Source organism: Lentzea xinjiangensis, assembly GCF_900110955.1.
Lineage (GTDB): Bacteria > Actinomycetota > Actinomycetes > Mycobacteriales > Pseudonocardiaceae > Lentzea > Lentzea xinjiangensis.
Map to the genome: position 1 here is coordinate 529,816 of NZ_FOFR01000001.1, position 110,742 is coordinate 640,557.

Annotated in this window: 118 protein-coding genes and 3 tRNA genes (1 of these 121 only partly in view); 83 read left to right on the plus strand and 38 right to left on the minus strand. The window is 71.0% G+C overall.

Features of this window, described 5'->3' with window-relative positions; genetic code table 11:
* Positions 1–866: 866 nt before the first annotated feature.
* Positions 867–1,247: a site-specific integrase gene (locus BMW88_RS02660; RefSeq protein WP_177220912.1), complete on the minus strand. Its 381-nt coding sequence runs from the start codon at positions 1,245–1,247 to the stop codon at positions 867–869.
* Positions 1,248–1,886: 639 nt separating this feature from the next.
* Positions 1,887–2,729, minus strand: a complete 843-nt coding sequence (locus BMW88_RS02665) for an aminoglycoside phosphotransferase family protein (protein WP_089948759.1) — start codon at positions 2,727–2,729, stop codon at positions 1,887–1,889.
* Between BMW88_RS02665 and BMW88_RS41610 the strand changes: the two genes are divergently transcribed.
* From BMW88_RS41610 to BMW88_RS02685, 5 genes are all read left to right on the plus strand, one after another.
* Complete coding sequence (locus tag BMW88_RS41610; protein ID WP_177220914.1) at positions 2,728–2,931, plus strand: hypothetical protein; 204 nt, start codon at positions 2,728–2,730, stop codon at positions 2,929–2,931. The genes BMW88_RS02665 and BMW88_RS41610 overlap by 2 nt on opposite strands.
* Before the next feature lie 76 nt (positions 2,932–3,007).
* Positions 3,008–3,892, plus strand: a complete 885-nt coding sequence (locus BMW88_RS02670; RefSeq protein ID WP_177220916.1) for a methyltransferase domain-containing protein — start codon at positions 3,008–3,010, stop codon at positions 3,890–3,892.
* Positions 3,893–3,997: 105 nt separating this feature from the next.
* On the plus strand, positions 3,998–5,071 hold the full coding sequence (locus tag BMW88_RS02675; protein WP_089948762.1) for an aldo/keto reductase: 1,074 nt from the start codon (positions 3,998–4,000) through the stop codon (positions 5,069–5,071).
* Positions 5,072–5,170: 99 nt separating this feature from the next.
* Positions 5,171–6,289: a serine hydrolase domain-containing protein gene (locus BMW88_RS02680; protein WP_089948764.1), complete on the plus strand. Its 1,119-nt coding sequence runs from the start codon at positions 5,171–5,173 to the stop codon at positions 6,287–6,289.
* A complete protein-coding gene (locus tag BMW88_RS02685) occupies positions 6,286–7,308 on the plus strand; it encodes a serine hydrolase domain-containing protein (RefSeq protein WP_089948765.1) in 1,023 nt (340 codons plus the stop codon). Before BMW88_RS02680 ends, BMW88_RS02685 begins: the two co-directional genes overlap by 4 nt.
* On the opposite strand, the gene BMW88_RS02690 is transcribed toward BMW88_RS02685, so the two are convergent.
* Together BMW88_RS02690 and BMW88_RS02695 are read right to left on the minus strand one after the other, a co-directional pair.
* Positions 7,309–8,220 carry a CobW family GTP-binding protein gene (locus tag BMW88_RS02690; RefSeq protein WP_089948767.1) on the minus strand — a complete coding sequence of 304 codons (912 nt, stop codon included), beginning with the start codon at positions 8,218–8,220 and terminating at the stop codon, positions 7,309–7,311.
* 11 nt (positions 8,221–8,231) lie between these two features.
* Positions 8,232–8,930 carry a TIGR03619 family F420-dependent LLM class oxidoreductase gene (locus tag BMW88_RS02695; protein WP_218147978.1) on the minus strand — a complete coding sequence of 233 codons (699 nt, stop codon included), beginning with the start codon at positions 8,928–8,930 and terminating at the stop codon, positions 8,232–8,234.
* 189 nt (positions 8,931–9,119) lie between these two features.
* On the opposite strand from BMW88_RS02695, the gene BMW88_RS02700 reads away from it, so the two are divergent.
* Genes BMW88_RS02700 through BMW88_RS02710 form a run of 3 tightly spaced genes read left to right on the plus strand, consistent with a single transcriptional unit; the run spans position 9,120 to position 16,013 of the window.
* Entirely contained in the window at positions 9,120–9,650 is a 531-nt protein-coding gene (locus BMW88_RS02700; RefSeq protein WP_089949438.1) for a hypothetical protein, read from the plus strand.
* A 1-nt stretch (position 9,651) separates the two neighbouring features.
* Positions 9,652–11,577, plus strand: a complete 1,926-nt coding sequence (locus BMW88_RS02705; protein WP_089948768.1) for a flotillin family protein — start codon at positions 9,652–9,654, stop codon at positions 11,575–11,577.
* Positions 11,574–16,013: a DNA repair ATPase gene (locus BMW88_RS02710; protein ID WP_177220918.1), complete on the plus strand. Its 4,440-nt coding sequence runs from the start codon at positions 11,574–11,576 to the stop codon at positions 16,011–16,013. The genes BMW88_RS02705 and BMW88_RS02710 overlap by 4 nt, the downstream gene beginning before the upstream one ends.
* A 4-nt stretch (positions 16,014–16,017) precedes the next feature.
* On the opposite strand, the gene BMW88_RS41615 is transcribed toward BMW88_RS02710, so the two are convergent.
* On the minus strand, positions 16,018–16,530 hold the full coding sequence (locus tag BMW88_RS41615) for a hypothetical protein (RefSeq protein WP_177220919.1): 513 nt from the start codon (positions 16,528–16,530) through the stop codon (positions 16,018–16,020).
* Positions 16,531–16,614: 84 nt separating this feature from the next.
* On the minus strand, positions 16,615–17,061 hold the full coding sequence (locus BMW88_RS02715; protein WP_245777523.1) for a PPOX class F420-dependent oxidoreductase: 447 nt from the start codon (positions 17,059–17,061) through the stop codon (positions 16,615–16,617).
* On the opposite strand from BMW88_RS02715, the gene BMW88_RS02720 reads away from it, so the two are divergent.
* Positions 17,060–17,872, plus strand: a complete 813-nt coding sequence (locus tag BMW88_RS02720) for an oxygenase MpaB family protein (protein WP_089949439.1) — start codon at positions 17,060–17,062, stop codon at positions 17,870–17,872. The genes BMW88_RS02715 and BMW88_RS02720 overlap by 2 nt on opposite strands.
* 82 nt (positions 17,873–17,954) lie before the next feature.
* Positions 17,955–18,770: a glutamate ABC transporter substrate-binding protein gene (locus tag BMW88_RS02725; protein ID WP_089949440.1), complete on the plus strand. Its 816-nt coding sequence runs from the start codon at positions 17,955–17,957 to the stop codon at positions 18,768–18,770.
* Here the strand turns inward: BMW88_RS02725 and BMW88_RS02730 are convergent.
* Entirely contained in the window at positions 18,767–19,912 is a 1,146-nt protein-coding gene (locus tag BMW88_RS02730; RefSeq protein WP_177220920.1) for a L,D-transpeptidase, read from the minus strand. The genes BMW88_RS02725 and BMW88_RS02730 overlap by 4 nt on opposite strands.
* Positions 19,913–20,236: 324 nt before the next feature.
* Here BMW88_RS02730 and BMW88_RS02735 point away from each other — a divergent pair, with 324 nt between their 5' ends.
* Positions 20,237–20,440, plus strand: a complete 204-nt coding sequence (locus BMW88_RS02735; protein ID WP_030473173.1) for a cold-shock protein — start codon at positions 20,237–20,239, stop codon at positions 20,438–20,440.
* A gap of 83 nt (positions 20,441–20,523) precedes the next feature.
* On the opposite strand, the gene BMW88_RS02740 is transcribed toward BMW88_RS02735, so the two are convergent.
* The 4 genes from BMW88_RS02740 to BMW88_RS02755 all read right to left on the minus strand — a co-directional run bounded on the left by BMW88_RS02740 (position 20,524) and on the right by BMW88_RS02755 (position 24,147).
* On the minus strand, positions 20,524–20,823 hold the full coding sequence (locus BMW88_RS02740; RefSeq protein ID WP_089949442.1) for a hypothetical protein: 300 nt from the start codon (positions 20,821–20,823) through the stop codon (positions 20,524–20,526).
* A gap of 631 nt (positions 20,824–21,454) precedes the next feature.
* Complete coding sequence (locus tag BMW88_RS02745; protein ID WP_089948770.1) at positions 21,455–23,632, minus strand: heavy metal translocating P-type ATPase; 2,178 nt, start codon at positions 23,630–23,632, stop codon at positions 21,455–21,457.
* Complete coding sequence (locus BMW88_RS02750) at positions 23,632–23,838, minus strand: heavy-metal-associated domain-containing protein (RefSeq protein ID WP_089948772.1); 207 nt, start codon at positions 23,836–23,838, stop codon at positions 23,632–23,634. Before BMW88_RS02750 ends, BMW88_RS02745 begins: the two co-directional genes overlap by 1 nt.
* Before the next feature lie 54 nt (positions 23,839–23,892).
* Positions 23,893–24,147 (minus strand): hypothetical protein, encoded by a 255-nt coding sequence (locus BMW88_RS02755; RefSeq protein WP_089948773.1) that lies wholly within the window; start codon positions 24,145–24,147, stop codon positions 23,893–23,895.
* A gap of 154 nt (positions 24,148–24,301) precedes the next feature.
* Between BMW88_RS02755 and BMW88_RS02760 the strand changes: the two genes are divergently transcribed.
* The 5 genes from BMW88_RS02760 (at position 24,302) to BMW88_RS02780 (ending at position 25,725) form a co-directional block, all read left to right on the plus strand.
* Positions 24,302–24,547: a hypothetical protein gene (locus tag BMW88_RS02760; RefSeq protein ID WP_089948775.1), complete on the plus strand. Its 246-nt coding sequence runs from the start codon at positions 24,302–24,304 to the stop codon at positions 24,545–24,547.
* A 127-nt stretch (positions 24,548–24,674) separates the two neighbouring features.
* Positions 24,675–25,313, plus strand: coding sequence for a ScbR family autoregulator-binding transcription factor (locus BMW88_RS02765; protein ID WP_089948776.1), 639 nt, complete (start codon positions 24,675–24,677; stop codon positions 25,311–25,313).
* 130 nt (positions 25,314–25,443) lie between these two features.
* Positions 25,444–25,516: transfer RNA gene (locus BMW88_RS02770), tRNA-Glu, on the plus strand.
* 46 nt (positions 25,517–25,562) lie between these two features.
* A tRNA-Asp gene (locus tag BMW88_RS02775) sits at positions 25,563–25,636 on the plus strand.
* Positions 25,637–25,651: 15 nt separating this feature from the next.
* Positions 25,652–25,725: transfer RNA gene (locus BMW88_RS02780), tRNA-Phe, on the plus strand.
* 48 nt (positions 25,726–25,773) lie between these two features.
* Here the strand turns inward: BMW88_RS02780 and BMW88_RS02785 are convergent.
* A complete protein-coding gene (locus BMW88_RS02785) occupies positions 25,774–26,484 on the minus strand; it encodes a protein phosphatase 2C domain-containing protein (RefSeq protein WP_089948778.1) in 711 nt (236 codons plus the stop codon).
* A gap of 61 nt (positions 26,485–26,545) precedes the next feature.
* On the opposite strand from BMW88_RS02785, the gene BMW88_RS02790 reads away from it, so the two are divergent.
* Entirely contained in the window at positions 26,546–26,755 is a 210-nt protein-coding gene (locus tag BMW88_RS02790; RefSeq protein WP_030473166.1) for a helix-turn-helix domain-containing protein, read from the plus strand.
* Positions 26,752–27,279 carry a Clp protease N-terminal domain-containing protein gene (locus tag BMW88_RS02795; protein ID WP_245777524.1) on the plus strand — a complete coding sequence of 176 codons (528 nt, stop codon included), beginning with the start codon at positions 26,752–26,754 and terminating at the stop codon, positions 27,277–27,279. Before BMW88_RS02790 ends, BMW88_RS02795 begins: the two co-directional genes overlap by 4 nt.
* On the opposite strand, the gene yczE is transcribed toward BMW88_RS02795, so the two are convergent.
* Entirely contained in the window at positions 27,230–27,883 is a 654-nt protein-coding gene (gene yczE / locus BMW88_RS41620; protein WP_177220921.1) for a membrane protein YczE, read from the minus strand. The genes BMW88_RS02795 and yczE overlap by 50 nt on opposite strands.
* A 60-nt stretch (positions 27,884–27,943) precedes the next feature.
* Between yczE and yczR the strand changes: the two genes are divergently transcribed.
* Positions 27,944–29,380 carry a MocR-like transcription factor YczR gene (gene yczR / locus BMW88_RS02805; protein WP_089948781.1) on the plus strand — a complete coding sequence of 479 codons (1,437 nt, stop codon included), beginning with the start codon at positions 27,944–27,946 and terminating at the stop codon, positions 29,378–29,380.
* Between the two features lie 295 nt (positions 29,381–29,675).
* Here the strand turns inward: yczR and BMW88_RS02810 are convergent, their stop codons facing one another.
* From BMW88_RS02810 to BMW88_RS02830, 5 genes are all read right to left on the minus strand, one after another.
* A complete protein-coding gene (locus tag BMW88_RS02810) occupies positions 29,676–30,488 on the minus strand; it encodes a hypothetical protein (protein ID WP_089948782.1) in 813 nt (270 codons plus the stop codon).
* An 808-nt stretch (positions 30,489–31,296) separates the two neighbouring features.
* Entirely contained in the window at positions 31,297–33,546 is a 2,250-nt protein-coding gene (locus BMW88_RS02815) for a CHAT domain-containing protein (RefSeq protein ID WP_089948783.1), read from the minus strand.
* Positions 33,543–33,914, minus strand: a complete 372-nt coding sequence (locus BMW88_RS02820; RefSeq protein WP_089948784.1) for a hypothetical protein — start codon at positions 33,912–33,914, stop codon at positions 33,543–33,545. Before BMW88_RS02820 ends, BMW88_RS02815 begins: the two co-directional genes overlap by 4 nt.
* On the minus strand, positions 33,911–34,441 hold the full coding sequence (locus BMW88_RS02825; protein WP_089948786.1) for an RNA polymerase sigma factor: 531 nt from the start codon (positions 34,439–34,441) through the stop codon (positions 33,911–33,913). The genes BMW88_RS02820 and BMW88_RS02825 overlap by 4 nt, the downstream gene beginning before the upstream one ends.
* Positions 34,442–34,537: 96 nt before the next feature.
* On the minus strand, positions 34,538–35,701 hold the full coding sequence (locus BMW88_RS02830) for a pyridoxal phosphate-dependent aminotransferase (RefSeq protein ID WP_089948788.1): 1,164 nt from the start codon (positions 35,699–35,701) through the stop codon (positions 34,538–34,540).
* Positions 35,702–35,730: 29 nt separating this feature from the next.
* Here BMW88_RS02830 and BMW88_RS02835 point away from each other — a divergent pair, with 29 nt between their 5' ends.
* The gene (locus BMW88_RS02835; protein WP_425434594.1) at positions 35,731–36,978 is read left to right on the plus strand and encodes a DUF445 domain-containing protein; all 1,248 of its coding nucleotides are present in this window, start codon (positions 35,731–35,733) and stop codon (positions 36,976–36,978) included.
* Here BMW88_RS02835 and BMW88_RS02840 read toward each other — a convergent pair.
* The gene (locus tag BMW88_RS02840) at positions 36,951–37,448 is read right to left on the minus strand and encodes a CGNR zinc finger domain-containing protein (RefSeq protein WP_245777525.1); all 498 of its coding nucleotides are present in this window, start codon (positions 37,446–37,448) and stop codon (positions 36,951–36,953) included. The genes BMW88_RS02835 and BMW88_RS02840 overlap by 28 nt on opposite strands.
* A gap of 85 nt (positions 37,449–37,533) precedes the next feature.
* Here BMW88_RS02840 and BMW88_RS02845 point away from each other — a divergent pair, with 85 nt between their 5' ends.
* From BMW88_RS02845 to BMW88_RS02855, 3 genes are read left to right on the plus strand one after another with little or no spacing between them, the layout of a single operon-like run.
* On the plus strand, positions 37,534–38,058 hold the full coding sequence (locus tag BMW88_RS02845; protein ID WP_089949444.1) for a PadR family transcriptional regulator: 525 nt from the start codon (positions 37,534–37,536) through the stop codon (positions 38,056–38,058).
* Positions 38,055–38,729 carry an ABC transporter ATP-binding protein gene (locus BMW88_RS02850; RefSeq protein ID WP_089948790.1) on the plus strand — a complete coding sequence of 225 codons (675 nt, stop codon included), beginning with the start codon at positions 38,055–38,057 and terminating at the stop codon, positions 38,727–38,729. The genes BMW88_RS02845 and BMW88_RS02850 overlap by 4 nt, the downstream gene beginning before the upstream one ends.
* On the plus strand, positions 38,726–40,960 hold the full coding sequence (locus BMW88_RS02855; protein ID WP_089948792.1) for an ABC transporter permease: 2,235 nt from the start codon (positions 38,726–38,728) through the stop codon (positions 40,958–40,960). The genes BMW88_RS02850 and BMW88_RS02855 overlap by 4 nt, the downstream gene beginning before the upstream one ends.
* Here the strand turns inward: BMW88_RS02855 and BMW88_RS02860 are convergent.
* The gene (locus BMW88_RS02860) at positions 40,896–42,914 is read right to left on the minus strand and encodes an NACHT domain-containing protein (protein WP_245777526.1); all 2,019 of its coding nucleotides are present in this window, start codon (positions 42,912–42,914) and stop codon (positions 40,896–40,898) included. The genes BMW88_RS02855 and BMW88_RS02860 overlap by 65 nt on opposite strands.
* A gap of 72 nt (positions 42,915–42,986) precedes the next feature.
* Entirely contained in the window at positions 42,987–44,054 is a 1,068-nt protein-coding gene (locus BMW88_RS02865) for a methyltransferase domain-containing protein (RefSeq protein WP_089949445.1), read from the minus strand.
* Between the two features lie 116 nt (positions 44,055–44,170).
* Here BMW88_RS02865 and BMW88_RS02870 point away from each other — a divergent pair, with 116 nt between their 5' ends.
* The 5 genes from BMW88_RS02870 (at position 44,171) to BMW88_RS02890 (ending at position 46,831) form a co-directional block, all read left to right on the plus strand.
* Positions 44,171–44,548, plus strand: a complete 378-nt coding sequence (locus BMW88_RS02870; protein ID WP_089948795.1) for a helix-turn-helix domain-containing protein — start codon at positions 44,171–44,173, stop codon at positions 44,546–44,548.
* A 5-nt stretch (positions 44,549–44,553) separates the two neighbouring features.
* Positions 44,554–45,219 (plus strand): hypothetical protein, encoded by a 666-nt coding sequence (locus BMW88_RS02875; RefSeq protein WP_245777527.1) that lies wholly within the window; start codon positions 44,554–44,556, stop codon positions 45,217–45,219.
* 107 nt (positions 45,220–45,326) lie between these two features.
* On the plus strand, positions 45,327–45,620 hold the full coding sequence (locus tag BMW88_RS02880) for a DUF2516 family protein (RefSeq protein WP_089949447.1): 294 nt from the start codon (positions 45,327–45,329) through the stop codon (positions 45,618–45,620).
* Complete coding sequence (locus BMW88_RS02885) at positions 45,617–46,273, plus strand: alpha/beta fold hydrolase (protein ID WP_245777528.1); 657 nt, start codon at positions 45,617–45,619, stop codon at positions 46,271–46,273. Before BMW88_RS02880 ends, BMW88_RS02885 begins: the two co-directional genes overlap by 4 nt.
* 9 nt (positions 46,274–46,282) lie before the next feature.
* Complete coding sequence (locus BMW88_RS02890; RefSeq protein ID WP_089948797.1) at positions 46,283–46,831, plus strand: type 1 glutamine amidotransferase domain-containing protein; 549 nt, start codon at positions 46,283–46,285, stop codon at positions 46,829–46,831.
* A 30-nt stretch (positions 46,832–46,861) separates the two neighbouring features.
* On the opposite strand, the gene BMW88_RS02895 is transcribed toward BMW88_RS02890, so the two are convergent.
* Positions 46,862–47,617, minus strand: coding sequence for a MerR family transcriptional regulator (locus BMW88_RS02895; RefSeq protein WP_089948799.1), 756 nt, complete (start codon positions 47,615–47,617; stop codon positions 46,862–46,864).
* A gap of 75 nt (positions 47,618–47,692) precedes the next feature.
* On the opposite strand from BMW88_RS02895, the gene BMW88_RS02900 reads away from it, so the two are divergent.
* Positions 47,693–48,253, plus strand: a complete 561-nt coding sequence (locus tag BMW88_RS02900) for a YbaK/EbsC family protein (protein ID WP_089948800.1) — start codon at positions 47,693–47,695, stop codon at positions 48,251–48,253.
* On the opposite strand, the gene BMW88_RS02905 is transcribed toward BMW88_RS02900, so the two are convergent.
* The 6 genes from BMW88_RS02905 to BMW88_RS02930 all read right to left on the minus strand — a co-directional run bounded on the left by BMW88_RS02905 (position 48,221) and on the right by BMW88_RS02930 (position 53,068).
* Complete coding sequence (locus BMW88_RS02905) at positions 48,221–49,297, minus strand: LOG family protein (RefSeq protein WP_089948802.1); 1,077 nt, start codon at positions 49,295–49,297, stop codon at positions 48,221–48,223. The genes BMW88_RS02900 and BMW88_RS02905 overlap by 33 nt on opposite strands.
* Before the next feature lie 64 nt (positions 49,298–49,361).
* Positions 49,362–50,141 (minus strand): hypothetical protein, encoded by a 780-nt coding sequence (locus BMW88_RS41625; RefSeq protein WP_089948804.1) that lies wholly within the window; start codon positions 50,139–50,141, stop codon positions 49,362–49,364.
* Positions 50,142–50,169: 28 nt separating this feature from the next.
* Positions 50,170–51,021 carry a formyltetrahydrofolate deformylase gene (gene purU, locus BMW88_RS02915; RefSeq protein WP_245777529.1) on the minus strand — a complete coding sequence of 284 codons (852 nt, stop codon included), beginning with the start codon at positions 51,019–51,021 and terminating at the stop codon, positions 50,170–50,172.
* A 37-nt stretch (positions 51,022–51,058) separates the two neighbouring features.
* Complete coding sequence (locus BMW88_RS02920) at positions 51,059–51,784, minus strand: maleylpyruvate isomerase N-terminal domain-containing protein (protein WP_245777530.1); 726 nt, start codon at positions 51,782–51,784, stop codon at positions 51,059–51,061.
* Between the two features lie 10 nt (positions 51,785–51,794).
* Entirely contained in the window at positions 51,795–52,601 is an 807-nt protein-coding gene (locus BMW88_RS02925; protein WP_089948807.1) for an SAM-dependent methyltransferase, read from the minus strand.
* Complete coding sequence (locus BMW88_RS02930; RefSeq protein WP_177220922.1) at positions 52,580–53,068, minus strand: DUF2505 domain-containing protein; 489 nt, start codon at positions 53,066–53,068, stop codon at positions 52,580–52,582. The genes BMW88_RS02925 and BMW88_RS02930 overlap by 22 nt, the downstream gene beginning before the upstream one ends.
* Between BMW88_RS02930 and BMW88_RS02935 the strand changes: the two genes are divergently transcribed.
* Complete coding sequence (locus BMW88_RS02935) at positions 53,067–54,167, plus strand: UDP-N-acetylmuramate dehydrogenase (protein ID WP_245777531.1); 1,101 nt, start codon at positions 53,067–53,069, stop codon at positions 54,165–54,167. The genes BMW88_RS02930 and BMW88_RS02935 overlap by 2 nt on opposite strands.
* Positions 54,168–54,243: 76 nt before the next feature.
* A complete protein-coding gene (locus tag BMW88_RS02940) occupies positions 54,244–55,257 on the plus strand; it encodes a chymotrypsin family serine protease (RefSeq protein ID WP_089948812.1) in 1,014 nt (337 codons plus the stop codon).
* Here the strand turns inward: BMW88_RS02940 and BMW88_RS02945 are convergent.
* Positions 55,211–55,942 carry an SDR family oxidoreductase gene (locus BMW88_RS02945; RefSeq protein WP_089948814.1) on the minus strand — a complete coding sequence of 244 codons (732 nt, stop codon included), beginning with the start codon at positions 55,940–55,942 and terminating at the stop codon, positions 55,211–55,213. The two genes, BMW88_RS02940 and BMW88_RS02945, sit on opposite strands and share 47 nt — an antisense overlap.
* A gap of 93 nt (positions 55,943–56,035) precedes the next feature.
* On the opposite strand from BMW88_RS02945, the gene BMW88_RS02950 reads away from it, so the two are divergent.
* From BMW88_RS02950 to BMW88_RS02975, 6 genes are all read left to right on the plus strand, one after another.
* Positions 56,036–57,175 (plus strand): L,D-transpeptidase, encoded by a 1,140-nt coding sequence (locus BMW88_RS02950; protein WP_089948815.1) that lies wholly within the window; start codon positions 56,036–56,038, stop codon positions 57,173–57,175.
* Positions 57,176–57,287: 112 nt separating this feature from the next.
* Positions 57,288–58,067 carry an alpha/beta fold hydrolase gene (locus BMW88_RS02955; protein WP_245777532.1) on the plus strand — a complete coding sequence of 260 codons (780 nt, stop codon included), beginning with the start codon at positions 57,288–57,290 and terminating at the stop codon, positions 58,065–58,067.
* Positions 58,064–59,311, plus strand: a complete 1,248-nt coding sequence (gene mshA / locus BMW88_RS02960) for a D-inositol-3-phosphate glycosyltransferase (RefSeq protein ID WP_089948819.1) — start codon at positions 58,064–58,066, stop codon at positions 59,309–59,311. Before BMW88_RS02955 ends, mshA begins: the two co-directional genes overlap by 4 nt.
* Entirely contained in the window at positions 59,308–59,796 is a 489-nt protein-coding gene (locus BMW88_RS02965) for a type III secretion system chaperone family protein (protein ID WP_089948821.1), read from the plus strand. Before mshA ends, BMW88_RS02965 begins: the two co-directional genes overlap by 4 nt.
* Before the next feature lie 50 nt (positions 59,797–59,846).
* Positions 59,847–60,671: a DUF4349 domain-containing protein gene (locus BMW88_RS02970; RefSeq protein ID WP_177220923.1), complete on the plus strand. Its 825-nt coding sequence runs from the start codon at positions 59,847–59,849 to the stop codon at positions 60,669–60,671.
* A gap of 398 nt (positions 60,672–61,069) precedes the next feature.
* Positions 61,070–62,635, plus strand: a complete 1,566-nt coding sequence (locus BMW88_RS02975; protein WP_089948824.1) for an AMP-binding protein — start codon at positions 61,070–61,072, stop codon at positions 62,633–62,635.
* Positions 62,636–62,853: 218 nt separating this feature from the next.
* On the opposite strand, the gene BMW88_RS02980 is transcribed toward BMW88_RS02975, so the two are convergent.
* Positions 62,854–63,750 carry an aminoglycoside phosphotransferase family protein gene (locus BMW88_RS02980; RefSeq protein ID WP_089948826.1) on the minus strand — a complete coding sequence of 299 codons (897 nt, stop codon included), beginning with the start codon at positions 63,748–63,750 and terminating at the stop codon, positions 62,854–62,856.
* 192 nt (positions 63,751–63,942) lie between these two features.
* On the opposite strand from BMW88_RS02980, the gene BMW88_RS02985 reads away from it, so the two are divergent.
* Complete coding sequence (locus BMW88_RS02985; RefSeq protein ID WP_089948827.1) at positions 63,943–65,352, plus strand: alpha/beta fold hydrolase; 1,410 nt, start codon at positions 63,943–63,945, stop codon at positions 65,350–65,352.
* Positions 65,353–65,387: 35 nt separating this feature from the next.
* Here BMW88_RS02985 and BMW88_RS02990 read toward each other — a convergent pair whose 3' ends face one another.
* Positions 65,388–65,663 (minus strand): hypothetical protein, encoded by a 276-nt coding sequence (locus BMW88_RS02990; protein WP_143115953.1) that lies wholly within the window; start codon positions 65,661–65,663, stop codon positions 65,388–65,390.
* 92 nt (positions 65,664–65,755) lie between these two features.
* On the opposite strand from BMW88_RS02990, the gene BMW88_RS02995 reads away from it, so the two are divergent.
* The 13 genes from BMW88_RS02995 to BMW88_RS03055 all read left to right on the plus strand — a co-directional run bounded on the left by BMW88_RS02995 (position 65,756) and on the right by BMW88_RS03055 (position 77,133).
* The gene (locus BMW88_RS02995; protein WP_089948830.1) at positions 65,756–66,502 is read left to right on the plus strand and encodes a phosphoglyceromutase; all 747 of its coding nucleotides are present in this window, start codon (positions 65,756–65,758) and stop codon (positions 66,500–66,502) included.
* A gap of 188 nt (positions 66,503–66,690) precedes the next feature.
* The gene (locus BMW88_RS03000) at positions 66,691–67,863 is read left to right on the plus strand and encodes a sensor histidine kinase (RefSeq protein WP_089948832.1); all 1,173 of its coding nucleotides are present in this window, start codon (positions 66,691–66,693) and stop codon (positions 67,861–67,863) included.
* Positions 67,860–68,540: a response regulator transcription factor gene (locus BMW88_RS03005; RefSeq protein ID WP_053737067.1), complete on the plus strand. Its 681-nt coding sequence runs from the start codon at positions 67,860–67,862 to the stop codon at positions 68,538–68,540. Before BMW88_RS03000 ends, BMW88_RS03005 begins: the two co-directional genes overlap by 4 nt.
* A 27-nt stretch (positions 68,541–68,567) precedes the next feature.
* A complete protein-coding gene (locus tag BMW88_RS03010; RefSeq protein WP_089948833.1) occupies positions 68,568–69,548 on the plus strand; it encodes a Ppx/GppA family phosphatase in 981 nt (326 codons plus the stop codon).
* Entirely contained in the window at positions 69,548–70,870 is a 1,323-nt protein-coding gene (locus BMW88_RS03015) for a hypothetical protein (protein ID WP_089948835.1), read from the plus strand. The genes BMW88_RS03010 and BMW88_RS03015 overlap by 1 nt, the downstream gene beginning before the upstream one ends.
* On the plus strand, positions 70,867–71,712 hold the full coding sequence (locus BMW88_RS03020; protein WP_089948836.1) for a sugar phosphate isomerase/epimerase family protein: 846 nt from the start codon (positions 70,867–70,869) through the stop codon (positions 71,710–71,712). The genes BMW88_RS03015 and BMW88_RS03020 overlap by 4 nt, the downstream gene beginning before the upstream one ends.
* A gap of 96 nt (positions 71,713–71,808) precedes the next feature.
* Entirely contained in the window at positions 71,809–72,705 is an 897-nt protein-coding gene (locus BMW88_RS03025) for a proline dehydrogenase family protein (protein WP_089948838.1), read from the plus strand.
* Positions 72,702–73,484 carry a thioesterase family protein gene (locus BMW88_RS03030; RefSeq protein WP_089948839.1) on the plus strand — a complete coding sequence of 261 codons (783 nt, stop codon included), beginning with the start codon at positions 72,702–72,704 and terminating at the stop codon, positions 73,482–73,484. The genes BMW88_RS03025 and BMW88_RS03030 overlap by 4 nt, the downstream gene beginning before the upstream one ends.
* A 10-nt stretch (positions 73,485–73,494) precedes the next feature.
* Positions 73,495–74,304 carry a pyrroline-5-carboxylate reductase gene (gene proC, locus BMW88_RS03035; RefSeq protein ID WP_089948841.1) on the plus strand — a complete coding sequence of 270 codons (810 nt, stop codon included), beginning with the start codon at positions 73,495–73,497 and terminating at the stop codon, positions 74,302–74,304.
* 117 nt (positions 74,305–74,421) lie between these two features.
* On the plus strand, positions 74,422–74,634 hold the full coding sequence (locus BMW88_RS03040; protein ID WP_089948842.1) for a helix-turn-helix domain-containing protein: 213 nt from the start codon (positions 74,422–74,424) through the stop codon (positions 74,632–74,634).
* Positions 74,635–74,754: 120 nt separating this feature from the next.
* A complete protein-coding gene (locus BMW88_RS03045) occupies positions 74,755–74,856 on the plus strand; it encodes a 30S ribosomal protein bS22 (RefSeq protein ID WP_015105422.1) in 102 nt (33 codons plus the stop codon).
* Positions 74,857–75,119: 263 nt separating this feature from the next.
* Positions 75,120–76,157 carry an NAD-dependent epimerase/dehydratase family protein gene (locus BMW88_RS03050; RefSeq protein ID WP_089948844.1) on the plus strand — a complete coding sequence of 346 codons (1,038 nt, stop codon included), beginning with the start codon at positions 75,120–75,122 and terminating at the stop codon, positions 76,155–76,157.
* A 16-nt stretch (positions 76,158–76,173) separates the two neighbouring features.
* Positions 76,174–77,133, plus strand: coding sequence for a lysophospholipid acyltransferase family protein (locus BMW88_RS03055; RefSeq protein WP_089948846.1), 960 nt, complete (start codon positions 76,174–76,176; stop codon positions 77,131–77,133).
* Here the strand turns inward: BMW88_RS03055 and BMW88_RS44275 are convergent.
* Positions 77,054–78,379 carry an isocitrate lyase/PEP mutase family protein gene (locus BMW88_RS44275; protein ID WP_089948848.1) on the minus strand — a complete coding sequence of 442 codons (1,326 nt, stop codon included), beginning with the start codon at positions 78,377–78,379 and terminating at the stop codon, positions 77,054–77,056. The two genes, BMW88_RS03055 and BMW88_RS44275, sit on opposite strands and share 80 nt — an antisense overlap.
* A gap of 56 nt (positions 78,380–78,435) precedes the next feature.
* Between BMW88_RS44275 and BMW88_RS03065 the strand changes: the two genes are divergently transcribed.
* A complete protein-coding gene (locus tag BMW88_RS03065; RefSeq protein WP_218147979.1) occupies positions 78,436–79,113 on the plus strand; it encodes an ArsR/SmtB family transcription factor in 678 nt (225 codons plus the stop codon).
* Here the strand turns inward: BMW88_RS03065 and BMW88_RS03070 are convergent.
* Together BMW88_RS03070 and BMW88_RS03075 are read right to left on the minus strand one after the other, a co-directional pair.
* Entirely contained in the window at positions 79,110–79,346 is a 237-nt protein-coding gene (locus BMW88_RS03070) for a glutaredoxin family protein (protein WP_089948851.1), read from the minus strand. The two genes, BMW88_RS03065 and BMW88_RS03070, sit on opposite strands and share 4 nt — an antisense overlap.
* Positions 79,347–79,349: 3 nt before the next feature.
* Complete coding sequence (locus tag BMW88_RS03075; protein ID WP_089948852.1) at positions 79,350–80,825, minus strand: AMP-binding protein; 1,476 nt, start codon at positions 80,823–80,825, stop codon at positions 79,350–79,352.
* Positions 80,826–80,991: 166 nt separating this feature from the next.
* On the opposite strand from BMW88_RS03075, the gene BMW88_RS03080 reads away from it, so the two are divergent.
* The 18 genes from BMW88_RS03080 to BMW88_RS03165 all read left to right on the plus strand — a co-directional run bounded on the left by BMW88_RS03080 (position 80,992) and on the right by BMW88_RS03165 (position 96,563).
* The gene (locus BMW88_RS03080) at positions 80,992–81,612 is read left to right on the plus strand and encodes a sigma-70 family RNA polymerase sigma factor (protein WP_089948853.1); all 621 of its coding nucleotides are present in this window, start codon (positions 80,992–80,994) and stop codon (positions 81,610–81,612) included.
* A 137-nt stretch (positions 81,613–81,749) separates the two neighbouring features.
* Positions 81,750–82,742, plus strand: a complete 993-nt coding sequence (locus BMW88_RS43930) for a DUF5667 domain-containing protein (protein WP_089948855.1) — start codon at positions 81,750–81,752, stop codon at positions 82,740–82,742.
* Between the two features lie 41 nt (positions 82,743–82,783).
* Positions 82,784–83,680: an HAD family hydrolase gene (locus tag BMW88_RS03090; protein WP_089948857.1), complete on the plus strand. Its 897-nt coding sequence runs from the start codon at positions 82,784–82,786 to the stop codon at positions 83,678–83,680.
* 146 nt (positions 83,681–83,826) lie between these two features.
* Complete coding sequence (locus BMW88_RS03095; RefSeq protein WP_089948859.1) at positions 83,827–85,314, plus strand: molybdopterin-dependent oxidoreductase; 1,488 nt, start codon at positions 83,827–83,829, stop codon at positions 85,312–85,314.
* Between the two features lie 244 nt (positions 85,315–85,558).
* Positions 85,559–86,329: a redox-sensing transcriptional repressor Rex gene (locus tag BMW88_RS03100; protein WP_177220924.1), complete on the plus strand. Its 771-nt coding sequence runs from the start codon at positions 85,559–85,561 to the stop codon at positions 86,327–86,329.
* Positions 86,330–86,366: 37 nt separating this feature from the next.
* Positions 86,367–87,680: a glutamyl-tRNA reductase gene (locus BMW88_RS03105; protein WP_089948861.1), complete on the plus strand. Its 1,314-nt coding sequence runs from the start codon at positions 86,367–86,369 to the stop codon at positions 87,678–87,680.
* Positions 87,677–88,612 carry a hydroxymethylbilane synthase gene (hemC, locus tag BMW88_RS03110; RefSeq protein WP_089948862.1) on the plus strand — a complete coding sequence of 312 codons (936 nt, stop codon included), beginning with the start codon at positions 87,677–87,679 and terminating at the stop codon, positions 88,610–88,612. Before BMW88_RS03105 ends, hemC begins: the two co-directional genes overlap by 4 nt.
* A gap of 18 nt (positions 88,613–88,630) precedes the next feature.
* Complete coding sequence (locus BMW88_RS03115) at positions 88,631–90,163, plus strand: bifunctional uroporphyrinogen-III C-methyltransferase/uroporphyrinogen-III synthase (protein WP_089948864.1); 1,533 nt, start codon at positions 88,631–88,633, stop codon at positions 90,161–90,163.
* Between the two features lie 204 nt (positions 90,164–90,367).
* Positions 90,368–91,342: a porphobilinogen synthase gene (hemB, locus tag BMW88_RS03120; protein WP_089948866.1), complete on the plus strand. Its 975-nt coding sequence runs from the start codon at positions 90,368–90,370 to the stop codon at positions 91,340–91,342.
* Positions 91,327–91,836, plus strand: a complete 510-nt coding sequence (locus tag BMW88_RS03125) for a hypothetical protein (protein ID WP_089948867.1) — start codon at positions 91,327–91,329, stop codon at positions 91,834–91,836. The genes hemB and BMW88_RS03125 overlap by 16 nt, the downstream gene beginning before the upstream one ends.
* A gap of 9 nt (positions 91,837–91,845) precedes the next feature.
* Positions 91,846–92,289 (plus strand): hypothetical protein, encoded by a 444-nt coding sequence (locus BMW88_RS03130; RefSeq protein ID WP_089948869.1) that lies wholly within the window; start codon positions 91,846–91,848, stop codon positions 92,287–92,289.
* The gene (locus tag BMW88_RS03135) at positions 92,286–92,684 is read left to right on the plus strand and encodes a hypothetical protein (protein WP_089948871.1); all 399 of its coding nucleotides are present in this window, start codon (positions 92,286–92,288) and stop codon (positions 92,682–92,684) included. The genes BMW88_RS03130 and BMW88_RS03135 overlap by 4 nt, the downstream gene beginning before the upstream one ends.
* On the plus strand, positions 92,681–93,298 hold the full coding sequence (locus BMW88_RS03140) for a hypothetical protein (protein WP_089948872.1): 618 nt from the start codon (positions 92,681–92,683) through the stop codon (positions 93,296–93,298). The genes BMW88_RS03135 and BMW88_RS03140 overlap by 4 nt, the downstream gene beginning before the upstream one ends.
* On the plus strand, positions 93,298–93,717 hold the full coding sequence (locus BMW88_RS03145) for a DUF3093 family protein (protein ID WP_089948874.1): 420 nt from the start codon (positions 93,298–93,300) through the stop codon (positions 93,715–93,717). The genes BMW88_RS03140 and BMW88_RS03145 overlap by 1 nt, the downstream gene beginning before the upstream one ends.
* Before the next feature lie 5 nt (positions 93,718–93,722).
* Positions 93,723–94,076, plus strand: coding sequence for a hypothetical protein (locus tag BMW88_RS03150; protein WP_089948875.1), 354 nt, complete (start codon positions 93,723–93,725; stop codon positions 94,074–94,076).
* Positions 94,077–94,087: 11 nt separating this feature from the next.
* Entirely contained in the window at positions 94,088–95,383 is a 1,296-nt protein-coding gene (hemL, locus tag BMW88_RS03155; RefSeq protein ID WP_089949451.1) for a glutamate-1-semialdehyde 2,1-aminomutase, read from the plus strand.
* Positions 95,380–96,009 (plus strand): histidine phosphatase family protein, encoded by a 630-nt coding sequence (locus BMW88_RS03160; protein ID WP_089948877.1) that lies wholly within the window; start codon positions 95,380–95,382, stop codon positions 96,007–96,009. The genes hemL and BMW88_RS03160 overlap by 4 nt, the downstream gene beginning before the upstream one ends.
* Positions 96,006–96,563: a TlpA family protein disulfide reductase gene (locus tag BMW88_RS03165; protein WP_089948878.1), complete on the plus strand. Its 558-nt coding sequence runs from the start codon at positions 96,006–96,008 to the stop codon at positions 96,561–96,563. Before BMW88_RS03160 ends, BMW88_RS03165 begins: the two co-directional genes overlap by 4 nt.
* Before the next feature lie 90 nt (positions 96,564–96,653).
* On the opposite strand, the gene BMW88_RS03170 is transcribed toward BMW88_RS03165, so the two are convergent.
* Positions 96,654–97,643 (minus strand): M64 family metallopeptidase, encoded by a 990-nt coding sequence (locus tag BMW88_RS03170; protein ID WP_089948880.1) that lies wholly within the window; start codon positions 97,641–97,643, stop codon positions 96,654–96,656.
* 129 nt (positions 97,644–97,772) lie between these two features.
* On the opposite strand from BMW88_RS03170, the gene BMW88_RS03175 reads away from it, so the two are divergent.
* From BMW88_RS03175 to BMW88_RS03190, 4 genes are all read left to right on the plus strand, one after another.
* A complete protein-coding gene (locus BMW88_RS03175) occupies positions 97,773–98,549 on the plus strand; it encodes a cytochrome c biogenesis CcdA family protein (RefSeq protein ID WP_089948882.1) in 777 nt (258 codons plus the stop codon).
* A 41-nt stretch (positions 98,550–98,590) separates the two neighbouring features.
* Positions 98,591–100,066 carry a cytochrome c biogenesis protein ResB gene (gene resB, locus BMW88_RS03180; protein ID WP_089949452.1) on the plus strand — a complete coding sequence of 492 codons (1,476 nt, stop codon included), beginning with the start codon at positions 98,591–98,593 and terminating at the stop codon, positions 100,064–100,066.
* A complete protein-coding gene (ccsB, locus tag BMW88_RS03185; RefSeq protein ID WP_089948883.1) occupies positions 100,066–100,983 on the plus strand; it encodes a c-type cytochrome biogenesis protein CcsB in 918 nt (305 codons plus the stop codon). The genes resB and ccsB overlap by 1 nt, the downstream gene beginning before the upstream one ends.
* 103 nt (positions 100,984–101,086) lie before the next feature.
* Positions 101,087–102,469, plus strand: coding sequence for an AAA family ATPase (locus BMW88_RS03190; RefSeq protein WP_089948885.1), 1,383 nt, complete (start codon positions 101,087–101,089; stop codon positions 102,467–102,469).
* A gap of 55 nt (positions 102,470–102,524) precedes the next feature.
* Here the strand turns inward: BMW88_RS03190 and BMW88_RS41630 are convergent, their stop codons facing one another.
* Entirely contained in the window at positions 102,525–102,692 is a 168-nt protein-coding gene (locus BMW88_RS41630) for a hypothetical protein (RefSeq protein ID WP_089948887.1), read from the minus strand.
* Between the two features lie 57 nt (positions 102,693–102,749).
* A complete protein-coding gene (locus BMW88_RS03200; RefSeq protein WP_089948888.1) occupies positions 102,750–102,956 on the minus strand; it encodes a BldC family transcriptional regulator in 207 nt (68 codons plus the stop codon).
* Positions 102,957–103,118: 162 nt separating this feature from the next.
* Between BMW88_RS03200 and BMW88_RS03205 the strand changes: the two genes are divergently transcribed.
* From BMW88_RS03205 to BMW88_RS03245, 9 genes are read left to right on the plus strand one after another with little or no spacing between them, the layout of a single operon-like run.
* On the plus strand, positions 103,119–103,583 hold the full coding sequence (locus tag BMW88_RS03205) for an Lrp/AsnC family transcriptional regulator (protein ID WP_089948890.1): 465 nt from the start codon (positions 103,119–103,121) through the stop codon (positions 103,581–103,583).
* A 4-nt stretch (positions 103,584–103,587) separates the two neighbouring features.
* Positions 103,588–103,857: a DUF4229 domain-containing protein gene (locus BMW88_RS03210; RefSeq protein WP_245777533.1), complete on the plus strand. Its 270-nt coding sequence runs from the start codon at positions 103,588–103,590 to the stop codon at positions 103,855–103,857.
* Positions 103,858–103,883: 26 nt separating this feature from the next.
* The gene (gene cds1 / locus BMW88_RS03215; RefSeq protein WP_089948893.1) at positions 103,884–104,972 is read left to right on the plus strand and encodes an L-cysteine desulfhydrase Cds1; all 1,089 of its coding nucleotides are present in this window, start codon (positions 103,884–103,886) and stop codon (positions 104,970–104,972) included.
* 55 nt (positions 104,973–105,027) lie between these two features.
* Positions 105,028–105,333 carry a hypothetical protein gene (locus tag BMW88_RS03220; protein WP_089948894.1) on the plus strand — a complete coding sequence of 102 codons (306 nt, stop codon included), beginning with the start codon at positions 105,028–105,030 and terminating at the stop codon, positions 105,331–105,333.
* The gene (locus BMW88_RS03225) at positions 105,330–108,332 is read left to right on the plus strand and encodes a methyl-accepting chemotaxis protein (protein ID WP_089948896.1); all 3,003 of its coding nucleotides are present in this window, start codon (positions 105,330–105,332) and stop codon (positions 108,330–108,332) included. Before BMW88_RS03220 ends, BMW88_RS03225 begins: the two co-directional genes overlap by 4 nt.
* Positions 108,332–108,751 carry a hypothetical protein gene (locus BMW88_RS03230; protein WP_089948897.1) on the plus strand — a complete coding sequence of 140 codons (420 nt, stop codon included), beginning with the start codon at positions 108,332–108,334 and terminating at the stop codon, positions 108,749–108,751. The genes BMW88_RS03225 and BMW88_RS03230 overlap by 1 nt, the downstream gene beginning before the upstream one ends.
* Positions 108,748–109,734, plus strand: a complete 987-nt coding sequence (locus BMW88_RS03235) for a hypothetical protein (protein WP_089948899.1) — start codon at positions 108,748–108,750, stop codon at positions 109,732–109,734. The genes BMW88_RS03230 and BMW88_RS03235 overlap by 4 nt, the downstream gene beginning before the upstream one ends.
* On the plus strand, positions 109,734–110,180 hold the full coding sequence (locus BMW88_RS03240) for a hypothetical protein (RefSeq protein ID WP_089948901.1): 447 nt from the start codon (positions 109,734–109,736) through the stop codon (positions 110,178–110,180). Before BMW88_RS03235 ends, BMW88_RS03240 begins: the two co-directional genes overlap by 1 nt.
* On the plus strand, positions 110,180–110,581 hold the full coding sequence (locus BMW88_RS03245) for a PIN domain-containing protein (protein ID WP_089949453.1): 402 nt from the start codon (positions 110,180–110,182) through the stop codon (positions 110,579–110,581). The genes BMW88_RS03240 and BMW88_RS03245 overlap by 1 nt, the downstream gene beginning before the upstream one ends.
* Positions 110,582–110,584: 3 nt before the next feature.
* On the opposite strand, the gene BMW88_RS03250 is transcribed toward BMW88_RS03245, so the two are convergent.
* A protein-coding gene (locus BMW88_RS03250; RefSeq protein ID WP_089948902.1) for a 1,4-dihydroxy-2-naphthoate polyprenyltransferase crosses the window boundary here: on the minus strand, positions 110,585–110,742 show its 3' end. Its footprint extends 715 nt past the window's final position; 158 of the gene's 873 nt are visible here — the last part of the coding sequence; its start codon lies beyond the right edge, outside the window — the gene reads right to left on this strand; it ends in the stop codon at positions 110,585–110,587.

Consider the following 110,742-nt stretch of genomic DNA (forward strand, 5'->3'; position numbering starts at 1 on the left):
AGGATCAAGGCGCCGCCGCTGGCGGCGCGTGCGGTCTGACGCCGCACCAGCATCCATCCCGGCACTCCCGGCATCCGCTTCGCTGCGCCGGTCGGCCGGGCGGCGCTGCGCGCCGGACCTCAGGGGCCAGCTGACGGCCTACCCGATCAGAGCTTCATTCGTCCCCGGCTCCCTACGAGCGCCAGCGCAGTCACCCAGGTCGGCTGGGCACGGCGCTCGACTGCCGCGACGGCTGCGCCGCCTTGCCACCGATCAGGCACCAGACGAAGCCGCGGAACGCTTGACAAGCACCAGGCCAAGCCACCCGATGCTGCGAGCATGACAACGGCCCGACGACGCCGCGTCAAGGCTGGAACGAGTACCTTGACCCAGCATCACCGGCCGCGTTCGAGGCTCAGTGTCGGGATGATGGCAAGGGTGTGGGCGGGTCCAGGAAACCAAGATCAACCCACACTTAACCCTCACAAAACGACGACAGACGTCGCAAAGCGACTGTCCACAGTGCTCAGATCAAGACCGCATCCGTGCAGGTAGTCAGCACTGTCGAGGAAGACCAGCGAACAACGCCAAGCGAAGGCTCTTACTCTTCGGGTTCAGGGTTCGAGTCCCTGGCGGCCCACCAAACCCCCAGGTCACAGGCCTGGGGGTTTCGCATCGGAAGATCGCTGATACGCCTTTGATGCGCTTTACTCGCTGACTCTCAATCTGCGTCGTCTCCGGTTCGCCCTGCTCAGGCCGGTCGAGTGCCCCTTCCAGAGCGTCAGCGGCCTTCCTCTCAACTGCCTTCCGGGCGAAACAGGTGTCCTGGGTCATGGACGCTCGGGCGTGCCGAGTTGGTCCGCGACGACCCGCGCGGAGAGCCGGTCTCATCGAGGATCGTGGCCGCCGTCTTCCGGAAGACCTGCGAGGTCACCCAGACGAACTCGTCCCCTCCACGAGCGTTCCGGATGTCCCTGCGGGTGTTCGACGGGTCGCGCAGGCCACGGAGGCTGTTCGGGAAGACCGGCCCGTTCGGAAACAAGCGTGACCTCATGTCGCCGCCGCACGATGTCGAGTGCCCACCTGGGCCGCGGTAGCGTCCGCTCTCCCGCCTCCGTCTTGGTCGACTTCCTGATCAGCCCGAGCCCAGCGGCCCGGATGACCGTGTAGTTCACGTCGACCGTCCCGGCCTCGAAGTCGATGTCCTCCCAGTAGACAGCCAGCACCTCACCGATCCATACACCCGTGGCTGTCATGAACCGGGACAAATCAGGCAGGTTCCCTCCGGACCGCCGCAGGGTCGGACTCCAGCATCTCCAGCCACAACAGGCGCTCCTCCCGCGTGAGCGCATGTAGTCCGCAGATCCTGACATCTCAGCCCTGGGAAGCCAGTTGCTCGAAGATGCCCGTAGCTGACAGCCTCTGACCATCGACTCAACAGGTGTCGCCGGGGCACCCGAGGCTATTGGCCAAACCAGCGGTTGTAAGAGGCGGCAGGTTGATACCCGCACGCGTGGCACACGATCGGTGCCCTGAATAGTCGCCGCTGGAACCCGGCGCACTCAGCTACGGCACCGCGTATAGGGCAATGGCCGGCAGTGCCGCGCCAAGGCTGGAACGAGCGCCTTGCCCCAGCACCGTCGGCCGTTCGAGGCTCACTGTCGGGTTCCGATGTCAGAGGCACAAACGGTCCTGCAGGAACAAGACCGTGATGCGCTTCAGTCCTGTGAAACGACGGCAAAGGTCGAGAAGCGACTATCCACAGTGGGTTGCGTTCTCAAGATCATCGGCATGTCTCGATGCGCTCACCCCGGCCTGATTCGTCCGCCGGCTCCTCTCCCGAGCGTCAGCACGGTCATGGCGCACCAGGCCGCGAGCACGGCAACGGACGAGGGCGGTCCGGAGGGCTAGCCATGACCAGCTGAAGCGTGCGCCTCCAGCCAGGGCACGATCGCGGCGACGAACCCGTCGGGACTGGTCATGGGACGACCGTTCATGGTGGCGACCAGGTGACCGGCGCCGAACAGAGCGTCCCACGTGCGGGCGCGGCGGTAGGTGACGGCGGGGACGGCGCGGCGGACGTTGTCCCACCCGTGCCAGGACATCTGGGCGGCGTCGATGGCGGGGTCGGCGGGCATGGCCGTGTCCCAGTCGAGGATGCCGAGCAGTTTCCCGTCCGGTGACCAGTGCACGTTGGAACCGCTGAGATCACCGTGCACCAAGGCATCGGGCACGGGCTCCAGGGCCAGGGCGGCGTCCAGGCGGCGTTGCGCCTCGGACTGCCAGCGTGCCGGCAGGCGGGGGATGATCTCCTCGGCGATGACCGTCGACCACGACGGGCCCAGTGCACGGCCGTCGATGGCCGCCAGCAGCGGGTCGTCCAGCGGTACGGACCGCACGGCCTCCAGCACCTCGGCGACCCGTGCCGGGTCACCGGCCCCGCGGGGCAAGGCCACGCCGTCGATCCAGGACACGGCGACGGCGGCCCGGTCGCCGAACGTGGTCACGGGAGTGAGCGGCTCCGGTACCTGGAACGGCAGTCCGGCGGAGGCCAGCCGCCGCAACACTTCCACGCCGCGGGGCATCGACGCGGCGGCCAGTGGGCGCTTGCTGACCCGCACGGCGGCGATGCCCGGGATGAGCAGCACGTCGTGGATGTTGCCTTCGGTCGCGACGAAGGCTTCGTCCAGTCGCACGCCGGGCAGCAGTGCGGAGGCGATCGTCAGCAGGTCCGGCTCGGCCTTCGTCATGGGTGAAAACTACATCCGGGTACGACGCGGCAACTGTCCACTGTGGCCGCACGAGGCACTTGATCCGCGGTTACGTGCTCAAGATCCATTGATGAATCCGCTGGCAATCGCTTCGGAAAACCATATTGCCGATGCCTCGTGCGGCCAGATGGCGGAATCCGACACCGATATCCGGATGCATCTGCGCGGATTGTCTTCATGACAAATCAAAGCGGATGAATTCGTGCCACCACGCGTTAGCATGTCGCGGCAACCAGGCGATCAAGGTGGGGGTCACGATGATCAAAGCGGTGCTGGCGAAGCTGAAGAACGACGGCGTGGGTGGCCTGGTCACATCCGTTCATGATCGATTCTTTCCGGCTCAGATGGCCTATTACGAGACCGTCCGGCACCTATTCCTCGACAAGGTCGGCCTGGAGATCGGCGGACCGACCCGGTGGTTCCAGCGCGGCAACCTCGTTCCCGTCTACCCCGACGCCGGGCGGATCGACAACTGCAACTTCAGCGCCGAGACGCTCTGGGAGGGTTCGATCGTCGAGGGGGCCACGTTCCGCTACGACGACCGGCACGAGCCCGGGTTCCAGTACGTCGCCGAGGCGACCGATCTGCACATGATCGCCGACGGGACCTACGACTTCGTGCTCTCCTCGCACGCCGTCGAGCACACCGCCAACCCCATCCAGGCCCTGTCGGAGTGGAAGCGCGTGCTCAAGGACCACGGGATGCTGGTGCTCATCGCCCCGCACCTGGAGGGCACCTTCGACCGGAACCGGCCGGTCACCACCCTGGAGCACATGATCTCGGACTTCGAGCGGAAGATGCCGGAGACCGACACCACGCACGTCCCGGAGATCCTCGAGCTGCACGACATGTCCCGCGACCCCGAGTGCGGCAGCCGGGCCGAGTTCGAGGCGCGGTGCGCCGACAACCTGGATGTGCGCGGGCTGCACCACCACGTCTTCGACACCGCGTCGCTGGTCGAGCTGGTGGACCACATGGGTCTGCAGATCACCGCGGTGGAGGCGTTCCGGCCGTTCAACATCGTCGTCGTGGCGCGCAAGCCGGCCGAGGGCGAGGCCGTCTCCAACGAGCGGTTCCGCGGCCCGGACAGCACCTGGCCGAGCCCGTTCCTCAGGGACCGGCGGAGCTCTGGGGCCGAGTAGCGGCGAGAGGATCGGGCAAGAAGCGGGGTGGATCGTCGTACCGGTGCCGAGCCGGGGGCGGTGAACTTGGGGCAAGCCGGAAACCGACTCCGAGGAGCCACCGAGATGCCGCTCGACCACTACGTCACCCTGGGCCGTTCGGGCCTGCGCGTCAGCCCCTTCGCGCTCGGCGCCATGACCTTCGGCGACGATCCCGGTTCCGCCGGCTGCGATGTCGAGGAGTCGGAGAAGATCCTCGGCACCTACCTGGACCGGGGCGGGAACTTCATCGACACCGCCAACTTCTACACCAACGGGCACTCGGAGAAGATCCTCGGCGACTTCTTCAAGGCCCGCGGGAACCGCGACCGGGTCGTGCTCGCGTCGAAGTTCTTCTTCAACATGCACCCCGGCGACCCCAACGGCGGCGGGGCCGGGCGCGGGTCCATCCGCAGGCAGCTCCACGAGACGCTGCGGCGGCTGGGCACCGACTACCTGGACCTCTACTGGATGCACAACTGGGACCGGAACACCCCGATCGAGGAGACGCTCAGCACCCTCGACGACCTGGTGGGATCGGGCAAGGTCGGGTACATCGGGTTCTCCAACGTGCCCGCCTGGGTCACCGCGCAGGCCCAGACGACGGCCCTGCTCAAGAGCTGGACGCCGCTGATCGCCCTGCAGGTCGAGTACTCGCTGCTGGCGCGGACGGTCGAGGGGGAGATCGCGCCCATGGCCAGGGACATGGGCATGGCGCTGGTGCCGTGGAGCCCGCTCAAGAACGGGTTCCTCAGCGGCAAGTACCGGCGCGGCGCGCAGGTCGGCGACTCGGAGCGGGCCAAGTTCGTCAGCGCGCCCACCGAGGAGGAGTTCCGGGTCATCGACGTGGTCACCGGGATCGCGGACGAGCTCGGCACGACCGCTGCCGCCGTGTCGCTGGCCTGGTTGCGGGCGCAGCCGGGCACGGTGGTGCCTATCATCGGCGCGCGGAAGCTGGAGCACCTGGAGAGCAACCTCGACGAGGTGGCGCTCACCGCGGAGCAGATCGGCAGGCTCGACGACGTCTCCCGGCCCGACCTCAACTACCCCGCGCCGCTGCACGGTGAGCTGCGGGCGATGCTGCAGTTCGCCGGCACGACGGTGGACGGCGAACGCTCGGGTGTCTACCCGCCGCTGGTGCAGAGCGACGTCCGCTACTGACGGTGGAGCCTGCTCCACCTGATCAACGGCAGTGTGCCTGACTGCGCAGGGCACCCCGGAATTGACAACCTGTCCTCACCACGGCAACGGAGGCACAGGATGAAGAAGACGCTGGTAGGGGTGCTGGCAACGGCCATGCTGTTCACCGGGACGGCCCTGGCCGCGCCGAGCGGGCAGCTGCAGAAGCAGCTCGACGGGCTCGTGCAGCAGCACGAGTTCCCGGCGGCGCTCGGCACGGTCACGGAGGCCGGTGGCAGGACCTCGGCGTACACGTCGGGAACGTCCGAAGTGGGCAAACGCGTGCCGGTGCCCAAGAACGGGCGGGTCCGCGCCGGCTCCAACACCAAGGCGTTCGTGGCCGCCGTGGTCATGCAGCTCGTGGGCGAGGGCAAGGTCGAGCTCGACAAGCCGATCAACCACTACCTGCCGGGCGCGATCAAGGACGACCGGATCACCGTGCGGCAGCTGCTCAACCACACCAGCGGGCTCGCGAACTACACGGGGCACCTGGGGCTGGAGAGGTTCGAGGAGCTGCGGCACCGCTACTTCGAGCCGCGCGAGCTGCTCGACGTCGCCAACGCCCACCCGGTGACGAACCAGCCGGGCGAGAAGTTCAAGTACAGCAACACGAACTACGTGCTGCTGGGGCTGCTGGTCCAGAAGACCACCGGGCGCCCGATCGCCGAGAACGTCGAGCAGCGGATCATCCGCAAGCTCGGCCTCGAGGACACCTACTGGCCCGGTGTCGGCGAGCAGGGCATCCGCGGCAAGCACCCGCACGGGTACGCCATGACCGGCAACGGCATCGAGGACGTCACCGAGCTCGACCCGTCGTGGGGCTGGGCGGCCGGTCAGCTCGTCTCCAGCACCAAGGACCTCAACTCCTTCTACCGCGCCCTCCTCAAGGGTGACCTCGTGCAGAAGGCGCAGCTCGAGGAGATGAAGAAGACCGTCGACACCAAGGGCGAGATGTGGCCGGGCGCCGAGTACGGCCTGGGCATCGCCAGCAGCCCGCTCACGTGCGGTGGCCGCTACTGGGGCCACGGCGGTGACATCCACGGTTACGAGACGCGGGGTGGCGTCGCGCCGGACGGCAGGGCGTTCTCCGTTGCCGTCACGGCACTTCCCGGCACCTTCCAGGACACGCCGGAAGAGGGCGACAAGGCGCACAGCGCGATGCTGGCCACTGTGGACGCTGCCCTGTGCGGTGCGAAATGATCGTCGCGGCAGCCATCACCGCTCTGTCCCTGCTCATCCCCCAGCAGCTCGACCGGATCGTCCACGAGGGCACGCCCGGCGTGGAGGCCCACGTGAACGGCCGCAACCACGTGGCGGGCAAGGCGCCGCTCAACGGGCGGGTGCGCATCGGCAGCATCACCAAGTCGTTCGTGGCGGTCGCCACGCTGCGGCTCGTCGCCGAGAACAAGGTCCAGCTCGACGAGCCGGTCAACCGGTTCGTGCCGCACATCACGGACGACCGCATCACCGTCCGCCAGGTCCTCCAGCACACCAGCGGGCTGCCGGACTACGTGCTGGCCGTCGGGGTTCCGAAGATCGCCGACATCCGGGACCGGTACTTCGAGCCGCACGAGCTGCTGGACGCCGCGCTGCGGCAGCAGCCGGCGCTCCAGCCGGGCGAGAAGTACGAGTACAGCAACACCAACTACGTCGTCGCCGGGCTGCTGGTCCAGAAGGTCACCGGCCGCCCGGTCGGCGAGGCCATCGGGGACGTCATCACCAAGGCCGGCCTGAAGGACACGTACTGGCCGGGCCAGGGCGAGCGGCAGATCCGCGGCCGCCACGCCCAGGCCTACGCGTTGAGCGACCTGCTCGACCCGAAGTCCGCGGTGGTCAACGCCACGGAGATCGAGACGTCCGCCGCGTGGACTTCCGGTGCGATGGTCTCCACCCCCGCTGACGTGGCCAAGTTCTACCGGGCGCTGCTGCAGGGCGGCCTCCTGCCGAAGGCGCAGCTCGACGAGATGCGCAAGACCGTCGCCATCGACGACAGGAGCGCGTACGGGCTCGGCCTGGAGAGCACCAAGCTGAGCTGCGGCGGAGTCTGGTGGGGCCACGGCGGCTCGATCCACGGCTGGGCGTCGCTGGGCGGGGCCACCGACAACGGCGGCCACGCCGCGATCACGCTCACCGCGCTGCCCGGCACCTTCGGCAAGGACCCGGCCAGGACGTTCCAGCAGATGTTCGACGTGATGGACACGGCCTTCTGCAAGAAGTGATCAGTCGCGGGCGTACCGGAGCACCCAGAGCATGTCCTGCTCGGTGACCGGTCCGTCCGCGACGCACGCCAGCAGCCAGTCCGTCAGCGAGTCCGGTTCGATGCCCGCCCCGATCAGCACCAGCTGAGTCGGGGCGTCGTCGACGGGCGTGAACGAGACGTAGGGGCCGACGGTGTGCAGCATGAAGGTGCCGCCGCCGAAGCGCACGAAACCCTTGGCGCGGAACAACCCCTCGGGCCGTGCGGCCAGGAAGTCCACGAACAGCTTGGGGTGCAACGGCTCATCGCACTCGAACGTCACGCTGTCGTACGAGGCGTGCGCGTGCGTGGAGTGGTCCTCCAGGTCGTCGAACGACAACTGGCGCGGCCCGAGGTCCGGCGGCCGGACCTCGAACAGCAACGCCGGGTCGATCCGGCCGTAGGACACCGGCAGCACCGGCGCCGGGCAGTCGAGCGCCGGCGGCTCGGACACCCGGTCGACCTTGTTCAGCACCACCAGGTCGGCGAGCGCCAGAGCGCGCGGAAGGTCCGGCACGGCGCCGTGCTCGACCGCGTCCACGACGTAGATCAGCCCGCCGTACGACACGCCCGAGGTCTGCAGCACCATCCTGACCAGCGCCGACGGCTCCGCGAGCCCGGACGCCTCGATCACGATGACGTCCAGGTCGGCGGAGGCCAGTTTGGCGAGCATGTCGTCCAGCTCGGTGCCGTCGACCGCGCAGCACAGGCAGCCGTTGGACAGCGTCACCATCGAGTCGACCTGGGCCGACACGGCGAACGCGTCGATGTTGACCCGCCCGAAGTCGTTCACCACGACGCCGATCCGCGTGCCGCCGGACGTGCGCAGCAGGTGGTTGAGGAGGGTGGTCTTGCCGGAGCCCAGGAAGCCGGCGAGCACGACGACGGGAATCACGACGACCGAGGTTAGCCGGTGAACTCCGCGTTGCGCTCCAGCACCTCGTCCACGGTGCCGTCGAACATCGGCGGGTGGATCACCAGCTCGTCGACGCCCAGGTCCTCGTACTCCCTGATCACCGACGCGGACAGCGGGACCTGCGCGGACACGCTGATCCGGAAGCCGTCGGGCCGCGCGGGGAACCGGGCGAGGTGGCCGCGGACGTCGGCGGGTGTCCCGATGCCGAACCAGCCGTGCGCACGGGTGACCGCCCGCCGGAAGGCCGAGGCGCTGTGCCCGCCGACCACGACCCGCACGTTGGACGGCTTGGGGTGCGCGTCCACGCCGGAGAACGACACGAACTCGCCGGAGAACGCCGGCGACGAGGCGTGCCACAGCTGGTCCATCGCGTCGAGGTACTCGTCGGTCCGGGCGCCCCGGTCGCCGAACGACACCCCGACGGCCGTCATCTCCGGTTCGAGGTAGCCGGCGCCGATGCCGAGGGTGAAGCGCCCGCCGCTCAGCAGGTCCAGCGACGCCACCTGCTTCGCGAGCACCACCGGGTTGCGCTGGGGCAGGATCACGATGCCGGTGGCGAGCTCCAGCCGGGACGTGACGGCGGCGACGTAGCTCAGGTGCGCCAGGGGGTCCACGACCACGGTGTCCGGTTCGGACGGCGACGGGTCGACCCGCGGGCTCGGCAGCACCACGTGGTCTGACGCCACCACGAGCGGTAGCCGAGTGACTCGGCCAGTTGGGTCAACCGCCGCGTCTCGTCCGGTCCGGCGGTGTCGCCGATGTCGAGTCCCTGCACCCCGATGTCCATGACGCGAGAACCATCGATCTCGGTCGATCATTCCTCGAAGTGCAACGGATTCGCCGTCTCGCGCATCAGAGTGCCGAGAAGGGGGGCGATGATGACCGATTTCCTGGCTGCCGCGCTGGCTTTCCCGACCGTGCTGTTCAGCTTGCTGGTGCTCGTGGTGCTGGCGTACTGGCTCACGGTCGCGTTGGTGGGCATGGACTTCGACGCCCCGGTGCTCCCGGTGTCGATCTCGATGTTCGTGGTGACCACGTGGTTCGCCGCGCTGGTCGGCACCGTGCTCACGCCGGAGGGGAAGCTCCGGTACGCCGTGCTCGCCGGCGCGCTGCTCGTGGGCGCGCTGCTGGCGAAGCTGCTGTCGATCCCGATGCGCAACTGGACGCGGCCGGAGAAACCGGCTTCCCGCAACGACTTCGTGGGCCGCACCGCGATCGTCCGCACGGCGCGGGTCACGGAGCACTACGGGCAGGCCGAGGTGACCGCCGACGACGGGGGCACGGCGGTCGTGCAGGTGCGAGCCGCGCGGAGCACCGAACTGCAGGCGGGACAGACCGCGCTGATCTTCGACTACGACGCGGAAGGCGAGTTCTTCTGGGTCGTGGACATCACCACCACAGGGGGCTGACATGGGTGCGATCTCAACGGGTCTGGTCGTGCTGATCGCCGTGATCGTCGTCGTGCTGATCTTGGCGACCATCACGCTGAGCCGGTTGTTCAAGAAGTGCGAGCAGGGCAAGGCGCTGATCGTCTCGAAGATGCGCAAGGTCGACGTGACCTTCACGGGCACGGTCGTCCTCCCGGTGCTGCACAGGTGCGAGACGATGGACATCTCGGTGAAGACCATCGAGATCCGCAGGGCCGGCAACGAGGGCCTGATCTGCCGCGACAACATCCGCGCGGACATCCGCATCACGTTCTTCGTGCGCGTCAACAAGACCGTCGAGGACGTCATCAAGGTCGCGCAGGCGATCGGCACCGAACGCGCGAGCCACGAGCAGACGTTGCAGGAGCTGTTCAACGCCAAGTTCTCCGAGGCGCTCAAGACCGTCGGCAAGCAGCTCGACTTCGTCGACCTCTACACCCACCGCGACGAGTTCCGCGACCGGATCGTCCAGGTCATCGGCACCGACCTCAACGGCTACAGCCTCGAGGACGCGGCCATCGACTACCTGGAGCAGACGCCGCTCAAGCAGCTCGACCCCGCGAACATCCTGGACGCGCAGGGCATCCGCAAGATCACCGAGCTGACCGCGATCGAGCACGTCAAGACCAACGAGTTCACCCGCAACGAGGAGAAGGAGATCACGCGCCAGAACGTCAGCGCGCGCGAGGCGATCCTCGAGCTCGAACGGCGCCAGGCGGACGCGGAGATCAGGCAGCGGCGGGAGATCGAGACCGCCCGCGCGCAGCAGGAGGCGGAGACGCAGAAGGTGCAGGCCGAGGAACGCCTCAAGGCCAACACCGCCTTCATCCGCACGGAGGAGCAGCTCGGCATCCAGACCGAGAACAAGGCCCGCGAGATCGCCGTGGCCGAGAAGAACCGCGAGCGCGTGATCGCCGTCGAGACCGAACGCATCGAGAAGGACCGCATGCTGGAGGTCATCGCCCGCGAACGCGAGACCGCGCTGCGCATGATCGAGAAGGACAAGGAGCTCGAGCACGAGCGCCGGGCCATCGCCGACCTGGTGCGCGAGCGGGTCGCGGTCGAGAAGACCGTGGCCGAGCAGGAGGAGAACATCAAGCGCCTGCGTGCGGTCGAGGAGGCCGAGCGCGAGCGCCAGCAGATCGTCATCATGGCGGAGGCCGAGGCGCAGCAGTCGCTGGTCAAGGACATCAAGGCGGCGGAGGCCGCGGAACAGGCCGCGCAGCACAAGGCCAGGGAGGAGGTCGTGCTCGCCGAGGCGCGCAACCAGGCCGCCGAGCTGGACACCCGCGCCAAGATCCGCCTCGCGGAGGGCACGCAGGCGGAGGCCGCGGCGAAGGGCCTGGCGGACGCTCAGGTCAAGGAACGGGACGCCGCCGCGTCCGAGGCGCTCGGCCGCGCGGAGGCCGTGGTCGACCGCGAGAAGGCGCTGGCCGACGCCGAGGGCATCAAGGAACGCCTCAAGGGCGAGGCGGAAGGCCTGTCGCACAAGGCGGAGGCGATGGCCGCGCTCGACACCGCGACCCGCGAGCACGAGGAGTACCGGCTGCGCCTGGAGGCCGAGAAGGAGATCCGCCTCAAGGGCATCGACGTGCAGCGCCAGATCGCCGAGGCGCAGGCGATGGTCCTGGCCGCGGGCCTGGAGAAGGCCGACATCGACATCATCGGTGGCGACGCGGTGTTCTTCGACAAGATCGCCGGCGCCATCACCGCGGGCAAGCAGGTCGACGGGTTCGTCGGCGGCTCGGACGTGGTGCAGGCGCTGGGGGCCAAGTGGATGGACGGCTCCGCGAGCTTCCCCGAGGACCTGACCAAGATCCTCAGCTCCTTCACCACGGGTGACGCGCAGAACATCGCCGCCGCCATCGCGCTCACCCAGATGGCCAAGAACAACGGCCAGCCCGCATGACGACGTCCACTCCACCCGGGCTGGACGCCGGCGCGTACGAGGTGCTGCGGGCGCGGCTGGCCGACCAGGCCGGCGCGCTCGCCCGCAGCACCGAGGCGCTGAACGCCCGGCGCGTCGAGACGTTCGGCAGCACGGCGTTCGAACTCGTCGCCACCGAGCGCGTCCGCACCGAGAACAACTGCGTGCCGCGCGACATCGTGGCACTCGGCGACGTGATGCTGTTCGGCTACAACGTGTTCATGGGCCTCAAGCCCGAGACGGCGGTCAGCGACGTCTTCGCGGTGCACGACAGGGACTTCGGCGCGGTCGAGGCGGAGTTCCTGCGGGACCCCGGGTTCCGCAGCGACTTCGCCGAGCTGTACCGGTACTACCGCGAGACCAGGCTGCTCCAGCTCCGGGTCGTCGAGTCGCGGCTGCTCGCGGTGTTCCAGACCGGCGCGCGAATCGAGGACATCCGCGTCCTGCGCTGGGACGTCAAGGTCGACGGCACGGTCACCTACGTCGACAACCGCGGCGACCGCGACCACGTCTTCCCGCCCTCGCACGACTTCACGTGGGTCGAGACGACCCGCGAGCAGCACGTGCTCGGCAGGCACCCGCACATCGCGATCGACGACGAGGTCTTCGTCGAGACCGTCGGCGGCACGCTGACCGTCAAGGTCGAGAACAACACCGAGTCCGGCGAGGGCGTCTACTCCGAGCCCGTCGACGAACCGCTGCAGAGCCTCGCGGACGCCGACGTGCACTACGCCCGCGTCGGCCCGCTGGTCCTGCTGCGCATCCTGCCGTACAAGGAAACGGCGTGGCGGCACCTGGTCTTCAACACCCGCACCAAGGCCGTGGCGCGGCTCGACGGCATCGGCCAGGCCTGCCAGCGGCTGCCGGAGGACCAGGGGATCATCTTCCCCGGCGGCTACTACCTCGTCACGGGCGGGGAGAAGACGTTCGACGTCGACACGGACGACCTGGAGTTCGAGCGGGTGGTCCGGTCCGCGAACGGCGAGGACGTGCTGTACGTCTTCCACGCCCGCCGCGAGGGCCGCAGCCTGCTGCTGCCCTACAACGTGATCCGCAAGGAGGTCGCGACACCGCTGGTGTGCCACGGCTACTCGCTCTTCGCCGACGGCACGCTGGTGATCTTCCGGGAGACCGGCTCCGAGGCCGTGCGCGTCCACCCGATGCAGGTGTGGCGCACGCCGTTCCTCGCCGACGAGGTGCTGCCGGAGCAGGCCGGTCCGCTCGCCCGCATCGGCAACGCCGAGCTCGTGCGCGGCATCTCGGACTGCCTGTCCATCACCAGGACGGTCGCCGGGACGACGCCGAGCACGCCGGTGTTCGAGAGCCTGATCGCGTTGTGCACCAGGGTGGTCGACGGCGTGCACTGGCTCGACGAGCTGGGGCTCAAGCAGGACGTCCAGGCCATCCGGGCCACCGCCGAGCAGGTGCTGGACGAGTTCGAGGCAGTGCGCGCGCTCACCGAGCACGCCGCCGGGCAGCTCGGCCAGGCCGCGGAGAAGCTCGCCTCGCTCATCAGGCTCGCCAGGTCGGCCGCACCGCGCAGCGCCGACGAGTGGGTGCGGCTGCTGGCCGACCTGCGTTCCGCCCAGGGCCGCCTGATCACCCTGAGGGATCTGAGGTACGTCGACCTGGAGGAGATCGACCGGCGGGAGGCCGAGCTGGTCGAGGAGCTCGGCGCGGCCGCGCGCAGAGCCGTCGAGTTCCTCAGCGCTGAGGGCGCGTTCTCCGCCTACCACGAGGAGATCGAGCAGATCGCCGCCGCGGAACTGAGGACCGCGGCGGAGGCGGAGCCGTTGCGCGAACGCCTCGCGCGGCAGCAGGCCGGGCTGGAGGTGCTGACCGAGGTGGTCAGCACGCTCGACGCCGCCGACACGACCACCCGCACGGCGATCCTCGCGAGCATCGGCGAGGTGCTGGCCGCGGTCAACCGTGCACGGGCCGCTGTGGACGGTCGTCGCGCGCTGCTCGCGAACGCCGAGGGCCGCGCCGAGTTCGCCGCCGAGTTCGCGTTGCTGGGCCAGGCCATCACCGGCGCGCTGTCGGTCGCGGACACCCCGCAGCGCTGTGCCGACCAGCTCGGCCGGCTGTTGCTGCAACTGGAGAACCTGGAGTCGCGGTTCGGGGAGTTCGACGACTTCCTCGCGCAGGTGGACGCCAAGCGCACGGACGTCTACGAGGCGTTCTCGGCGCGCAAGCAGACCCTGCTCGACGAGCGGGCGCGCAAGGCCGACCGGCTGGTGCAGTCGGCGGAACGGGTGCTCGGCACGATCCGCCGCCGCGTCGGCAAGCTCACCTCGACCGACGAGATCAACACCTACTTCGCCGGCGACCCGATGGTCGCCAAGGTCCGCACCGTCGCCGGGCAGCTCCGCGAGCTCGGCGACGTGCGGGCGGACGAGCTCGACGCGGGTCTGCGCGATGCCCGGCAGGAGGGAGGCCGGGCACTGCGCGACCGGGCCGATCTGTACGACGGCGCGTCGATCGTGCTCGGTCGTCACCGCTTCCCGGTGACGACCGAGCCGGTGGACCTCACGCTGGTGCCGCGCGACGGCCGGATGTTCTACGCGGTGACGGGCACCGACTACCGCGGTGAGGTCACCGATCCGGCGTTCGCCGCGACGAAGCCGTTCTGGGACCAACTCCTGGTCTCCGAGACGCAGGACGTCTACCGGTCGGAGCACCTCGCCGGCTGCCTGCTCGCCGAGGGCCGCGCGGACGTCGCGGACGCCGCGGCCGAGCGGTACGACGAGGGCTACGAGAGGGGCGTCCACGACCACGACGCCGAGAAGATCCTCGCCGTCCTGCTCCGGCTGCACGCCGGAGCCGGGTTGCTGAGGTACCCGCCGGCGGCACGGGCCGCGGCGCAGATCTTCTGGTCGGAGCAGCCGGAGGAGCGGCGGGCGGTGTGGGCGCGCAAGGCCGAGTCGCTCGCCCGTGCCCGCACGATCTTCGGGGGAACCCACGGGATCGCGGAGCTGACCGCGCAGTTCGGCATCGACGACCTGGCCGCGGAGTACCTGTTCGAGGAACTGGCCTGCGAGCCCAGGGGCTTCGTCACGAGCAAGGCCGCCCGCGCGGTGATCGACAGGTTCCACGCGGTCGTGGCGGAGGACCTGCGCGACCGCGACCTCATCGAGGCGTGGCTGCGGGCGTTCCTCGGCGAGGAGGACTGCCCGGAGTTCCCCGAGGTCGTCGCGGTCCTGCTCACCGACCTGCCGCGCTACGACTCGAGCGCCGCGCTGACCGGGACCGCCACGGGCCTGCTCGGCACGCACCCCAGGATCGAGAACCGGACGATGCAGGTGCGCCTGGACGAGACCCTCACCAGGCTCAGGAGGTTCGCCACCGAGCAGGTGCCCGCGTTCCGCGCCTACCAGCGCCGGCGCGACGAGCTGCTGGCCGCGGAACGCCGCAGGCTCCGGCTCGACGACTATCGGCCCGCGGTGCTGAACACGTTCGTGCGCAACAGGTTGCTCAACGAGGTCTACCTGCCGTTGATCGGCGACAACCTCGCGAAGCAGCTCGGCGACGGCACCGGCCTGCTGATGCTGATCTCCCCGCCCGGCTACGGCAAGACGACGCTGATGGAGTACGTCGCGAACCGGCTGGGCATGGTGTTCGTCAAGGTCAACGGTCCGGCGCTGGGCACCGGCGTCACCTCGCTCGACCCGCAGGAGGCCCCGAATGCCACCGCCCGCCAGGAGGTCGAGCGGATCAACTTCGCGTTCGCCCTGGGCAGCAACGTTCTGCTGCACCTCGACGACATCCAGCACACATCACCTGAGCTGCTGCAGAAGTTCATCTCGCTGTGCGACGCACAACGACGCGTTGACGGGGTCTGGGACGGCGAGGCACGCACGTTCGACCTGCGGGGCAAGCGCTTCGCGGTGTCGATGGCGGGCAACCCGTACACCGGCACCGGCCGCGCGTTCCGCGTCCCGGACATGCTGGCGAACCGCGCGGACGTGTGGAACCTCGGTGACGTGCTGTCCGGTCGCGAGGACCTCTTCGCGTTGAGCTACCTGGAGAACGCGTCCGGCTCGAACCCGACCCTCAACGGCGTCGACGTGGAACCGTTGGTGCGCCTGGCGAACGGCGAGAACGTGCGCCACGGGCACCAGGGCGCCGAGCTGGAGCGGATGCTGTCCGTGGTCGGCAAGCTGCGGCGGATCCAGGAGGTCGTGCTGGAGGTCAACCGGCACTACATCGCGTCGGCGGCGAGCGGCGGCTCGTTCCTGTTGCAGGGCAGCTACCGCAACATGAACCGGATGGCGGCGAGGGTCGTGCCGGCGATGAACGACGACGAGGTCGAGGCGTTGATCGACGACCACTACCTCGGCGAGGCCCAGCTGCTCGGCGCGCTGGCGGAGGCGAACCTCGGCACGCTGCGGGAGCTGAAGGCCCGCTCGCGCGCCTGATCCGCTAGTCGTCGCAGGCCAGCTCGAACCCGTCCCGGCCACGGCCGTCCTTGCCGCGCGCTTCGGCCTGGGGCGGGCTGCTCTTCAGGAAGTCGCAGAACGCCTTGGCGTCGAGCGGCCACTCCAGGCACCGGTCGAAGCCCTGGTCCTTGACGAGCTTCCGGTCGCAGCGCAGCAGGTCGAACAGGCTGGGTGGCCGCGGCTTCGCCGGCGGCGCCGCGGACGTCGGGTCGGGCTTCTGACGTGGAAGTGACTGCGCGACCACGGTCGGTGACGGTGGCGGTGGCAGCGGCGGTGGCGGAGGAGGCGGTGGCGAAGGCGGCAACAGCGCGGAACCGACGGCGGAGACGGTCGTCGTGGCGGTCGCGGTGACGACCTCGGGCGAGGGGGGCGGCGGGGCGACCAGGCGGATGTCCACCGGCTTGTCCGGCGGTGCCGCGAACAGCCCGGCGATCAAGGCCGCGCCCGTCACCGCCACCGCGACCGTGCCGTAGCCGCGGCGTCTGCCACCAGTCATCGCTTCCGCTCCCCAGGTCGGCCTGCCGGTCGCCGCCGTCCCCGTGGAATCGTTTCACCCGCTAACGGTGTTACGTGCTCGGCCTCACCCCGTCCGGTCCGGACCCGCGCCGGTGAGGGACACGCGCAGGATGACGCGCTGCTCGCGCTGCATCGCGGCCCGGTACTCGTCCCAGTCGTCGTGCTCGCCGGAGATGGTCCGGTAGTACTTGACCAGCAGGTCCATCGCCTCGGGCAACGGCACGACCGTCGCCGTTCCGCTGATTTGGATCCATCGGCCGAAGAAGCTGTCCGGCAGCACGCAGAGCCAGACGTTCGGGTCGCGTTGGACCTGCTTCGTCTTGTACGCCGTCGCTCGCGTGGAGACGAGCACGTCGCCGTTGTCGTCCAATGCGACGAGCACCGGCGACATGGCCGGTGTGCCGTCCGACTTCAACGCGCAGAAGACCGCTCGGTGCTGGCTGCGGAGCACGTCCCGTGCCTGGTCCAGTTCCATGGCCTTCATCTTCGCGAGGCGGGACGATGTCCGCATGCTCGATCCGAACTCCGTGAGCTGGCAGATGCACGCCGATCCGACGATGTGGATCGCCGGGATCGCGAGTCTCTACCTCCAGGCACTGCACCCCAAGGCCGTCGCCGGGGTCGTGCAGAACTCGAACTTCCAGGCGGACCCGCCGGGCAGGCTGAAGCGGACGGCGGACTTCGTCGGGCTCGGCGTCTACGGCACCGACGAGGAGATCGCGCGGGCGGCGGCACGGGTGCGCGCGACCCACCGGAGCCTGCGCGGTGTCGTCGACGGCAGAACGTTCCGCGTCGACGAGCCCGAGCTGCTGCTGTGGGTGCATTGCTCGGAGGTTTACTGCTTCGAAACAGTTCTCGACCGGGCGGGGTACGGACTGTCGGACCGGCAGAAGGACCTCTACTACGCGGAGCAGAGGTTCGCCGCCAGTTTGGTCGGGCTCCACCCGGACGAAGTGCCGGGATCGCGGCGCGAGATGGCGGGCTACTTCGAACGGACGCGTCCGGATCTGCGTCGGACAGCCGATTCCGACGTGATCTACGACTTCTTGCACGGCCCGCCTGTCAGGGGTCCGCTGCGCCACGGCCTGCCGCTGTACCGGGTGCTGGTGGGCCACCTGGCGTACTCGGTGTTGCCCGGTTGGGCCCTCGAACTGCACGGCCGTGCGCCGTACGCGCACGCCGACCGTTGGCTGCGGATCATGCGCCGAGCTGCGCTTCTGGTGCCTGGGAAGATCAGGCGGCTGGCCCCTCCAGGACACCTCAGGCGTGCGATCGAACGGGAGGGCCGACAGGTGACACCCAGCCGGACGAAGCTGCCGTAGTTGTCGCACATCACAGTTGATTATGGCCGCAGGTCCGTAGCATTGCGCACGAATCCACACCACCCCCGGAAGGTCTGTCGTGATCCGTCGTGCCGCGCTCCTGACCGCCGTAGCGGTGTTCGCCACCGCCTGCGGGAGCGGTGACACCAGTTCAGTCATCGGACGTGCTGACTCCGGAAAGCTGACCATCGGTATCCGCTACGACCAGCCGGGGCTGAGCCAGCGGCGGCTCGACGGCCGTTTCGTCGGCTTCGACGTCGACGTCGCCAAGTACGTGGCGAACGAGCTCGGCGTGGAGGAGAAGGGCATCACCTTCAAGGAGGCGCGCGGCGCGGTCCGCGAGCAGATGCTCGAGAACGGTGAGGCCGACCTGATCGTCGCCACCTACTCGATCACCGACGCCCGCAAGGAGAAGGTCGCCTTCGCCGGCCCGTACTTCGAGACGGGCCAGGGCCTCCTGGTCCGCTACACCGAGCAGACCATCCAGGGCCCCGAGACGCTGAACGGCCGCAAGCTGTGCTCCGTCAAGGGTTCCACCTCCGCGCAGAAGGTGAAGACGGACTACGCCCAGGGCGTGCAGATCGTCGAGTACGGCCAGTACTCCGACTGCGTAATCGCCCTGATGGCGGGCAACGTCGACGCCGTCACCACCGACGAGGTCATCCTGGCCGGGTTCGCCGCCGAGAACCCCGAGCTGCTCAAGCTCGTCGGCAAGCCGTTCTCCAAGGAGCGCTACGGGATCGGCATGCCGAAGGGGGACGCGAAGTCCCGCGACGCCGTGAACGAGGCCATCGAGAAGATGATTTCGAGCGGTGAGTGGAAGCGGGCGCTGGAACGCAACATCGGCCCGTCGGGCTACGAGATCCCAGCGCCGCCGCAGATCACGGAGAAGAGCTAGGGCGTCACGGCCGACTTCGAGGTCCAGGTGGCCCAGTCGATCGCCCAGTCGTGGTAGTCGCCGTCCGCCGGGCCGAGCCGCACCGACGAGTTCAGCACCTCGACCGGGTCACCGATCATCGTGAGGTCGTAGAACGTCTTGGCGTTGGCCGGTGACAGGTTCGCGCAGCCGTGCGAGACGTTCTCCCTGCCCTGCGAGGCCATCGAGTTCGCGTACTCGTGCACGAACTCGCCGTTGTCGGAAATCAGCACGGCCCACGTGACCGGGACGTCCTTGTAGCCGAACGCCGCGTTGGTCATGGTGCGGCTGGCTTCCTTCTGCATCACCACGTGCGTGCCGGAGCGGGTGACCCGGCGGGGGTCGCTGTCGAGCCCGTAGGACGCCGGGAAGTCGTGCAACTGCACGCCGTCGCGGTAGACGACGAACCGGTGCGACTGCGTGTCCGCCTTCACGACCAGCGCCCTGTCGGCGATCTTGAACCGCACGTGCAGGTCACCGGCACCGTAGGCGCCGCCTCCGAACGGCACGCCGTAGACGTCCACGTCGACGGACACCTCGGTGTTCGGCTTGAAGTACTCGCGCGGCCGCCAGTGCGCCTCGGTGTCCGAAAGCCACGCCCACGCGCCCTCGGTCGGCACGGAGGTCTTCACCGTCATGGCCTTCTGCACGGACGCCTTGTCCTGCACCGGCGCGCTGAACGTCACCTTGATCGGCATCGCGATGCCGTACGTCTGGTTGTCCCCGACGTTCATCCTCGCGGACGTGAGCCGCTGCGGCTTGAGCGTGCGGAACGATCCGTTGACCGGGACCTCCGCGCCGTCCTCGCCCCTGGCCGACCCGGACCACCTGTAGACCTTGTCGTAGCCCAGGTCCTCGGTGGCGACCCACCTGTCGCCGCTCAGCTCCCCCTTGACGACCTTGCCGTCCGCGCCCGTGAGCGCGACGGCGGTCAGCGACCCCCCGGTCATCCCCACCTGGAACGGCCCGGACGGGCTGACGCCCTCCCCCGAAGCCGGCGTCACGGTGAGCGATGCCTTCGCCTTCTCCTGCGACACCGGCGCGGCCGGCCCCGACGGCGCGTCGGGAGCGGCGCCGCAAGCGGTCGACACCAGCAGCAAAGCCAAAATCAGTGGCCGGAACACACGCTCTCCCCAAGATCCCCTCGTCCAACGCTGAAGAAGACGCACGAGGTTGCGATGCGTTGCTCGCCGGTTCGCGATCACCCAGCCGGACCAGCGGGTTTCCTCCTATTGAGGCACTCAACCGGCCAGTAATGAGCTGTAGTGCTATGACGCATCACACGTTAGGCTGACCCGCGCAGGCCGTGGTTTCTGTGTTCGTGCTCCACACGCTCGCGGAACGACACGCGGGCGTGCTGTGCGCTCTCACCGAGCGAGCTGAACGCCCCCGGGACGGCCGGGGTTGCACGGTGCAGCCCCAAGCTTTCCTGCGATGGAGGCAGGTACATGGCACAGGGCACTGTCAAGTGGTTCAACTCCGAGAAGGGCTTCGGCTTCATCGCCCAGGACAACGGCGGCGCAGACGTCTTCGTCCACTACTCGGAGATCCAGGGTCAGGGCTTCCGCACCCTGGAGGAGAACCAGCGCGTGGAGTTCGAGGTCGGCCAGGGCACCAAGGGCCCGCAGGCTCAGAACGTCCGCGCGATCTGATCTGATTCGCCGCAATCACGTCGTACGACAGAAGGACCCCCTGCCGGGCACGGCAGGGGGTCCTTCTTCGTCGGGAGACCGGTCTAGTGGCCGCGCTGCCGCGCTTCCCACTCCAGTCGCTGCATGACCCACTCCGTCGCGAGCGCCTGCGGGGAGGTCTGGCGCTCCGCGGCGAGCTCCTTGAGCTGTTCGTTGGCCATCAGCTGCAGCCGAAGCTGGTACACCTGCGCGCTGCCGAAGCCGGAGGCGGTGGTCTCGTTGTCCGAGTCCGGGGCCAGGGCAGCCAGGTAAGAGGTCAGCTCCTCGTCGGGCAACGTCTCCTGCGGTTCGCCCGCGGGGCGGTGACGGCCGGACTTGGAGCGTCCGAGGGATCCGATAGGCACCGGCACACGATAACGGCTCGGTCACGGAAGCCAAACCCCTGTGACCCGGCTCACCTGAACGTGTCCGGGCTCACGTGCTCTACCTGCACAAACGCAACCCGCGAGCATCGCGCCTGGCAGGAGGCCGCGAGCGCCGCCCCGAGAGGAGGGGTGCGGACGCTGTCTCGACCGGCGAAGGGCGTGAGCGCCGCTCCGAGGTGAGGCGGGCGCGAGCGCTGCTGACCGACGGGGTGTGAACGCTGGCCTGATGGGAGAAGGTGCGGAGCCTTGCCGACAGGCGGGGCGACTTGCCTTGATCAGCGGACCTTGCGAGCCCGGCCCAACGGACAGAAAGACGCCGACGCAACTCCGATGGCAGAACACCGAGCGCCACACACAACGGCTGCAACCTACGGGGTCCGGGGGCTTGCCCCCGGCTGGGGTCTGGGGGCTCGGCCCCCGGAGAACACCCGCGGCGTCAGTCGGCGAGGCGCCAGCCGAGCAGACTGACGCAGAGCTGCGGAGGCCCCCGCGCCAGGGGGAGGAACGCGGGGGCCGGAGGGGATCTCCACAGGCGCTGACCGGGGGTGTGTCAGCTGTTTGGATTGTTGCACGCGCACAGGCTCGTTGGGGAGTACTCGTAGGGAGATTCTTAAGCCGCTGATGGGCGGAATCCCCGTAGTCGCAAGCTGTTGCTGACAACGAACACGCTGCTGAAGGCCATCGCGGCGCCCGCGATCATCGGGTTCAGCAGCCCGAGCGCCGCGAGCGGGAGTCCAGCGACGTTGTAGGCGAACGCCCAGAAGAGGTTGCCCTTGATCGTGCGCAAAGTCCTGCGCGACAACCGGATGGCGTCGGCTGCCGCGCGCAGGTCGCCGCGCACGAGGGTCAGGTCGCTCGCCTCGATGGCCACGTCGGTGCCGGTTCCCATGGCCAGCCCCAGATCCGCGGCGGCGAGGGCCGGCGCGTCGTTCACGCCGTCGCCGACCATGGCCACGACTCGGCCCTGTGCCTGGAGTTCGCGGACGGCTTCGACCTTCTGCGCGGGCAGGACGCCGGCGATGACCTGGTCGATGCCCACCTCGGCGGCGACGGCGGCGGCCACTGTCGCGTTGTCGCCGGTCAGCAGCACCGGGTGCAGGCCGAGCTCCTTCAGTTCGCGGATCGCTTGCGCGGACGTGGGTTTCACGACGTCCGACACGGCGATGAGGCCGACAACCTTGTCATCAAAGGAAACCGCGACCACTGTGCGAGCCGCGTGGACGGTCAGGGCGTCAGCCAGTTCGCCTGGCAGGGATGCCGGGTCCACCCGGCCGACGGCGACGCGCCGGTCCTCCACCACGCCGCTGACACCGATGCCACCGGTGGAGGCGAAGTCCGAGACGGGCGGGAGGTCGGGCACCTCGCGGGTGATCGCCGCGGCGATCGGGTGTTCGGACGCGTTCTCGACGGCTGCCGCGCACCGCAGCACCTCCTCCCGCGGCACGCCGTCCGCGGGAACCACGTCGACCAGCGTCAACCGGCCGGTGGTGACCGTGCCGGTCTTGTCCAGGACCACGGTGTCGACCCGCCGCGTCGACTCCAGCACCTCCGGGCCCTTCACCAGGATCCCGAGCTGGGCGCCGCGCCCGGTGCCGACGAGCAACGCCGTGGGCGTGGCCAGGCCCAGCGCGCAGGGACACGCGATCACGAGCACGGCCACCGCCGCCGTCACCGCGAACCCGAGCGGCCGGCCCGCCAGCAGCCACCCGCCGAACGACGCCAGCGCGATCAGCACGACGACCGGGACGAACACCGCCGACACCCGGTCGGCCAGCCGCTGCACCTCGGCCTTGCCCGTCTGGGCCTGCTCGACCAGCCGCGCCATCCGCGCGAGCTGCGTGCCGGCGCCGACGGACGTGGCCCGCACGACCAGCCGGCCGCCCGCGTTGACCGTCCCGCCGACCACGGGGTCGCCGGGGCCGACCTCGACCGGCACGGACTCGCCGGTGACCAGCGAGCGGTCGACGGCGGAGCTGCCCTCGGCCACTAGGCCGTCCGTGGCGACGCGCTCACCCGGACGGACCACGAAGCGTTCGCCGACCTGGAGCTGACCGATCGGCACGCGGGTCTCCGCGCCGTCGCGCAGCACCGCCACGTCCTTGGCGCCGAGCGCGAGCAGCGACCGCAGGGCGGCACCCGCGCTGCGCTTGGACCGGGCCTCCAGCCAGCGGCCGAGCAGCAGGAACGCGGTCACGCCGACCGCGACCTCCAGGTAGATGTCCGCGGAGGTGGTGGGGCGCGGCAACAGGCTGAACTCGTGCCGCATGCCGATCGTCCCGGCTTCGCCGAACACCAGCGCGGAGAGCGACCACAGGTACGACACCGTGACGCCCATCGACACGAGGGTGTCCATGGTGCCGGCGCCGTGCCGTGCGTTCACGAAGGCCGCGCGGTGGAACGGCCAGCCGCACACCCACACGACCACGCTCGCCAGCGCCAGCGCCACCCACTGCCAGACGGGGAACTGCCACGCGGGCACCATCGACACCGCGATCACCGGCAGGCCGAGCGCCGCGGCCAGCGCGAACCGCAGCCCCGGCTCGCCGGAGCCGGCCGGGCCGGCGGTGACCTCCGGCCGGGGCTCCCCGGCGTCGTAGCCGGCCTCCCGCACGGTCGACACCAGGTCCTGGACCCGCACACCGGCGGGGAACTGGACGCTGGCCTTCTCGGTCGCGTAGTTCACGGTGGCGGAGACGCCGTCGAGCTTGTTCAGCTTGCGTTCGACGCGCCGGGCGCAGGCGGCGCACGTCATGCCGCTGATGCTCAGCTCGACGACGGTCGTGGTCATCACGCGACCTGGTAACCGGCCTCGGTGACGGCGGCGACGACCTCGGCGCGGTCGAGCTCGCGGTCGCTGGTCACGGTCACCGCGCCGGTCTCCAGGACGACGTCGACGCCCGTGACGCCGGCGACCTCGCCCAGTTCCTCCTTGACGGAGCTGACGCAGTGGCCGCAGGTCATGCCGGTGACGGTGTAGGTGGCAGAGACGGACATCGGAGTGCCTTTCCGTTCGGGGAGCTCCGATGATACCCCCTAGGGGTAAGCCGTCTACTCAGGACTGTCGGGTTTTGGCTGGTCCAGGTTCTGGATGTCCTTCTCGATCCGGTTGACCAGGTCGTCCAGGCCCTCGAGCATCTTGTCGAGCTCGGCCATCCGGGAGCCGAACGCGGACTCGATGTCGGCGTCGATGGAGTCGATGTCGATGCCGCTGATCGCCTTGAAGATCTCCTGCTGGTCGACCGGCGGTGGAGACGCGTTTTGGCCCTCTGCTCCGGGGGAAGGTTCCGGCGTGGGATCAGTCATGGGCTCATCATCCCCTGGCGAGTTCTCCACGAGGCGTGGGCCGCACCTGTACGGAAAGTAACGCTGGGTGTCGGTGGAATCACTCTGCGGGGGGCTGCGGCCGTTGTCCCAGGTCGCTTAGCCTCGCGCCAACCTCAAGTCGGGGAGGGTGCTCATGAGTGGGTCACTGGAAGTGCGGAAGTTCCTGTTCACGCAGGACGACGGCATGTCGCGGCAGGGCGGGCCGAGCGTGCCGGCCCAGCGCAGCGGAGAACCTTCGCGGATCTCCGACGAGCAGGTCCACCGGGCGCGGCTCGCCGTCGCGCGCAGCGCCCTGGGCGCCGAGGACTGCCGGATGCTGCTCGACATGCTGGGCCTGTCACCGGGCGAGGACGGCGGGACGCCTCCAGTGCAGCGGTGAGGGTCGTGCGAACGCGGAAGCGGCCCTGACTCGAGGCGCGCACCCCCCGGTGGCGCGTCTGCAGGACAGGGCCGCATCCTGAAACATACCCACCGGTCTCTTTCGCGGCAACGGCTAACCTGCACCCATGCCCCAGCAGGACCGGGCGTACGCGACCCGTGAGGCGATACTCCACGCCGCGGCGGAGGAGTTCGACCAGCACGGTTACGAGCGAACGTCGCTAACAGCAGTGCTCGCGCGCGCCGGGCTCACCAAGGGCGCCTTCTACTTCCACTTCCCCTCCAAGGACGCGGTCGCCGGTGCGCTCGTTGAACGCCAGAACGAGCTGTGGGCCGAGCTGCGGGAGTCGTGGCGGGCGCGCGGGGCGGATCCGCTGAGCGCGCTCCACGGCATGTTCGCCGAGTCCGCGGACCGGATGGCCGCCGACGTCGTGCTGCGCGCCGGCGTGCGGCTGAACGCCGAACGCGAGGTCGGCTATCCCGGCGTCCCCAACACCCACGTCATGTGGGAGAAGCTGATCGCCACCTACGTCGCCGAGGCGGGTGAACGCGGGGACCTGCTGCCGGGGGTCGACCCGGAGGCCGTGGCGCGCACGTTGTGCAGCGCCGCTCTCGGCGCCCGGTTGATCTCGTCGGCGACGACGGCGTGCGCGGACTTCCCGAAGCGGATCCGCGAGGTGCTCGCGCACGTGCTGCCCTGCGTGGCGTCTTCCCGGTGGAAGTTGTCTGGATCACAAAAGACGCCTGAAGGGCCTGATGGGCCGTGAACAGGCGTTTGTTGATTTGGCCGACCTGCCGCTGAAGACCTTTTGGGCAGGTCACGGCCTAAGTAGGACCCCCGTTTTGGAGGTGCGTGGACCTATGCCATATGCTTACGATGCTTCCAGAGACCAGCTAGTCCCCATCATCTAGCGGCCTAGGATCCCGCCCTTTCAAGGCGGTCGCGCGGGTTCGAATCCCGTTGGGGGCACGCAGTAAAGTAGAGTAAGATCTACTGGTAAGATCAGCAAGAGCAAGGCCCAGTGGCGCAGTTGGTTAGCGCGTCGCCCTGTCACGGCGAAGGTCGCGGGTTCGAGTCCCGTCTGGGTCGCTTCATCTAGTTCATGGCCAGGTAGCTCAGTTGGTACGAGCGACCGCCTGAAAAGCGGTAGGTCGGCGGTTCGACCCCGCCCCTGGCCATCCCTCTTCGGAAGAAGCCCCCGCAGAACGCTGCGGGGGCTTCTTTCGTCATGCACCGGACGTCGTGATCCGGGCGATCGCCTGGTCGTCGTGGATTTTGAAGCGGGGCCACCGCCGGCGCTCCGAATCGCCGCGTTCGGCTTCGCGGATTCGGTCGAGCACTTCCCCGAGGGGCATTCGCGCCAGGTCCTCCCACTCGAAGAGCCCGTACTCGGTCACTCCACAGGAGACACCGTCGGTGAGAGCGATCACGGTCGTGATCTCCGAACGCGACCAGCTCGCGGTCCTCGCCCGCAGCCCGGCCTCCGGTTCGGCCTCCGCGACCCACCAGCCGTCCGGTTCGTTCTTCCACGCCAGGATGTCCGGCTCGGACCTCAGGTCCGCGAGCCGGGTGTCCTCGAGGACGTGGGTGGACTGTCCAAAAGCGACCACCGGCGTGTCGCAGAGCACGAGCGCGTCGATGGTCTCGTCGGTCCAGCGCACGATCGACGCCGTCGAGGACGGGGAGTCGCCAGGGACGAGGCCGTGCGCCTCGACGAGGTTCGCGATGGCCTGCGCGAGGACGTCGGTCAACGGGTCGGTGTCGTTGATCAGCTCGGCGAGCTCGTCGGCGAGTTCCGTGGCGTACCAACCGCCGTTGCGGTCCGGTGGCCTGCGCGAGGTGACGCCGTCGAGAACGATGACGGCGTTGCCCGTGACCCGGATCCGGTCCTCCGACGTGCGTCCCGGCGCCGCCTGCTCGGCAGTCTCGATCTTCACGGCCCCACCGTACGTGTCAACTTCGGTTGACGAACCGCGATCGTCAACGTACGTTGACAGCATGACTGAAGCGACGGATCTCGCCACAGCGGCAGGGGACCGCGACCCGAAGGTGGGGTTGCGGGCCGTCAGCGCGTTGCGGCGACTGCTGGAACACCTGGAGGCCGCCCAGGTCCGCAGTGCGCGGGCGCAGGGCTGGTCGTGGCAGGACATCGCGGCGGAGCTCGGGGTGTCCCGCCAGGCGGTCCACAAGAAGCACGGGGGTCGATGATGATCGCGGAACGGTTCACGAAGGAAGCCCGCGAGGCCGTCAAGGCCGCGGTGCAGGAGGCGGAACGGGTGCACGCGCCCGAGGTCGGCGTGGAGCACCTGCTGCTCGCGTTGCTCGACGCGCCGGTGCTGGCCGGCTTCGACCTGCCGCGCGGCGAGCTCGAGACGGCGTTCCGGGACTACCGGCGCAAGGGCGGTCTGACCAAGGCGGACGCGGAAGCGTTGCGGGGCTTGGGGATCGACGTCGACCAGGTGATCGAGTCGGCCGAGCAGTCGCTCGGGCCCGGCGTGCTGCGACCGGGCCCGCGCCGGCGGTGGTTCGGGATGCCGCTGGAGCCCGCGATGAAGAAGACGCTCGAGAACTCGCTGCGCGAGTCGCGCGACCTCGGCCACAACTACCTGGGGGTCGAGCACATCCTGCTCGCCCTGTTGCAGGGCGGGGGAATCGTGGCCGAGGTGCTGGGCGAGCGCGACGTCACGTACGGGGAGATTCGCAAGCGGGCCGCGAGCGCTCGCGCCAGGTGAGCGCGGGCAGGAAGAGCTGCGACAGCGGGCCGATGCACACCGCGTAGAGGACCGTGCCGATGCCGACCGTGCCGCCGAGCAGCCAGCCGGTGCCGAGCACGAGCAGCTCGATTGCAGTGCGGGTGAGGCGCAGGGAGATGCCCGTGCGGCGGCAGAAGCCGGTCACCATGCCGTCGCGCGGGCCCGGCCCGAGCCGTGAGCCGACGTACGCGGCGAACGCCACGGCGTTCAGCACGATGCCCAGCACGAGCAGTCCGACGCGGGGCAGGAGTCCATGCGCCTCGGGCAGGACCGCCAGCGTCACGTCGACGCTGACGGCGATGACCACCACGTTGCCGACGGTGCCGACGCCGGGCTTCTGCTTCAGCGGGATCCAGAGCAGCAGCACCGCGACGCCGGTGATCGCGGTGATCAGGCCGAAGCTCAGGCCGCTGCGCTCCGCGAGGCCCTCGTGCAGCACGTCCCACGGGTTCAGCCCGAGGGTTCCGCGGATCTGCATCGCCATGCTGGCGCCGTAGAGCCACAGGCCCGCGAGGAGCTGCGGGAGGCGCCGGGCCGGAGCGATCCTGACGGAGACCTGGTCGAGTGCGGTCATGGAGGCCATGTGGCCATACTGCGCTGTGATTGGCTTGGATATCCATAGCCAATCCGCGATGATTGCCCCATGCTCCCACCAGGTGGACGTATATCAGGCGCCCGACTGGCTCGTCTTCTCGGGTCGTGGCAACGCGGTGGTGCCCGGCAGTGCTCGACCGACCTCGCCGCGGCGGTCAAGCTGCTGGTCGCGGACGGCCGGTTGCCGGTCGGGACGCGGTTGCCGTCCGAGCGGGAGCTCACCGAGGCGCTGCCGGTGAGCCGCACCACGGTCACCACGGCGCTGGACCAGCTGCGCGCCGAGGGGGTGGTGGAGTCGCGGCGCGGGGCCGGGTCGTGGATCAACGGTCCCGTCGGCGCCGGTGGGGGGATCACCGGCGGCGACGACACGTTGATCGACCTGTCCCGCGCCGCGCCTCCCGCGCTGCCGTCCGTGCGGCTCGCGATGGACACCGCGATGGCCGCGATGCCGGAGCACCTCGCGTCGCACGGGTACGACGAGCGGGGCCTGCCGCTGCTGCGGCAGCGGATCGCGGACCGGTTCGCGGCGCGCGGGCTGCCGACGTCTCCCGACCAGATCGTGGTGACCTCCGGTGCCCAGCACGCGTGGGCGCTGGTGCTGCGGCTCTTCGCCGGGCCGGGTGACCGGGTGCTGGTGGAGCAGCCGAGCTACCCGAACGCGCTGGAGGCGGTGCGGGCGTCGTTCGCGATCCCCGTGCCGGTGCCGATGCTGACCGACGGGTGGGACGTCGACGGGTACGAGGCCGCGGTGCGCCAAGCGGGCCCCCGGCTGGCCTACCTGATCCCGGACTTCCAGAACCCGACCGGGCTGCGGATGCCGTCCGAGGCGCGGGAGGCGCTCTCGGCCGTGCTGCGCAAGACGCGCACCCCGCTGGTCGTCGACGAGACCCTGGTGGAGCTGGCGCTGGACGAGCGGGAGGCGCCGTTGCCGATGGCCGCGTTCGGCGGGGACTCCGTGGTGACGCTCGGCTCCGCCAGCAAGTCGCACTGGGGTGGACTGCGCGTCGGGTGGATCCGGGCTTCACGGGACGTCGTGCACCGGCTGCTGTCCACGCGGGCGGCGACCGACCTGGGCACGCCCGTGTTCGAGCAGCTCGTACTGGCGGCGTTGCTGGAGTCGCCGGAGGCCGTTCTCCGGCCACGGCGCGCGGAGGCGCGCATCCGGCGCGACGTGGCGGTCGAGGCGCTGCGCCAGCACTGTCCACAGTGGAGCTTCGAGGTGCCGGCCGGCGGACTGGCGGTGTGGTGCGCGCTCGACGGGCCGGTGAGCACCCGGATCGCGGTGGTGGCGCAGAACCACGGCCTGCGGCTCGTGCCGGGCTCCCGGTTCGCCGTGCACGGCGGGTGCGAGCAGATGCTCCGGGTGCCGTACACGCAGCCGCCCGAGGTGCTGCGGGAGGCGATCGGCCGTTTGGGTGTCGTTGCTGCATCCGTTGCCGGAACAGGGTTTCCGGCTGACGCGGACTTGGCGGCGCCGGTCGCGTGAGACACGTCGGCCCGGTCTCCCGCAGCGGTGGAGACCGGGCCGACGAACTTGCCACCGAGAGGCCTGCGGCGGGGAACGTCCCAGGGATTGACGTCCCCCGTCCGCAGGTTTCCCGTGCGGTCCGAGGCTGCGGGGGCAGCGCGGCACTCGGACCAGACCCGACCTGCCAGGGCGCGGTTGGCAGGTCAGGAAGACTGGGTTCCTTGCGTACAACGGGAAATGCGGGGAGGAGTTATGCGCGCGACGGAACGAGACGGTCACAAATCGCGCAGAGGACAGACTTGTCCTGTTTGACTCAGTCGGGTGACGTGCTCGGGAGGCCGGGGAGGCTGCCGGGGCAACGACCGTCGCGACGCTCCTCGACCGACCACGACGTGGGCGGGAAGAGCGAGTCGTGCGACGTCAGGGAGGCGTGCACGCCGCGCGTGCCGCCGGAGTTGTCGGTGTGGCCGGTCGACGTGGTGGCTGCCGCGACCACGGGTGCCTGCTGCGGTGCGGGCAGCGGCGCGGCCGGTCCAGGAACGGTCCAGCTGAAGTCGCTCACCGGTGCGGGCTCGGTCTTCGCGGGCGCGGGCGCCGGCGGACCGGGGAGCAGCGGCAGGGCTTTCTCGACCACGACCACGGGTGGCGCGGGCGGGGGTGGCGGCGGAGGGGGCGGCAGGGCCACGGCGAGCTGCGCGGCCTTCTTGGCCGCGCGGACCTGCGCCTTCGCCTGCAGCACCTCGGGCGGCGCCTGGTTCGACACGGTGCCGAACCGGGTGTTGCCCTGCTTGCCGCTGGTGAAGTCGAGGGTGGGTTCTTCGTCCTCGTGGTCTTCGTGGTCCTCGGGCTCTTCCGGCGCGAGCACCACGGGAGGAGCCGGCGGCACGATCTTGACCGGCTGGTTCCGCTCGGCCATCGCCGCGGTGAACGACTCGACCCAGGCGGCGGGGTCCTCGACCAGGGCGGAGGACCCGGCCGGGACGGCGTCCACGGCGATCTCGACGGCCGGAGGCGGTTCCTCGACGTCGGCGGACGCGGTCGTCCCGCCCAGCAGCCAGGCGGCGGCGGTCAGCCCACCCAGCGCAGCGGCCCGCAGCAGCAGTGCGCCGGCTCCACCACTTGCCACAGGATCACCACCGTCCACCGTTCGGTCACCGCCAACGCACAGCGTCGTCGGAGGTCGACGTTGAGCTATGTCTAGCACTGGTGAGTGATTTTGCGAACCACCTGCGGTCAAACCACTCGGAAGGGCGTCACCGTGCGGCTGTCCGTGTCGCCCTGATCAGGCGCGGAACACCCTCTGTGTCGTCATCGGATCGAGTGATAACGCGCCCTGGTCCCGTGTGGACCGCGTCGCGGCGCGGGATCGTGTCCGATGTGGACGCGCCCCAGCAGGTCAACAGCCTCTCTGAGCTGGTCGATCGCGCCTGCCGCGCGCTCGGCCCGGTACACGTGCACGACGAGTCGGGACCAAACGAGGTATTGGTCCGTTCGGGGGAACTGATCGTGGTGCCGTCGGACGCACCCACTGTGCGCAAGCGCTTGCGAGGGATCTACTCGCACGAGGAGGTGGGGACGGGAGCCATCCGCATGCACCTGAAAACCCCCGATCGTGAACGCGTCGTGGACATCGCCCGCGAGGTCGGCGCCGCGCCGAACCACGTCCACCTCGCCTGCCCGATCATGATCGGCACCTCCCGCCCGGTCGTCGGCGAACGACTCCCGGAACTCTTGGGCGAGGGCACCGTGGCGCTGCTCGACACCTCTCTCGACGCTCCGCACGGCTCACTAGTCGCCGGCGTCCTGCGCCACCACGGCGCGAGCATCCGCCCGTTCCCCGTCCTCACGCCCTCCGGCTTCGGCGACGACCTGACGCTGGCCGCCGCCCTGCACGCCACCCAGGACCTGCCCGTGGTGCTGGTCGCGTCCGGCACCTACTCGTTCGACGACAGGTGCCCGCCGGTCCTCGCGTCGTGCGGCCGCAACGTGGTGGCCGCGGCGGGCAACGGCGGTTCGTCCCGCCCGTGGTGGCCCGCCGCCCTGCCCGGTGTGACGGCGGTGGGTGCCGCGGCTGCCTTCTCCGGGCACGGGCCCTGGGTGGACGTGGTCGTGTCCGGGGTCGACGTGCCGGCCACGGTGGGTTCCGCGCAGCTGCTCTGCACGGGCACGTCGTTCGCGGCCGCCCTGCACGCCGCCACCGTGGTCCCGGTGCCGTAGCAGCTGAAACCGAGGTGGGCGACGGCCCCGGCCGCCCGCACCGGGTGGTGGACGAGCCGGTGGACCTCGGTCATGGCCGCGCCGACCTGCGCGTCCGGCACCGGCAGCACGCTGGCGAGCACGGCCGTGCTGCCGGCGTCGAGGAACGCGCGGGCCAGCCCCGACTCGCAGGCGGACAGCACGACGACCTCGGGCGGGTTCTCGATCCTCGCGATGTCGTAGCCGTACAGCGGGCCGTCCCGCAGTTCGAGGTGGGAGAACAACGGATTTTCCGGGTGGACGTGCCCGTGCGCCGCGATGTGCGCGATGCCGGCACCCTCCAGCCCGGCCAGCGTCGCCTCCACGGTGGGCTCGACGAGCACTCCGCCGTGCTCCTCCCGCAGCGCCGTCACCTCCTCGTTCGGCAACCGGGGCCCGGCGACCCACACCCGATGGCCGCCGCGAGCCGTCGGCCGCCAATGCCGCAGCGACGGGACGACGTGCACCCGTTGGCCGAGCGCTGCCCACGGCATCCCGTGCAGCACGCCGTCCGGGACCACGACGACCTCGTCGGCCTCCGGCAGGAGGTCGAGCGCGACGTCGCGGCCCGCCCGCAGCGCGAGCCTGGCCGTGCGGACGAGTTCCGCCGGATCTTCGACCACCCGCACGCGGGCGCGCCCGTCGACCACCGTCACCGCCCTCATCCGCCCTCCGTGGGCGATGAAGCTGACCAGCGGCAGGTCCGGCGGCGTGGCCGCGACCCGGCCGCCGCGCCGTCCGGCGGCGAGCGTCAGCCTGCGGACGTCCCGCTCCAGCGCCTCCAGCGGCATCCCGAACGCCCTGGCGCGCCGCAGCTTCGCGAGCGCGGCGGCGAGCCGGGGCTCGTTGGGGGGCAGGGGCGTGCGGACGCGGTGCTGTTCCGACCAGTGCAGCACCTCGCGCGCGGTCCTGGCGAGCCCCAGCGCGTGCCCGGTCAGCTCACGGCGCGGCCAGTCGCCGTGGTGCTCGTCGAGCAGCCTGATCCCGGCCCTGCACGCCGCCAGCGCGCCCCGCCGGTCCGACCGGCGGGCCTGGGCGAGCCACCCGAGCGCCCGCGTCCGCACCGGCCCGCGAAACCGGTGCGCCGCGACGGCGTCGAGCTGTCCGGCGGCGAGCATGAACTCGACGTCCCGGTCCGCGATCCGGAGCGCGGGTGCCGGGTCGCCGGCGCGCAGCGCACACCGCGCGCTCAGCACCGCCAGCTCCGGCACGTGCCGGTTGCACCGGCGCAGCAGCTCCAGCGCGGGCGCCAGCACCCGGCGCGCCTCCGCGGTGAGCCCGGCGGCGAGCAACGCCTCCGCCCTGTCGACGAGCGCTTCCGGCCTGCTCGCCGAGTCGAGGCCGGCCGCGGCCGCTTCCTCGTACCTGCGCAGGGCGAGCGGCAGGTCGCCGGCGAGCATCGCGACGAACCCCCGGTTGTGCAGGCACATCGCCGCGCGACCCGGTTCGCCGATCGAGCGCAGCACCGCCTGCGCGGCGGTGAAGTCGCGGTCGGCCGCGGCCAGCCTGGCCGCGGCGCACCGGGCGATCCCGCGGCCGATCAACGCGTTGGCGAGCCAGCGCTCGTCGCCGTACCTGCGCAGCTGCCCGATGACCGCGGTGAGCTCCGCGACGGCCAGCCGCGGCTCGGCCGACTGGCACAGGTGCAGCCCGCGCAGGCACCGCGCTCTCGCCAGCTCCCGTCTCCGCAGGTGTGGTGTCGCGAGGTCCAGGTGCCGCAGGCTCTGCTCCCGACGGCCCCGGTCGAGGTCGATCCACGCGAGCGTCAGGTGGAACCGCGCCTCGCCGGTGAGCCGCAGCCCGCGCCGGGCGAGCCGGGCGGCCACGTCGAGGTGGCCGAGCTCGACGTGGGCGATGCTCAGGTCGTGCAGTGCGCCGGCCCGTTCGGCCGGGGTTCCGCGCACCTCGGTGGTCGCGATGGTGGTCAGGGGATCGGCGCTGGCGCTCATGCGACGAACCACCCCGTGGTCAGGCCGAGCTCGGGAACGGTCACGCACACCGGACCCGGTCGCACCTCGGCGCGGAACCAGCCCCCGGCACCGGGCCGGAGCGCCAGGGCACCGCCCGGTGAGCGCACCTCGACCGAGACGCCCTCGCCGTCGAGGACGCCGGTGAGGTGAACTCCCGCGTCCGCCGGATCGAGCTGCAGGTGCAGGCGGCCCGCGCCGGCGTGGAACACGAGCTGGCGGGAGGGGCCGCGGACCGGCTCGTGGACGGCCGCCATCGGGTCGAGCCCGGTCGGGCACGGCGTCAGCGCGGGAGGCGGGACGTCCGAGCCGAACAGGCCGGCGAGCTCGTCGAGCAGCGGGTCCCTCATCGCAGCCCCTCCACCTTCCGCCGCAGCTCGGCGAGGCACCGGCTGCGCGTGGGACCGACTGTCCCCACCTTTATCCCCAGGGTCTCCGCAACCTGTGCATAACTCAGCTCCGGGCTGTGGGCGGCGATGCGCAGCAGCCGCTGGCACCGCTCGTTCAAGGTCGTCAACGCCGTCCACAACCGCCGCTGCCGGTCGGTGGTGACCGCGACCTCGTCGGGTGCGGGCAGCGGCGACTCCGGCTCCCAGAGGTCGAGCGGCACCTCCCGGCCACGAGCCCGCACCACGGCGATGGACTGGCGAGTGGCGGTACGGACCAGCCAGAGGCCCAACCCTTCCGGCCGCCGTATCCGCGTCAGGTGTTCGGCGAGGCAGAGCCAGGTGCACTGGTAGACGTCGGCGGCATCGGCGTGGCTCAGCCGGAACGATCTGGGCACCGACCAGACCAGGCGGGAGTAGCGTTCGACGAGGGCGTCCCAGCCGTGCGAACCGGAACGCCAGCCCACGAGAACCTCAGTGTTCGAGTCCATGCCGTTTGGAGTCGAACCCCGGCGGCCGGGCTCCCGGTCTCACTCGAAAGTGGTTTGTCCACAGGTGTGGAGGAACTAGTCCACACCTGTGGACAACTACAGCTTGTGGAGGCGCTCCACGGCTTCGTCGATCACCGCGTCCCGCTTGCAGAAGGCGAACCGGATCAGGTGCTGCCACTCCGCCGGGCGGTCGGTGAACACCTGGACGGGCACGGCCGCGACGCCGATCCGGGCGGGCAGGTCACGGCACAACGCCAGGCCGTCGGTGTAACCGAGAGGACGGACGTCGGCGCAGATGAAGTACGTGCCCTCGGACGACCGCACGGAGAAACCGGCCGCACGCAGGCCCTCGGCCAGACGCGCGCGCTTCGAGGCGAGGGAGTCGCGCAGCCCGTCGACCCAGTCCAGCTCGGCGGTCAGGGCGTGCGCCACGGCGGGCTGGAACGGGGCGCCGCCGACGAACGTCATGAACTGCTTGGCCGCGCGGACCGCGCCGACCAGCTCGGCGGGGCCGCACACCCAGCCGATCTTCCAGCCGGTGCAGTTGAACGTCTTGCCGGCGCCGGAGATCGACAGCGTCCGCTCGGCCATCCCGGGCAGCGAGGCCAGCGGGACGTGGGCCAGACCGTCGAACACCAGGTGCTCGTAGACCTCGTCGGTGACGGCCAGCAGGTCGTGCTCGACGCACACCGAGGCGATGGCCTGGAGCTCCTCCCGGCGGAAGACGGTGCCGGTCGGGTTGTGCGGTGAGTTGACCAGGACCGCCCGCGTCCGCGGCGTCACGGCGGCGCGCAGGGCGTCCACGTCGAGCGCCAGCCGGCCCGACGCGTCCTCGCGCAGGCCAACGGTCACCCGCGTCGCGCCGGCCATGGCCACGGAGGCCGCGTACGAGTCGTAGTACGGCTCGATGAGGATCACTTCGTCGCCCGCCTCGACCAGCGCCAGCAGCGACGCCGCGATCGCCTCGGTGGCGCCGACGGTCACCAGGACCTCGGTGTCGGGGTCGTAGGAGAGCCCGTACCGGGACCGGTGGGTGGCGATGGCGTGGCGCAGCACCGGCATGCCGGGGCCCGGCGGGTACTGGTTCACCCCGGAGCCGATCGCGGACTGGGCCTCCGCGAGCATCGACGCGGGACCGTCGGTGTCGGGGAAGCCCTGACCGAGGTTCACCGCGTCGTGCTGCCCGGCCAGCGCCGTCATCTCCGCGAAGATGGTCGACGTGAACGGCTGCAACCTGGGGACTAGCGCTGGTACCCGCACAACGCCGAATCTTCACGGACAATGGTGGCGTGGAGCAACTGACCGCCGCTGACCAGCAGAAGCGCACGGACCTGCGCAAGATGAAGGTCGTCGCGACGAGCTTTCTCGTCGGCGCGACGGTCATCTTCTTCGGCACGCACGCGTTCGAGGGCGCGTGGGTGGGCTACGTAAGAGCCGCCGCGGAGGCCGGGATGGTCGGCGCGCTCGCCGACTGGTTCGCCGTCACCGCGCTGTTCCGCAGGCCCCTGGGCCTGCCGATCCCGCACACGGCGATCATCCCGACCCGCAAGAACATGTTCGGCAAGACGCTCGGCGACTTCGTCGGCGTCAACTTCCTGAGCCCTGAGATCGTGCAGGACAAGCTCCGGCGGGCGGGCATCGCGCAACGGGCCGGCGCGTGGGTCAAGCAGCCGGAGAACGCCGAACGCATCACGACCGAGCTGGCGAACGTCCTGAAGGGCGCGATCACCGTGCTCAAGGACGAAGAGGTCCAGGCCGTCGTGGAGCACGCGATCGTCAAGCGGGTGACCGCGAAGCCCTGGGGCCCGCCGCTGGGCAAGCTGCTCGGCCAGGTGCTCACCGACGGCGCGCACCACAAGCTCGTCGACCTGATGTGCGACCGCGCCTACGAATGGGTGCGGGACAACTACGACAAGGTCAGCCTGATCGTCACCGAGCGCGCGCCCACCTGGTCGCCCAAGTTCGTCGACGCGCTGCTCGGCGACAAGGTCCACACCGAGCTGGTCAACTTCGCCTGGGCGGTCAAGACCGACGTCAACCACCCGATGCGCCTCGCCGTGGACCAGTTCCTGCTCGAGTTCTCCGCGGACATGCAGTCCGACGAGGCCACCATGCAGAAGGCCGAGCAGGTCAAGCAGCAGGTCATCGGCCACCCCGACGTGCAGAAGCTGATCGACAGCGCGTGGGGCACGGCGAAGAAGATGCTCATCGACGCCGCCGAGGACCCGTCCAGCGAGCTGCGCAGGCGCGTCACGCAGGGCTTGGTCACCCTCGGCACCAACCTCACCGACGACCCCGAGCTGCGCGCCAAGGTCGACGGCTGGCTGGAGCAGGCCGCCGGGTACGTGGTCGAGAACTACCGTGCGGAGATCACCACGCTGATCACCGACACCGTCGAGCGCTGGGACGCGGAGGAGACCTCGCGCAAGATCGAGCTGCAGGTCGGCAGGGACCTGCAGTTCATCCGGATCAACGGCACCGTGGTCGGCGCGCTCGCCGGTCTGGTGATCTACACCGTGGCCAACGCGTTGTTCTGAGGCTTGTTCTGGGCGCGCGTGCGTTTTCGGAACGTGCGCGCCTTCTCGCGATTGCCGCAGACCTGCATCGAGCACCACGTGCGCGAACGGTTGCGGGAACGGTCGAAGAACGCCCGCAGGCAGTCGTCGGCGGGACAGATCTTGAAGCGCTCCCAGGAGCCCAGCACGGCCAGCCGGGCGGAGGCGGCCAGCACGGTGCCGACCGCGTCCGGGCTGGACAGCACCGGAATGCCGCCGGTCAGCTCGATGTGGACCACGCCAGCCGCGGTCCGGGGGCCTGACGAGCCCTCGATGGACGACCGCAGCGCCGCTCGCGCGGCGCGCGCCTGTGCGAGTTCCCCGCTCCGCCCGAGGCCGCGCTCGGTCACCCACGCGCGCCAGGAGGCTTCACTGTCCAGTACTTGTCGAGTGTTCAGGAAGTCGAGCAGCAGCTCGACGTCGTGATCCCAGCCGACAGTCAGACCAGTCACCCCACCACTGTAGGCGTCACGGCTACCGCCCGTCAGGCCGTCGAGGAATGCACTCGATGTATACATCGTGTGTATAGTGCTCCTCATGTCGATCGGACACGCACTGTTGGGCCTGCTTGAAGGCGGTCCAAGGCACGGCTACGACCTGAAGCGCTCCTACGACGAGCGCTTCGGCCAGGACCGGCCGTTGCACTACGGGCAGGTGTACTCGACCCTGTCGAGGCTGCTGAAGAACGGTCTCGTGACCGAGGCGGGCGTGGAGGCGGGCGACGGCCCGGAGCGCAAGCGGTACGCCATCACCGACGCGGGCGTCACCGACGTGGAGCGCTGGCTGAGCACTCCGGAGAAGCCGGAGCCGTACCTCCAGAACACCCTGTACGCCAAGGTGGTGCTGGCCCTGCTGTCCGGCCGCAGCGCCACGGAGGTGCTCGACGCGCAACGCGCGGCGCACCTCACCACCATGCGCGAGCTGACGAAGCGCAAGGTCGACGGCGACCTCGCCGACCAGCTCATCTGCGACTTCGCCCTGTTCCACCTCGAAGCCGACCTGCGGTGGCTGGAACTCACGGCCGCTCGCCTCGACCAGCTGGCCGTGGAGGTCACGCGATGAGCCTGTTGAAGGCCGAAGGCCTGTTCAAGTCGTTCGGCAAGACCCACGCGCTCGACGGCGCCGACATCTCGATCCGCGCGGGCGAGGTCGTCGCGGTGATGGGGCCGTCCGGCTCCGGCAAGTCCACGCTGCTGCACTGCATCGCGGGCATCCTGCCGCCGGACAAGGGCACGGTGCACTACAGCGGCCAGGACCTGACCGCGATGAACGACAGCAAGCGCAGCGAGCTGCGGCGCACCGAGTTCGGGTTCGTCTTCCAGTTCGGCCAGCTCGTCCCCGAGCTGACCTGCCTGGAGAACGTGGCGCTGCCGTTGCGCCTGAGCGGCATGAAGCGCAAGGACGCCGAACGCGCGTCGAGGGACTGGCTCGCCCGGCTGGAGGTCGACGGCGTCGCCGACCAGCGCCCCGGCGAGACCTCCGGCGGCCAGGGACAACGCGTCGCGGTGGCCCGCGCCCTGGTCACCAGGCCGAAGGTGATCTTCGCCGACGAACCGACCGGCGCGCTCGACTCGCTCAACGGCGAACGCGTCATGCATCTGCTCACGACCGCGGCACGGGAAACCGGTGCGGCCGTCGTGCTCGTCACGCACGAACCCCGTGTCGCCGCCTACTCCGACCGCGAGGTCGTGGTGCGCGACGGTCGTTCGCGTGACGTGGAGTTCGCCCGGTGAACCGGGTGATGAGCGACCTCGCCCTGGGGGTCCGGCTGGCCGTCGGGGGCAGCCGGAAGTCCTGGGCGAGGCTCGCGCTCCAAGGCGTGGGGATCGGCCTCGGTGTCGCGTTGCTGCTGTTCGCCGCGTCCTTGCCGAGCGTGATGGAGGCACGGGACGACCGGCAGGACGCGCGCAACCCCGTGACCGAAGGCGCCGGCCCGGCGCCGCTGCTCGCGATCGAGCAGGGGCACCCCTTCCGCTCCGAGTACATCCGCGGCTCGTACCTGAAGGCGCGGTCGCCGGAGGCCCCCGTGCCGCCCGGCATCGACCGGGTGCCGGGTGACGGCGAGATCTTCGTGTCGCCCGCGCTCGCGGCCCTGCTCGACGCGCCTGGAGGTGAGCTGCTCAAGCCGCGCTTCCCGCAGAAGGTCATCGGCACGATCGGTCAGGCCGGCCTGCAGAACCCGAACGAGCTCCACTTCTACGCCGGTGACGCGAAGATCCAGGAGGAGCCGGACGGCAACACCGTCTACGGCTGGGGCGTCCCGAACGACGGTGGTGGGCTCAACCCGGTGCTGTGGCTGCTCAGCGTGGTCGGCCTGGTGGTGCTGCTGTTCCCGGTGCTGGTGTTCGTCGGGGTCGCGACGAGGCTCGCCGCGGCCCAGCGCGACCGCAGGCTCGCAGCGCTGCGGCTGGTCGGCGCTGCGGCGAGCAGGGTGCGGCTGATCGCCTCCGGCGAGGCTCTCGCCGGTGCGCTCGCGGGGCTCGTGGTCGGGTTCGGGATCTTCTTCGCGGTCCGGCCGTCCGTCAACGGAATCAGCATCGCGGAGCTGTCCACCTTCTCGAGCGACGTCATGCCGGCGCCCGCGCTCACGGTCACCGTGGTCGTGGCGGTGCCGGTGCTTGCGGTGGTCACGTCACTGGTGGCGATGCGCCGCACGATCATCGAGCCGCTGGGCGTGGTCAGGGACCAGAAACCGGTGCGCCGCAGGCTCTGGTGGCGGCTCGTGCCGGTGGCGGCCGGGGTGGCACTGCTCGTCAGCCAGATCGGCGAGCTCAGCGCCACCGCCCGGCCGGACCCGTGGCCGGTGGTGACCGGGATCGTGCTGCTGATGCTCGGCATCCCCGTGCTGCTGCCGTGGCTGGTGGAACGCGTGGTGTTCACGGTGCGGGGCGGGTCACCGGCACTGCAGCTGGCCGTGCGCCGGTTGCAGCTCGACAGCGGAACCGCGGCGCGCGTCGTGGGCGGCGTGGCGGTCGTGCTCGCGGGCACCGTCACGTTGCAGATGACCCTGGCGGGTGTGGAGCAGGACGTGCGGACCAACGAGGAGAAAGAGGCGTCGTTCAGCTACCTGACCATCAACCCCGACCCGGCCGTGGACCCCGGCGCCATCACCGCGGCGCTGGAGAAGACCGCCGGTGTGGACGGCGTCCACGAGATCGGTCGGACGTTCGGCGAGCTGAACTCCGGCGAGTACGTCGTCGTCACCATCGCCTCGTGCGAGGCGTTGCGCTCGCAGGCGACCGTCCCGGACTGCGTGGACGGGAAGGCCTACGTCGTGCCGTTCTCCAACGGGCTGGTGGAGGCGAAGGCCGGTGACGTGCTGACGATCAAGAAATCCGGCGAGAGGTGGACGGTGCCGGCGGTGGAGACGGTCGAGGGCACCCGTCCCGGCCTCGTCGTCACCCCGGCGGCCGCACGCGGTCTGCGGGCGGAGCAGTTCGAGCTGATCGCGGTGCTCGACGGCGCGGTGCCCGACGTCGCGGAGCACACCCGCAACGCCCTGGCGGCCTACCCGTGGCAGATGCACACCTACTTCGTCGGCCAGGACGACACCAACGAGGCGGAACGGGTGTTCGGCGTGATCCGCCGCGCGCTGCTGGCCGGCTCGCTGCTCACGTTGCTCGTGGCCGCCGGCTCACTGCTGGTCGTGGCACTGGAACAGGTGCGGGAACGGCGCAGGCCGCTCGCGGTGATGGCGGCGAGCGGCGTGCCGCGTGGCACGCTCGCCCGGTCGCTGCTGTGGCAGAACGCGCTGCCGCTCGCGATCTCCACGGTCGTGTCGCTCGCCACCGGCATCGGGCTCGGGGTGCTGGTGATGCGGGTGTCCGGGTCCAGTGTCGCCTTCGACTGGGCCGGCATAGGGCTCGTCACCGCGGTCGTGGTGGGTCTGACGCTCGCGGTCACCGCTCTGACGCTGCCCTCGCTGAGAAGGGCGACCGGAGCACTTGGCCTGCGGACCGAGTAGTCGTCTCGTGCTCTGCCAGGCGGTCCTGCACCAGTCCGTGCCGGAACTGGTAGCAGGCTCCCGCCCGGCAGAGCACGCCGAGCTTGCGCGAGTCCTCCAGGAAGACCATCAGCTCCCAGGGCAGCTTCCCGCGCAGCGCCAGCCAGATCCGCGCGACGGTGAACCACCACCAGCGCAGGTGCAGCACGGCGAGCGCGAACCCGAGCATCAGGCCGGACGCGAGGCCCAGCCCGACCATCCCGGTCTGGCCGGGACCGAACACCAGTGCCGCCGCCGAGCCGAAGACCACGGCCAGCACCAGGGATCCCGTCCAGACCGCGATCCGGTCGCGCGCCATCGTCCACTGAGGACTAGAGGCCTGCGACAGCTCGGTGGCGCTCGACAACGCGAACCGCAGCGCGACCGCGACGGCGAGGCCGAGCCCGACCACGAGCCCGGCGGACAGCCCGTACAGCGCGCCGAACACGAGTCCCGCGGCCAGCCCGAGCACGCCGGGCACGAGCAGCAGGCTGCGCCAGATCCCCAGCCGTGGCTTGGTCTTGCGCTCCTGCGCCGCGCTCAGCGCGGCCGCGCCGACACCGATGCCCGCCACCAGGCCGGTGACCGGGGCGAGCGACGGCGTGATCGAGTACGCCATCAGCCAGCCGACGCCGAACCCGCCGATCGCGCCCAGCACCAGCGCGCCGAGCACCGCGAGCCACGTCCTGCCGACCGACCGGCGCAGCTCCCACCAGGCCAGCTCGCGGATGCCGCGGTCGCGCATCTCGTGGGCGAGGAACTCGAGCCAGCGACGGGCCCGGTCGCGTGGCCAGACCTGGCTGGCCCTGGCGTGGTGGGCGAACGCCCGGTTGCCGAACGCCCGTGACACCAGCTCGTCGCAGAGGTGGTCGGAGACCGCCCGCGCGTCCGGGAACCGGCCGCGGTCGAGCAGCTCCGTCGGCTCGGCCTCGCTGTCGGCGTAGACCATGCTGGCGAGCCACATCGTGAGCGGCGTGGACAACGCGTCCGCGAGCCTGCCGTCCGGTTCCTCGCGCAGGTGGATGAACACCGGCTCCCACCGCGCCGCGCCCCGGCTGTCGGCACTGGCCCGCAGGTACGCGGCGACCTCGTCGAGATCGAGCGGGGCCAGCTCGACGACGTCGGCTCCCGGCACCGGGCCGGCGAGGTGGACCGCCTGCGCGAACTCGGTGGTGCGGGAGGTGAGCACCAGCGGCCGGGTCACCCCGAACGCCTTGGAGATGCGGGCGAGAGCGTCGGCGCGCTGGTGCGCGGGGATGTCGTCGAAGCCGTCCAGCACGGGCAGCACGCGATGCTGCTCGATCAGCAGGTCGCCCGCGTAGCTGCCGTACAGCTCGGTGTTGCGCAACGCCGGATGGTCTTCGTACAGCCGACGGCTGAGCCACGTGCGGATGTCCTCGACCGCCGGGTCCCACGTCGACAGCGGCAACAGCACCGGCACCATGCCGCCGTCGTAGCGGTCCAGCAGGCCGCACGTCAGCAGCATCGCGACCGTCGACTTGCCGGTGCCCGCCTCGCCGAGGATCACCATCCGGCGGTTGACCTGCCGCTGGAACGCGCTCACCACGGCGTCGCTGCGTCCCGGCGGGGCGGCCGGCTCGGCGCTCACGTCCAGCTCGGCGGCCGTCCAGTGCAGGTCGAGCAGGTCCGGCTCGGTGAGGCCGCGCGAGTGCACCTCCTCGTTCCACTGCGCCTGCAGGCCGGTGGCGAGCGCCCGGCACGCGGCGTCGAGGTGCTCGTCGGTGCTCAGCTCGGCGTTGTGCCTGCGCCGCAGCCACGGGTCGAGCGCGGCGAGGAGGCCCAGGAACGCCATCGTGAGCACGATCAGCCACACGTGCGGGTTGATGCCGTGGTCGGTCACGAACAGGCCGGCCGCCGCGAGCAACGCCGTCAGCACGCAGCCGGCCAGCAGCGCCCGCTGCCGGAGTCTGGACATGCGACGCATCATGGCGCACCGCATCCGCCAGGGGTCGATTCAGTGACCCGTGTCGTGACGTTTCGTTCTCGATCACAGGTGCCAGCGCAGCTCGCCGAGCGTCAGGAACTGGCCGTCGGGCCCGATCTCGACGCCGAAGTGGTGCCTGCGGGGTTTGCCCAGGTCCTGCCACTCGGCGAGGGCCCGCTCCGCGAGGTCCCACAGCCGGCGGGGACCGCCCTGGTCGACGTGCGAGCCGTGGTGGTGCACCCAGGAACCGTCCGGGTGGGCCAGCCAGTCGTGCCCCGCGACGACGCCCGGCAGCGCGGTGCCGGCGAAGAACTCGAAGGGGCTGACCGGGTCCACCACCGTGGTCAGCGGCACCTTCGTCGTGCGGCGGTCGAACGCGCCGTCACCGGTGCGCACGGGCGGGTGGGAGTGTGCGCGCATCGGCATGAAGCGGCCGTCCTCCGCGAGCACCCGGCCCTCGCCGGTGCCGTCGCCGTGGGAGGTGATCAGGACGAGCCCGGCGCCGATCGGGCGGTGCAGCGTCGTGACGACCAGCCCGCCGGGTCTCGTCTGCTCCAGCCAGGCCGGTGGGACGCGTGCCACGGAGCAGGTCGCGAGCACGCGGTCGTACGGCGCGCCCCCCGGATGGCCGAGCGCGCCGTCGCCCGTGACGCACGTCGGGGAGAACCCGTTGGCGCGCAGGCGTTCGCGGGCGCGCCGGGACAGCGCCGGGTCGACGTCGACCGTGGTGACGTTCGCCGAACCGACGGCGTGGCAGAGCAGGGCCGCGTTGTAGCCGGTGCCGGTGCCGACCTCCAGCACCTTCTGCCCGGTGTGGACGTCCAGCGCCTCCAGCATGATCGCCATGATCGTGGGCATGCTCGACGAGCAGGTCGGTGTGCCGCCGGTCACCGTGTCGTCGCCGTCGAACTGGGTAACCCAGACGCGGTCGGTGTAGACGAGCCGCAACCAGTCCGGGTGCGCCGCGGTGATCCGCTCCCAGTCGCCGTCGTGCCGCTGGCGGTAGAAGCGCGGCAGGAACTCGTGCCGCGGCACCGAGCGGAAAGCCTTGAGCCACTTGGAGTCGTGCAGCACGCCATCGCCGAGCAGGTGGTCCGCCAGCTCGGCGCGCAGGACTCCGGCGTCGTCCATGTCACCCACCACGGTAGTCCTGTGGCGGAGCACACGCAGGCTTGCTAGCAGCCCGCTTGCAACTGCTAGCACCCGTCGCTACCGTGGTGGTGGTACGAGGAACGGGAGCGGGAACAGTGGACAAGCCCATCGACAAGGCGGTCGCGGACCTGGGCCGCAACATCGGTGAGTACATCCGCGAGCAGCGCAACAGCGCGAAGATCTCGTTGCGCGAGCTGGCGAAGCAGGCGGGTGTCTCGAACCCCTACCTCAGCCAGATCGAGCGGGGACTGCGCAAGCCGAGCGCCGAGATCCTCCAGCAGATCGCCAAGGGCCTGCGCATCTCGGCCGAGGCGCTCTACGTCGAGGCCGGGATCCTCCAGCAGCGCGAAGGCGGCGCGCTGGCGGACGCCATCGTCGCCGCGACCGAACTGACCGAGCGGCAGAAGCAGGTGCTGCTCGACGTCTACCACTCTTTCAGGCGGGAGAACTCCGCCAAGAACCAGGAGGACTGATCCCCATGCCGAAGCTCACCCAGGAAGACGTCCGCAAGGCCGCCGAGCAGGGCGCGCACGCCGCGCGCCAGGCGCTGCTCGCCGCCCTCGGCGCCGGTGACCTCGCCGCCAAGGCGGTCGTCGAAGCCCTCACCAAGGCCAAGGAGCGCGCCGAGGAGGCCCGCACCCAGGCCAAGGACCTGCCCGTCGAGCTGGGCGACCTGCGCGAGAAGCTGCAGCCGGCCGAGCTGAAGAAGCTGGTCGACGCCTACACCGCCTCGGCGGTGAACCTGTACAGCTACCTCGCGGAGCAGGGCGAGCAGACGTTGGAGCAGATCAAGGCCAAGCCGCAGGTGAAGCAGGCCGTGGAGCAGGTCGAGCAGGCCGTCGGGGTCGCGCAGAAGCGCGCCGGGACCGCTGCCGCCGACGCCCGCGTGCTCGCCGACGACGTGCTCGGCAAGGTGACCCGCCGCACCCGCTCGGTCGGCGAGAAGGTCGCGAGCCAGGTCGAGGACGGCGCCGAGAAGCTCGCCGAGGAGATCGTCGAGGTCGGTGGCGACGCCGCGCACGAGGTCCGCAGCACCACCCGCAAGGCCGCGAACCGCACCGCGCCGCGCAAGCCGGTGACGACGACCCGCGCCGCCACCCCGGCCGCGAAGAAGACCACGCCCACGACCGACACCACCAAGTGAGCCGGGTCTAGCTCGCCGGCGGGAGGGGAGCAGTCCGCACGGGGCTGCTCCCCTCCCGCCGTACCGGCACGTAGTCTGGGTGCGTGTTCCAAATCCCGATCTTCAGCATCTGGTACCTCGACACCGTCGTGTACTTCGTGTTCGACCTCGGGTTCAGCATCCTGGGGCTGTTCGCGTTCTTCCACGCGCTGACCCAGCGCGTGGACGCCTACACCGCGATCGAGCGCATGACCAAGCCGGCCTGGCTGGGCATCACCGGTGGCGGGACGGCGGCGATGCTGTTGTTCTCGCCCGGCGGCGTCGGGTCGATCTTCTGGCTCGCCGGCCTCATCGCGGTGCTCGTGTACATGGTCGACGTGCGCCCGAAGCTGATCGAGGTCCAGCGCGGCCCCCGCTGGTGATCACGACCTCCTACGGCTCCGGCTCACCGGTGACGCTGGTCGCCCACGGGCTCGGCGCCACCCCGGGCGAGGCGCGCATCCCGGCCTCGGGGCTGCCCGGCACCCGTGTGGTGGTGACGCTGCCGTCGCACGGCGACGCCCCGGACGCCCCGCCCGGCTACTGGGACTACGGCCGCATCGCGGCCGACCTCGGCACGGTTCCCGCCGACCAGGCCATCGGCGTCTCGCTGGGCGCCGGTGCGCTGGTCCGGCTGCTCTCGCTGCACCCCGGCCGTTTCCGCCGCGTGGCGCTGCTGCTGCCCGCGGTGCTGGACCAGCCGCGGCCACCGTTCACGCTGCGGCAGCTCTCCGACCTGACCACCGGCCCACCGGCCTACGTCGCCGAGCGCAGGGCCGCGCTGACCCGCCTGGAGGCCGCCGCCGAGCAGCTACCGGGCCAGGTCGCCGTCGCCGACGCCTCCTCGCTGGCGGCCGTGTCGATCCCGGTGCTGGTCATCGGGGCCGTGGGCGACCCGCTGCACCCCGAGGACGTGGCGAAGGCCACCGCCGCGGCGTTCCCGCGCGGCGACCTGTGGCTGATCGGCTCGCCGGCACCGATGATCACCCACCGCGCGGAGCTCCGGCGCAGGTTGGCCGAGTTCCTCGGCGGGTAGCCGACGTTCATGGCTGAACAGAAGAAGATCGCATTCCTGGTCGACACGGAGGGCATCGAGCAGGTCGAGCTCACCGACCCGTGGTCGCACGTCGAGAAGGCCGGCGGGGTGCCGCGCCTGCTCGCGCCGAAGCTCGGTGAGGTGCGCGGCTTCCACCACCTCACGCCGGCCGACTCGTTCCCCGTCGACGGGACGTACGCCGACGCCTCAGCCGACGACTACGACGGTGCCGTCATCCCCGGCGGCGTCGCGAACGCCGACTTCCTGCGGATGGACGCCGACGCCGTGCGGCTGGTGAAGGACCTGGTGGCGGCGGGCAAGCCGATCGCGTCCATCTGCCACGGGCCGTGGCTGCTGGTCGAGGCGGACGTGGTGCGCGGCAAGATGCTGACCTCGTTCCCGAGCCTGCGGACCGACATCCGCAACGCGGGCGGCGACTGGGCCGACCAGGAGGTCCGGGTCTGCGACATGAACGGCTGGACGCTCGTGACGTCCCGCAACCCCGACGACCTGCCGGCGTTCAACCGGGAGGCCCTGAAGGCCTTCGGCCTGGGCTGAGGGCCGGGATCTGCAGCTCCCGGCACCGCTCTACAGGCGCGTCCCGGCGTAGTGCGCCATGGCGTCGCGCACCCATTGGGCCATGTTGTCGCCGTTGACCTCGAAGTTGGCCCGGAACTCGTCCGAGTCGACGTAGAGGTCGCCGAGGCCCTGGTAGGAATCCCGGTCCGGCGTCCAGCTCAGGCAGATCCAGCGGTAGTGGCGGTCGACCAGCTCCTGCGTCTCGGGAGCGTCGATCGCCGTGCCCGCGACGAACAGCACGCCGAGCTTGTGCGCGATGTCCCGCCATTCGGCCATGAACCGGTCCGCGTCGGCACGCGTCCAGCCCTTCATCTTCTCCTTGCTCTCGGCGATGTGCCCCGCGGCACCCTCGCCGTAGCGTTCGACCAGCTCGGCCTCGTGGCGCTCCTGCTTCGCCGCGTCGAAGCCGTCGAACAGCTCTTCGAGCTTCACCTCGTCCCCTCCTTCCAGTTCGTGGATCGTCCGCGCGACGGTGGTGGCGAGCCGGTCCAGCCGCTGCCTCTCGGCCTGCAACCACCGGTGGTGGTTGCGCAGGACCGTCAGCTGGTCCGTGCCGTTCAGCATCTCCGCCACCACGTCGAGGCCCAGGCCCAGCTCGCGCAGCAGCAGGATCTGCTGCAGGCGGTGCACCTGCTCCTTCTCGTAGTAGCGGTAGCCGTTGGCGCCGATCCAGGCAGGCGGCAGCAGCCCGATCGAGTCGTAGTGCCGCAGCGTCCTGGACGTCACCTTCGACATCCGTGCCACCTGGGCGATCGACCAGGCCATCCCGGTCCTCCCTCCGCGCTTCGTCCTCGACGGTAGGGGTTGACGCAGCGTCAAGGTCAACCGGCGTTTGGCAGGATGGCCGGTGTGTGGAACATCGCTGGATCGCTGCAACCCGTCCCGGTCCTCTCGCGCCTCGACCTCGTGCCCGAACCGGTCGCGGCCGCGCTGAGGGAGCTGGACGGCGCCGACCGCGTCGCGGTCGCCGAGATCGACCCGACCCTCGCCGACACCGCCGAGTTCTGCGCGCACTACGGTTCGCCCCTGGAGGCCTCGGCGAACTGCGTGGTCGTCGCGGGCAAGCGCGGCGGTGAGATCCGTTACGCGGCCTGCATGGTGCTGGCCACCATGCGCGCCGACGTGAACGGCGTCATCCGCAAACGCCTCGACGCGCGCAAGGCGTCGTTCGCGCCGATGGACGAGGCCGTCGCGTTGACCGGCATGGAGTACGGCGGCATCACGCCCATCGGTGTGCCCGCGGGCTGGCCGGTCCTGGTGTCGCCGGAGGTGGCCGCCGCCCCCGAACTGGTCGTGGGCAGCGGCATCCGCGGCAGCAAGATTCTGGTTCCGGGCGACGTGCTGGTGAAGCTGCCCGGCGCGGAGGTCCTACCCGATCTGGCTCGCGTACTTGGCGAGTAGCTCGACCGCCTCGTCGACCTCGTCGGTGACGAGGATCCACTGCTCGGCCTCCCGACCGGCCGCGAGCTTCTGCACGAGCGGTGCGGCCGGGACCTCGTCGGTCCAGAAGTCCCTGCCCAGGAACACCATGGGCGCGGCGGGCCCGACGCTGCCGTAGTAGTTCTGCGTGAAGTCCTGGAAGACCTCCTGGACCGTGCCCGCCTTGCCGGGGGTGTAGACGATGCCGCCGGTCGCGACCGTCAGCAGGCCCTCCTCGCGCACCGAGTTCGCGAAGTACTTGGCGTGCAGCTCGCAGGCCGGGTTGGGCGGCTCGTGGCCGTAGAACCAGGTCGGGATGCCGATCGTGCGCGGGGTGCCGGAGCTCGGCAGCTCCGGGAACACCGCGAGCCACCGGCCGATCGACTCGTCGTCATGGCCGAACGACGGGGCCCGCGCGATGGCGTCGAGGACGTCGGTGTCCGCCTCGCCGAGCCGCACGCCGAGCGGCACCGCCTCCATCGCGCCCGGTCCGCCGCCGGTCAGCACGGTGAAGCCGGCCCTGCCCAGCGCGGCGCCGAGTTCGACGGCGTTGCGGTAGCCCGCTGAGCCGCGGGCGAGCGCGTGACCGCCCATGACCGCGACCGGTGAGCCCGTCAGCGCCTCGTCGAGGGCCTCGGTGATCGAGTGGTCGTGCAGGCGTTCGGACAGCGCGTGCAACGGGTCGGGGTGGTGGCCCTGCTGCTTGCTGTGCCGGTAGATGACGGCGTCCGGGGTGTCCGCGTACGACTGGGGGTCGGCCGGGTCGAAGCCCGCGAACAGCTCCTCCGGCGTGTAGAGCGAGGACCGGTACACCTCGTAGGGCACGTCCGGGATCACCGGGAAGATCAACGCGCCCGCGGCGTCCGCCCGGCGCTGCATGGTCTCGCTGAGCGTGCACCCGAGCAGCAGGGCGCCGTCGAGCGGCACCCGCACGTCCTCGCGAGTGAGGTCCAGCCCGATGATGACGGCTTTGCGCAGGTCAGGCGCTGCCCGAAGCTGGTCCAGGTCGGTGATTTCGATCCGCACGCCGAAAAGCCTATGCCTCGGGCGGATCCCCTGGCCCCGGGATCCGCGGATGACCGGCGGGAACTCAGGGCCGCGGCGTCCACACCAGGACGTCCAGCGCCAGCACATCGCCTGGGACCACGTTGGCCAGGTGCACACGGGCGATCGACTTGCCGTTCGTCTTCACGCAGAAGGTGGCGCCGGTCGTGACCTCCTCGTACCTCGCGACGTGGTCGTAGCCCGCGGTGATGCAGTCCTCCAGGGTCGCGTCGGCCTTGACCGGCGCGAGGTCCTTCGAGGCCCAGAGGTACGAACCGTCGTACTTGAGGTCGTGCTTGGACGCGTCCGGCGAAGACGTCCTCGCCGCACCCCAGTCCAGCGCCTTCGAGTCGAGGTCGACCCCGTAGCCGTCCGTGAGCTGGATCGGTTTGTCCTTGCTCGTCCGCTGGATGCCGGGTGCGTCTTCCGACGGTGCCGCCGCGGTGGTGGTGGCGGTGGTGGTCGATGAGCTGGTGCCCGTGGTGCCCGTGGTGCCAGTGGTGCCAGTGGTGCCAGTGGTGCCGGTGGTGGAGGTGGTCGTGTCCGACGCTCGGGCGGTGGTGGCCGTCAAGGCCCTGGTGGTGACGGCCGTGACCGTCGCCGTGCCCGCGATGATCCCGGCGACCGCCAGGACGACCACCTTGTCGACCGGCTTGCCGATCTTCGCGGCCACCAGGCCGACGCCGATCAGCAGCGTGACGACACCGATCACCAGCGCCGCCGTCGACGCCGATCCGGACAGCACCGCAAGCACCGCCGACACGTCGGCGGCGAGGCTGATGGGCAGCAGCCACCGCCACCCGTGCCCGCTCTCGTTCTCCGTCATCCGCGCATCCCCCCGGAGCCCGGGTGAGTCAGAAGATCACCGTCTGGTTGCCGTGCACCAGCACCCGGTCCTCCAGGTGCCACCGCAGCCCGCGCGCCAGCACGACCTTCTCGATGTCCCGGCCCTTGCGCACCATGTCCGCCACGGAGTCGCCGTGGTGCACGCGCAGCACGTCCTGCTCGATGATCGGCCCGGCGTCCAGGTCCGCCGTCACGTAGTGGCACGTCGCGCCGACCAGCTTCACGCCCCGCCGGTGCGCCTGGTGGTAGGGGCGGGCGCCGATGAACGACGGCAGGAAGCTGTGGTGGATGTTGATCGTGCGGCCGGACCAGGCCGCGCACAGCTCCGGCGGCAGGATCTGCATGAAGCGGGCCAGGACGACGGCGTGCGGGTCGTGGTCCTCCACCAGGGCGCGCAGCCGGCCGAACGCCGCCTGCTTGCCCTCCGGGTCGTTCGACGGGAACGGCACGTGGTGGAACGGGATGCCGTGGGCGCGGGTGATGTCGCCGAGCTCGGGGTGGTTGCCGATGACGGCGGACACCTCGACGTCGAGCTCGCCGGTCGCCACGCGGGCCAGCAGGTCGTAGAGGCAGTGACCCTCCTTCGACACGAGGATCACCACCCGCTTGCGCGCGCCCGTGTCGGTCACCGTCCACGTCGACTGCGCGCCCAGCGAGTGCGCCACCTCGGCGAACCGGGTGCGCAGCTCGTCCACGCCGAAGGGCAGCGAGTCCGCGCGGACCTCCTGACGGGTGAAGAACCAGCCCGTCTCCGGGTCCGTGTGGTAGGCGGCCTCGACTATCCAGCCGCCGTTCTCCGCGAGGAACGACGAGATCCTCGCGATGATGCCGGTGCGGTCGGGACAGCCGAAGGTGATCACGTAGCGACGCTCGGGCGATGGCACGCCGCAGAAGTATTCACGGCGTGGGCAGCGCCGCCAACAGGGACTCCTCGCCGGTCACGATCGCGTGGTTCGGGCGGCCGTAGAGCGCCCGGTAGACCGCGTCGGCGGTGCCCGCGAGGGTGGCGTCCTCGTCGAAGGCCGCGTCCCGCACGCCGGTGACGACGAGCGGCTCGCCGGCGGTCAGCCGGAGCTCCCACGCGCGGCCCGCGTCGGCCGCGTGCACGAGCACCCGGCCCGTCGCGCCGACGACGCTGCCCAGCTCCAGCCGCCTGGGCACCAGGACGGTGAGGTACTCGTCGATGCCGTCCGCGGCGAACTCCGGGTCGAACACCAGCGACGGCAGCTCGTGGCCGGTGGCGAGCTCGGCGTCCAGGCGGTGGATCGAGGTCTCGTGCGCCTGCCTGCGCGCCCAGAAGCCGGCGAGCTGAGGCCCCTGGAACGTCCACGCGGGACGGTCCGCGGGAGTCTCGCGCAGCCGCGTGACGAGCAGCGACAGCCCGTTGTCCCACCAGGAGAGCAGCTCGTCGAAGTCCCGCGGGCCCTCCGGCCACTTCGGACGACCGGCCTCGGGTGCGGTGACGACGGCCTGCGCCGCCCACGTGTGCACCTCGGCCAGGTGCCGGACCAGGTCCAGCACCGTCCACTCGGGACAGGAGGGGACCGGGGCGTCCTGGCCCGCCTTCAGAGCGGCCGAACGCATCGACGAAGCCTGGGTCTCGAGCTGAGCGACGAAGTCCACGAGCTCCACCCTAGGGTGCGACGGCGGCCCAATCGAGCGTGATTTCCCCGAGCCGCCACCGCCGCCGGTCGTCGAGCACCGGCCAGCCGCGCCCGGCCAGCAACCGCGCCGACTCCACCCACCGCGCACGCGGCCCGAACGGCGCGAACGGGGCCGCGGTGGCCCAGCACGCGTCCAGCTCGGCCAGCAGCGCGTGCACCCGCTCGCCCGGCACGTTCTTGTGGATCAGGGCCTTGGGCAGCCGCTCGGCGATGTCGCCGGGCGTCTCGATCGCGGAGGGCTTGCACGCGAGCGTGAACGTCCGTGGTCCGTCGCCGTCCAGCGCCACCCACGTGCACCGGCGGCCGATCTCGTCGCACGTGCCCTCGACGACCAGCCCGCCGGGAGCCATGCGGGACAGCATCGTGTCCCACGCCTCGAACGCCTGCTCCTCGGTGTACTGGCGCAGCACGTTGAACGCGCGCAACAACACCGGGCGCGCGCCGGCCAGCTCGAAGCCACCGCGCCGGAAGTCGAGCAGCGGCGGGTCCGCCACGGCCTTGCCGGCGTCGACGCGCTCCTGGTCGATCTCCAGCCCGAGCACGCGCACGTCGGGGCGCACCGTGCGCAGCCGGGAGGCCATCTCGACGGTGGTGATGGGCGACGAGCCGTACCCGAGGTCGACCACCAGCGGATCGGCGGCCTCCGCCAGCAGCGACGACAGCGTGCCGGTCATCCACCGGTCGACCCTGCGCAGGCGGTTCGGGTTGGTCGTGCCCCGCGTCGGCAGGCCGAGCGCGCGGGCCCGGCCTGCCGCTAGCCGCGGTTTGCGAGCCATTCCGACGTGAACTCGCTCTCCTTGTCCAGCATGACCGCGACCTGCTCGGCGATCACCTTCTCGAGCTTGCCGCCCAGCAGCGGGATGCTGACCTTGACCTCGCCCGTGAGGGCGGTCCTGGACCCGGTGCCGTCGTCGGTGACGGTGAACGCGCCCTCCAGCCGGCCGGGCACGCCGTTGATCGTCACCTCGACCGTGCCGGCGCCCGCCGCCCAGTTCTCCACGCGCTGGACCACGAGGTCGCCGCCGAGCAGCGACCTGGCCACCGAGGGCAGGTGCTCCGCGGGCACACCCTGCTTGAGCTGGTACGACGTGGTGCCGTCGACGCTGGAGAACGTCACGAGCTCGGCGTCGGAGCCGCCGATCGCGGCCAACCGGTCCCGCAGGTGGGTCTCGTCGACCATCGCGCCGAAGACCTTCTCCGCCGAATGGGGTGACGTGGTGTGGTGCTCGATGCGGCGTGCCATGTCGCGGAGGCTACCGTTGACGTCCGTGACCACCACGCAGTCCGTACCTCTGGCCGAGCGCACCACGCTCCGACTCGGTGGACCGGCCGCGCGGTTCGTCCACGCCACCACCGCCGCCGAGTTGGTCGAAGCCGTGCGCACAGCCGACGCCGCCGGCGACGAGAAGGTCCTCGTGCTCGGTGGCGGGTCGAACCTCGTGATCTCGGACGGCGGCTTCGACGGCACGGTCGTGCACGTCGCCACCAAGGGTTTCCGGCTCGACCCGCTGGGCGGCGGCATCGTCCAGTTCACCGTCGAGGCGGGCGAGGAGTGGGACGCGGTCGTCGCCGAGGCGGTCGCGCAGGGCCTCGGCGGCCTGGAGTGCCTGTCGGGCATCCCCGGCCTCAACGGCGCCACGCCGGTGCAGAACGTCGGCGCGTACGGCGTCGAGATCTCCCAGGTGCTGCAGTCGGTCGACCTGCTCGACCGGCGCAGCGGCAAGGTGCACCAGGTGCCCGCCGCCAAGCTCGGCCTCGCCTACCGCACCAGCGTGTTGAAGAACACGGACAGCGCCGTCGTGCTGCGCACCAGGTTCTCGCTCACCGCCGGCGGCATGTCCGCGCCGATCCGCTACGCCGAGCTGGCGCGGGTTCTCGGGGTGGCGCAAGGTGATCGCGTGCTCGCGGACGAGGCCCGCAAGGCCGTGCTGGAGCTGCGCCGCGGCAAGGGCATGGTGCTCGACGCCACCGACCACGACACGTGGAGCGCCGGCTCGTTCTTCACCAACCCGATCGTCGACGACTCGACGTTCAGCGGCGTGCTGATCCGCGTCGCCGAACGCCTCGGCACCGACGTCGACGTGCCGGCCTACCCGGCGGGCCACGGCCGCAGGAAGCTCTCCGCCGCGTGGCTGATCGAGCGCGCCGGGTTCCGCAAGGGGCACCAGGGGCCGGGCGGCCGGGTGTCGCTGTCCCACAAGCACACGCTGGCGCTCACCAACCGCGGCGGCGCCTCCACGGAGGACCTGCTGGGGCTGGCGCGCGAGGTGCGCGACGGCGTGCGCTCGGCCTTCGGCGTAGAGCTGCACCCGGAGCCCGTCTTCGTAGGCGTTCAGCTGTAGGGCTGTTCGAGTGACTCTATGTGACCAACCGCTACCTGGCGTGTTTCATTGAGGTAGTAGGGATGCGGAGGTCGCTATGAGCTACCTCGACGAGAACGCGCGCGAGCTCATCAGGCCCGTCAAGCGCATGGTCGAAGACGAGTTCCTGACCAGGCCCGGCGTCATCGGTGTCGACATCGGCGAGAAGGTCACCGGCGGGCTGCCCACGGGCCGCGCCGCGATCGTGGTCTACGTGTGCGCCAAGGGACCCGACCACCCGCGGCAGATCCCGGTGGAGGTCGGGGGCGTGCCGACCGACGTGGTCGCCGAGTCGATCGTGCTGCACCGCGCCATGGTCACCCGCGCCACCGGCGAGCAGCCCGGCTCGGGGGAACGGCACGCGGTGCTGCGCGGCGGCATCGGCATCGGTCCCGCGCGGTCGTACCGGGTCGGGCCGCCGGAGGTGCCGAAGGCGGGCGAGTACGTGATCGCTGGCACCCTCGGCGCGTTCGCCGTCACCCGCGACGGGGCCGGGAAGGTGCTGGGGCTCACCACCTTCCACGTCGGCTGCGTCGACGACTCGTGGTCGGTGGGCGACGAGTTCGTGCACCCGTCCAGAGTGGACGGTGGAGTGACCGGCGCGGACGTGGTCGCGGTGCTGGACCGGGCGGCGCTGGCGGGGTCGGTGAGCGCGGCGGGGCTGAGGCTCGGCGACCGGCCGTGGCGCGCGGAGGTGGTCGACGTCGGCGCGGTCACCGGCGCGGCACCGGCCGAGGTCGGCTCCACGGTGCGCAAACGCGGCCGCACCACCGGGCTGACGTACGGCGTGGTCGCGTCGACGGACGCGACCGTCCGGCTCGACTTCGGCGACGGCATCGGCGTCCGGACGTTGCGCGACCAGATCCGCGTGCACTCGGCTGAGCACTTCGGCGACCACGGCGACAGCGGCGCGGTGCTGGTGGACGCGGACAACCGGGTCGTCGGCCTGTACGTGGCCGGGTCGGGCTCGACGGGGTTCGCGAACCCCATCGGGCCCGTCCTGCGTCAGCTCGACGTGGAGCTGCTCACTCCCGGTGTACCCGAGTCGCGGAGGCCTGGGCCCTCGGCTTGAGCACGATCTCGTCGACGTTCATGTGCGGCGGCCGGGTGACCGCGAACGCGATGACGTCCGCCACGTCGTCGGCGGTGAGCGGCGTGAGGCCTTGGTAGACCTTGGCCGCGCGCTCGGTGTCCCCGCCGAACCGGTTGGCGGAGAAGTCCGTCTCGACCATGCCCGGGAGGACCTCGGTGATCCGCACCGGCTCGCCGAGCAGTTCGCCGCGCAACGTCCGGTGCAACGCCGACTGCGCGTGCTTCGCGCTGGTGTAGCCGGAACCGTTGTCGTACGCCTCACGCGCCGCGACGGACGTCACGGACACGATGTGCCCGTTCCCCGACGCGATCAGCTTGGGGACGAACGCCTTGGTCACCAGCAGGGTGCCGAGGACGTTCGCCTCCCACATCCAGCGCCACTCCTCGGGGTTCCCCTCGGCGACGGTCGACAGCCCGCGGGCGCCACCGGCGTTGTTCACGAGGACGTCGGCGCGGGGTACCCGGTCGGCGAAGGCGGCGACGGAGGCCTCGTCCGTGACGTCCAACTCGATGGCCGTCCCCTCGATCTCCTTCGCGATAACGTGGAGGAGGTCCAGACGACGTGCGCCGAGCACGACGTGGAACCCTTCGGCGGCCAACCGCCGCGCGGTGGCCTCGCCGATGCCCGCGCTAGCTCCGGTCACTACTGCGACAGGTCGATTCACGATCCCGATCGTAGGCCGCCGAACGTCGTGTGACGGACGTCACTCGCACCACCCGGTCGGGTGAGACGTCCTGCTAGTTGGGAGGTCGAAACCGTGAAGAGAACACTGGCCGCGCTCCTCGCCGGGCTGACGCTGCTGGCCGGGTGCTCGAGTGTCGAGACGGGAACGCCGAAGTCGGACAGCTCGCTGCCGTCCGCGAAGGTCACCCTGTCCCCGGTCGACGGAACCAAGGACGTGCAGGTCACCACGCCGGTCCAGGTCACGGTGGTGGACGGCAAGATCGAGTCCGTCGCGCTGAAGTCGGCGGAGGGCAAAGAGGTCAAGGGCACGCTGACCGAGGACAGGTCAGGGTGGACCACGGCCGAGCCGCTGGGCTACGGCAAGGCGTACAGCTACTCCGGCAAGGTCGTCGGCTCCGACGGCAAGCCGGTCGAGCTCAAGGGCTCGTTCTCCACCGTCGCGCCCGGTTCGCAGACCCGCGCGACGCTCTGGCCCGGTGACAACCAGACCGTCGGCGTCGCGGCGCCGATCATGGTCAAGTTCGAGGCGCCGGTCCAGGACAAGGCGACCGTCGAGAAGGCCCTCAAGGTCACCAACTCGGCGAACGTGACCGGCTCGTGGGCGTGGCTGAACGCCCAGGAGGTGCACTACCGGCCGGAGAAGTACTGGCCCGCGAACACCAAGATCAAGGTGGAGGCCAAGCTCTACGGCGTGAACTACGGCGGCGGCGCGTTCGGCCGGGCCGACGTGACGAGTGAGTTCACCATCGGCCGCAACCAGGTCGTGAAGATCGACAACCCGACGCACCAGCTCGTGGTCCTGCGCGACGGCCAGCAGGTCGCCTCGTACCCGGCCTCCTTCGGCAAGGACGCCGACCCCGAGCTGACGACGCCGAACGGCACGTTCGTGGTCATGTCGAAGCACGACACGTTCTCGTTCGACAACCCGCGCTACGGCTACACCAACGTCGTGAAGAAGTGGGCCGTCCGGTTCTCCAACCACGGCGAGTTCATCCACGAGAACAACGACAACGCGGCCAACATCGGCAAGAACAACACCTCGCACGGCTGCGCGAACCTGCTGGAAGCCGACGCGAAGGCGTACTACGACTCCGCGCTGGTCGGCGACCCCGTCGAGGTGACGGGCTCCATCACCACGCTGCCGGCGCAGTTCGACTGGTACGACTGGCAGATCCCGTGGGACCAGTGGAAGGCCAAGTCCGCCATCAAGTAGCCCGCTCCCAGGGAACGCGGGGGCCCCGCGTTCCCCCATGGGAAACGCGGGGCCCCCGCGTTTCCGTCCGGGCAGCGGGAATGCGTGCCCCGACCGGGTCGTTTGCGCAGGTGTGCAGCTGACACACGTGACGGCGGCCGGTGGGGGACGACTGGCCGTCCGTGAGGCGGGCCCGCCCGGCGCGCCACCGGTGGTGCTCATCCACGGCTGGGCGCAGACGGGCGCCGTCTGGGGCCTGTCCGGCATCCACCTCCCCGGCTTCCGCACCTGCGCCGTCGACCTCCGCGGCCACGGCGAATCGGACGACTTCGGCGACTACCGCGACTCGGCGCGGTGGGCCGCGGACCTCGACGCCGTGCTCGCCCGCACCGGGCCCGCGACGGTCGTCGGGTGGTCCTACGGCGGGCTGGTGATCGCCGACTACCTCCGCTTCCACGGCACCGCGCGCATCACCGCGTTGGTGCTCGTGGGCGCGATCACCGAGATCGGCCGCGGCCGTCCAGGGGGCGAGATCGGGCCCGTCATGCGCGCCGCGCTGCCCGCCGCGATCACCGACGACGCCGCGCTGGCGGAGTTCTGCCGGGCGATGGCGCCCGCGCTGCCCGCGGGAACGGTCGGCGATCTCACAGCCTCGGCCGCCACCGTGAGCCATAGGGTGCGGGGTGAGCTGTTCCGCAGGGATGTGGGCAGCGCTGACGTGTTGACCGCCGTCGACGTGCCGACCCTGGTGGTGCACGGAACTCGAGACGAGGTGGTCGCCCCTGCCGCCGCCGAGTACTCCGCCGCCCTGATCCCCGGAGCCGAGTTGAGCCTGTACCCCGACACCGCGCACGCGCCGTTCCTGGAGCGGCCCGCCCGGTTCGCCGCAGACCTGAGGAGGGTGGCCGGATGAAGCGCGTGGCCGTGCTCTCCGTGCACACCTCGCCCCTGGAGCAGCCGGGGACCGGTGACGCGGGCGGGATGAACGTCTACATCGTGCAGACCGCCACCCGGATGGCGCGGCGCGGCGTCGAGGTGGAGATCTTCACCCGCGCGACGTCGTCCGAGCAGCCGCCGGTGGCCGAGCTGGCGCCGGGCGTGCGCGTCCGGCACGTCGCCGCCGGGCCGTTCGAGGGGCTGGGCAAGGAGGAGCTGCCGGGCCAGCTCTGCGCGTTCACGGCGGGCGTCCTGCGGGCCGAGGCCCGGCACGAGCCGGGCTACTACGACGCGATCCACTCGCACTACTGGCTGTCCGGGCAGGTCGGCTGGCTCGCGCGGGAGCGGTGGGGCGTGCCGCTCGTGCACACCGCCCACACGCTCGCCAAGGTGAAGAACCTGGCGCTCGCCGAGGGCGACGCGCCGGAGCCCAGGATGCGCGTGATCGGCGAGGAGCAGGTGGTCGCCGAGTCGGACCGGCTCGTCGCCAACACCGACATCGAGGCCGGTGAGCTGATCAAGCTCTACGACGCGGACGCGGCCAAGGTCGCCGTGGTGCCGCCGGGGGTGGACCTCGACAGGTTCACGCCCGGCGACCGCGACGAGGCACGCCACCGGCTCGGTCTGTCGCGGGACGCGGTCGTGCTGGCGTTCGTCGGCCGGATCCAGCCGTTGAAGGCTCCCGACGTGCTGCTGCGCGCCGCCGCGGAGATGCTGCTGCGCGATCCGGGACTGCGGTCGCGGCTCGTGGTGCTGGTCGTCGGCGGTCCGTCGGGCAGCGGCACGGAGCGGCCGAAGGCGCTGGAGGAGCTGGCGGGGCAGCTCGGCATCGCGGACGTCGTGCGGTTCCTGCCGCCGCAGCCGGGGCCCGCACTGGCCGCGGTCTACCGGGCAGCCGACCTGGTGGCGGTGCCGAGCCACAACGAGTCGTTCGGGCTGGTGGCGCTGGAGGCCCAGGCGTGCGGGACGCCGGTGGTCGCGGCGGCCGTCGGCGGGCTGCCCGTCGCGGTCAACGACGGGATCTCCGGGGTCCTCGTGCACGGGCACGAGCCGCGGGCGTGGGCCGAGGCGATCGGCGCCGTGGCGTTGCCGCAGCGGGAGCACCTGGCGAGCAACGCGGTGGGGCACGCGCGGCGCTTCTCCTGGGACCGCACGACTGACGCGCTGCTGGCGGGGTACCAAGAAGCGGCAGAGGTGTTCCGCCGGGAGGTTTTCGCTTGAACGGCTCGGGTGTCGACGACGTGGTCAAGGCGTTCCTGGACGAACGGGAGCTGAAGTACGACCGGCGCGAGCCGGGCAAGTTCTTCGTGACGCTGCTGGGCACCAAGAAGCTGCAGACCAACGTCTGGCTGGTGGAGACGGCGCACGCCCTGGTCGTCGAGGCGTTCGTGTGCCGGCGGCCGGACCAGTCGTTCGAGGACGTCTACCGGTTCCTGCTGCGGCGCAACGCGCGGCTCTACGGCGTGCACTACACGATCGACGCCGAGGGCGACATCTACCTGGTCGGACGGGTCGGCAAGCACGCCGTGACCCCCGACGAGCTGGACCGCGTGCTCGGACAGGTGCTGGAGGCGGCGGACGGCGACTTCAACCCGCTGCTCGAGATCGGGTTCGCCGACGCGATCCGCCGGGAGTGGGCGTGGCGGGTGTCGCGCGGCGAGTCGCTCGCGAACCTGGCGGCCTTCCAACATCTCGTTTCGGACTAGGCGGCAACCGCCCGCCGGTCGGGATCCGTCCGATGGGCATGGGCAAACCAGTGCTGTTGGTGGGAGTCGCGTTGCTGGCCCTCGTCGCCACGGGGTGCGGCAGCAACACGGGTGGGGGGACGTCGGCGAAGGACGCCGCCGCGCCACCGCAGGCGGCGCCGCAGCAGCAGGAGAACGCTCCTGCTGCCGTGCAGCCGGTGCAGCAGCAGGAACGGCAGTTGGTGCGCACGGCGACCGTCGACCTGCGCAGTGACGACGTGTTGAAGGCCATCGCTCAGGTGAAGGACCGGGCGCAGGCCGTCGGCGGGTTCGCCGGGCAGGAGAACTCGACCAGAACCGCCGGGTCGGTGACCGTGCGGGTGCCGTCGGCCGAGCTGGACCGGGTCGTCCGGGACCTCGTGGGTGTGGGGGAGATCACCCGCAGCGAGGTGCGCAGCGAGGACGTCACCGACCAGCTGGTCGACGTCGAGGCGCGGATCGCGACGCAGCGGGCCAGCGTCGAGCGGCTGCGCGTGCTGTTCGAGCGGGCCGCGACGACGGCTGAGATCGCGCAGGTCGAGTCGGAGCTCACCAAGCGGCAGAGCGAGCTCGAGTCGATGCAGCGGCGCAGCGAGTCGTTGAAGGGCAAGGTCGCGCTCGCGACGCTGACCGTGCAGGTGGCGACCAAGCCGGTCGCGCCGCCGGAACAGCGGGAGGCCGGGTTCCTCAGCGCGCTGGCGGGCGGCTGGAACGCGCTGCTCGCGGTGCTGGGCGGGCTGCTGATCGGGCTCGGAGCCGCCCTGCCGTTCCTGGTGGCGCTCGGGGTCCCGGCGGCGGTGGTGGTGTACCTGCTGCGGCGCCGGAAGCGCGTCACTCGGACGACGGAAGCAGCATGATCAGATCTACTGAGAGTGCGTCCTTCTGATGACGCGCGGAACGGCTCGGGAGAGAGGGGGAGTCGCATCGAGCCGTCCCGCGTCACAGGTCCCCGCTGCGTGGATCCGTGGACGGGGGGAGCCTCCGGATCCCAAGCGGGCCGCGCGATCCGACGGGGGAAGACGAACCGCGCATCTGCCTCGCGCTCGCCGGGTAAGCGTGGGAGCCGACTCGCGGAGGCGGTATCAACTTCCCAGATACATCCTTGCGATCACAAGTGCTTGTATTGCTCCATTCGAGTGTATTTAGTCGCACTCCGTAACGCTTCTGTAGCGATCAGGATGACCTTGACCTCCCCAGTGGGCTGGATCACGATGTGCCCAAGGCTGGGTGCACAGCGAGTGAATGAGGTCTCCGCATGGTTTTCCGCAGTCCGTACCCCGATGTCGAGATCCCCGACGTGTCGCTGCACCAGCTCTTGTTCGGTGACATCGCCGACCGGGCGGACCGGGTCGCGCTGATCGACGGCACGTCCGGCGCCTCGCTCACGTACGGGCAGCTCGCCGGGGCCGTCGACCGCCTGGCCGCCGCACTGGCCGCGCGCGGCATCGGCAAGGGCGACGTGGTCGGCATCCTCAGCCCGAACACGCCCTACTACGCCGTCGTCTTCCACGGCATCCTGCGCGCGGGCGCCACCGCGACCACGATCAACGCGCTCTACACGCCCGACGAGGTCGCGCACCAGCTGCACGACGCGGGCGCGAAGATGCTGTTCACGGTCTCCGTGCTGCTGCCGAACGCCGCGCCCGGCGCCGCGAAGGCCGGCGTCACCGACGTGGTGGTGCTGGACGGCGCCGAGGGCTACCCGTCGCTGCCGGAGCTGCTCGCGAACGAGCACCCGGTGCCGTCGGTCGAGATCGACCCGGCGCAGGACGTCGCGGTGCTGCCGTACTCGTCCGGCACGACCGCGCTGCCCAAGGGCGTGATGCTGACGCACCGCAACCTGGTCGCGAACATCGTGCAGTGCCAGCCGATCCTCAACGACGTCGGCTCGCACACCCGGATCCTCGCCGTGCTGCCGTTCTTCCACATCTACGGCATGCAGGTGCTGATGAACAACGGCCTGTACATCGGCGGTGTCGTCGTGACGATGCCGAGGTTCGAGCTGCCCGAGTTCCTCCGGGTCATCGCCGAGCACAAGACCGACCGCGTCTACATCGCCCCGCCGGTCGCCGTCGCCCTGGCCAAGCACCCGATCGTCGACAACTACGACCTCTCCCCGCTCAAGACCCTCTTCTCCGGCGCCGCGCCGCTCGACGAGGACCTCGCCGCCGCGGTGCGCAAGCGCATCGGCTGCCGCGTCGTCCAGGGCTACGGCATGACGGAGATGTCGCCGGTCAGCCACGCCATCCCGGACGGCCGCGACGACATCGCGGTCGGCACCGTGGGCGTGATCATCCCCAACCTCCAGTGCCGCCTGGTCGACCCGGCCACGGGCGAGGACGTGGGCGTGGGCGAGCGCGGCGAGCTGTGGTGCAAGGGCCCGAACGTCATGAAGGGCTACCTGAACAACCCCGAGGCCACCGCCGCCACCCTCGACGACGAGGGCTGGCTGCACACCGGCGACGTGGCGGTGATCGACGCCGACGGCATCGTCTCGATCGTCGACCGGGTCAAGGAACTGATCAAGTACAAGGGCTACCAGGTCCCGCCGGCCGAGCTGGAGGCCGTGCTGCTGACCCACGACGAGATCGCCGACGCGGCGGTCATCGGCGTGCGCGACGCCGACGGCGAGGAGGTCCCGAAGGCCTTCGTGGTGCGCCAGGCGGGGTCGGAGATCGACGAGGCCGCCGTGATGGCGTTCGTCGCCGCGAACGTGGCGCCGCACAAGAAGGTCCGCGTCGTGGAGTTCATCGAGGCGATCCCGAAGTCGGCCGCCGGCAAGATCCTGCGCAAGGACCTCAGGGCCCGCGAACAGGCCTGATCTCGAGGTCCGTGACCGTCGCTGTTCCGGTCTGAGCCGCGGGAACGCCGCTCAGACCGGTCCGGGCGGGTAGCCACCGCCTGCCGCCGACCCCGGGGTTCCGCCGTCGCGAGCCAGGTCGAGACGGCCGCGTGCCGGAGCGGCACGCGCAGCCGTCGACTCACACGACCTGGCAGCCGCCGCTTCCGCAGGCGCTGCGGGTGCCGGCAAGTGCCCGGTCAGACCTTCGTGTTCGCCCTTATCCGGTCCAGAACCAGGCGGCCCATGCGGTACATGGCCGGATTGGAGTCGATGTAGTACCAGATCGCGCCGAGGCATTGTTGGAAGGACCACGCCTTGCTGCGTTCCCATTCCAGGTCGTCGCAGTTCAGCTCCTCGCGGAAGATCTCCCGGGAACTGTCACCCAGCAGGTACCAGGCGGCCATGGCGTCCAGCGCGGGATCGGCCGGCGCGAAACCGCCGGTGTCCAGCACGCCCGTCAACCGGCCGTCGGCGACCAGGACGTTGAGCGGCTGCAGGTCACCGTGCGACATGACGTCCGCCGAGGTGCGGGGCAGCTCGCGGAAGTGGTCCCACAGGCGGCGGAGATGCGGGACGTCGAGCAGCCCTTCGCTCCTCACGAAGCATTCCTCGACCCACTCGTCGTGGTCGCGGAGGTCGCCGCCGCGGCCGTTGCCCTGGAACACCCGGCCGCCGGTGCCGGTGGCCCGCAGCGCGCTGACCAGGCCGGCGAGGTCGTGGGCGAAGGCCGGGGACCCCTCGAACTCGATCGGGGCGGTCGTCCCCGGCAGCCAGCTCTGCACCGCCCACGGCAGCGGGTAACCCTCCCCCGGCTCGCCGATCGCGATCGGCCGGGGCGCCGGAACCGGGCTGTGCCCGGCGAATCGCCGGGAGGCCGCGGCTTCGCGCTCCAGGACCGCGCGGGCCGCGTCGACCGCCCGGCGCCGGAGCGGGAACCGGGCCGCCACCTCGTCCCCGATTCGGAAGATCGCGTTCACGGTCCCGTCCGACGCGACCCGCCGGACCGGCGCGCCCGCCCAGCCGGGGAACTGGTCGGCGACCAGTTCCCGGACGACGTCCTCGCGAACGTCGATCTCGTCATCGTGCATCGCCATGCGTGGTGAGTTCCGATCGTGGTCAGCCCTGACGGCACTGGGCGGTTGTTTCCATGAGTACCGTGCCACGGCACCGGAAACCCCCGCCGTCGGCGGGGAAGTGCTTCAGCCGCATCCGGTCCAGCCGGTCGGCGCGGTACCTCGGCCGATCGGCCGAGGTACCGGTGCGCTCGAAGAGGCCAGGGTTTTCCCATGAGGTTCAAGGGACTCGTCCGCACGGCACTGGCGGTGCTCGTGCTGATCCCGGTCGCGCCGGGGGTTGCGACCGCGGAAACGTTGCAGTGGCGGCTTTGCCGGGACATCGCGAACCGGTGGCCCTCCGGCGACGACCGCTCCGAGTGCGCGATGGTGACCGTGCCGGTCGACTACGCGAAGCCGGACGGGCGCACCGTCGACATCGCGATCAGCCGGGTGAAGGCGTCCGGTGACCGCCGCGGCGTCGTCCTGCTCAACCCCGGTGGTCCCGGCGGCTCCGGGATGGAGCTGCCGAAGAGCATCCTGCGCTCGCGGGCGGCCGGGATCGGCGCGCACCACGACCTCGTCGGGTTCGCGCCGCGCGGCGTCGGCTACAGCGCGGGCGTGAGCTGCCAGGACGACTTGACGCAGCCGGACCCGTCCCTGCCGGAGAAGGAGCGGGCCCGCTTCGTGGCCGAGCGCGACGGCCGCAACCACCAGCGCTGCGTCGCGCAGGACCCGGAGTTCGTCCGCAACCTCACCACCGCGAACATCGCCCGCGACATGGACCGGATCCGGATCGCCCTCGGCGAGGACAAGATCGGCTACTACGGCATCTCGTGGGGCACCGCGCTCGGTGCGCAGTACCGCACGCTGTTCGACGCGCACGTCGACAAGATGCTGCTGGACTCGGTGATGGCGCCGGACCTGGACCTGGTCGAGATGGACCGCGCGCAGATGACCGCGAGGGAGAACACGTTCGCCGAGTTCGCCGCCTGGATCGCCCGCCACGACGACGTCTACCACTTCGGGACGTCCCAGGCCGCGGTGACCAGGGCGCTGCTCGACCTGCGGACCCGGCAGACCCGCCTCGACGCGTTCGACAGCATGATCACCACGTCCCGCCGCCACTGGGCGGCGACGGCACGGGAACTCGCCGCACTCGCCGCCGGCGGCACGCTCGGAGCCCGGGCCGCCGAGGAGAACCGCACGTTCGGCTGGGACGCCGACCAGACCGGCTTCAGCCCGTTCCAGCAGACCGCGGTGATGTGCAACGACTCCGGCAGCACGCGCGACTTCGACGAGGTCTGGGACGCCAGGCTGCGGCTGATCGAGCAACTGCCCGTCTCCGGCCGGTACGGCTCCGAGGCCGTTCGCTGCGTCGGCTGGCCGCTACCCGCCCAGCCGTGGCGGTTCACCGGCGGATCCAGCCCCCTGCAACTCGTGGGGCACCTCTACGAGCAGGTCACCCCGATCGGCTGGACGCGGGAGATGCGCGCGCGGATCGGCGGCGCGATGCTGACCGTCGAGGACGACGTCCACGGCTCGCTCGACACCCTGCCGTGCGCGGCCAAGGCGGTGGAGTTCTTCGACACCGGCAAGGTCTCGAACGACTCCTGCCCCGGTGCTCCCCTGCCGCCCGCCTGAGGAGCCTGGTCCGAAGCGCGAGCGTCCCCGGCGGATCATCGCCGGGGGTGCTCGTCTTCCCGCATGCTCGCGGGCAGTCGCGGGAACGGTCCACGACGGATGTAGCGCCATTGCGCGAAGAACATGACGCCGGTCACCGCGAGGTCGGCCAGGACCCACCACAGCAGCGCCGTCCAGTCGTCGTACACGAACACCCCGGCGAGGACCGCGAAGACCACGAACCCGCCGCTGTACGGCAACGTCTGCCGCCCGATCCGGTTGAGGTCGCGCATCCGCTCGCGCTGCTCGTCGTCCATCTCGCGCTTCCCCATGCACCGACTCTCCCAGATCGCGGCGGACATGGCGTGGATCACGCCGCCCCGCCGGGGTACGGCCGGGGCCCCGGCATGGCAGGCTAGCCGCCATGTCTGTCGGAACCTTGGTGCTGCTCCGCCACGGCGAGAGCACGTGGAACGCGGAGAACCTGTTCACCGGCTGGGTGGACGTTCCCCTGTCGGAGAAGGGCGAGAAGGAGGCCCGCCGCGGCGGCCACCTGCTGCGCGAGGCCGGCGTCCTGCCGGAGATCCTGCACACCAGCCTCATGCGCCGCGCGATCATGACCGCGAACCTGGCGCTCGACGCCGCCGACCGGCACTGGATCCCGGTCCGCCGCGACTGGCGCCTCAACGAGCGCCACTACGGCGCGCTGCAGGGCAAGAACAAGAAGCAGACGCTGGAGGAGTTCGGCGAGGAGCAGTTCATGCTCTGGCGCCGCTCGTACGACACGCCGCCGCCGCCCATCGAGCCCGGCTCCGAGTACAGCCAGGACGCCGACCCGCGCTACGCGGACCTCGGCCCCGACCTGCCGCTGACCGAGTGCCTGCTCGACGTCGTGAAGCGGATGATCCCGTACTGGGAGTCCTCGATCGTGCCGGACCTGCGCACCGGCAAGACCGTGCTCGTGGCCGCGCACGGCAACTCGCTGCGCGCGCTCGTGAAGCACCTTGACGGCATCTCGGACGAGGCCATCGCGGGGCTGAACATCCCGACCGGCATCCCGCTGCGCTACGACCTCGACGAGGACCTGAAGCCCGTCAAGCCGGGTGGCGAGTACCTGGACCCCGAGGCCGCGAAGGACGCCATCGCGGCGGTCGCGAACCAGGGTCGCTGAAAGTCACGCGGGGGCCCCGCGTTTCCCTCAGGGGAACGCGGGGCCCCCGTGTGCCATGCGGTGCATCACGGTTGGGTGAACGCGGGCTGACCAGGGACGGAACAACTGTCCACTGAGGTGTCGCGGGTGTCACGGTTCACGCTTCCGCACTAGGCCAAGTCACCTCTGAGCTGCTTACCATTCGCCTCGTGACCACAACGGGTTACCTCGCTGTGTCGATCGGCGTCGCGCTCATCGGCGTGATCGCCGGTTTCCTCGTTGGCCGATTCACCGCTCCGCGCACACCGAAGGCCCCCAAGGGCCTGACGGTCGCGGACCTCATGCAGCGGATCGTCGAGGACTCGCACGACGGCATCGTGGTGCTGAACCACTTCGGTGACGTCGTGTTGCACAACCCGAGGGCAGAAGAACTGGGCGTTGTCCGCAACAACCGAGTGGACGACCGCGCGCGCAAAGCCGCGGAGGCCGTCCGCAACAGCAACGAGGTCGTCTACGTCGACCTCTCACCGGGGGAGGGCCAGCGCCGCGCCCGGCAGCCGGAGGCGGTGCACGCCGAGGTCCGGCTGCTCACCGAGGGCTTCACGGTCGTGGACGTGAGCGACGAGTCCGAGGCCGTCCGGCTGGAGAAGACACGGCGCGACTTCGTGGCGAACGTGAGCCACGAGCTCAAGACGCCGGTCGGGGCGCTCGCGCTGCTGGCGGAGGCCGTGCTGGACGCGAGCGACGACCAGGACGAGGTCCGCCGCTTCAGCGCGAAGATCATGCAGGAGGCCACCCGCCTCGGCACGCTCGTCACCGAGCTGATCGCGCTGTCGCGCCTGCAGGGCGCGGAGAAGCTGCCGGAGCTGTCCGACACCGAGATCGACGTCGTGATCAACGAGGCGCTGTCGCGGTCCAAGCTCGCCGCCGAGTCGGTGAACATCACGATCACCACCGACGAGCCGAGCGGCTTCGTCGTGCCGGGCGACCGGTCGTTGCTGGTGACGGCGCTGACGAACCTGCTGGACAACGCGATCGCCTACTCGCCGCCCGGCAGCCCGGTCTCCGTCAGCCGCCGGCTGGTGGACGGGCACGTCGAGATCGCCGTGACCGACCGCGGCATCGGCATCGCCGAGGACCAGCAGACCAGGGTCTTCGAACGGTTCTACCGCGTGGACAAGGCTCGATCGCGCGCGACCGGTGGCACCGGTCTGGGGCTCGCGATCGTCAAGCACGTCGCCGCCAACCACGGCGGCGAGGTGAAGCTGTGGAGCCTGCCGGGAACGGGCTCCACCTTCACGCTGCGGCTGCCGGCCGTGGCGGCCGAACCCAACCCGACCCTCGTCCCCACCGGCGCGGGCGACACTGGAGGAGAGCTGTGACCAGGGTGCTCATCGTGGAGGACGAGGAGTCCTTCGCCGATCCGCTCGCCTTCCTGCTGCGCAAGGAAGGGTTCACCGCCGCGCTCGCGGCCACCGGCCAGGAGGCGCTCGAGGAGTTCGACCGCAACGGCGCCGACATCGTGCTGCTCGACCTCATGCTGCCCGGCATGAGCGGCACCGACGTCTGCAAGCAGCTGCGCCAGCGCTCCGCCGTCCCCGTGATCATGGTGACCGCGCGCGACAGCGAGATCGACAAGGTCGTGGGCCTGGAGCTGGGCGCCGACGACTACGTCACCAAGCCGTACTCGGCCCGCGAGCTCATCGCCCGCATCCGCGCCGTGCTGCGGCGCGGCGGCGAGTCCGAGGACCTGCTGCCGCAGATCCTCGAGGCCGGTCCGGTGCGGATGGACGTGGAACGCCACGTCGTCACCGTCGGCGGCCAGGACATCAGCCTGCCGCTCAAGGAGTTCGACCTCCTCGAGTACCTGCTGCGCAACGTCGGCCGCGTCCTCACCAGGGGCCAGCTGATCGACCGCGTGTGGGGAGCCGACTACGTGGGCGACACGAAAACGCTGGACGTGCACGTCAAGCGGCTGCGCTCGAAGATCGAACCGGACCCGTCGGCACCGCGTCACCTGGTGACCGTGAGGGGTCTCGGTTACAAGTTCGAGTCCTGACGGACACGACCAGGTACCGTTTCCGGCGTGCGCCTGGGCGTTCTCGACGTGGGTTCCAACACCGTCCACCTACTCGTGGTGGACGCGCATCGTGGTGCCCACCCCATCCCGACGACGTCCGAGAAGACGATCCTGCGTCTCGCCGAGCAGCTCGACGGCAAGGGGCAGCTGTCCAAGACGGGCGCTGACCAGCTCGTTCGGGCGGTGGCCGCCGCCAAGGCGTCGGCCGAGCGGTCGGGCTGCGAGGACCTGATGGCGTTCGCCACCTCGGCGGTGCGCGAGGCGGGCAACTCCTCCGAGGTGCTCGACCGCGTGCGCGCCGAGACCGGCGTCGACCTGAAGGTCCTCACCGGCGAGGACGAGGCCCGCTTCACCTTCCTCGCGGTCCGCCGCTGGTACGGCTGGTCCGCGGGCAAGCTGCTGAGCCTCGACATCGGTGGCGGCTCCCTGGAGCTCGCCATCGGCCGCGACGAGAACCCCGACATGGCCTTCTCCGTGCCGCTGGGCGCGGGCCGGCTCACCAGGACCCGGTTCAAGAAGGACCCGCCCCGGCGCTCCGAGGTCCGCGAGACCACCGAATGGCTCGCCGAGCAGCTCGCGCCCGTCGCGCGGAAGCTGAAACGCGCGGGGGAACCCGATCGGGTGGTTGCGACCTCAAAAACTTTCCGAACGCTGGCGCGGCTCACCGGGGCCGCGCCATCGTCTGCCGGGCCAAGGGAGCGCCGGGTCCTCACCGACGCCGGCCTTCGGCAGCTGATCGCGTTCATCTCCCGGATGTCGGCCGGTGACCTCGCCGAGCTGGAAGGCGTGAGCCCTTCGCGCGCGCACCAGCTCCTGGCGGGCGCGCTGGTCGCGGAGGCAACGATGCGAGCCCTGTCACTCACGCAACTGGAGATTTGCCCCTGGGCGCTCCGGGAGGGTGTCATCCTCAGGCGGCTGGACCACACTGACGGCGCGGACCAGAGCGATACTGGACGTACTGGCCGGCACGGGGCACGGTGGAGTTGATGAGTCGAGAGAGCGGATCCGACCAGACGCAGCGCACTGTCGCCGAGCTGCTCGCCCAGTACGGGAGCAGCGCGGAGGGTGCGCCACGTCGGCGACGCCGCCGCGCGGCTGACGACCCGGAGGAGGTCCAGCAGCCGGAGACCGCGCCCCAGACGATCATCGAGCGGGTCCTGTCCGACAGCGGCCGGCTGATGGCGATCCGCGAGGACGACGTGGCCCCGTCCGGTCGTCGCGCGGCCCCCGAACCGCCCGCCCCGCCGGTCGCGGCCCCGCCCGTCGCGCCACCGCCCGTCGCGCCACCCCCCGCGGCCTACCAGCAGAAACCGCCGGTGGTCCCGCCCGCGCAGCCGCCGCAGGTCCGCAGGCCCGCCCCGGCCCCGCCGGCGCCGCCCGCGGCCGCCGCCGAGCAGACCCGGCAGGTGCCGCAGGTCCGCGACCAGCCGTCGCGGCCTGACCTGTCCCGCCCTGACCTGTCCCGCCCCGACCTGTCCCGCCCCGACCTGGCCAGGGCCGACCTGGCCCGCCCGGAGGCGCCGTCCCGCACGGACGTGCCCAGGCCGGACGCACCGCGTCCGGACGCCGGCGTGGCGGGTGTGCCGAACCCGTCCCGCACCGGCATCACGCGCCCGCCGAAGCCCGCGCCGATGCCGGCCACCGCCCCCAAGCCCGGTGTGCCCGCGCGCGAGCCGATGACCGAGCAGCTCCCGCGCATCCCGGCCAAGGCGCCGGTGGACAAGATCGCCGCGCTCGACACCGAGTCCGTGCTGATCGTGCCGCCCGCCCCGCCGAAGCTGCCGGAGCCGCTGCCGAACAACCAGCCCGACGCCTGGTTCGGCGACGACGACGATCCGGCGGCGCGGACGGTGCTGTCCATGCCGCCCATGGAGTCGACCGCGGCCCACCCCGGCCCGTACGTGGACGACGACGACTCGCAGGAGTACGCCGCCTACCGCGCGGAGGACGACTACCTCGAGGAAGACGACGAGGAGGACGAGGGTCCCGCCGGTCTGGACGACGCGGGCGAGGCCGAGGAGGACCCCGACGAGGCTCCGCAGCGCTCGGCCGGCAGGGAATGGCTGATCATGATCGGCCAGCTCGCCGTCGGCGTGCTCGGCGGCGCCGCCCTGTGGCTCGCCTTCAACTACCTGTGGCGCGCCGTGCCCGCCGCCGCGCTCGTCGTGGCGCTGGCGGTTACCGTGGGTCTGGTGTTGCTGGTTCGAAAGATCCGCAGAGCGGACGACCTCCAGACCACCGTCCTGGCCGTGCTCGTCGGCCTCATCGTGACAGTCTCACCAGCGGCGATGCTGCTGGTGAAGAGTTGACCGCCCGCATCCCGGTCGGGCTTTCCACGGCGTCGGTCTACCCGCAGCCCGCCGGAGCGGCGTTCGAGATCGCGTCCGAACTGGGGTACGACGGCGTCGAGCTGATGGTGTGGGCCGACCCGGTGTCGCAGGACATCCGGGCGGTCGACCGCCTGTCGGCCCGATCGGGCATGCCCGTGCTCGCCGTGCACGCGCCCTGCCTGCTGATCTCGCAGCGCGTGTGGTCGCCGGACCCGGTCGAACGCCTGCGCAAGGCCGTCCGCGCCGCCGGTGACCTCGGTGCGCCGACGGTGGTGCTGCACCCGCCGTTCCGCTGGCAGCGCAAGTACGCCGACCGCTTCGCCGAGCTGGTCTCGTCCCTGGAGGACGAGAGCGGCATCGCGATCGCGGTGGAGAACATGTTCCCCGTGCGCCGCCCGCTGGGCAGGGGGCGCTCGGTGGAGATGAACGCGTTCAAGCCGTCCGTCGACCCCACCGACGTGGGTCACCGCAACTACACGCTGGACCTGTCGCACTCGGCCGCCGCGCACATGGACGCGCTGGAACTGGCCAAGCGGATGGGCGAGAGCCTGCGGCACATCCACCTCGCCGACGGGTCCGGCGCGCCCAAGGACGAGCACATGGTGCCGGGGCGGGGCACCCAGCCCTGCGCCGAGCTGTGCGAGCTGGTCGCCAGGGCCGGCTTCGACGGGCAGGTCGTGCTGGAGGTCAACACCCGGCGGGCCGCGTCGTCCGCCGCCCGGCGGGAGATGCTCGCCGAGGCGCTGCTGTTCGCCCGGCTGCACCTGGACTGGGCCGCCGAGGGCGAGGCGGGCGAGGCCCGGCCGGGGCTCTCGCGGTGAGGCCTCGCGGCCGGACGTGAGCGGGCGCCGCGCCGTCCCGGACAACCGCGCCGGACCCGGCCACCGGTAAGTCGACTGGCGAGTTAGGGTTCGGGGGTGAACCCGCTGCGAGCGTTGATCATGGCCGCGTCTCGCAACGAGACGGTCCGCCACCTCGTCGCCAACGCGCCCATCAGCCGCGATGTCGTGAAGCGGTTCGTCGCGGGCGAGAGCACGCAGGACGCCGTCGAGGTGGTGCGCACGCTCGGCCTGCCGGTGACGCTGGACTACCTCGGTGAGGACACCACCGACGAGACCCAGGCCGAGAAGACCGTGCAGGCCTACCTGGAGCTCCTCGACGCGCTGCACGCCGCCGGACTGGCGAGGAACGCGGAAGTCAGCGTGAAGCTGTCCGCGGTCGGACAGGCGCTGGACGAGTCGCTGGCCCTGACGAACGCGAGCCGGATCTGCGCCGCGGCCGAGCAGTGCGGCACGACGGTCACGCTCGACATGGAAGACCACACGACCACCGACTCGACGTTGCGGGTCCTGCACGAGCTGCGGCGCACCTGGCCGTGGGTCGGAGCGGTGCTCCAGTCGTACCTGCACCGCACGCTGGACGACTGCGAGCAGCTCGCGGGGCCGGGCAGCCGGGTCAGGCTGGTCAAGGGCGCGTACGCGGAGCCACCCGAGGTGGCGATCCAGGACCCGCACGAGGTCGACCTCAACTACGTGCGATGCCTCAACGTCCTGCTCGCCGGGGAGGGCTACCCCATGTTCGCGACGCACGACCCGAGGTTGATCGAGATCATCGGCGAGCGGGCTCGCTGGTACGGCAAAACCGAGTTCGAGTACCAGATGCTGTACGGCATCCGGCCCGAGGAGCAGCGGCGCCTCGGCACTCGCGTGTACGTCCCCTACGGCGAGCGGTGGTACGGATATCTCATGCGGCGACTTGCGGAACGACCCGCGAACGTGACCTTCTTCCTGCGCTCGCTGGCCAGCCGCTCATGACCTTCTCGAAGTCCAGCGCGGTCCGGTCGCTCGGTGACGGGACCTTCACCGCGTCCCTGCCGGCCGAGTGGACCGTCGGGCCCAAGCCCCACGGTGGCTTCCTGCTCGCGGTGATGACGCGGGCGGCCGCGCACGTCGCCGCGGGTGACCCGCTGGCCGTCTCCGCGCAGTTCCTGCGGGCGCCGGAGGTCGGGCCGGTGCTGGTCAGGACCGACGTGCGCAAGACGGGGCGGACGGCCACCGTCGTCGCGGTGGCGCTGGAGCAGCGGGGGCAGGTGTGCGTCGAGGCGTCGGTGACGACGGGGCGGATCCCCGAGCACCGCGCCGACTACGCGAACCTGCCGTCGGTGCCCGCCGCGCCGCCGCCCGGCTCGGTGGAGCTGGCGACGTTCCCCACCGGGGGCGCCTACAAGGTCGGCGGCCTCTGCGACCTGCGGGTGGACCGGGAGAGCGCGACGTTCCTCGACCGGCGCACGGACGGTCCGCTGACGCTCAAGCTGTGGGCGCGGCCGGTCGACGAGCAGCCGGACCCGTACTTCGCGCTGCTCGCGGGCGACCTGTCGATGCCGGTGACGTTCAACCTCGGCCGCTTCGGCTGGTCGCCGACGGTGCAGCTCACGGCGTTGCTGCGGGCCAGGCCCGCTCCCGGCTGGCTGCGCATCCACGTCACCTGCCAGGCGGTGCACGGCCAGTGGTTCGACGAGGACGCCACGGTGATCGACTCGGCGGGCCGGTTGGTGTGCCAGGCACGGCAGCTGGCGCTGACCCCCGCTGTGTGAGACTTGACCGATGACGAAGATCGCGGTGCTCGGCGCGGGCAAGATCGGTGAGGCGCTGCTGTCCGGGCTCCTGCAGGGTGGCCGCGCGGCCACCGATCTGATGTTCACCGAGAAGCACGAGGGCCGGGCGCGCTCGCTCACCGAGCAGTACGGCTTCGAGGCCGTCACGGTCGCGGGCGCGGCGGCGAAGGCCGACGTGCTCGTCGTCGCGGTCAAGCCGCAGGACATCGAGCCGTTGCTCGTCGAGCTCAAGCCGGTGCTCAAGCCCGGCACGCTCATCGTCTCGCTGTGCGCCGGCCTGCCGACGGCCCTGTTCGAGCGCAGGCTGCCCGAGGGCACGCCGGTCGTGCGGGTCATGCCGAACACGCCGATGGTCGTCGGTGAGGCGATGAGCGCGGTTTCCGGCGGTTCCAACGCGACGCCGGAGCACCTGGAGGTCGTCCGGGAGCTGCTCTCGACCGTGGGCAAGGTCGCGGTCGTGCCGGAGTCGCAGCAGGACGCCGTGACGGCGTTGTCCGGCTCGGGACCGGCCTACTTCTTCTTCCTGGTCGAGGCGATGATCGACGCGGGCATCCTGCTGGGCATCCCGCGCGACCTGGCCTCCCAGCTCATCATCCAGTCCGCCGTGGGCGCGGCGACGATGCTCAACGAGGGCTCCAGCCACCCGGTCATCCTGCGCGAGGCGGTCACCTCGCCGGCGGGCACGACGATCATGGCGATCCGCGAGCTGGAGAAGCACGGCGTCCGCGCGGCGCTGCTGGCCGCCATCGAGAGCGCGCGCGACCGCTCGGTCGAACTGGGCAGGCAGCACGAAGACTGACCGGTTGGTCGTCGCAGGAGTCACATCAGTCCCGCTACTCTCAAGGCAGCACGTGCGTGTCGAACCGTCGGTGGGGAAGACCGACGGCACGACACGTGTCGAAGGATGCGGTGATTTATGCCTGCGAAGGAGAACGAACGATCTGGTCTCGCTCAGGTGCAGTTCCTGACCGTGGCCGAAGTGGCCTCGATGATGCGTGTCTCGAAGATGACCGTGTACCGGCTGGTGCACTCCGGCGAGCTGCCCGCGGTGCGGGTCGGCAAGTCGTTCCGGGTGCCCGAGAAAGCCGTGCACGCCTACCTCGAGAACGCGTACTTCGACGCTGGCTGAAGGCCGGTGAACCCCGCCTAGTAGACTGGTAGGCCGATCGTGCTTACCGGCGCGCCGTGCTTGACACGGCCAAGGCTGGGGCGCGCCAGTCAAAGCAACGTCTAGAGCTAAGGAACCCGCATGGGCTCGGTCATCAAGAAGCGCCGCAAGCGCATGTCGAAGAAGAAGCACCGCAAGCTGCTGCGCAAGACCAGGGTCCAGCGCAGGAAGCGCGGCAAGTAAGCCCGCGTGCGCTCTACCGCCGCCGGTCTCCTCTCGCGGGAGGCCGGCGGCGGTCGCGTTTCCCGGGTCGGCGGGCTGGTCGCGGTGGCCCGGAATTTCACCCTTCGGGACGCTTGCCCTCACCACGGGATCGGGGGCAGCCGTTCGGGTGATTGGCCCGTGCGGCCCGCGTGACCTGCGTCAAGACGGCGTTCCGGCCCCGTCCGGTTTCCGGTCCGGCTTGTAGCATCGACCAATCGCAACGCCCTCGTGCTTGGAGTCGCATGACGCCCAAGGTCGTCCTCGTCACCGGAGTCAGCCGCTTCCTCGGCGGCCACCTCGCCGCGCGCTTCGCCGCGAACCCGGACGTCGAGCGCGTGCTCGGGGTGGACACCGAGCCGCCGCCACGTGACCTGCTGCGCAGGATGGGCAGGGCGGAGTTCGTGCGGGCCGACATCCGCAACCCGCTGATCAGCAAGGTCATCGCCACCGCGAACGTGGACACCGTCGTCCACGCCTCCGTCACCGCCAACCCGGCCGGACCCACCGGCCGCACGGCGATGAAGGAGATGAACGTCATCGGCACCATGCAGCTGCTGGCGGCCTGCCAGAAGTCGCCCAAGGTGCGCAAGCTCGTCGTCAAGTCCACGAGCGCCGTCTACGGGTCCAGCTCGCGCGACCCCGCGGTGTTCACCGAGGACATGAGCCCGAAGGACCTGCCGTCGTCCGGCTATGCCAAGGACGCGGTCGAGGTCGAGGGCTACGTGCGCGGGTTCGGCCGCCGCAGGCCGGATGTGAACGTCACCACACTGCGGTTCACGAACTTCATCGGGCCGCGCATCGACACCGTGCTGACCCGCTACTTCGCCCTCCCGGTCGTGCCCACCGTGCTGGGCTACGACGCCCGCGTGCAGCTCCTGCACTCCGAGGACGCCCTCGCCGTCCTGGAACGCGCGACGCTGCACGACCTGCCCGGTGTCTTCAACGTGGGCGGCGACGGCGTCCTGCTGCTGTCGCAGGCGATCCGCCGGGCGGGCAGGCTGAACCTGCCGGTGCCCAGCGCGGCCGTGCCCACGGTCGGCGGCTTCTTCCGGAGCGCCCGGCTCGTCGACTTCTCGCCGGACCAGATGAGGTTCCTCAACTGGGGCCGCGTGGTCGACACCACCCTGCTGAAGGAGGACTTCGGGTTCACGCCGCGGTGGACCACCCAGCAGGCGTTCGACGACTACGTGAGCGGCCGTGGTCTCAAGCCGCTCATCGACCCCGAGACGGTGGCGGCCGCGGAACGGGGAATCCTCGACGCGGCCGCCCGGTTCCGCTGATCTTCGCCTTGAGGAGATGAACGCAGTGGCAGGAGCACGCGTTATCCCGCTGCACGACCCGGAACGCGACGCCGCGCGCCGGGCGCGCCACGTCGAGGTGGTTCCCGAACCCGAGCAGCAGCAGTCCCCGGCAGCGGACTGGGAGCGCAGGCTGGCCGACCTGCTGTCGTTCGCGCGCCGGCGGATCGCGGGCGACTACGAGGTCGACGAGTTCGGCTTCGACCGCGACCTCACCGAGAACGTGCTGATGCCGCCGCTGAAGCCGCTGTACGAGAAGTGGTTCCGGGTCGAGACGATCGGGATGTCGAACGTCCCGGCGGCCGGCGGCGCGCTGATCGTGGCGAACCACTCCGGCACGTTGCCGCTCGACGCGCTGATGACCTCCTACGGCATCGCGTCCGAGCACCCGGCGCAACGGCACATGCGCATGCTGGGCGCCGACCTCGTCTTCCGGACGCCGGTGCTGGGCGCGCTGGCGCGCAAGTCCGGCCAGACGCTCGCCTGCAACCCCGACGCCGAACGGCTGCTGTCCTCCGGCGAGCTCGTCGGCGTGTGGCCGGAGGGGTTCAAGGGCATCGGCAAGCCGTTCAAGGACCGCTACAAGCTGCAGCGCTTCGGCCGCGGCGGCTTCGTGGCGGCCGCGCTCAAGACCGGCACGCCGATCATCCCGTGCTCGATCGTCGGGGCGGAGGAGATCTACCCGATGATCGGCGACATCAAGGCGCTGGCGCGGCTGTTCGGCTTCCCGTACTTCCCGGTGACGCCGTTCTTCCCGCTGCTGGGGCCGCTCGGCGCGATCCCGCTGCCCTCGAAGTGGTACATCGAGTTCGGCGAGCCGATCCGCACCGACGTGTTCGGCGACGGCGCCGCGGACGACCCGATGCTCGTCTTCAACCTCACCGACCAGGTGCGGGAGACGATCCAGCAGACCCTGTACCGGCTGCTGACCCAGCGCAGGAACGTGTTCCTGGGCTGACCAGCTCCTGCACCTCGGCGTAGCTGCAGGCCTGCGGGACACCACCGCCGTCGCGCACCGCCAGCGCGGTCGCCACGGTGTGGTGCAGCGCCGCCCGGAACAGCAGCGACCCGGTGCTGATCCGCTTGACGCCGAGGGCGCCCAGCTCGGCGGGCGTGCGCTGCTGGGCCAGCACGTTCAACGGCGCGATGGCCGCGAGCGCCTCGATCTCGCGGGGCTCGGTCAGGCCGGGGACGAAGATCCCGTCGGCCCCGGCGGCCACGTACGCCCTGGCGCGTTCGGCCGTCTCGGGCAGCGCGACGCCGTGCCAGTGGGTGTCGACGCGGGCGTTCACGAACACCCCGGGCGCGCGTTGCTTGACCGCGCTGATCAGCACGGCCTGCTCCGCCGGGGTGGCGAGCCCGTGCGGCCGGCCGTCCTCCAGGTTCACGCCGGCGACCCCGAGCCCCGCCACCAGCTCGGCGACCTCCGCCGGTGCCGCGCCGAAACCGGACTCGAGGTCGACCGTGACCGGGCACGGCAGGTCCGCGAGCAGCCGCGCGAGTACCACGGCCTGCTCGCCGGCGAGGCCGAGGCCGTCGGGGAGGCCGTGGGCGGCCGCGACGCCGAGGCTCGTCGTGCCGATCGCCCGGAAGCCCGCGGCGTGCAGGGCGGCGGCGGAGGCGTGGTCCCAGGCGTTGGCCAGGACCAGCGGCTCGTCCTGGTGGTGCATGGCGCGGAACGCGGTGTTCTTGGCGATCCGGGTGCCGATCGCCCGGCCGGGGCAGGCGTGCGGGCCGTGGCCGAACGGGTGGTCGCCCAGGCCGACCTCGACCACGCCGTCCCCGGCGGCCCTGCGGGTGACCGGGACCGGCGGCGCGGGGTTCCCGGTGAGCAGGTGCTCCGCGAGTGCCCGGGTGGCGGCCCAGGCCTGCACGAGCAGCCCGATCCGGGCGGCGGCCTCCTCGTCGTGGGCGCCCGCGAGGCGTTCCACGGCCGCGTCGGCCTCCGCGCTGACGGGCTCGTGCGGCTGGTAGCAGGGCGCGATCACGGCGATGTCGTCCAGCGAGCCGGGGAGACCGAGCTGGAGCGCCAGCTCGTCCAGCGTGGTGGCGTCGACGTGCTCCAGGAGCCTCGTCGTGAGCGCCCGCCTGCGCGCGTGCTCGGGGCCGTTGCTGAAGCGGACGACGGTGGCCCGCAGCCAAGCCACCCCGCGGGTGCCTGCGGGGACGGGCGGGACGGGGAGGCTCAGCAGCTCTTCGGTCATGGCACGACGCTAGAGCGCCGTCGGTTCGGCGCGGACCGAAGCGTTCCGGCCGCAGAATGGCGGGCATGGAGGCACTGGCCCAGCTCGCCGCGCTGCTGGCGGACCGGACGCGGGCGGCGTTCTGCGAGGCCCTGCTCGACGGCAGGGCGTGGACCGCCACCGAGCTGGCCGCCCACGCCCGCGTGGCCCCGTCGACCGCGAGCGAGCACCTGTCCCGGCTGGTCTCCGGCGGCCTGCTCGTGGAGCACCGCCAGGGCCGGCACCGGTACGTGGCGCTGGCGGGGCCGCACGTCGCCGAGCTGCTGGAGGCGATGACGGCCTTCGCGGGACCCGCCCCGCGGCCGCGCACGCTCAGGGCGGCGTCCGCGGCGCGGGCGCTGGCCCGTGGCCGGACCTGCTACGACCACCTGGCCGGGAGGCTCGGGATCACGTTGAAGGCGGGGCTGCTGGGGCTGGGCGTGGTGACCGGCGAGCTCGCGGTCACCGAGCCGGGGCTTTCCTGGCTGCGGGAGCTCGGCTTCACGCCGTCGCGGCGCCAGACCGGCAGGGCCTGCCTGGACTGGACCGAGCGCGTGCCGCACCTCGCCGGTGCCGCCGGAGCGCACCTGTGCGGGGTGTTCCTCGAACGCGGCTGGATCAAGCGCATCGGCACGACCCGCGCGGTCGTGCTCACGCCCGCCGGTGAGCGGGGCTGGCGTGAGCTCGGCCTGACGCGAGCCGCCGCCTCGGGCTAGTGGGCGAGGGCCGCGCGCAGGCGGTCCTCCTCCACCTTCCAGTAGCCGTGCTCGGCGCCGTCGACCAGGAACACCGGTACCCGGTCGCCGTACTCGGCGCGCAGCTCGGGGTCGCTGTCGACGTCCTCGACCGAGAAGGTGGCGCCGACCTCGGAGCAGATCCGCTCGACGTCGGCCTTGGCCACCTCGCACGCGTGGCACTCGACGCGGCTCAACACGGTCACGTGGTGCATGGGTCAGGCTCCCAACGGCTTGCGCAGCACGGCGCGGGCCAGCTTGCCGGTCGGCGAGTGCGGCAGCGCCGGCGCGAACTCCACCGACGTCGGCACCTTGAACTTCGCGAGGCGCGCGGCGCAGTGCGACACCACGTCCCCGGCCGAGAGCGAGGCGCCGTCGCGCAGCACCACGACGACCTTGACCGACTCGCCGGTCTTCTCGTCCGGCACGCCGACCGCCGCCGCCTCGAGCACGTCCGGCAGCTCACCGACGACCTGCTCGACCTCGTGCGGGTAGACGTTGAAGCCGTTGACGATGATCAGGTCGCCCGCGCGGTCGACCAGGTGCAGGTCGCCGTCGGAGTCGATGAAGCCCACGTCACCGGTGCGGAACCAGCCGGAGGAGTCCGGGCCGTGCGCGCCGTCGGGCCAGTAGCCGCTGAAGAGGTTGTCGCCCTTCGCGGACACCAGGCCGGTGCCGGGCTCGTCCTCGTCGAGGTCGAGCACCGAGCCGTCGGTGTCGACCAGGCGGACCTCGACGCCGGGCAGCGCCCGGCCGACCGAGCCGGGCTTGGGGACACCGCCGACCAGCGTGGACGTCAGCACCGGGCCGGTCTCGGTCAGGCCGTAGCCCTCGTAGACCGGGATGCCGGTCGCGGCGCGCATCCCGTCGATGACGCCCGCCGGGAGCGGGGCCGCGCCCGAGGTGAACAGCCGGACCGTGGCGAGCTTCTCGCGCAGCACCTCGACGGGGTGCGCGAGCAGCGCCCGGTACATGGGCGGCACGCCGACCATGGTCGTGACGCGGTGCTCCTCGATGACGTCCAGGGCGGTGGCGGGCTCGAAGCGCTCCAGCAGGACCGCCGTGGCGCCCGCGCCCGCCACCTGCAGCAGACCGGGGCCGAGGCCGTAGACGTGGAACAGCGGCAGCGCGAGCAGCACCCGGTCGCCCGCGGTCACCGGGGCCGGGCGCAGCGACGCGCACTGGGCGACGTTCGCGAGCAGCGCGCGGTGCGACAGCATCGCGCCGCGCGGCGCGCCGGACGTGCCGGAGGTGTAGCCGAGCACCGCGATGTCCTCACCGCCGCCGACGGGCTCGAAGGGCTCGGCGGTGGCGGAAACGTCCGGAACGTCCAGAACCGTCGCGTCGGAGCCCTCGCCGTCACCGACCAGGAGTGCCGCGCCGGAGTCGGCCAGGACGCGCTGGAGCTCGCGCGGCGGGATGCCGGGGCCGATGGGCACGACGATGCCGCCGGCGCGCAGGATCCCGAAGGCGGAGACCACGAACTCGGGGCTCGTGGGCAGCCGCAGCGCCACCCGGTCGCCCGGTTGGAGGCCGGAATCAGCCAAACGGCGGGCGAAAGCGTCGACCGCACCGTCGATGGTTTCCCACGTGAGGCTCTTTCCGCTCGCCGCGTCGACCAGAGCGACGTGGGTGGGTCCCCGCCGTGCCGAAGCACGAACCAGGTCTGAGAGGTTGCGAGCGGAAGTCAACATTGCCTCCTCATGAACAACTGGACGCTCCGGGCAGTCTTCCACGCGTGGAGGGCGTCATGAAGCCGCGGTCGGCGCGTCACCACTTCACCACCACGTCCGCTACCTACTACGGAGTAACAACACGTATGCTGCCGCCACGGCGACTCTGTGGAGGTGCCGCGAGCCGATGACCGCGCGGGCACGACCGAACACGATCAGGACCACCCGGGCCATGGCGGGAGGTCAGCACGACGACGCAGGCGACGAGCCGTGGCAGCTCGTCAAGGCCGCCCAGGCGGGTGACACCGGGGCGTTCGGCGTGCTGTACGACAAGTACGTCGACATGGTGTTCCGCTATGTCCTCTTCCGGGTGGGCGGCGACCGCGCGTTCGCCGAGGACGTGACGAGCGAGACGTTCCTGCGCGCGTTGCGGAGCATCGGTTCGGTCAGCTACCAGGGCCGCGACGTCGGGGCGTGGTTCGTGACGATCGCCCGCAACATCGTGTTCGACCACGTGAAGTCCAGCCGCTACCGGCTGGAGGTCACGACCGCCGAGCTGCAGGACAACCGCGAGGAGACGAGCGGCCCCGAGCAGGAGGTCATGACGGAGGCGACCAACGCGGAGCTGCTCCGCTGCGTCTCCCAGTTGGGTGATGACCAACGCGAGTGCATCGTGCTGAGGTTCATCGAGGGCAAGTCGGTCTCCGAGGTCGCCCAGCTCATGGACCGCAACGAGGGCGCCGTGAAGGCGTTGCAACACCGGGCCGTCCGGCGGCTCGCGCAGATCCTCCCGTCCTGGTTGCGGTGATCGTGACCGCGGGGGCGTAACCCAAAAAGATCAATTTCGTTACTCGGGCTGAGATGGACGGCAAGGGAAGAACACCGCGGTGGCGGCACACGGAGCACGAGCGATTCGCCCGTGCCGTTGAAGGCGGCCCTCAGCCGGTGGGCGGCGACGACTTCGCTGAGGACCTCGCGATCGTCGAGCTGCTCCGGCGGGTGGACGTCGGCCCGGACGCCGAGACGCGCGAACGGATGAAACGACGCGTCCTCACCGCGCCCCCGCCGGAGAAGCCGCTGGTGCTCGCGTCGGTAAGACGCGTGGGAGCGCGCGCCAGGGTGGCGGTCGCAGCGGCCGCGGTCCTCTGCCTGCTGATGTCACTGGGTGGCATGAGCGTGCTGCTCAGCCGTGACGCGCTCCCGGGAGACCCGCTCTACGGCGTCAAGCGCACCACCGAAAGCGCCTCGCTGGGCCTGACCTTCGACGACGAGTCCCGCGCGTTGAAGCACCTGGAGTTCGCCGCGTCCAGGGTCACCGAGATGGAGACCCTCGCCGACCGCGCCTCCGACTCGTCCGCCCAGCTCACCGCCCTCGCCGACCTCGACGCCGACGCGGTGGAGGGCGCCCGCCAGCTCACCACGTTCGCGACCGCGTCCGACGAGACCGCCCTGCCCGCCCTGCGCGACTGGGCGCTCGACCAGTACGAGAAGCTCGGCACCCTGCGCCCCCGCCTGGCCGAAGACGCGGGCAAGCACGCCGACACGACGATGTGGCTGCTCGCGAGCATCGCCCAGCGCGCCCACGACCTGGCCGCCCGCGCTGGCTGCGACGCCGTGACCAGCGGCTCCTCCGACACCCTCGGCCCGCTCCCGGCGAAGGACCGGTGCGCCTCGGTGGTGCCGGACCCGACCCCCTCCACCGGCCGCGAACCCACGCCGGTCCAGCCGGTGCCGCCGGGCCTGCCCGTGCCGCCGGGTTCGGCGGCACCGCCGGTGCAGCCCACCCAGTCGGCGGTGCCCGGCACGTCCGCGCCCCCGGCGTCGCGACCGGGTGTTTCGACCCCGCCGGCCTCGGGCAAGCCGGGGATCACGATCCCCCTGCCACTGCCGCTGCCGAGCATCTCGCTCCCGCTGCTCCCCGGCATCAGCTTCGGCTGAGTCGAGCGTGTTCCAGCGAACCTGATCGCTAGGCTTGTGACATGGCAGGCAAGCGTGACGTGGAGAGCGACCGGCTGGCCGAACTAGCCGGCGAGGCATCGGCAGAGGCGGCGGTCCAGGCCGCCGCGTTGGCGCCGGAGCTCGACGCGTCCCTGTCCGTGCCCACGGACCTCACCGCGGCCGCCTTCTTCGACGTGGACAACACGATGATGATGGGCGCGTCGATCTTCCACTTCGCCAGGGGCCTGGCCGCCCGCAAGTACTTCTCCTCGTCCGACCTGGCGGGTTTCGTCTGGCAGCAGCTCAAGTTCCGCGTGGGCGGCCGCGAGGACCCGGCCTCGGTCAAGGCCTCCCGCGAACAGGCCCTCTCCTTCGTGGCGGGCCGCAGCGTCGCCGAACTGGTCTCCCTGGGCGAGGAGATCTACGACGAACTGATGGCCGACCGCATCTGGAAGGGCACCCAGGCCCTGGCCCAGATGCACCTGGACGCGGGCCAGCGGGTCTGGCTGGTCACCGCCACCCCGGTGGAACTGGCCGGCATCATCGCCCGCCGCCTGGGCCTGACCGGAGCCCTGGGCACGGTCTCGGAGTCCGAGGACGGCGTCTACACGGGCCGCCTGGTGGGCGACCTCCTGCACGGCAAGGCCAAGGCGCAGGCAGTCCGCTCCCTGGCCGCCAAGGAGGGCCTGGACCTCCGCCGCTGCACGGCCTACTCGGACTCCTCCAACGACGTCCCGATGCTCTCGGTGGTGGGCACGGCTGTGGCCGTGAACCCGGACTCGCAACTGCGCGAGATCTCCCGCCGCAAGGGCTGGGAGATCCGCGACTTCCGCACCGGCCGCAAGGCCGTGAAGATCGGCGTCCCGTCGATCCTGGGCGCCGGTGCCGTGGCAGGAGCGGTAGCAGCGACGATGGCGTACCGACGCCGCGTCAAATAGCCCACCCGGCACCCGCCGCACCCCGGACACGCCCGAACCGGTTGGCGTGCCATCAACCCGCGGACATCACCCCGGGTTGATTACCGCCCCCTTACATCCCAGGGCAACCGGAGCGAACCACCCCCGATCAGGTGTCGAATGGGGGCATGAAGCCGAAGAAGGCCGCCCTGACCGGACTCCTGGCCCTGCTGGCCGCACTGGCGGCAGGTCACCTGGTCGCCGCCTTCACCGGCCTGAGCGCCTCCCCGTACCTGGCGGTGGGCAACGCCGCGATCGACCTGACCCCGGCCTGGCTGAAGGACTTCGCGGTGACCACCTTCGGCACCTACGACAAGGCGGTCCTGCTGGCCGGCATGGCGGTGGTGCTGGCGGCCGTCGCCGTCGCGGCGGGCCTGGTCAGCAGGAACAGCCCCACCCCGGGATCGGTCGTGGTCGTCGCGCTCGGCGTCGTCGGCATCGCCGCGGTCCTGACCAGGCCGGACGTCGGCCAGCTCAGCGTCCTCGCCCCGCTGGCCAGCCTCGCCGCCGGCCTGTACGCCTTCCGCTACCTGCACCGCGCGGCCCAGCGGGACGAGGCCGGGCGGGAGAACAGCTCCAGGCGCGACTTCCTGGTCACGGCGGGCCTGGCCGCGGCGGCGGGCGTCGCGGGCCAGTTCCTGGGCGACCGGACGGACGTGGAGGGGTCGCGGAGGGCCATCGGCGCGCTCACCCCGGCGACCAGGGCGCCGGAGATCCCGCTCGGCGCCGACTTCGTCAAGGACGGGACGCCCAGCTTCATCACCAGCGGCGAGGACTTCTACCGGATCGACACGGCGCTGAGCGTCCCCAGGCTCCGGGCGGAGGAGTGGGCGCTGAGGGTGCACGGCATGGTAGGCCGTCCCACCGTCCTGACCTTCGAGGAGATCCGCGGCCGGGACCTGGTGGAGGAGACCATCACCCTGACCTGCGTCTCCAACGAGGTGGGCGGCCCGTACGTCTCCACCGCGAACTTCGTCGGCATCCGGATCGGCGACGTCCTGCGGGAGGCCGGCGTGCGGGCGGGCGCTGACCAGCTCTTCAGCACGAGCGACGACGGGTTCACCGCCGGCAGCCCGCTCGACCACGTCCTGGAGCGCGGCCTGATCGCGATCGGCATGAACGGCGAACCCCTCCCGGCCGAGCACGGGTTCCCGGCGCGGCTCGTGGTGCCGGGCCTGTACGGCTACGTCTCGGCGACCAAGTGGGTGACCGACCTGAACGTCACCACGTTCGCGGAGGACCAGGGCTACTGGATCCCGCGCGGCTGGGCCACCAGGGCTCCGATCAAGACGATGTCGCGGATCGACCGCCCGAAGCGCCTCGGCAAGGTCCAGGGCCGGACCGTGGTCGCGGGAACGGCGTGGGCGCAGCCGAGGGGTGTCGCCGAGGTCGAGGTGAGGGTCGACGGGGGTCCCTGGCAGCAGGCCGAGCTGGGCGCCGACGTCAGCGACAGCACGTGGCGGATGTGGCGCCTCGAGCTCGACCTCCGGCCCGGCGGCCACACCGTCGAGTGCCGCGCCACCGACAAGGGCGGCCAGACCCAGGACCAGGCCCGGCTGGAGCCGGTTCCCGACGGTGCGACCGGCTGGCACTCGGTCTCCTTCACGGTCGAGTAGGACCGGCACCCGGTCCGCCGTGACCGCGGGCAGGGACGTCCCGAGCGGGGACGCGACGGGTGTCCGTGATCGGTGAGGCGCTCACTCCGTAGAGATCAACAACTGCTCCGGCGCTGGTCACGCCCTGTGACCAGCGCTGTGACGCTGTTCGGCCGACTTTGTGCATGCGTTCACAAGCGGTACGGTGTGCTCATCACCAACGCCGCGGATCCCTGCGGTGGAGCACACCCGGAGGTCGGAGAGCGTGGCATCACAGCGGGGCGAAGGTGAGACGACCACCACCCCTGTGGAGCCTGCCGACAGGGAGCGCGCCCGTGCGATCCCGGAGGCGGCGGTGGCCAGGCTCGCCGTGTACCTGCGTGTGCTGTCCGGCATGTCCGACCAGGGCGTGACGGCCGTCTCCAGCGAGGAGCTCAGCCAGGCCGCCGGCGTCAACGCCGCCAAGCTCCGCAAGGACCTGAGCTACATCGGCTCGTACGGCACGAGGGGCGTCGGGTACGACGTCGAGGTCCTCGTGAGCCACATCGAGCGCATCCTCGGCCTCACCCGCAGCCACTCCGTGGCCGTCGTGGGCATCGGTAACCTTGGTCACGCTCTCGCGAACTACGGCGGGTTCCCCGGCCGCGGGTTCCCGGTCACCGCCCTCTTCGACGTGGACCCCGATCTCATCGGAATCCCTGTTGGGGGCATTCCCGTCAACCACATCGACGAGATCACCGAGGTCTGCCTCGAACGCGAGGTGTCGATCGGCGTCATCGCGACGCCGCCGCCCGCCGCCCAGTCGGTTTGCGACCGTTTGGTATCTGCGGGCGTCCAGTGCATTCTGAACTTCGCACCAGTTGTCCTCCAGGTTCCAGACAACGTCGAGGTGCGCAAGGTTGACTTGGCGGTCGAGATGCAGATCCTGTCGTTCCACGTCGCTCGGCGTGCGGACGAGGCTGCCGGCGTCTCGGCGGGGATCGACTCGGCAGGCAACAACGGACTCGGTGTGGACGGGATGGTGATTCGCCCGTGAGCGTGAGCCAGGCGGCTCCGGCGGACGTGGTGAGTGCATGAGCGTGCTCGTAGTCGGTCTGTCGCACCGCACCGCACCAGTCCCGGTCCTGGAACGCGTCACCGTGGCCGAGCCGGACCAGGCCAAGGTCCTCGGTCAGCTCCTCGCCGCTCCCAGCGTCTCCGAGGCGATGGTCCTGTCGACCTGCAACCGGGTCGAGGTCTACGCCGTCGTCGAGTCGTTCCACGGCGGCATGTCCGAGGTCGTCGACGTGCTCGCGCAGCACGCCCAGGTCGACCCGCAGTCGCTCTACGAGCACTTCTACGTGCACTACGCCGCCGCCGCCGTCGAGCACCTGTTCTCCGTCGCGGCGGGCCTCGACTCGATGGTCGTCGGCGAGTCCCAGATCCTCGGCCAGCTGCGCGGCGCGTACGCGGCGGCGGACGAGGCGGGCACCGTCGGCAAGACCGTCCACGAGCTCACCCAGAACGCCCTGCGCGTCGGCAAGCGCGTGCACGCCGAGACCGGCATCGACCACGCGGGCGCCTCGGTCGTGTCCGAGGCCCTCGGTGACGCCGAGGCCGAGCTGGGCACCCTCGTGGGCAAGCGCGCGCTGCTCGTCGGCGCGGGCGCCATGGGCGGCCTGGCCGCCGCGCACCTGCGCCGGGCGGGCGTCGGCGAGGTCGTCATCGCCAACCGGACGCAGGCCAACGGTGTGCGTCTCGCCACGTCGCTCAAGGCCGACGGCGTCCCCGCGACGGCCGTCGACCTCTCCGCGCTGGCGGTCGAGATCGACCTCGCGGACATCGTCTTCGCGTGCACCGGGTCGGTCGACACGGTCGTGCGCGCGGACATGATCGGCAAGAGGTCGCGCCCGCTGGTCGTGTGCGACCTCGGCCTGCCCAAGGACGTCGACCCGGCCGCGGCCGCGCTGCCGAACGTTCGTGTGGTGGACCTGGAAACGCTGCAGCGGCGCCTCTCCGACGCGCCGGCCGGGCAGGACGCCCGCATGGCGGCCCAGCTCGTCGCCGACGAGGTCAGGTCCTACCTCGCGAGCCAGCGCTCCGCCGAGGTCACGCCCACCGTCACGGCCCTGCGCAAGCGGGCGGCCGAGGTGGTCGACGCCGAACTGCTCCGCCTTGATTCGCGACTTCCCGAACTGGACGCCGCGACACGCGGTGAATTGGCCAAGACGGTGCGTCGCGTTGTAGACAAGCTCCTGCACACGCCGACCGTCCGGGTGAAGGAGCTCGCGTCCTCACCGGGTGGTACCGGCTACGCGGAGGCTCTCCGCGAACTGTTCGGGCTCGACCCCCAGTCGCCTGGGGCCGTCAGCCAGACCAAGTCTTCTGTGGATGGTGAAACGCGGTGACCCGCACCCTACGGATCGGTACCCGAGGCAGCGCGCTGGCGCTCGCCCAGACGGGGACCGTGGCCGAGGCGCTCAAGGCTGCCGGCGCACAGGTCGAGATCGTCGTCGTCAAGACGCCGGGTGACCTGTCCGACGCGCCCATCGCCCAGATCGGCATCGGCGTGTTCACGTCCGCGCTGCGCGACGCGCTCGCGAACGGCGAGATCGACGTCGCCGTCCACTCCTACAAGGACCTGCCGACCGCGCCGGACCCGCGTCTGGTGATCGCGGCCGTCCCGCGCCGCGAGGACCCGCGCGACGCCCTGGTGGCGCGCGACGGCCTCACGCTCGGCGAGCTGCCGCCGGGGTCCACCGTGGGCACCGGTTCGCCGCGCCGCGCCGCTCAGCTGGAGGCCCTGGGCCTCGGGCTGGACGTCGTGCCGCTGCGCGGCAACGTGGACACCCGCATCGGCAAGGTCAGGGGCGGTGAGCTCGACGCGGTGGTGCTGGCCCGCGCCGGCATCGCACGCCTCGGCCGCACGAACGAGATCACCGAGAACCTGGAGCCCATCCAGATGCTTCCCGCGCCCGCCCAGGGCGCGTTGGCAGTCGAGTGCCGGATCGACGACGTCGATGCCGAGCACCTGATCCAGTCCACTTTGGACGACACGGCCAGCCGGGCCGCTGTGACCGCGGAGCGCGCCATGCTGGCCGCGCTCGAGGCGGGCTGCAGCGCGCCGGTCGGCGCGCTGGCCGATGTGGTGGAAGACCTCGACGACGAGGGCAAGGTCGTGTACCGACTTTCCCTGCGCGGGGTCGCAGCGACGCCGGAGAACGATCTCCTCCGCGCGTCCGCCACCGGTGACTTGACCGAAGCTGAGGGACTCGGCCGTGCGCTGGCCGCCGAGTTGCTCGACCTCGGGGCCGCCGTGCTGAGCGGCCCAGAGGCGTAATCGATGGGGAGTGCCCTGATGACCCGCGCACGCAAGACCCCCGGACGCATCGCCTTCGTGGGCTCCGGCCCAGGCGACACCGGGCTGCTCACGGTCCGGGCCCACGACTTGCTCACCCGTGCGGAGCTCGTGGTGACCGACCCGGACGTCCCCGCGGACGTCCTCGCGACCGTGGCCGAGGGAGTCGAGGTCCGCCCCGCTGTCGGTGAGTCCGCCGACGTGGCCAAGGACCTGGTGAACGAGGCGCGCAACGGTGCCACCGTCGTCCGCCTCGTCGCGGGTGACCCGCTCACGCTCGACTCGGTGGTGAAGGAAGCGCAGGCCGTCGCGAAGTCGACGATCCCGTTCGACGTCGTCCCCGGCGTGCCGGCCGGAACCGCGGTCCCGGCCTACGCCGGTGTCGCGCTCGGCGGCGTGCACACCGAGGTCGACGTGCGCGCGGTGAGCGACTGGGCAGGCCTCGCCGCCTCGCCCGGCACGCTCGTGCTGCACGCGACCGGCTCGCACCTCGCCGAGGCCGCGTCGAACCTGGTGGAGAACGGCCTCGCGCCGCAGACACCGGTCGCCGTGACCGCCGAGGGCACCGGTTTCCAGCAGCGCACCATCGACACCACGCTGGCCTCGGTCGCCGCGGACGCCGGTGAGCTGAACGGCCCGCTGGTCGTCACGGTCGGCGCGGCCGCCGCCGCTCGCTCGAAGCTCTCCTGGTGGGAGTCGCGGGCGCTGTACGGCTGGCGCGTGCTGGTGCCGAGGACCAAGGAGCAGGCGGGCGCGATGAGCGAGCGCCTGCACTCGCACGGCGCCATCGCCGTCGAGGTGCCGACCATCTCCGTGGAGCCGCCCCGCAGCCCCGCGCAGATGGAGCGCTCGGTCAAGGGGCTCGTCGACGGCCGCTACCAGTGGGTCGTCTTCACCTCGACCAACGCCGTCCGCGCGGTGTGGGAGAAGTTCCGCGAGTTCGGCTTGGACGCCCGCGCGTTCTCCGGCGTGAAGATCGCCTGCGTCGGCGAGGCCACGGCCGCGAAGGTGCGCTCGTTCGGCATCATCCCCGAGCTCGTGCCGTCCGGTGAGCAGTCGAGCGAGGGTCTCCTCAACGACTTCCCGCCCTACGACGACATCCTCGACCCGGTCGACCGCGTGCTGCTGCCGCGGGCCGACATCGCCACCGAGACGCTGGCCGCCGGCCTGCGCGAACGTGGCTGGGAGATCGACGACGTGACGGCGTACCGCACCGTGCGTGCGGCCCCGCCGCCCGCCGACACCCGCGAGATGATCAAGTCCGGTGGCTTCGACGCGGTGTGCTTCACCTCGTCGTCGACCGTGCGGAACCTGGTCGGCATCGCGGGCAAGCCGCACGCCCGCACGCTGGTGGCGTGCATCGGCCCGCAGACCGCCGAGACGGCGCGGGAGTTCGGCCTCCGGGTCGACGTGCAGCCCGAGGAGGCGAACGTGCCCGCGCTGGTCGACGCGCTGGCCGCGCACGCAGCCCGGTTGCGCGCCGAGGGAGCGCTGCCTCCGCCGCGCAAGACCAAGCGCCTGCGCAGGTCGTGATTTTGGCCGCTGTGTTTGATGGCCGCGCCTCCGGCGCGGCGGCGATTTCGCCTTGAAGTCGGTCATCCGGCCGACTCATTTTCCTCGATTTGGGCTTCGCCGAAATCGAGGAAAATGGGTGACCGGATGACCGACGCGAAATCGCGCACCCGGTGAGAGCCGACCTGGAGGCCGGCCCTCTGGAAGGCTCCACAGGAGTTTGAGATGTACCCACTGCACCGGCCTCGGCGTCTGCGCACGACGCCCGCCATGCGCCGCCTCGTGTCCGAGACCGAGGTTCGGCCCCGGCAGCTCGTGCTGCCGATGTTCGTCAAGGAAGGCCTGGCCGAGCCCGCCGAGATCGCCAGCATGCCCGGCGTTCTCCAGCACACGCGCGACTCGCTGCGCAAAGCCGCGGTCGAGGCCGTGCAGGCGGGTGTCGGCGGCATCATGCTGTTCGGCGTCCCCGCCGAGCGCGACGCCGTCGGCTCCGGCGCGACCGACCCGGACGGCATCCTCAACGCCGCCCTGGCCGATCTCCGCTCGGAGCTCGGCGACAGCACCGTCCTGATGTCGGACTGCTGCCTCGACGAGTTCACCGACCACGGCCACTGCGGCGTGCTCGCCGCCGACGGCACGGTGGACAACGACGCGACCCTTGAGGTCTACGGCGAGATGGCCGTGGCGCAGGCACGCGCCGGTGCGCACGTCGTGGGTCCCAGCGGCATGATGGACGGCCAGATCGCCTTCATCCGCAACGCCCTGGACGCCGCCGGCCTCACCGGCACCGGTGTCCTCGCGTACTCGGCCAAGTACGCGTCGGCGTTCTACGGCCCCTTCCGTGACGCCGTGGAGTCGCAGCTCTCCGGCGACCGCAAGACCTACCAGCAGGACCCGGCGAACGCCCGTGAGGCGATCCGCGAGGTGCAGCTCGACCTCGCCGAGGGCGCGGACATGGTCATGGTCAAGCCGGCGCTGCTGTACCTCGACGTGCTGCGGTCCGTCGCCGAGGTCTCGGACGTTCCCGTTGCGGCGTACCAGATCTCCGGCGAGTACGCGATGATCGAGGCCGCCGCCGCGAACGGCTGGATCGACCGCGAGCGCTCCGTCCTCGAGTCGCTCACGTCCATCAGGCGCGCGGGCGCGGACATCGTGCTCACCTACTGGGCCGTGGAAGCCGCCCGGTGGCTCGACCGGTAGGCACTCCCGTCCCCAAGCTCGCCGACGTCGCGCGCTGGCTGTGGATCGCCAGTGCGGGCGTCGGCATGGCGCGGTTCGTGTCGCAGCTCTTCGACCGCGAGACGCTCGTGGCCGAGGCGCGCAGGCAGAACCCGGCGCTCGGGCAGGACCAGATCGACGCGGGCGTCGACGGCGGAATCCTCTTCGGACTGCTCGTCGCGACGGCGATCCTGCTCGCGTACACGCGGCTGGCGAACACGATGGCGCGCGGGCGCGGCTGGGCCAGGGTCGTGCTGACGGTCCTCGGCGGCGCGTCCATCGCGTTCGGACTGTTCCGGCTGGTCGCGTGGAGCAGCGGGACCGCCGCGGCGCTCGGCGTGCAGCTGCGGCCGGTCGACCTGGTCGTCACCGTCGTCACCACGGCGCTGGACGCGTCCGCCATCGTGCTGATGCACCGGGCGTCCGCGCACTTCAGGACGCGCGTCACGGTGGACAGCGCTTCCCCGCGGTCCTAGGTTTCGAGCGTGACACCTCCGAAGGGACCGGGCACTCCCGGCACCGTCACCACGGGCTACTGGCTCGTCGTGGCGGGTGCGGCGCTGGGCGTGCTGGCCGCGTTGTACGTGCTGCTCAACAAGCAGCCGCTGGTCGACGCCGCCGTCCAGGGCAACAGGGACCAGAAGATCACGCCGGACATGATCGCCTCGACGGTCAACGGCCTGCTGATCGTCTCGCTCGTCGTGACGGTCGTGCTCGCCGCGCTCGCGGTGTGGTTCGCGGGCAAGGTGCGGTCGGGCGTCAGGAAGAGCCGCACCGGTCTGATGATCACGCTGCTGATCGGCCTGTTCTTCCAGCTGATCACGAACACGCTCGGCGTGGTGGCGGCCCTGGTCGCCGTCGCGGGCCTGGTGCTGTTCTACTTCCGGCAGTCGAGCGACTACCTGGCCGAACGCGAGCAGACGCCGTGAACGACGCTCCGAAGCCGGTCCGCGTCGCGGTCGGCCTGTGGCTCGCGATAGCGGTCTTCGTCCTGTTCACCACCATCGGCCTGTGGTTCCAGCGCGGTGAGATCGAGCGGATGAGCGGCAGGCCGTCCGGCGACGTCACGAACTTCCTGGTGGCGCTCACCGTCGTCGGCGTGCTCTTCGCGGCGCTCTACGGCTGGCTGACCCGCAACTTCCTGCGCAGGAAGAACTGGGCGCGCGTCGCCGTGTCGTTCGTCGCCATCGCGCACATGCTTTGGCTGCTGATCGTCGGCACCAGCCCGGCGACCCTGGTCACGTTGCTGCTCATCTGCGTCGCGATCGTCTTCACGTGGCAGTCGGCTGCGGCACAGTGGGTGGCGGAGGTGCGTGAGAAGTGACCCAGCCGCAGAACCCCTGGTCGAACCCGGACGCCGGCGCCGGGTGGCAGAACCCGCCGGGGCCCTACCCGGTGCCGCCGGACACCGGTGGCCACTACCAGGTGAGCCACGTCGGGCAGGCGAGCTTCTCGATGGCGCCGCTCGCGCCGGTGCCGCCGCAGGAGCTCGCGCCGCCGCGACCGCCGACGATCACCGCCGCGATGTGGATCTGGATCGCGGCCGCTGTGCTGTCCGTGGCGGTGGTTCCGGTGATGCTGCTGACCAACACCGAGTACTTCCTCGACCAGGACGGTGCGATCGTCACCGACGAGGACCGCCAGGCGGGGGAGCTGGGCGTCCGGGTCATGGCGTTGATGTTCGGCTTCGCCATGCTCGTGGCCGCCGCGCCGTACGTCGCGTTCGCGATCGTGCTGCGCAACGGGCAGAACTGGGCGCGGATCCTGCTCACCATCCTCGCCGTGCTCGGCTTCCTGTCGATGACCGCGATCCTGGTCATCGCACTGGCGGCGCAGGTGTGGCAACCGGCCGTGACGATCAGCGTCGTCGTCATCGGGCTGACGGTCGCGGCCGTGGTGCTGCAGTTCCTCCCCGCGTCGAACAGGTTCGTGCGGTAGTGCTGTACCGCGAGTCCGGCAGCAGCTGGTGGCCGCTGCTGTGGGGGCCCGCGTTCGCGGTCGCCGGTTACCTGGTCGAACTCGTCACCGGACCGGCCTCCGTGGCGCTGTGGACGATCGTGGGACTCGGGCTGACGCTCGGCGCGGTGCTGTGGGTGTACGGCAGGGTGAAGACCGGCAGCGTCGTGCTGACGGCCGAGGAGGCCCAGTTCGGGCGGGAGAAGCTGCCGGTCGCGATGATCGAGGCCGTCCGCGACGTGGGCGCGCCGGCCGGCGCGCGGGTGCTCGGCGGCGGCTGGTCGGTGCCGAAGGGCGCGACGGCCGTGCCGCTGCGGCTGCTCGACGGCACGGTGGTGCTGGGCTGGGCCCGTGATCCGGAAGCCTTCCTCGCGGCCCTGCGGCGGGTCGTGAGAGGCTGAGCGGCGTGACAGAGGCCGCTACCGAGCCGGAGACCGTGGTGGACGACGAGCCCGCCGAGGCGCCGGCGGACGGCCAGGGGCTGCACCAGCCCAAGCGGTGGCTCATCGCCGCCGCGGAGGCCGTCGCGATCGTCCTGCTCGTGGTCGCCGCGGTGTGGTGCTGGAACCGCGGTGTCGTGCAGCTCAGCTACCCGGTCGAGGGCCGCGAGCCGCTGGTCTCCACGCGCTACCACGGCAACTGGCTCGGCACCGCCACCGCGGCGCTCACGCTGGCCGTGGTCCTCGTGCTCGACGCGGTGCGGCAGGTCGTGCTGGCCGCGCGCACCCGGCCGCAGAAGGCCGCCGAAGCCGACATGTGAGACTGGGGTACGTGACTGCGAGTCGATCCCAGGCCCTGTTCGAGCGCGCGTCGACGCTGACCCCCGGCGGGGTCAACTCTCCGGTGCGGGCGTTCCACTCCGTCGGCGGCACCCCGCGCTTCATGGTGCGCGGCGAGGGCCCGCACCTGTGGGACGCGGACGGCAACCGGTACGTCGACCTGGTGGCCTCGTGGGGTCCGATGATCCTCGGGCACGCGCACCCGGCCGTGGTCGAGGCCGTGCAGAAGGCGGCCGCGTCCGGTCTGTCGTTCGGCACGCCGACCGAGGGCGAGATCGAGCTCGCGGCCGAGCTGGTCGACCGCGTCGAGCCGGTCCGCCGGGTCCGCCTGGTCAACTCCGGCACCGAGGCCACGATGAGCGCGATCCGCCTCGCCCGCGGCTTCACCGAGCGCCGCAAGATCATCAAGTTCGCCGGCTGCTACCACGGCCACGTCGACGCGCTGCTGGCCCAGGCGGGCTCCGGCGTCGCGACGCTGGGCCTGCCGACCTCGCCCGGCGTCACGGGCGCGCAGGCCGCGGACACGATCGTGCTGCCCTACAACGACGTCGAGGCCGTGCGGGCGGCGTTCGCGGAGAACCCCGGCGAGATCGCCTGCGTCATCACCGAGGCCGCGGCGGGCAACATGGGCGCGGTCGCGCCGCTGCCCGAGTTCAACGCGACGCTCCGCGAGATCTGCGACGCCGACGGCGCGTTGCTGATCATGGACGAGGTCATGACCGGCTTCCGCGTCTCGCGCGCGGGCTGGTTCGGCCTGGAGCGCGTGCGCGGCGACCTCTACACGTTCGGCAAGGTCATGTCCGGCGGCCTGCCCGCGGCGGCGTTCGGCGGCCGCGAGGACGTCATGGCCAGGCTCGCGCCCTCCGGCCCCGTCTACCAGGCCGGCACGCTCTCCGGGAACCCCGTCGCCGTCGCCGCGGGTCTCGCGACCCTGCGCGCGGCCGACGACGACGTCTACACGGCCCTGAACCGCAACGCCACGCGGCTGGGCGCGCTGTTCACCTCCGCCCTGACCGAGGCGGGCGTCGAGCACCGCGTGCAGTTCGCCGGGAACCTGGTGAGCGTGTTCTTCGGTTCTTCGGAGGTGAAGGACTACGCGGGTGCGCAGGCGTGCGAGACGTGGCGCTTCCCGCCGTTCTTCCACGCTCTGCTGGAACGGGGCGTCTACGCCCCGCCGTCGGCCTTCGAGGCGTGGTTCGTGAACGCCGCGATGGGTGAAGAGGAGTTCGACGTGATCGCCGAAGCGCTGCCGCACGCGGCCCGCGCCGCCAAGGAGGCCCGCCAGTGACCCGCACCGTCGTCCACCTGCTGCGCCACGGTGAGGTGCACAACCCGACCGGCGTCCTGTACGGCCGCATCCCCGGTTTCCGGCTGTCCGAGCGCGGGCAGAAGCAGGCCCTGACCGTGGCCGAGTCGCTGGCCGACCACGACATCGCGCACGTCGTCGCGTCGCCACTGGACCGCGCTCAGCAGACCGCGGCCCCGATCGCCGACTCGCACCGGCTCGAACTGGCCACGGACGAGCGGTTGATCGAGGCGGACAACCAGTTCGAGGGGTTGAAGGTGTCGGTCGGCGACGGCGCGCTGCGCTCGCCCCAGCACTGGCCGAAGCTCGTCAACCCGTTCCGGCCCTCCTGGGGCGAGCCGTACATCGAGATCGCCCACCGGATGCTGGCGGCCGTGCAGAAGGCCCGCGCCGCCGCCGAGGGGCACGAGGCCGTCTGCGTGTCGCACCAGCTCCCCATCTGGACCGTGCGGCGGTTCCTGGAGGGCAAGCGGATGTGGCACGACCCGCGCCGCCGCGAGTGCTCGCTCGCCTCGCTGACCTCCCTGGTCTTCGAGGGGGAGCAGCTCGTCCGGATCTCGTACTCGGAACCGGTCGGCGCCACCAACCCCAGGGTGACCGGGGCATGAAACGGCTCCTCGTCCTGCTGCTGCTGGTCTCCGGCTGCAGCGTCGGCAAGGACGCCGCCCAGATCGGGGCCGGCGAGTTCTACCTCGTCGCGCCCGGCGGGCAGGTGAAGATCCGGTACGCCGGCGCGGAGCGCAAGGAGCTCAAGGGGCTCGAGGGCGAGTCGCTCATGGAGGACGGCAAGACGGTCCGCCTGTCCGACTACGCGGGCAAGCCCGTCGTCGTCAACATCTGGGGCGCCTGGTGCGGGCCCTGCCGCACCGAGGCCCCGGAGATGCAGAAGGTCTTCGACGCCGGCACCCAGGTGCTCGGCGTGGACGTCAAGGAGACCTCCAAGGACCATCCCCGCGACTTCATGCGGGACCGGTCGCTGACCTACCCGTCCATCTACGACGCTTCGTCGCGGAGCTTCATCAACGTCTTCAAGGGGCTTCCGGCGAACACCGTGCCGTCGACGTTCATCGTGGACAAGGAGCACAAGGTGGCGGCGGTGTTCCTGGTGCCGGTGCTGGCTTCGGACCTGCAGTCCGTGGTGGACGAACTGGCCAAGGAATAACCCACTCGGGTGGTTCCCCGAGCCACGCGGGGGCCCCGCGTTTCCTCCAGGGAAACGCGGGGCCCCCGCGTGCCGGTCAGCGGTCAGCGGTCAGCGGTCGGCGGGCGGTGCCGGCGGGGTGCTCAGCGAGGGGATCTTGGCCTTGAAGGCCTTGACCATCGCGTCCCGCCCGATCGAGTTGAACTCCTTGCCCAGGGTGCGCATGATCGAGTTGCCGGTCGGGCGGTAGAGGCCGCTCTTGTAGTACCGGGCGCCCTCGACGGGCGCGACCACGCCACCGTCCGGGGACGGCTGGCCCAGGTACTCGCCCCACTTCGCGCCGGTCGGGTCCTTGGTCACGTTGAACTCGCGCGGTTCCGCGCCGGTGTAGGTGACGTACGGGTAGTCGTACTCGTCGGCCAGGCCGCCGATGGAGTGGCCCAGCTCGTGGACCGCGATCTGGCCGGCCTGGGCGTTGGAGCCGGAGGCGGTGGCCACGGAGCCGCCGGCGCCGCCGTACTTGGCGGTGTTGCCGAGGGCGATCACCTGGTCGGCCTGCGGGGCGAGCGCCGCGTACTCCTTCGCCCTGGTCTCGTTCACGCACAGGAGGCGCTCGGTGTTCGCGTCCCGGCCCTGGCACCAGAAGCCCATGTCCAGCGCGGTGTCCTTGAGCAGGCCCTTGGTCGGGTCGTGGTCCACACCGGACTCGTTCGACAGGACGTTGACCTGCCAGACGTTGAAGTACTCCTTGTAGGAGGCGAACGGCTCCACGGCCGAGAGCTCCTCCCACTTGCTCTTCACGTTGGCGGCGTAGGTCTCCAGGTCCTCGCCCGTGTAGCCGTCGCCGACGAAGACCAGGTCGTAGCGGTCCGCCGAGTCGCCGGTCACCTGGACGGGGACGACCTCGGCCGCGGCGAGGGCGCGCAGGTCCGCCGGCTCCTCGGCGGGCGCCTTCGGGGTGAGGGTCTGGGTGATGGAGCCGTCCTCGTGGAAGACCTCCCGCCATTCCACGGCCGGAGCGGCGCCACCGGCCGGTACCTGCGCGAAGAGGGCCAGCGCCGTGACGGTCAGCGTCGGGAGGATCAACCGGGAACGGTGCATGTGCTGACGCTAAGCAACAGTGATGTCACCCACAAGCGGCAATTGTCGGCACTTCCGGCCCAGCCGGGACCGGGGCGCAAAGGGACACCGGTCGTCGCGTGATCTGGGCAACTACCTACCCTGAGGTGTGTGAACCCCACCGATCTGGCGATCTCCGGGCCGTTGCTGCTGGCCACCGGGGTCGCTCTGCTCGCCGGGTTCATCTCCTTCGCCTCGCCCTGCGTCGTGCCGCTCGTCCCCGGCTACCTGGCGTACCTCGCCGGGCTGGTCGGTGCCGAGGCGCCGCGGGTGGAGGCGGACGAACCGGCCAAGGCCGGGCGGTGGCGGGTGGCCGGTGCCTCGCTGCTGTTCGTGCTCGGGTTCACGGTCGTCTTCGCGCTGGCCTCGATGACGATCCTCGGGGCCACGGACGCGTTGCTGCTCAACGCCGAGCTGTTCCAGCGCATCGGTGGCGTGGTCACGATCCTGATGGGGCTGGTGTTCCTCGGGCTCGTGCCGGCGCTGCAGCGGGACGTGCGGTTCCACACCAGGCCAGGGGCAGGGCTCTTCGGGGCGCCGCTGCTCGGGGCCGTGTTCGCGCTCGGGTGGACGCCGTGCCTCGGCCCGACGCTCGCCGGGGTGCTCGCCGTCGCGCGGAGCACGGAGATCGGGTCCTCGACCGCGCGCGGGGCCGTGCTCGTGCTCGCCTACTGCCTCGGGCTCGGGTTGCCGTTCGTGGTGCTCGCCCTCGGGGCGCGGTGGGCGCTGGGCGTCACGAAGTGGCTGCGCTCGCACGCGCGGCAGGTGCAGGTCTTCGGTGGCGTGCTGCTGATCCTCGTGGGCGTCGCCCTGGTCACCGGGCTGTGGGCCGAGTTCGTGGGCTGGCTGCGCTACTCGTTCGTCGACGTAGTGGAGTTGCCGCTCTAGTGACCGCCTTCCTCCGCAACACGTGGCGCGGCCTCACCTCGATGAGGACCGCGCTCACCCTGCTGTTCCTGCTCGCGCTCGCCGCGATGCCCGGCGCGCTGCTGCCGCAGCTCTCGCTCAACGCGGCCAAGGTCGACGAGTACGTCGCGGAGCACGGCTGGTGGGGCGAGCTGCTGCTCAAGCTCGGGTTCTTCGAGGTCTACGCCACGCCGTGGTTCGCCGCGATCTACCTGCTGCTGTTCACCTCCCTCGTCGGGTGCCTGCTGCCCCGCACGTGGGAGTACTTCAAGCAGATGCGCGCCAAGCCGGTGCTGACGCCGCGCAATCTCTCGCGCATGCCCCACCACGTGCAGGCCGAGCTGGACGTGACGCCGGAAGAGGCGGTCGCGCGGGCGAAGAAGGCCATGCGCGGCTGGCGGATGGACACCGGCGAGGGCACGGTCAGCGCCGAGCGCGGGTACCTGCGCGAGACCGGCAACCTGGTCTTCCACTTCGCGCTGCTGGGCCTGCTGGTGTCGTTCGCGCTGGGCAAGATGTTCAGCTACGAGGGCCAGGTCATCGTCCAGGCCGACGGCGGCCAGTTCTGCAACGGCGGCATCTTCAACTACGACTCGTTCCGGCCGGGCCTGCGCGTCGACGGCACGGACCTCACGCCGTTCTGCGTGGAGATCGGCGACTTCTCCGCCGAGTACCTGGAGAACGGCCAGCCCGTCGGCTACCGGGCGGACATCCGCTACCAGGCGGGCGAGGACCTCGCGACGAACACGTGGAAGCCGTACGACCTGCGGGTCAACCACCCGCTGCGCACCGGTGGCGACCGCCTCTACCTGCTCGGCCACGGGTACACGCCGACGTTCACGGTGACGTTCCCCAACGGCGAGAAGCGCACGCAGGGCATCCAGTGGCTGCCCACCGACCAGGTCACCCTGGCCTCGGAGGGCGCGACGAAGTTCGACCCGCCGGGCGTCACGGACTCCGAGACGCGGCGCAAGAACCAGATCGCCGTGACGGGCCTGCTGGCGCCGACGCCGTTGCTGCACGGCAACATCCTGAACTCGAAGTACCCGGCTCTGAACAACCCGATGGTCGCCGTCGACGTGTACCGCGGCGACCTCGGCGTGGACGACGGCCGCGGCCAGTCGATCTTCTCGATCGACCGGCAGATGGTCGACCAGGGCCGGTTGCAGAAGGTCGCGCGCAAGAACCTCGCGCTGGGCGAGGAGATCGCGCTCGACGACGGCACCAAGGTGCGGTTCGACGCCGTGAACGACTGGGTGTCCTTGCAGGTCTCGCACGACCCGACGCAGGGTTACGTGCTGGTGTTCGCCATCCTGATCATCCTCGGCCTCGGGGTCTCGCTCACCGTCAAGCGCCGCAGGGTGTGGGTGCGTGCGACAGCCCGCGACGACGGGCGTACGTTGGTCGAGGTCGGCGGGCTCGCCCGCACTGACCAGGCAGGATACGGCGAGGAGTTCACGCGGCTGGCCCGCGCGGTGCTGAACGAGGAGAAGTCCTGATGCCGGTTGACGAGACGCTCGCGACCTACAGCGACTGGCTGTACCGCAGCGCACTGGGTGTCTACCTCTTCGCGATCCTGCTCTACGCGGTCGAGCAGGCGTTCTCGCGTGCCCCGCGCAAGGCGGAGGCGCTGGTCGGAGCCGGTGCGCCGGGCGTGCTCGCCGACGAGCCGAAGAGCGCGCCGACCCGCTCGGAGCGCATCGGCCGCATGGGTGCCGCGATGACGGTCCTCGGTGCGTTGCTGCACCTCGGGTCGTTGGTCATGCGTGGTCTGTCGGCCGGACGCGCGCCCTGGGGCAACATGTACGAGTACATGTCGCTGCTGTGCCTCGCGGCCGTGGTGACGTGGATCGTGCTGATGGCGAAGTTCCCGATCCGCCGCCTGGGCGTGTTCGTGCTGCCGCCCATCCTGATCCTGCTGTTCCTCGGCGGTACCGTGCTGTACGCCGAGTCCGCGCCCGTCCAGCCGGCGCTGCGGTCGTACTGGCTGGTGATCCACGTCTCGGTGATCTCGATCTCGTCCGGCATGCTGCTGATCCCCGGCGTGACGTCGATCCTCTACCTGCTCAAGGACGGCAACTCCGGCCGCTTCCCCAAGCTGCCCTCCGCCGACGTGCTCGACCGCATGTCGTACCGGACGACGGTGCTGGCGTTCCCGCTGTTCACCGCGGGCATCATCTGCGGCGCGATCTGGGCGGAGGCCGCGTGGGGCAGGTTCTGGGGCTGGGACCCCAAGGAGACCGTCGCGTTCGTCACGTGGGTGGTCTACGCGGCGTACCTGCACGCCCGTGCGACCGCCGGGTGGCGCGGCCGCGGTGCCGCCTGGATCAACGTGGCGGGCTTCGCGCTGAACGTGTTCAACCTGTTCTTCATCAACTTGGTTGCCAGCGGGTTGCATTCGTACGCGGGTCTCTGACGACTTTGTCCCCCAGGTCGATGGAACCGCGGCGGGTTGCGTACCGTCGCAACCCGGGGGTCGGGGAAGTCTCGATCCTCCTTGCTCAGGGAGGGCCACAGCGGTGACATGGCAACCACCGGGTGAGGAACAGGGCTCAGGCCCGCAGTACGTCGACCCGCAGGCGGCGGCCTACCTCGACCCGCAGCAATCCGGCCCGCAGCACGTCAGCGGCGGTCAATCAGGCCCGTACCCGGTCGGGGGCAGCCAGTCGGGCCCGTACCAGGTGCCGGGCAACGCATCCGGTCCGTACCAGGTGCCCGGCAACGCGTCGGGCCCCTACCAGGTGCCGGGCAACGCGTCCGGTCCGTACCAGGTGCCGGGCACAGCGTCCGGTCCCTACCCGGTCCCCGGTTCGCAGTCCGGCGCGTACCCCGTGGACGGTTCGGGCGCCTACCAGGTGGGCGGCGGCCAATCGGGTGCTCATCCCGTGGGCGGCGGCCAGTCCGGACCGCACAACGCGGCCCAGTACGGCCAGTTCGCCGGTGCGCAGTTCCCGAACAACTTCCCGCAGCAGCAGTACCGCTCGCAGGCGCAGGAAGTGTCGTCGCAGCAGCTCATCAAGAAGGAGAAGCGCCCGCCGACGTCCGGCTGGCGCAAGTCGCTGCACTCGGTGACCGGCGGCCTCATCAACCTCGGCGAGAGCCCGGCCGACGTGCGTCGCCGTGAGCTGATCGCGCGGATCAACCAGCCGCTGCGCGGGTGCTACAAGATCGCGATGCTGTCGCTCAAGGGCGGTGTCGGCAAGACGACGACGACCACGACGCTGGGCTCGACGTTCTCGTCGCTGCGCGGTGACCGGGTGATCGCCGTCGACGCCAACCCCGACCGCGGCACGCTCGCGCTGAAGATCCCGCGGGAGACCACGGCGACCGTGCGGCACCTGCTGCGCGACGCCTCGCGGATCAAGAAGTACAGCGACGTGCGCGCGTACACCTCGCAGTCGCCGGCGCGGCTCGAGGTGCTGGCGTCCGAGCAGGACCCGTCGGTGTCGGAGGCGTTCAGCGAGGACGACTACCGGCGCACGGTGGAGCTGCTCGAGCACTTCTACAACATCGTGCTCACCGACTGCGGCACCGGTCTCATGCACTCCGCGATGAAGGGCGTGCTGGACGAGGCGGACTCGCTGGTGCTCGTGTCGTCCGGCTCGGTCGACGGCGCGCAGACCTCGGCGGCCACGCTCGACTGGCTGGAGGCGCACGGCTACCGCGACCTGGTCGCGAAGTCCGTCTGCGTGATCAACTCGGTGCGCCCGAAGTCGGGCAAGGTCGACCTCGACAAGCTCGCCGCGCACTTCCAGCAGCGGTGCCGTGCCGTGGTCCGCCTGCCGTTCGACGCGCACCTCGAAGAGGGCGCCGAGATCGCGCTGGACCAGCTCGCGCCGGAGACCCGGCTCGCGTTGCTGGAGCTCGCCGCCGTCGTGGCGGACGACTTCCCGCACTCCTGAGGCCGGCCGGGAACGATGACGGAAAGGGGTCCTGTGACCAGGGCCCCTTTTCCACTCACTCCTCGCGCTTGCGCTTCTCGTCGAGCTTGCGCAGGAACTCCGGGTCGTCGTCGGGTGCGATCACCTTGCGGCCTGGGGTGTACTCCGAGTGCTGCGGGGCGAACGCTCGCCACACGAGCACAGCCACGGTGAGCGCACCGATCACCGCCAGCAGGTAGATCATCTGGTCGCCACCTCCCTTTGCCACGAGGTTACCCGCGGCACAGGGGTTACTACGGTTTCAGTGGCGGACGGGTTCAGATGCCTCCGTCGTGAGCTCCGAGAGCAGGGCCTTCACCTCGGTCTCACGGAACCTGCGGTGTCCTCCCGGTGTGCGGATCGAGCCGATGCGACCGGCGGTGGCCCATCGGGTCACGGTCTTCGGGTCGACCCGGAACAGATTGGCGACTTCCCCAGGGGTCAACAGGCGCTCGGACGCTGTAGTCACTCGTCCTCCTCAGATCAGACGTTCCGACCTGATCGTGGCATCTGACCCATCAGGTACTCGAACGCTTGTTTTTTGGTAAAGAGGTAGTAAGGGACGACCGGGGCGAACCGGACAAGTGACCAGAGCGGCGTGTGTGCACGCGTGGGGCCTAATGTGTCGCGGGTGGATGCTCTCGATCGGCAGATCATCGCCGCACTGCGCGCCAACGGCCGGGCCACGTACGCCGATCTCGGCAGGCAGGTGGGCCTGTCCGCCTCCGCCGTGCACGAACGGGTCGGCAAGCTCGAGTCCAGCGGTGTGATCGTCGGGTACCACGCGGTCGTCGACCCCAGCGCGGTCGGCCTGGGCGTGACGGCCCTGATCGGGATCCACCCCACCGACATCGCGGACGACAACGAGGTCGCGGTCGCGCTGGCCGAGCTCGTCGAGGTCGAGTCCTGCTACCGGGTGGCGGGCGACGAGTCGTTCATCGTCAAGGTCAGGGTGGCGACCGTGGACGACCTGGAGCGCTCGCTCGGGCGGCTGCGGCGCATCCCCGGCGTGGCGCGCACCCGCACGACCGTGGTGCTCTCCACCCGTTTCGAGGGACGCCCGAACACCGGCGAAGACGACGGCGACGTAACCTGAACGGGTGCTCGCTCGTGATGTGACGTTGTACGTCCTCGCCCGCCTCGGTCTCGTCGCGGCGGTGACGGGCGCACTCCTGTTGTTCAAGGTTCCTCTGCTCCCCGCGCTCGCCGTCGGCGTGGTCGTGGCGCTGCCCGCCTCGCTGTTCCTCTTCAAGGGGCTGCGGCAGCGGGTGGCGACCGGCCTGAACGCCCGCCAGGCCGTGCGCAGGGCCGAGCGCGACAAGCTGCGCTCCGAGCTGCGTGGTGACGAAGGTCCTGTCACTCAGGCGTGAGCGTCCGCCGCGGTTATCGTGCCGCTGTGAGTACCTCCGTTGATCGTTGTTGCAGCAGGACCAGGCACTGGGTGTGCGAGGCCGTCGGGATCATCGAGGCGGACGCGAACCGCAGCGCGGACACCCACCTGCTGCGCTACCCGCTGCCGCTCGACTGGGGCATCGACCTCTACCTGAAGGACGAGTCGACGCACCCCACCGGTTCGCTCAAGCACCGGCTGGCGCGGTCGTTGTTCCTCTACGCGATCTGCAACGGGTGGATCACCGGCGGCACGCCCGTGATCGAGGCCTCCTCCGGTTCCACGGCGGTGTCCGAGGCGTACTTCGCGCGGCTGCTGGGGCTGCCGTTCATCGCGGTGATGCCCCGCTCGACCTCGGCGGAGAAGGTCGCGCTGATCGAGCGGCAGGGCGGCAGGTGCCACTTCGTCGACGAGCCGTCGGCGATCTACGACGAGTCGCGGCGGCTGGCCACCGAGCTCGGCGGCCACTTCATGGACCAGTTCACGCACGCCGAGCGCGCTACCGACTGGCGGGGCAACAACAACATCGCCGAGTCCATCTTCGACCAGATGAAGCTCGAACCGTCACCGGAACCGGACTGGATCGTCGTGGGAGCCGGCACGGGCGGGACGTCGGCCACGATCGGCCGCTACATCCACTACCAGAAGCTGAGCACCCGGCTCGCCGTCGTCGACCCCGAGCACTCGGTCTTCTTCGAGGCGTGGCGGGACGGCAACCCGGACCTGGTGGCCACCCGCGGCTCCGGCATCGAGGGCATCGGCCGGCCGCGGGTGGAGCCGTCGTTCATCGGCCAGGTGATCGACCGGATGATCAAGGTGCCGGACGCGGCGTCCATCGCGACGATCCGGTTCGTGGAGGACCTGCTCGGCCGGCGCGTCGGCGGCTCGACCGGCACGAACCTCTGGGGAGCGTTCCAGGTCGTGGCCGAGATGCGGCAGTCGCGCAGCCGCGGCAGCGTGGTCACGTTGCTCTGCGACGGCGGCGAGCGTTACGCGAACACCTACTACGACGACTCATGGGTAGCGGCACAAGGCATGGACCTCGATCCCTGCCTTGATCGCCTGAACAACTTCCACCGCACGGGGAACTGGTGACGAGCATCGTGCGTCACAGCGTGACCTGAGCACCTGAGTCCGCAGGGGGGACGCTGTGTCGTCGCTGTTCACCGACGCGGCCGAGCTGCGCGCGTACGCCGAGTACCTGCGCACCGAAGCCCAAGAGTTCGAGACGATCCGCAAGTACGTCCACGCGACGGCGTGCGACAAGAGCGGCTTCACCGGCCTGCTCGCGTTGCTGCAGCCGGGCGTGGACGTCGTGCGGGCGTTGTTCGACGAGACGCTCGACTTCGGCAAGTCGAAGCTCGAGGGCGCGGCGTCCGCCGTGGACGCGACGGCCAAGGTCTACGAGGACGTCGACAGGGCGCAGGTGACGGTGTTCAGCGGGATCCTCCGGTGACCGCGACGAGCTACCAGGACCCCCGCCCGGTCGTCGCGTCCCTGAAGCAGCCCGAGGTCGACACGGCCTCGCTGAACGAGGTGCTGCAGGACCAGGGCTGGGGCGTCCAGGCCGTCAACTGGGTCTTCGAGGCGGTGACCGGCGAGAGCCTGGTCGCCACGATCATCACGCCGATCACCGGCGACTGGTCGAAGATCCGCGCCGACGGCGACGCCTGGCGCATGGTCGGCAACGCGATGAACGACGTCTCGTACAACCTCACCGACGCCGTCGGCAAGGTGCGCGACCACTGGGACGGCGACGCGGCCCGCGCACACGAGAGGTACATCGCCCTGGGCTGGAAGGCCGGCCTGCTGGCGGAGATGGGCGTCGCCCAGCTCATCGCCAAGGGCTTCGACACGGTCGCCTCCGGGGCCGAGGCCCTGGGCAAGCAGGCCGCGCGCCTGCTCGACTACCTGGTCAACAAGCTGATCGAGGCCGCGGCCACCGTCTGGGTCCCGGTGGCGGGCTGGGTCAAGGCCGCCGAGATGGTCTGGAACGCGTACCAGATCTACCGGCGCGTCATGGACATCATCGACACGGTCAAGAAGCTCATCTCGGACGTCAAGTCCCTGTTCGACGCCGTGGGCCGCGTCTTCTCGGCGATCGGCAAGCTGAAGGACGCCGACTCCCTCGCCGAGGCCATGAACGCCACCCAGGAGGTGGCGGAGGCGGGCCGCGACGTCCGCAACGCCGTCAACGACCTCCGCGACGACGTGACGTCCATCAAGGACTCGGCCACGGAGATCGCGGACCGCGGCCGGGAGATCGGTTCGAAGGTCCACGAGGTCCACACCCCGCCGGGCTCCGCCGACGACGGCACCAAGCCCGCGGCGGCCTCGGCCGTCGCGCCCGGCGGCGCCCCGGTCTCCGCACCTCCGGCGCCCAACGGCAGCCCTGACGCCCCCGCCTCCACGCACGCGGCGACCGCGGCGGGCCCCGGCGTGTCCGCGCCGCCGTCACCAGGCGGTGGTGGCGGCGGTGTGCCGACGGGCGGCCACGCGGGCTCGGGCGGCGCCCCCACGGGCGGTCACGCGGGTCCGGGTGGTGTGCCGACGGGCGCCCCGCCGCGCCTCGACACGACGCACGCGGCAGGCGCGGCCCCACCCGCCGCCCCGCCGTCGCACGCCCAGACGCCCATGGCGGGCGCGATGCCGATGGGCGCCCCGATGGCTCCCGGTGCCGGCGGTGGCGACCAGACGAGGAGCTCCGGCTCCCGGCCGGGAGCCTCCGGCGTGCCGGCGTTCCCGTCCGCGGGCTCTACTACGGGCTCTTCTGCGGGCTCTCCCGCGGGCCAGGGCAAGCCCACCGGCCTGCCCGCACCTCCCGGCCACGCCACGCCCGGCGCGGGCCTGCCGACCCCGCCCAGCCAGCCGACCGCGGGCTCCGGCACCCCGCGTCCCGGCGGCTCCGGCCTGCCGACGCCTCCGGCGGCCTCGTCGGGCCTGCCGACCCCGCCCGGCTCCAGCACGCACCCGACTCCGGGCACGCACCCGACTCCGGGCACCCACCCGACTCCGGGCGGCTCCGGCAACGGCCTGCCGACCCCGCCGAACTCGGGCGCACACCCGTCCGGTACCGGCGGCCACCACAGCCCGAACGGCTCCGGCCTGCCCACGCCTCCCGATCACCCGACCGCGGGCACGGCGACCGCCCCGGCCCCGTCCGGCACGGGCGGCGGCCTCCCGTCGCCTCCCGGACACCCGAGCCCCAGCGCCGGCGCGGAGCACCCGACGCCCAACGCGGGTGGCACGACCTCGCCCGACTCGTCCACCCCGCGCCCGCACGACACGACACCGTCCGGCACCACACCGCGCGACGGCACGCCCGGCGACCAGTCCGGCCCGCGCCCGCACGACGCGACGCCGAACGGTTCGACCGACGCCAGGCCGCACGACATCGACACCAAGCCCCACACCGGTGACGCGAGGCCCCACGACACCGACAGCACGCCGCAGACCGACGGCCAGTCCCACACCGACGGCAAGCCCCACGACACCGACACCAGCGGTGCCGAAGGCGCCCAGCCCCACACCCCCGACCCCACCCCGGCCGACCACCACCCGGCCCCCGACACCACCCCCGACCCGAAGCCGGGCGACGACGCGGCCACCTCCAACGGCAGCGGACCGGACAGCCCTGCCCCGCCGAGCGGCGGCCCCGACCTCAACGGCCGCTTCGACGCGGCCGCCATGGTGGCGCAGGGCCAGGGCTACCAGCACCAGCTCGAGCAGATGCTGCCGAACCAGGCCGACCGCGACCGCTACGTCGAGCTGAGCCAGAAGCTCTCCACCGAGCTCAGCGCCGACGAGGCCCAGCACGTCGCCGACGTGCGCAACCAGATCACGGTCGGCAGCGGTGACATCGTCACCAAGGCGCTGAACCAGGGTGCGCTCAGCACCTACCTGCCCGACCAGCCCCACGCGCCCGGCGCGAAGCAGGCCGACTGGCAGAACCAGATGGGCGGTTCCGTCGCCAGGGGTCAGGACGTGGTCGACATCAACACCCCGGCCGGTCTGCGCGACGGCCTGGCGCTCGACGACAAGGGCAAGGGCTGGACGCCCATCCCCGAGAACGCCGACTCCGCCATGCAGCTCCGGTACCAGGTGACCGACCAGAACATCGGCAACCACAACATCCCCTTCGGCGGGCCGAAGAAGGACGTGCCGGACTTCGCCACCTTCGGGCCGCGGCAGGACAGCGAGTACCAGTCGCCGCAGGAGCAGGCGCACTACGAGGCGTCGCAGAAGCAGATGGCCGCCGCCGGCGGAGCCGCGAAACCGTACGACGGCTACGACCCGTTCACCGGCACGGGCTCCACGATGGGTGGTGTGCCGGAGTGGCGCGTGGACGGCGGCACGCCGTTGCCGGATCGTGCCGAGATCTGGCAGGTGAACGCGGACGGAACTGAGAAACTGCACGCCGTGTACGACCGCAAGTTCGGCTGGACGAAGCTCTGATGACCAAGTACTCGCAGGAGATGGCCGAGTACCGCGGCGAGGTGTACTTCGCGGGCGCCGAGGACGCGCACCACGTGTGGATCCGCAAGATCCCCGGCGTGGCCTACACCAACGACGAGCGGTTCGAGACCTACAACGGCCGTGAGCTCAAGACGGTGGCGGTGACGGCGCTCGACGCCTGGTACGAGGAGCGGATGACGGCCACCTGGCGCGGTCAGCCGTTCAACGTCATCGCCGTCGACGACGGCAAGGCGGAGGCGGGGTACGCGGGCGGCGAGTACGCCTGGGCGCGGCAGAACGGTCTCGAAGGCGACCAGTACAACGGGTACCGGGCCACGCTCGAGGTGGCGGAGCTGGCGGACGTGCAGGTCGACCGCACCGACTTCCTGGCGCGGTGGAAGGAGAGGAACCCGGGATGAGCACCCCACAGGCCGTGCGCAAGGCCGCCGGCATCGGGCCGGAGACCATCCTGCAGAAGATCGTGCACCCCGCGGTCGCGCAGCTCCACCTCGGCAACGTCGTCGTGCCCGGCAAGTTCGAGCCGCACCGCACGGCCGGGTTCGTCACGCGCGGTCAGGACTTCCCGCAGGGCACCGCCGACCAGTTCGCCGAGGTCTTCGGCGTCGACAAGGTCGCGGACTGGCCGAAGGGCACGCAGTACCTGCTGCGGTTCCTGGCGCACACCACCGAGATCTTCGACACGAGCTTCGGCGGGCCGACGCTCGACGGCGCGCGGAAGATGGGCACGACGCGCGTCTACCCGTTGCCGTTCACCGGCACCGGGTACACGCCCGGCGCGCGGCCGATCCCGGAGTACGTGATGGAGCTCTCCGAGCTCCCGGCGGGCACGGAGCTGTGGCGGTTCGAGCCGGACGGCGGCGGGCGCAGCGTCGGCAAGTACCTCAACCGCCAGACCGGCTGGATCCCCACGGGAGACGTGGGCTTCGGGCCGGGGAAGTTCTGGCCGGCCCCGGTTCCGCTGCGGCCGACCGTCCGGCGTGGACTCGTCGGGAGGTACCGCGGCCAGGACTTCGACGTCGACTTCGGTCCCGCGCCGGGCACCGTCCTGCTGCACCCGCTCGCCGGCCAGCCGGCCCCGCCGGACTTCACCGCCGCCGAGGGCGCCCGGTACCTGGAGGTCCCCGACGCGGTGGTCGAGGACCTCGGCCTGCTGCGCAAGCTCTGCACGTACCGCGGCGCGGAGTTCGAGATCATCGGTGTCCTGGGCGACAACGCCGTGCTCCACTTCCTCGGCGAGAACCACGAGACGGCGCAGCAGCTCGGTCTGTCCGAAGTGGACTTCCGCCAGTGGCGCACCCTCGTGCCGCGCGATCAGGTCGGCGACGTCCGCGACGAGTTCAGGCCGGTGCGGCCCGGCCTCTTCGCGAAGGAGAACTCCTGATGACCACTCCTGGCGAGGGTTGGAAGACGCCGGAGCTGCGGGCGGCGGAGGCGCAGGTCGACGCGCGCTTCAAGCAGGCGCAGGACCTCGCGAACCGCCTCAGGGACACGCCGCTGCCGCCGGTGCCGCCGGTCGACTTCGCGGCGATCGCCCGGCAGGTCGAGCGGGCGGCGCAGGAGCGCGACGCCCCCGAACAGCTCAAGGCGCTCAAGCGCAAGGTGGACGCGGGCGAGTTCACCTGGGAGGACGTCGTCTCCGGCAAGGCGGCGCAGGACCCCGACGTGCAGGCCATGCAGCAGGAGAACGTCAACAAGATGAAGCAGGCGTTCCAGATGCTGCGGGAGGGCATGGCCGCCGACGAGATCATGGCCGCCCAGGACCCGCGCAGGCACCGCGACGACGGTGACGAGAACCCGCCCGACGTCTTCACGGAGGACAAGTGGTGATGACTGCCTGGCGGACACCGGACGTCCTCGCCGCGGAGGACTTCCTGACCGGCGCCGTCGCCGAGGTGGACCGCGCCATGCGGTCCGCCCGGCAGGAGCTGCGGGGCAAGGAGCCGTCCACCGAGGACATCCGCAGGGTGATGCAGTTCGCCAAGTCCGGCGACGCCTCACCGGCGATGCGCCGGCTCGCCGACCGCATCGCCCGCGGCGCGGGGCTCAGCTGGCGCCAGGTCCTCACCGGCGAGGCGAGCCACGACCCGCTGGTGCGCCAGGCGCTCGAGGCCGACCGCGCCAGGCTGGAGGAGCTGATCCAGGGCGAGACCGCCCCGCCGCCGCCTCCGCGCAGGCCCGCGCGCACCGACGACGACGAGCCGCTGACGTTCACCGAGGACGCCTGGTGACCGTCAGTCCAGCGCCAGTCCCGCGCTGACCAGGACCGCCCACGCCAGCATCGCGATCCCGGTGAACTGCAGCACCGGGATCAGGTCGCGTCCGCCGCGCCCGGAGGCCACCCGGCGCACGGCGGGCAGCAGCACCGGCGCCGCGAGGAACCCCAGCAACG

What these genes read in the sequence shown, in the direction of transcription:
- BMW88_RS03070 (WP_089948851.1), bottom strand. Translation starts at nt 79,346, where the DNA reads ATGCACCACGTGACCGTGTTGAGCCGCGTCGAGTGCCACGCGTGCGAG.
- BMW88_RS03080 (WP_089948853.1), top strand. Translation starts at nt 80,992, where the DNA reads ATGACCGCGCGGGCACGACCGAACACGATCAGGACCACCCGGGCCATG.
- mshA (WP_089948819.1), top strand. Translation starts at nt 58,064, where the DNA reads ATGAAGCGCGTGGCCGTGCTCTCCGTGCACACCTCGCCCCTGGAGCAG.
- BMW88_RS02680 (WP_089948764.1), top strand. Translation starts at nt 5,171, where the DNA reads ATGAAGAAGACGCTGGTAGGGGTGCTGGCAACGGCCATGCTGTTCACC.
- BMW88_RS02930 (WP_177220922.1), bottom strand. Translation starts at nt 53,068, where the DNA reads ATGGCACGCCGCATCGAGCACCACACCACGTCACCCCATTCGGCGGAG.
- BMW88_RS02985 (WP_089948827.1), top strand. Translation starts at nt 63,943, where the DNA reads ATGAGGTTCAAGGGACTCGTCCGCACGGCACTGGCGGTGCTCGTGCTG.
- BMW88_RS02975 (WP_089948824.1), top strand. Translation starts at nt 61,070, where the DNA reads ATGGTTTTCCGCAGTCCGTACCCCGATGTCGAGATCCCCGACGTGTCG.
- BMW88_RS03245 (WP_089949453.1), top strand. Translation starts at nt 110,180, where the DNA reads ATGACTGCCTGGCGGACACCGGACGTCCTCGCCGCGGAGGACTTCCTG.
- BMW88_RS41630 (WP_089948887.1), bottom strand. Translation starts at nt 102,692, where the DNA reads ATGATCTACCTGCTGGCGGTGATCGGTGCGCTCACCGTGGCTGTGCTC.
- BMW88_RS02995 (WP_089948830.1), top strand. Translation starts at nt 65,756, where the DNA reads ATGTCTGTCGGAACCTTGGTGCTGCTCCGCCACGGCGAGAGCACGTGG.
- BMW88_RS02795 (WP_245777524.1), top strand. Translation starts at nt 26,752, where the DNA reads ATGATGATCGCGGAACGGTTCACGAAGGAAGCCCGCGAGGCCGTCAAG.
- BMW88_RS03095 (WP_089948859.1), top strand. Translation starts at nt 83,827, where the DNA reads ATGAAGCCGAAGAAGGCCGCCCTGACCGGACTCCTGGCCCTGCTGGCC.
- BMW88_RS03075 (WP_089948852.1), bottom strand. Translation starts at nt 80,825, where the DNA reads ATGTTGACTTCCGCTCGCAACCTCTCAGACCTGGTTCGTGCTTCGGCA.
- BMW88_RS02935 (WP_245777531.1), top strand. Translation starts at nt 53,067, where the DNA reads ATGTCGCGGAGGCTACCGTTGACGTCCGTGACCACCACGCAGTCCGTA.
- BMW88_RS02865 (WP_089949445.1), bottom strand. Translation starts at nt 44,054, where the DNA reads ATGGACGACGCCGGAGTCCTGCGCGCCGAGCTGGCGGACCACCTGCTC.
- BMW88_RS02820 (WP_089948784.1), bottom strand. Translation starts at nt 33,914, where the DNA reads ATGAGGGACCCGCTGCTCGACGAGCTCGCCGGCCTGTTCGGCTCGGAC.
- BMW88_RS44275 (WP_089948848.1), bottom strand. Translation starts at nt 78,379, where the DNA reads ATGACCGAAGAGCTGCTGAGCCTCCCCGTCCCGCCCGTCCCCGCAGGC.
- BMW88_RS02700 (WP_089949438.1), top strand. Translation starts at nt 9,120, where the DNA reads ATGACCGATTTCCTGGCTGCCGCGCTGGCTTTCCCGACCGTGCTGTTC.
- BMW88_RS02720 (WP_089949439.1), top strand. Translation starts at nt 17,060, where the DNA reads ATGCTCGATCCGAACTCCGTGAGCTGGCAGATGCACGCCGATCCGACG.
- BMW88_RS02815 (WP_089948783.1), bottom strand. Translation starts at nt 33,546, where the DNA reads ATGAGCGCCAGCGCCGATCCCCTGACCACCATCGCGACCACCGAGGTG.
- BMW88_RS02990 (WP_143115953.1), bottom strand. Translation starts at nt 65,663, where the DNA reads ATGGGGAAGCGCGAGATGGACGACGAGCAGCGCGAGCGGATGCGCGAC.
- BMW88_RS02750 (WP_089948772.1), bottom strand. Translation starts at nt 23,838, where the DNA reads ATGTCCGTCTCTGCCACCTACACCGTCACCGGCATGACCTGCGGCCAC.
- BMW88_RS02900 (WP_089948800.1), top strand. Translation starts at nt 47,693, where the DNA reads ATGGCCGGTGTGTGGAACATCGCTGGATCGCTGCAACCCGTCCCGGTC.
- BMW88_RS02845 (WP_089949444.1), top strand. Translation starts at nt 37,534, where the DNA reads ATGTCGATCGGACACGCACTGTTGGGCCTGCTTGAAGGCGGTCCAAGG.
- BMW88_RS41625 (WP_089948804.1), bottom strand. Translation starts at nt 50,141, where the DNA reads ATGACGGAGAACGAGAGCGGGCACGGGTGGCGGTGGCTGCTGCCCATC.
- BMW88_RS03055 (WP_089948846.1), top strand. Translation starts at nt 76,174, where the DNA reads ATGAACGCAGTGGCAGGAGCACGCGTTATCCCGCTGCACGACCCGGAA.
- BMW88_RS02685 (WP_089948765.1), top strand. Translation starts at nt 6,286, where the DNA reads ATGATCGTCGCGGCAGCCATCACCGCTCTGTCCCTGCTCATCCCCCAG.
- yczR (WP_089948781.1), top strand. Translation starts at nt 27,944, where the DNA reads ATGCTCCCACCAGGTGGACGTATATCAGGCGCCCGACTGGCTCGTCTT.
- BMW88_RS02790 (WP_030473166.1), top strand. Translation starts at nt 26,546, where the DNA reads ATGACTGAAGCGACGGATCTCGCCACAGCGGCAGGGGACCGCGACCCG.
- yczE (WP_177220921.1), bottom strand. Translation starts at nt 27,883, where the DNA reads ATGGCCTCCATGACCGCACTCGACCAGGTCTCCGTCAGGATCGCTCCG.
- BMW88_RS03165 (WP_089948878.1), top strand. Translation starts at nt 96,006, where the DNA reads ATGAAACGGCTCCTCGTCCTGCTGCTGCTGGTCTCCGGCTGCAGCGTC.
- BMW88_RS02760 (WP_089948775.1), top strand. Translation starts at nt 24,302, where the DNA reads ATGAGTGGGTCACTGGAAGTGCGGAAGTTCCTGTTCACGCAGGACGAC.
- BMW88_RS03105 (WP_089948861.1), top strand. Translation starts at nt 86,367, where the DNA reads ATGAGCGTGCTCGTAGTCGGTCTGTCGCACCGCACCGCACCAGTCCCG.
- BMW88_RS41610 (WP_177220914.1), top strand. Translation starts at nt 2,728, where the DNA reads ATGGGTGAAAACTACATCCGGGTACGACGCGGCAACTGTCCACTGTGG.
- BMW88_RS02745 (WP_089948770.1), bottom strand. Translation starts at nt 23,632, where the DNA reads ATGACCACGACCGTCGTCGAGCTGAGCATCAGCGGCATGACGTGCGCC.
- BMW88_RS02890 (WP_089948797.1), top strand. Translation starts at nt 46,283, where the DNA reads ATGGCTGAACAGAAGAAGATCGCATTCCTGGTCGACACGGAGGGCATC.
- resB (WP_089949452.1), top strand. Translation starts at nt 98,591, where the DNA reads ATGAGGACCGCGCTCACCCTGCTGTTCCTGCTCGCGCTCGCCGCGATG.
- BMW88_RS03015 (WP_089948835.1), top strand. Translation starts at nt 69,548, where the DNA reads ATGAGTCGAGAGAGCGGATCCGACCAGACGCAGCGCACTGTCGCCGAG.
- BMW88_RS41615 (WP_177220919.1), bottom strand. Translation starts at nt 16,530, where the DNA reads ATGACTGGTGGCAGACGCCGCGGCTACGGCACGGTCGCGGTGGCGGTG.
- BMW88_RS02675 (WP_089948762.1), top strand. Translation starts at nt 3,998, where the DNA reads ATGCCGCTCGACCACTACGTCACCCTGGGCCGTTCGGGCCTGCGCGTC.
- BMW88_RS02705 (WP_089948768.1), top strand. Translation starts at nt 9,652, where the DNA reads ATGGGTGCGATCTCAACGGGTCTGGTCGTGCTGATCGCCGTGATCGTC.
- hemB (WP_089948866.1), top strand. Translation starts at nt 90,368, where the DNA reads ATGTACCCACTGCACCGGCCTCGGCGTCTGCGCACGACGCCCGCCATG.
- BMW88_RS03045 (WP_015105422.1), top strand. Translation starts at nt 74,755, where the DNA reads ATGGGCTCGGTCATCAAGAAGCGCCGCAAGCGCATGTCGAAGAAGAAG.
- BMW88_RS02825 (WP_089948786.1), bottom strand. Translation starts at nt 34,441, where the DNA reads ATGGACTCGAACACTGAGGTTCTCGTGGGCTGGCGTTCCGGTTCGCAC.
- BMW88_RS02860 (WP_245777526.1), bottom strand. Translation starts at nt 42,914, where the DNA reads ATGTCCAGACTCCGGCAGCGGGCGCTGCTGGCCGGCTGCGTGCTGACG.
- BMW88_RS03115 (WP_089948864.1), top strand. Translation starts at nt 88,631, where the DNA reads ATGACCCGCGCACGCAAGACCCCCGGACGCATCGCCTTCGTGGGCTCC.
- BMW88_RS02895 (WP_089948799.1), bottom strand. Translation starts at nt 47,617, where the DNA reads ATGGCCTGGTCGATCGCCCAGGTGGCACGGATGTCGAAGGTGACGTCC.
- BMW88_RS02850 (WP_089948790.1), top strand. Translation starts at nt 38,055, where the DNA reads ATGAGCCTGTTGAAGGCCGAAGGCCTGTTCAAGTCGTTCGGCAAGACC.
- BMW88_RS02715 (WP_245777523.1), bottom strand. Translation starts at nt 17,061, where the DNA reads ATGCGGACATCGTCCCGCCTCGCGAAGATGAAGGCCATGGAACTGGAC.
- BMW88_RS02980 (WP_089948826.1), bottom strand. Translation starts at nt 63,750, where the DNA reads ATGGCGATGCACGATGACGAGATCGACGTTCGCGAGGACGTCGTCCGG.
- BMW88_RS03230 (WP_089948897.1), top strand. Translation starts at nt 108,332, where the DNA reads ATGACCAAGTACTCGCAGGAGATGGCCGAGTACCGCGGCGAGGTGTAC.
- BMW88_RS03040 (WP_089948842.1), top strand. Translation starts at nt 74,422, where the DNA reads ATGCCTGCGAAGGAGAACGAACGATCTGGTCTCGCTCAGGTGCAGTTC.
- BMW88_RS03050 (WP_089948844.1), top strand. Translation starts at nt 75,120, where the DNA reads ATGACGCCCAAGGTCGTCCTCGTCACCGGAGTCAGCCGCTTCCTCGGC.
- BMW88_RS03030 (WP_089948839.1), top strand. Translation starts at nt 72,702, where the DNA reads ATGACCTTCTCGAAGTCCAGCGCGGTCCGGTCGCTCGGTGACGGGACC.
- proC (WP_089948841.1), top strand. Translation starts at nt 73,495, where the DNA reads ATGACGAAGATCGCGGTGCTCGGCGCGGGCAAGATCGGTGAGGCGCTG.
- BMW88_RS03235 (WP_089948899.1), top strand. Translation starts at nt 108,748, where the DNA reads ATGAGCACCCCACAGGCCGTGCGCAAGGCCGCCGGCATCGGGCCGGAG.
- BMW88_RS02710 (WP_177220918.1), top strand. Translation starts at nt 11,574, where the DNA reads ATGACGACGTCCACTCCACCCGGGCTGGACGCCGGCGCGTACGAGGTG.
- BMW88_RS03065 (WP_218147979.1), top strand. Translation starts at nt 78,436, where the DNA reads ATGGCGGGCATGGAGGCACTGGCCCAGCTCGCCGCGCTGCTGGCGGAC.
- BMW88_RS03090 (WP_089948857.1), top strand. Translation starts at nt 82,784, where the DNA reads ATGGCAGGCAAGCGTGACGTGGAGAGCGACCGGCTGGCCGAACTAGCC.
- BMW88_RS02875 (WP_245777527.1), top strand. Translation starts at nt 44,554, where the DNA reads ATGCCGAAGCTCACCCAGGAAGACGTCCGCAAGGCCGCCGAGCAGGGC.
- BMW88_RS02665 (WP_089948759.1), bottom strand. Translation starts at nt 2,729, where the DNA reads ATGACGAAGGCCGAGCCGGACCTGCTGACGATCGCCTCCGCACTGCTG.
- BMW88_RS02670 (WP_177220916.1), top strand. Translation starts at nt 3,008, where the DNA reads ATGATCAAAGCGGTGCTGGCGAAGCTGAAGAACGACGGCGTGGGTGGC.
- BMW88_RS02735 (WP_030473173.1), top strand. Translation starts at nt 20,237, where the DNA reads ATGGCACAGGGCACTGTCAAGTGGTTCAACTCCGAGAAGGGCTTCGGC.
- BMW88_RS02940 (WP_089948812.1), top strand. Translation starts at nt 54,244, where the DNA reads ATGAGCTACCTCGACGAGAACGCGCGCGAGCTCATCAGGCCCGTCAAG.
- BMW88_RS03240 (WP_089948901.1), top strand. Translation starts at nt 109,734, where the DNA reads ATGACCACTCCTGGCGAGGGTTGGAAGACGCCGGAGCTGCGGGCGGCG.
- BMW88_RS02755 (WP_089948773.1), bottom strand. Translation starts at nt 24,147, where the DNA reads ATGACTGATCCCACGCCGGAACCTTCCCCCGGAGCAGAGGGCCAAAAC.
- BMW88_RS03170 (WP_089948880.1), bottom strand. Translation starts at nt 97,643, where the DNA reads ATGCACCGTTCCCGGTTGATCCTCCCGACGCTGACCGTCACGGCGCTG.
- BMW88_RS02925 (WP_089948807.1), bottom strand. Translation starts at nt 52,601, where the DNA reads ATGGCTCGCAAACCGCGGCTAGCGGCAGGCCGGGCCCGCGCGCTCGGC.
- BMW88_RS02765 (WP_089948776.1), top strand. Translation starts at nt 24,675, where the DNA reads ATGCCCCAGCAGGACCGGGCGTACGCGACCCGTGAGGCGATACTCCAC.
- ccsB (WP_089948883.1), top strand. Translation starts at nt 100,066, where the DNA reads ATGCCGGTTGACGAGACGCTCGCGACCTACAGCGACTGGCTGTACCGC.